The organism is Altererythrobacter sp. B11, from assembly GCF_003569745.1.
Classification (GTDB): domain Bacteria; phylum Pseudomonadota; class Alphaproteobacteria; order Sphingomonadales; family Sphingomonadaceae; genus Croceibacterium_C.
In genome coordinates, this window is record NZ_AP018498.1 from 1494097 (window position 1) to 1605339 (window position 111243).

The following is a 111243-nucleotide window of genomic DNA, read 5'->3' on the forward strand; positions in this document are numbered from 1 at the left end:
GATCGGGCCGGCGCAACCGCGTACGGCAAATCAATGGGACCGGAGATGGACGAAGCCCCCTTCACCGAAGGCGAATGGACCAGTGCCGACGGGCTGGTGCTGCGTTATCGCGATTATCCCGGGCGCATGGACCGGCCACCCATCGTGTGCATTCCCGGCCTCACCCGCAATGCCCGCGATTTCGAGCCCGTGGCGGAGACCTTCGCAGGCGAATGGCGCGTGCTGTGCCCCGATCTGCGGGGGCGGGGGCAAAGCGATTATGCGAAGGACCCCGCCAGCTACATGCCCGCAACCTATGTTGCGGATGTGCTGGCGCTGTTCGACCAGGCGGGGCTGGACCGGGTGGTGGCGATCGGCACCTCGCTCGGCGGGCTGGTGACGATGCTGATCGCGGCGCAGGCGCCGGAACGGATCGCCGGCGCCGTCCTCAACGACATCGGACCGGAGGTGGAAGCCGCGGGCATTGCGCGCATTCGCGACTATGTGGGGCAGGGGCGCAGCTTTCCCACCTGGATGCACGCGGCGCGCGCGCTGAAGGAGCAATCGGGGGCAGCCTATCCCGATTTCGAGCTGTCCGACTGGCTGCGCCTTGCCAAGCGGCTGATGTGCGTGAGCGGCAACGGGCGCATCACCTATGATTACGACATGAAGATCGCCGAGCCCTTCCAGCAGCCCGAAAGCGCCGTGGCGGTGGACCTGTGGCCGGCCTTCCGCGCGCTTTCCGGGCGGCCAGTGCTCGCCCTGCGCGGCGAGTTGTCGGACATCCTCTCCAACGCCACGCTGGCGCGGATGGAGAATGAAGTGCCGGGGCTGGAGGCGATCACCGTGCCGCACACCGGCCATACGCCCACGCTGGAGGAGCCGGAGGCGCAGGCCGCCATCGCCCGCCTGCTGGGCCGCGTGGCGTGAGCGGCGCGCGATGACCGGCAAGGGCAGCACGCCCCGTATCCTCCACCTGCATTCCTCCTTCGATGCGGGGGGGAAGGAATTGCGCACCGTCCAGCTGATCAACGCCTTCGGGCGCGGGGCGGAGCATGCGATCGTCTCCGCAGATCCGGACCGCCGCGGTGCGGCCGCCCGGCTGGCGCGCGAGGTGCGCGTGTCCTGGCCGGCGTTCCCCTCGCTCAAGGGCAAGCCCTGGCCGGGGCGGCTCAAGAAGATCGCCGAGGCAATGCAGGGCTATGACCTCATCTGCACTTACAATTGGGGTGCGGTGGATGCGGCGATGGCGCACACGCTGTTCGCCGATGTCTACAAGCTCCCCCCGCTGGTGCATCACGAGGACGGCTTCAACGAGGATGAGGCGCAGGGCCTGAAGCGCCGGCGCAACCTGTTCCGCCGCATCGCGCTGGGCCGCAGTGCGGCGCTGGTTGTGCCCTCGCGCACTCTGGAGCGGATCGCGCTGGAGGTGTGGCAGCAGCCGCGCAGCAAGGTGCGGCTGATCCCGAATGGCATCGACACCGCCAGCTTCGCGCCCAAGCCGGCGCGCGATGCGCTGCCCCGGCTGGTCAAGCATCGGGGGGAGAAGTGGGTCGGCACGCTGGCCGGGTTGCGCAAGGTGAAGAACCTGCCGGCGCTGGTGCGCGCCTTCCAGGCGCTGCCGGAGGAGTGGCAGCTGGTGATCGCGGGCGAAGGGCCGGAGCGGGAGGCCATCCTGGCGACTGCGGAGATGACGGAGATCGAACACCGGGTGCATCTGATCGGCCATGTCGCCGCGCCCGCCAGGCTGGTGGGCCTGTTCGATATCTACGCCCTGTCCTCACGCTCCGAACAATTTCCGATCTCCGTCCTTGAAGCCATGGCGGCGGGCCTGCCGGTCGCGGCCCCACGCGTCGGCGACATTCCCAGCATGGTGGCGAGTGAAAACGGCCCCTTCCTCACCGCGCCGGGCGAGGAGGGGGAACTGGCGGCCGCGCTGGTGCGGCTGGCGGGTGATGCAGCGGCGCGGCGGCAGATCGGCGCTGCCAATCGCGCGCGGGCCGTGGCCGAGTATGACGAGCAGCGGATGGTAGAGCGTTACCGCGCGCTTTACTGGAGCCTCATGGGCCGGCGCTGAACGCCGCCGCGCTTCATCGGCCATTCACCCGGGCGGGGACAGGTTCCATTCGGCAATTGAATTGACGCCTTCATCCGCCTAACAGCGCGGGCCAAGACTCTAACCCCGTCAAGAAACATCCCGGAAAACTTGTAGAAACGCCGTGGCTCTAACTCCCGATACAAACACATCGCGCACCGAGAAGCAGGCCCAGCGCGCCCGGGCGGAGCAGGATGTGCTCATGCGTGAGGTGGACGAAGCCGTGCGCCAGGACCAGATGGGCGACGCCGTCAAGCGCTATGCCCTTCCGGTCGGGATTGCCGTGGTCGTCGGTCTCGCGGCGCTGGGCGGCTGGCTCTACTGGCACGAGCATTCCGAAGGTGTGTTGGAAGAACGGTCGGAAGGGCTCGTTACCGGGCTCGACGCGATCGATGCCGGCCGCGCTTCGCAGGCCGATGCCGAGCTGGCCAAGCTGGTGGCCGACGATGCCGGCGGTGCCGCCATCCCGGCGATGCTGCTGCGCGCCGACATCGCGCTGCAGAACGGCAAGCCGGCCGACGCCGTGAAGCTGTTCGATGCCGTGGCCGCGAATGACAGCGCCCCGCAGCCCTATCGCGACATCGCCGCCATCCGCTCCGTCGCCACCAATTACGACAATCTCCAGCCGCAGCAGGTGATCGACCGGTTGAAGCCGCTGGCGACGCCCGGCAATCCGTGGTTCGGCAGCGCGGGCGAACTGGTGGGCATGGCCTATCTGGCGCAGAACAAGAACGATCTCGCCGGCCCGCTGTTTGCGGAAATCGCCAAGAACGAGAAGGTGCCTGAAACGCTGCGCTCGCGGGCGCGGCAGCTGGCAGGCATGCTCGGCTATGATGCGGTGGTGGATGTCGACAAGACGCTGGCCGAACTGCAGGAAGGCGCCGCCGCCGCACCCGCGGCAGCCACCGCGCAATAGGCCGGACGCAGCACGATGGATCTGATTATGCAAAGCGCGCTTGGGGCCCGGAAATCCGGCCGTGTACTCATGGCCGGCCTGCTGATGGCGGCTGTTGCCGGCTGCGGTGGCGGCAACAATGCTCGGCCGAAGACCCCCACCGTGGGCAATCGCACGCCGATCCTTTCCCACATCGCCAATGACGTGGAACCCGATCCCGCGCTGGAGAGCACGCAGATCGTGCTGCCTGCGCCCCGGCGTAACAGCAATTGGGCGCAAGCCGGCGGCACTGCCAGCAATGTGGTGGGGCATCTCGAGCTTGCTGCCGCGCCGCAGCGCGTGTGGACCGTAAGGATCCCCGGTTCCAGCAAGAAGCGCCGCCTCGCTTCCGCGCCCGTCGTGGGCGATGGCAAGATGTTCGTGATCGACACGGACGGCGTGGTGCATGCCTTCGATGCCAAGACCGGTGCCACTTTGTGGACGCATCGCATCGAAGTGGCCGACGACCTGGAAGATGTCGCCTTCGGTGGCGGCGCCAGTTACGATGAGGGCCGGGTCTATGCAACGAACGGCGCGGGTGACGTGGTTGCGCTGAATGCGCAGGATGGGTCGCAAATCTGGAAGGTAAAGCCTGCTGGTCCGCTGCGCGGCGCCCCCACGGTGGCCTTCAACGCTGTCTATGTGATGACGCAGGACAACCAGATCCAGGCGCTGAACAGTTCCGATGGTTCCATCCTGTGGCAGGAAGCGGCGGCGATGAGCCAGTCCGGCGTGTTCGGCGTTGCGGCTCCGGCGGCAGGGCAGGCCACGGTGATCGCCGGCTATTCCTCGGGCGAACTCGTTGCCTATCGCTATGAAAACGGCCGCAGCCTGTGGTCGGACGCGCTGGCGCGCACCTCGATTTCCACGCAGGTCGGCACGCTGACCGATGTGGATGCCGATCCGATCATCGACAATGGCACCGTCTACGCGCTGGGGCAGGGCGGGCGCATGGCCGCCTATGAACTGATCACCGGCCAGCGGCTGTGGGAGCTTTCGCTGGCGGGCATTTCAACCCCCGCGGTGGCGGGCGAATGGATCTTCACCCTCACGAGCGATTCGCGCTTGCTGGCGATCGCGCGTTCCACCGGCCGCATCCGCTGGATCACGCAACTGCAGCGCTGGCAGAACGAGAAGAAGCGCACCGGCCCCGTGTTCTGGGTGGGCCCGGTCCTGGCCGGCAACAAGCTGTGGATCGCCAGTTCAGAAGGCGAAGTGAAGACGGTGGACGTGCAGACCGGCACGGCATCCGATTTCGGCGATATCGGCGAAGCCGTTTCGCTCGGCCCGATCGTCGCCGATGGCACACTCTATATCCTCGACGACAGCGGCCGCATCACCGCCTGGCGCTGAACGGGTCTGAGCCGGGGGCGCGAAGCATTTCCCGCCCCTTAACCCTTTCTCGCCTAAGCCCGCGCGCATGAGCGCGGAGAACCCCGGCAAGCCGCTGCGGCGGCCAGCAAGCGACGTATCATGGCGGGTTGGGCTCGTCGGTGTCGCCACGCTGGCCGGGTGGATTCTCCTGTGCCGCTCCTGGCCGGCGCTGGTCGCGCATTTCGGACTGCCTGGCCCGCGGGCGGTGATGTCCGGCCCGCATTCCGCGTTGCTGTGCATGGTGCTGGTCGGCCTTGCGATGGCCAGCTGGTCCGTGCTGGTGGAGAAGGTCCACCGTCGCCCCTCCACCGGGCTGGACTGGGATCATCCGCGACGCTGGGGCGCCACACTCGATATCTCGCTGACCAAGATCGCCGGCCTGTGGGCCACCTGGCTGATCATCGGCGCGCTCTATTGCCTCGGCCGCTGGTATTGGGACGGGCAGTATCTTTTCGCCATGCGCGTGATCGCCGTGACGGCGGTGCCGATGTTCGTGCTGTCGCTGCCCTATGTGCTGTGGCTTGACCGATATCTGATCGAACCGCGCGACCATGCCTGGCATTTCGGCGCGCTGCTGACGGGGCGGCCGGGCTGGCAGGCGGGGCAGGTGAAGAAGCACTGGCGCGCCTGGATCATCAAGGGCTTCTTCGGCGCCTTCATGATCTCCATCCTGCCGCCGGGCTTCGCCAGCGTGGTGGAGGCCGATTTCGGCGCGATGCGCGGCAATCCGGTGGATCTGGGAAGCCATTTGTTCGACCTGTTGTTCGTGGTGGACGTACAGATCGGCACGGTGGGGTACCTGCTCACCCTTCGGCCGCTGGATGCGCATATCCGCAGCGGCAATCCCCTGCTTGCCGGCTGGCTGGCGGCGCTGATCTGCTATCCGCCCTTCGTCTTCGCCTTCATGGGCGATGGCGGCATCCTGCAATATGAATACAACACCGCCGGCTGGGGCTACTGGCTGGAGGGGCATCAGGCATTGCTGTGGGTATGGGTGGGGCTGCTCACCGTCCTGACGGCCATCTACGCCTGGGCGACGGTCGCCTTCGGCATCCGCTTTTCCAATCTCACCTACCGCGGTGTGATCACCAACGGGCCCTATGCCTTCACGCGGCACCCGGCCTATCTGTCCAAGAACCTGTTCTGGTGGCTTTCCACCTTGCCCTTTCTCGTCACCAGCGCATCGGCGGTGGACGCGATCCGCAACACCGTGTTCCTCGCTTGTGTCAGCGCAATCTATTACTGGCGGGCGCGGACCGAGGAAGCGCATCTGCTGGCGGAGGATGCGCGCTACCGTGAATATTACGCATGGATGGGGCAGCATGGCGCGATCACCGCGCCGCTTTCCCGCTTGCTGTCCCGCGCGCGGCCGCGCCAGGGGGCGCTGCAGCCGGCGGAATAGGGCTCAGGCGTTGCCCACCACGTAGCAGGCCAGCGCAACCAGCAGGCCCAGGAAGCGGTTGGAACGGAACCGCGCCAGCGGATTGGCGCCATCTCCCTTGTCCAGCGTGAAGGCCTGCCACATCAGCTGCGCGGCGGCGGGGGCAAGGGCGATCAGCGCCACCCAATCCTGCCGCATGAGCCAGAAGGAAAGGCCCCAGCAGGCGAGGGCGAGGCCGTAGAAGGCGATCACGCCGGCCTGCACCCGGTCGCCCAGCGTCAGCGCGCTGGAGCCGATGCCTACCAGCGCATCGTCTTCGCGGTCCTGCAGGGCATAGACCGTGTCATAGCCGATGCACCAGAACATGCAGCCGAGATAGAGCGCCGCGATCACCTCCAGCCGGTCTGACCGCAGGGCGATCCAGCCCACCGGCGCGGCCCAGGTGAACACCAGCCCCAGCCAGGCCTGGGGGAAGCCGGTGATCCGCTTCATGAAGGGATAGGCCGCCACCAGCAACAGGCTGCACAGGGCCACCAACTGCGCTTCCCAGCGCAATTGCAGCAGCACGATTAGGCCCACGCCGCACAGCGCCAGCAGCCAGGCCCAGGCCGCCTTGCGGCTCACGCGGCCGCTGGCGATGGGGCGGCTGGCGGTGCGGGCCACTTGCCGGTCCAGATCGGCGTCGACGATGTCGTTATACACGCAGCCCGCGCCGCGCATGGCGATGCTGCCCAGCAGCATCCAGGCGACCAGTTCCAGCTGCAAGCCCGCGCCGGCCAGCCCCACGGCCCAGGCTCCGGGCCAGAATAGCAGCCACCAGCCGATCGGCCGATCGAACCGCGCCAGCAGCGCATAATCGCGAATGGCTTGCGGCAGGCGGGCCACCAGCCCGCGGTGCTCGCTATCGGGGGTGATCGTATCGGCCATGCGCCGGACCTAGCGAATTGGCGCCGCCCCGTCATCCGGGTGATCGCGGATCGGCCCTGACTTTTTCGCCCGGCGCGCTATGAGGCGGACATGCCCGCCACTCCCGCATGGCCACCGCGCAGCGCCCCGCGCCTGTTCGTTCCGGGGCCGCTCTCGTCCGGAATCCCGCTGCTGGTCGAAGGGAATCAGGCGCATTACCTCGGCAAGGTCATGCGCGTGGGGCCGGGCGACGCGGTCGTGCTGTGCGATGACGAAACCGGCGAATGGGCGGCCAATGTGCTCTCCGCCGGCAAGCGCGCGGTGGAGCTGCTGCCGATGGAGCGGCTGCGCCCGCGCGAACAGGTGCCGGATTTCTGGCTGTGCCCGGCGCTGCTCAAGAAGGACCGTTTCGACCTGGTGCTCGAAAAGGCCACCGAACTGGGCGTGCAGAGCATCCGCCCGGTGCTTGCGCGGCGCTGCGTGGCGGACCGCCTCAATCCGGAGCGGGCACGGGCGATCGTCACCGAAGCGGCGGAGCAATGTGCCCGCACCGCGCTCCCCCGGTTTGCAGAGGTCGAGAAGCTGGAGGCGCTGCTGCGCGGCTGGCCGGCGGACCGGGCGCTGTTCTTCGCCGACGAGATGGGCGGCGCGTCGGCGGCGGAGGCCTTTGCCGCCGAAGCCGGGCCGGCGGCGCTGTTGATCGGGCCGGAAGGCGGGTTCGACGATGTGGAACGGGCCGCGGTGCGCGCGCTGCCGCAGGCGCGGCCGATCACGCTCGGCCCCCGCATCCTGCGCGGCGAAACCGCCGCCATTGCCGGCACGGCGATCTGGATGGCGATGCAGGGTGATTTCGCGACAAGCGCAGCACCGCAGGGGGAAAGGTAAATTGCGCTGGCGCGGCAGCGCTTAGTCTCCTAACGGCCAGCCCATGAGTACGCGCACGGCGTCTACGGGCGAAGAGCCGCCTATCGAGCGGCTGGAGGATCTTGTTGCCCCCATGCAGGCGGGCGAGAAGCCGCCGGCGGCGTGGCGCATCGGCACCGAGCACGAAAAGCTCGTCTACAAACGCTCCGACCATCACGCCCCTTCCTATGAGGAAGAGGGAGGTATCCGCGATATCCTGCTGCAATTGCGGGAGTTCGGCTGGGAGCCGGTGGAAGAGAACGGCCATGTGATCGCGATGAGCGGGGCGGACGGCACCGTCAGCCTCGAGCCGGCGGGCCAGCTCGAACTGTCGGGCGCGCCGCTGGAGAACCTGCATCAGACCTGCGCCGAAACCGGCCGCCACCTCGATCAGGTGAAGGCGATCGGCGAGAAATTCGGCGTCGGCTTTCTCGGCCTCGGCATGTGGCCGGACAAGACGCGGGCCGAACTGCCGGTGATGCCCAAGGGGCGCTATGCGATCATGATGCGGCACATGCCGCGCGTCGGCTCGCTCGGCCTGGACATGATGCTGCGCACCTGCACGATCCAGGTGAATCTCGATTATTCCTCCGAAGCGGACATGGCGAAGAAGTTCCGCACCGGCCTGGCACTGCAGCCGCTGGCTACCGCTTTGTTCGCCAATTCGCCCTTTACCGAGGGGCGGCCCAACGGCTTCCTCTCCTACCGCAGCCATATCTGGTCCGACACCGATCCGCAGCGCACCGGCATGTTGCCCTTCGTGTTCGAAGAGGGCTTCGGCTACGAACGCTATGTCGAGTACATGCTTGATGTGCCGATGTATTTCGTGTTCCGCGAGGGGCGCTATATCGACGCAGCGGGGCAGAGCTTCCGCGATTTCATGAAGGGCCAGCTGCCCGCGCTGCCCGGCGAATTGCCCACGGCGAGCGACTGGACGGACCACCTTTCCACCGCCTTCCCCGAAGTGCGGATGAAGAGCTTCCTCGAAATGCGCGGCGCCGATGGCGGCCCGTGGAACCGCATTTGCGCGCTGCCTGCATTCTGGGTGGGGCTGCTCTACAACGACAGTGCACTTGATGGGGCATGGGATCTGGTACGCCACTGGACGATGGAGGAGCGGGAGGCGCTGCGCGATGCCGTGCCGAAGCTCGCGTTGGACGCTCCGATTCCTGGCGGCGGCACGCTGCGCGACATCGCGGGGGAGGTGCTGCGCATCGCCCGTGCCGGCCTCGTCGCGCGCGGGCGGCTGAACGAGGGCGGCGATAACGAGGCCGGCTTTCTCCAACCGCTGGAAGAGATCGTGGCGACGGGCAAGGTGCCGGCGCAGCGGCTGCTGGACAAGTTCCATGGCGAATGGGGCGGCGACATCTCCCGCGTCTATGGCGAGAAGAGCTTCTGACGCGGGGCCGCCGCCGCGGCCCATCCTTCAGCTGTAGCTGACCAGTTCGAATTCCACTCCGTCCCAGTCGTAGAAATAGAAGCGGCGGCCCGGATCGTAATCATCGTGATTGAACGGCTCGAGCCCGTGGGCGATCACGATCCGTTCGGCAGCGTCGAGATCCTCCACCAGCAGGCCGACATGGTTGAGCGGCCGGCCCTTCACCTGGCCCGCATGGTCGCGGCCGTCGGTGTAGAGCGCGAGGTAGGAGAAATCTTCCCCCAGATGGAGCGACTCCCCGCCGTTCAGCGCGGGGCCGCGCCAGCGTTCGTGCCAGCCGAGCAGTTCGCGGAACAGCGCGGCCGATCGATCGATGTCGCTCACGGTCAGATTCACATGTTCGAGCCGTCCCTGTGTCATTGCATCAACTTTCCTAAGCAAGATCTTGATTATCCTGATGGCGCGCAGCCCGTGAAGGCCGGCGGCGAATCGCTTCGCTTGACCCTTGTGCAACCTCAAGCTAAGTTTAGGTCAAGCCTTCGGGGATAAATCCGGGACAGGGACCATGGTTGAGGACCGCTTCATCACCATCGGCCAGTTGGCCGCACGCACCGGCGTCGCGGTGTCCGCCTTGCGGTTTTACGAGGATCGGGGCCTGCTCTCGGCACACCGCACCGGCGGCAACCAGCGGCGCTTCCTGCGGTCGGACATCCGCCGGGTCAGCTTCATCCTCATCGCCCAGAAGCTGGGTCTCGCCCTCAGCGAGATCGAGCAGCAGCTGGCCACGCTGCCGCAGGGGCGGGCGCCCACGATCAGCGACTGGCAGGTTATCAGCCGGGGGATGCGCGGCGCGATAGACGAGCGGATCAACCTGCTCACCCGCACGCGCAACCAACTCGATCAATGCATCGGCTGCGGCTGTCTGAGCCTGCAGAAGTGCCAGCTCTACAACAAGGACGACCGGCTGGGGGCGAAGGGGTCCGGGCCGCGCGCCGTGCTGGACTAGGCCTTCCGCTCCCGGCCGCGTCGGTCAGTTCTGGATGCGGATGTAGAGCGCGAAGCGACTGCCGTCGTGGCGGTCCGCGTAGGGGGACGGGATACGGTCTTCCCGGTCGATCGAGGTGGTGGTGAAGCGCGCGCCGAGGGCGAAGGGGCTCATCACATATTCGGCACCCAGGCGATAATCCCAATAGCTGCCGCCGGGGCGCAGGCGGGCGGAGCGGCTGCGATCGTCCACCGAGCCGGAGGAATGGCCCACCCCCGCCAGCAGGGTGAAAGGCGTGCCCGGCACGCCGACATCGGCATCGGCGTGAAGATAGAGATTGTCCCCGCCGATGGCGTCCTGCGCCGGTGCGTAGCTGGCCCCCACCGCAACGGCTGCGGGTCCGAGCGTGTATCCCGCGCGCCCGGCCAGCTCCACATAGTTCAGCCCGCCATCGCCGCCGGTGAACAGGCGTGCCACCGGTCCGGCGGAAAGCGACCAGCCGCCGCTGCGCAGGCGATAGGTGGCGGCGAGGTCCACGCCCAGGTCGGCGCCGCCGTGTCGCGCGCTTTCGCGCAGCGTGCTGCCCACCGCCTGCAGTTCCAACTCCTGCGTGACCGGTACGGCGACGATGGCAGTCAGCGCCGGATCGCCATCGCTGCCGCTGAGGCCGCGCTGGCGATAATCGGTGGTCGCCTCGGCCGCGAGATAGGGGCCGGGCAGTGATTGCGCCGCGGCGGCGGTCGGCAGGGCGGCGATCAGCAGGGCAGCGGGGGCAAGGCCCGCGGCGGACAGTGTGGTTCGTGTCAACATGGCGGCGCTTATAGGGATCGGGCCGTGGCGAGGAAGGCCCGCGCGCGATCTTCATCCTCCGCTGCGGCCTGCGCCAGATAGCTGCGCACCTCGCTGCGCTCCGCCACCTCCGCCGGTTCGATGCGGTTGCGGCTCAGCCGGCAATTGCCGGGCATGGTGCCGCTGAAGCGGCGCGTTTCGGGCAGCAGGGTGCTCATTTCGCGTCCGCTGCGCGGATCGGTGATGCTGCGCTGCAGCCGCACCTCGGCGCGCCACAGGCACTTCATGGTGGAGGGGCGCGGGCCGGCGGAAGTGCCGATGGTCTTCCGCTCCACGCGGATGTCGGGCGAATAGGTCAGGCGATAGGCCGTGCCGCCGCTGTCCAGCACTCGTTCGTGGATTACCGCCCCGCCGCTTGCCGCAGCAGCGGCGACCAATGCGGCAGCCAGTCCCAGGTGAAGCATGCATTCTCTCCCTTGTCCGGTTTCCGGTTGGGGAGGGGATAGGAAAGTGAGATTTCGCGGTTGTTTCGCGAAGATGACGATCTGTTACGCCAGCTGGAAATCATTCGGCGGCGAGCAATTCCTCCGCGCCGCCGAGATCCACGCTGACCAGTCGGGAAACGCCCCGTTCCACCATGGTCACGCCGAACAGCCGGTGCATCCGGCTCATCGTCACGGCATTGTGGGTCACGATCAGGTAACGGGTCTGCGTCTCGCGCACCATCTGGTCCAGAAGGTCGCAGAACCGGTCGATATTCGCATCGTCCAGCGGGGCGTCCACTTCGTCCAGCACGCAGATCGGCGCCGGATTGGTCAGGAACAAGGCGAAAATCAGCGCCACCGCGGTCAGCGCCTGCTCCCCGCCGGACAGCAGGGTGAGCGATTGCAGCCGCTTGCCCGGCGGCTGGGCGAAGATTTCCAGCCCCGCCTCCAGCGGATCGTCGCTGTCCACCAGCGCCAGATGCGCCTGCCCGCCTTCGAACAGGCGGGTGAACAGGCGGCGGAAATGCTGGTCCACCGCTTCGAAGGCGGCGCGCAGCCGCTCCCGCCCCTCGCGGTTGAGATTGCCGATGGAGCCGCGCAGGCGATGCACCGCCTCGGCCAGTTCGGCCTGCTCCGCGGCGCTGCTGCCATGCTCTTCCTCGATCCGCGCCAGTTCCTCCGCGGCGACCAGATTGACCGGGCCGATCCGCTCCCGATCGGCGGTGAGCTTTTCCAGCGCAGTGGATTCCTCCGCATGGGCGGCCACATCGGCAGGTTCGAAGGCGAAGCGGCGCGCCAGCACGGGCGGGGGGCACTGGAAGCGCTCGCCGGAAATGCGCGCCATTTCCTCGCGCCGCACCTCCTCGTTTTCCGCCCGGGCGATGGCCCCGGCGCGCCCTTCCCGCGCGGTGGCCAGCGCCTCGTTCGCCTGCGCGAGCACGGCGTCCGCTTCCTTCGCTTCGGCCGTCAGGGTGGCCACGGCACCTTCGGCTTCGGCCAGATCGCGCGCCAGTCGATCACGCACGGCTTCGCCGCCTTCGATCTCGCGCATCAGCCCTTCGGGCTTGGCGGCGAAGACGGCGCGCTCCTCCGCAATTTCGGCAAAGCGCTGTTCCATGCCCGAAAGGCGGCGCGCGGCATCGCCGGCGCGGGCCTGCCAGCCCTTGATGTCCGCGCGTTGCGCCGCCACCCGCTCGCGCGCCACGGCCAGCGCTTGCTCATGCCCCGCCAGCGCCGCCGTGGCCGCCTGCGATGCGGTGCGCGCCGCTTCGTTGCGGGCCTGCGCGGCGGCCAGGGCGGCGCGGCCGGTTTCGGGATCGGGCAGGGCGGCGCGGCGCGCCTCTGCCGCTGCGATGTCCTGCCGGGCGGCGGCCTGCTGCTCGGCCAGCTCGGCAGCGGCTTCGTCGAGCTCGGCAAGGCGCAAAGCCAGCCGTTCGCGCGCGGCCTCCGCCTGATCCAGCGCGCGCAAGGCGGCGCGTTCGCGGTCGCCGGCTTCGGCGATCTCCCGCTCGGCGCCGATCAGCTCGCGCTGCAGGGCGGACAGCTCCTCCTGCACCTGCCGCTGGGCTTCTTCCGCCTGCTGCGCGGCGGATTGGAGCGCGGGGAGAGCGGCGTCCAGTTCGGCAAAGCGGTTCTCCGCTTCCAGCCGGGCCGCTTCGGCCGCGCCTTCGCCGCGCGCCACGAAGCCGTCCCACCGGCGCAGATGCCCGCCGCGCGTCACCAGCCATTCGCCGGGGGCGAGGGTGCGGCCGTCATCCTCCGCGCAGACATGCACCAGCGCCAGCCGCGCCGCGAGTTCGGGCGGGCAGGAGGGCACATGGGCGGCGAGGCTGTCCGCGACGCGCGCCGGAGCCTCGGAGCCGGTCCAGAAGCGACCTTCCGTGTCGGCGGCGGGCATGCCGAGCGGCGCCTTGGCATCCCGCCCCAGTACCGCGGCCAATGCGCGCTCATAGCCCGGTTCGGCGGTCAGCCGGTCAATCGCCGTGGCGAGGCCCTGCTTGCCCGAGGCCTGCCGGGCGCGCGCTTCCCGGTCGCGCTTCAGCGCCTGCCATTCGCGCTCCACCCCGGCGAGTTCGGCCCGGGCGGAGGCAAGCGCGCTGGCTGCCTCGTCACGCGCGGCGGTAAGCTCGTCCTTGCGGGCGCGCCGGGCGTCCAGCGTCTCGCGCAGCGTGGTGATATGCTGCGTGGCGGCTGCCACCGCTGCCTTCGCATCGGCGGCGGCGCGATCGAGATCGGCCTGCCCGGCGAGAGAGCGGCGGGATTCGTCCTGCCGCCGCGCTTCGCCCTCAAGCCGATCGAGCCGGCCGCGCGCCTGGGCCAGTTCGGCTTCCGCGACGCGCCATTCGGCTTCCACGCCGGCATGGTCGGCCGTGGCACGGGCGAGGGCGAGCTCGGCGGCGCGGCCGGCGCGCTCCGCATCTTCCGCTCGCGCGGCAAACTCCGGCTGGCGCGCCTCATCCGCCGCCAGCGCCTTTTCCCCGGCGGCGAGATCCTGTTCCAGCTTCGCGAGCGCCTGCGCGGCGTCGCGCGTCATCCGGTCCGCCTCGCCGCGATCCTCCTCCAGCCGGGCCTTCTGGCGGTCCAGATCGGCCAGGCGCTGCTCGGCGGCTTCCAGCTGGCTGGCGAGCGAGGCCATGCGGTGGCCGTGGGCGCTGGCATCGTCGCGCCGGTCGGCCAGTTCCTCGCGCGCCTCGTGCAGGCGCGTTGCCAGTTCGGCCTGCAGGCGTTGCGCCTGCTGCGCCGCCTGCTGCACCTCCTCCACCCGCCGATCCGCCTCGCGCGCCTGCGCGCGCGCCGCATCGGCGGCCGCTGCCGCATCGCGCCAGCGGGCGAACAGCAGCCGCGCCTCGGCCAGCTGGATCCGCTCGGTCAGTGCCTTGTAGCGTTCGGCCTGCTTGGCCTGCCGCCGCAGCGCGTTCATCTGGCTGTCGAGCCCGGCCATCAAATCTTCCAGCCGGGCGAGATTGGCCTCGGTCTGGCGCAGCTTCCCTTCGGCATCGCGGCGGCGGACGTGAAGGCCGGCGATGCCTGCCGCCTCTTCCAGCATCATGCGCCGCTCCGCCGGCTTGGCGGCGATCACCTGCGCGATCTTGCCCTGGCTGACGAGGGCGGGGCTATGCGCCCCGGTGGCGGCATCGGCGAAGACCAGCGCCACATCCTTGGCGCGCACGTCGCGCCCGTTGATGCGATAGGCGCTGCCCGCGCCGCGCTCGATCCGGCGCGTGACTTCCAGCTCCTCGCCATGCTTGTCGCTGGCGTGCAGCACCACTTCGGCGAAATCGCGCTGCGGCCGCCGCTCGGTGCCGGCGAAGATCACATCCTCCATCCCGCCGGAGCGCATGGATTTGGGCGAGTTTTCGCCCATCACCCAGCGGATCGCTTCCAGCAGGTTGGATTTGCCGCAGCCATTGGGGCCGACCACGCCGGTCAGCCCGGGATCGATGCGCAGTTCTGCCGGCTCGACGAAGCTCTTGAAGCCCGACAGCTTGAGCTTCCTGATCAGCATCGCGCGCCCCGGCCCCCCTTGCGCTTCCGGGGCTTACCTGGCCCCGGCCTGCTGCAACGCCGGCTCCAGGATCTCCCAGGTCGTGCCTTCGATCCGCTTGCCGTTGATGAAGAAGGTCGGCGTGCCGGTCACCGCCAGTTCGTCCGACTGGGTGTTGGACCGCTCCACGATCTCGCGCGCTTCCTGCGTGTTGGCGAGGCATTGCTGCGCCTTTTCACGGCTGATGCCGCGCGCGGCGAAGAAATCGATCAGCCCGGCAGCTTCGGCCATGCGCTGGAACCGGCTGTCATCCTGCGCCTGCATGGCGGATTGCATTGCCTGCGCATTCGACTGCGCCGTGCCGTAGATTTCCTGCAGGCTGGACCATGCCTGGCGGGTCAGCGGATGGAACGCTTCCGGCCCGTTGCAGCGGGCGAGCAGCGCGATCGTCAGGTCCAGCGGATCGTGGATCTGGTTGCGCAGTTCATAGCTGACGACGCCGCTCGCCACCATTTTCTCCAGCCCTTCGGCGCTTTCGGCGGCGAAATCGGAGCAGTGGGGGCAGGTGTGGCTGGCATATTCCACCAGCTTGATCGGCGCGTCGGGCTTGCCTTCGCGATAGCCGCCTTCGGGCGTGACGGCTGCCACTTCCGTCCAGCTGGTGCCCTGCGGCGCCGGGATGGCGGCGATCGGCTCGCTCTTCGGCGGGGCGCCTTCGGCCGTCTCGTCCGAAGAGCCGCAGGCGGCGAGGCCGAGCGCCAGCGGCGCGACGAGGCCGGCGATCAGCAGGCGGGGGAATGTCAGTCTGGTCATGGGATCGTTCCGTATTCTCGGCCTCGCGGGAACGCGGAGGCTAGACGAAGGCACAGCGGGGTTGAAGCGCGGGCGGGCTGTTTCCACAGCTTCGCCCACGCAAATCGCTATTGCAGGCGCGCGGCAAGCTGCGGGGACAGCAGGTTCCAGCTATGCGTGCCGGCCAGCACGGTGTCGTTGATGGCGAAGGACGGGGTGCCGCCGATGCCCGGCTTCTTCCAGTCGCGATCGGAAACCTTGGCGATCTGCTCCGCCGTCGCATCGTCGTTCAGGCAGCGGTCGGCATCGGCCCGGCTGTAGCCGCGCCGTTCCATGATCGCATAGAAGCCGAGGTCGCTGGCGATCGCGCGCCGCCGCGCGGCCTGTTCGCCGCTATACCACCGCTGTTGCTGCGCCTTGGTGGCCTTGCGCGCGGCCTCCATCCATTTGTCCTGGCCGAGCATGAAGGCCGAATGGTTGAGCGGGAATTTCCCCGCCGGCCCGCAATTGGCCAGCACCGCCGCGGTGAGATCCACCGGGTCGCGGATCAGGTGGCGTATTTCCAGGCTCATCTTGCCGGGCATCACATAGCCCGCCTTCAGCGCATCCTGCGCCTCACGCGTGAAATCGGCGCAGTGCGAACAGGTGTAGCTGACATATTCGGTCAGCTTCACCGCGGCATCGGGATTGCCGATGCGGTGGCCGCCGTCCACGCGGGCCACGGTGTTGTTCCAATTGGTCGTGGCACCGCCCAGGGCCACTGCCCCCACCGCCATCAGCATCGCCATGGCGATCCGCCTGAAGATCATTTCTGCCGTTCCTCCTTGGCGCCGATGCTCCGGGCCAGCGATTCGAGCACCGTGCGCAGTTCCGGATCGCCGATATCGCGCAAACTGTCCCCCAGTTCCATCGGGATGGGCTTGAGCGAAGGCGGCGCCTTGGGGGCGCTTTCATCACGCGGCGGCTGAACCACGCCTTGCCGCAGCTTGACCCGCGAGACGGCGTTGTAGCCGAAGAAGCGGTTCACCCGCTCCATGATCTCGGGGATCACATGCTGGATCAGCGGGGCGTGGGCCGGCAGCACCACCAGCTGCAATATCCCCTCGCTCTTCTCCCCCGGCGGGAATCGGATCGCTTCGGGGCTGCAGATCTTGGCATGCTGCGGCCCGACGATCTCGGGCCAGCGGGTGACGACGCTGGACTGGACGAAGCCGAACCGGCGGAACGCCGCCCGGCCGATCTGCGGCACGAGATCCGCCACCTGCCGTGCCGGCCCCCCGCGCGGTCGTTCATAGGGCTTTGGGCTGCGGCCCTTCTTCGTCTCGCGATCGCGTTCCATCTCGCCACGTGCCATGCCATAGCGCGGCGATGGATAACAGCGTCTCGCACGATCTCCTCGCCTGGTATGACGGCCATGCGCGGGCGCTGCCCTGGCGCGTGCCGCCCGGCGGCGGCGCAGCCGATCCTTATCGCGTGTGGCTGTCGGAAGTCATGCTGCAGCAGACCACCGTGGCCGCGGTGCGTCCCTATTTCGAGAAATTCACCCGGCTATGGCCCGATGTCGCGGCGCTGGCCGCCGCGCCGGAGGAGGCGGTGATGGCCGCGTGGGCGGGCCTCGGCTATTACTCGCGCGCCCGCAATCTCATCGCCTGCGCGCGCGCCGTGGCGGCGCGCGGCGGCTTTCCCGATACGGAGGAGGGGCTGCGCAGCCTGCCGGGCCTCGGCGCCTATACGGCGGCGGCGGTGGCGGCCATCGCCTTCGGCCGGCGGGCGGTGGTGGTGGATGCCAATGTGGAGCGGGTGGTCGCCCGGCTCTTCCTGATCGAGGAGCCCCTGCCCGCCGCGCGCAAGCCGATCCGCCAGGCGGCGGACACGATCACACCCGCACGGCGCGCGGGCGATTTCGCCCAGGCGATGATGGATCTCGGCGCCACCATCTGCACCCCGCGCAACCCCCGCTGCCTGCTCTGCCCGCTCGCCCCTGAATGCCGCGCGCGGATGGCGGGCCGGCAGGAGGAATTGCCGGTGAAGCCGGCAAAGAAGCAGAAGCCGCACCGTCGCGGCACGGCCTGGTGGATCGTGCGCGAGGGACGCGTGCTCCTCGTCACGCGGCCGGGCGAAGGCATGTTGGGCGGCATGCGCGCCCTGCCGGACGACGGCTGGAGCGCAGCCGGAGATGGCACGGGCACCCCGCCGCTGGAAGGAGACTGGCGCAGCCTCGGCACGGTGCGCCATGGCTTCACCCATTTCACCCTCGATCTTGCGGTGATGGCGCTGGAGGGAAAGGTCGCGGCGAATCCGCCGCAAGGGGAATGGCACCCGATCGCGGAACTGGAGACGGCCGGGCTACCGACCCTGTTCGCCAAGGCGGCGCGGATCGGGCTGGCGGAAGAAGGCTAAGGCTGCGCGCGTCCTTCGACAGGCTCAGGACGAGCGGGGGAGACATGGGCAAGCAAGCGGTGAGCGGCATCGCGCGCGCCACTCACTTTCGTCATCCCCGCGCAGGCGGGGATCCAGTGGGGACCGTCGCTCGACCGGATTCCCGCCTTCGCGGGAACGACGAGGGAGAGAGTTGCCTTCTCCTCCACGGAACGGTGAAGGGGGAATGGTGTCGGTGCAATGGAAAGCGCAGAGGCGCCGACGGCACCAAATCGGCTCGGCCTGAGCCTGTCGAAGGCCGCGCACTGCGCGCCTTCGGGGGGCGGTCACCCGGCCGCTTCGGCTTCCGCGGCGCGGCGTTCGGCGCGGACCTGTTCGGCTTTGGCGCGGTCGAGTTCGACGCGCTTCGCCTGGCTGGCGAGGCCGCGCCAGGTCTTTTCGGCGCGCAGGGCGCGTTCGCGCACCATGTCGAGCTGGGCGTTTTCCGCTTCGGTGGCGGCTTCACGGGCGCGTTCGTCGTAGAATTCGAAACTCTGGCTCATGGCCCTCTCCCTTGCTGAATGAATACCGGGGGCGGCGGGCCGCCCCCGGTTAGCGCGAGATCAGGCTGAGGCCAGATTGACGGCCGATTCCTTGCCGTTGCGGCCACGCTCGACTTCGTAGGACACGCGCTGGTCCTTGTTGAGCGTCTGCATGCCTGCCGCCTGCACGGCGGTGATGTGGACGAAGCTGTCCGGGCCGCCATCTTCCGGAGCGAGGAAGCCGTAGCCTTTGTCTTCGTTGAAGAATTTTACTGTGCCGATGGGCATATGCGTTTCCTTTCGAGAAACCGTGTGGTTCGCGCCGCACCGTGCGGAGCGAGGTCGTGCGTCAGGTCGTCAATCGAAAGGAAGTCGTCGTCAGGGGCGGGCCGCGCCGTTTTACCGGGCAAGCCTTGGTCTTAGCGCCGAAGTCCGTCGCAAAATTCGACGTCAGCAAAAGCGGTATACCACGCCCCGGCCGGATTACCTAATCGGCCGGGCGGGATGCGGTGAGCCGCCCCTCAGATCAGCCCGCCGCCGAGCATCAGGCGCACCGTGGCCAGCGCGAATACGATCAGGCAGAAGTTGCGCCCGCCGTTGGAACTCGACAGCGCGCCGAGCCCGGCGCCCACCAGCGCGACCGGCAGAACGAACCAGTTGCCCCAGCCGAGCAGCGGAATGGTGGAGGGAATCGCCAGCACCAGCGCGACGAAGCCGAGGAGGATGGAGAGCAGGTTGAACATGTGTCTTATATGGGCAACACACTGACGCAATGCAAGCGCCTTGCCTGTCGCTTCGCGAGTCCTCTAGGGTCCCGCCCGGGGGCGGGACAGGAAAGGTCGCCACAATGCCGCATATCGAGCCATCCCTGATCGACAGGCGCCTGTTCCTGCGCGGCGCGGCCGCCACCGGGGCGGGTTTTGCGCTGGGCGGCCTGCCGCTGCCCGCTGCTGCCACGGGGGCGGAGCGCTGGCGCGACGTGGAGGCGCTGATCGCGCCCTATGTGCAGGATCGCCGGGTGGCGAATGTCGTCTGCGCGCTGGGGGTGAATGGCCAGCCCACCGATTTCATCGCGCGTGGGCGTGACAGCTTCTTTGCCGAGCGGCTGGCGGATCCGGATTCGCTTTATCGCATCTATTCCATGACCAAGCCCGTCACCGGCATGGCGGCGATGATCCTGTGCGACGAAGGCAGGATTGCGCTGGACCAGCCGGTGGCCGAACTGCTGCCCGCGTTCGCGCAAATGGAGGTGCAGAAGCAGGCCGACGGGCCGATCACGGAGGACAATCTGGAGCCGGCCGAGCGGCCGATCACCATCCGCCATCTGCTGACCCACACCGCGGGGCTGGGCTATGGCCGGCTCGCCCAGCAGGGCCCGATCGCCGAGGCGTATCTCCAGCGCGGGCTGGTGCCGGCGCAGGTTTCGCGCCTGGAACTGCCGGGCATGATGCGCGGTTCGCCCGCGCCCAGCCTGGAAGCCTTCGCCGATGCGCTGGCGCAGCTGCCGCTGGTCTATCAGCCGGGCACGCGCTGGAGCTATTCGGTGGGGCTGGACCTGATGGGCCGGGTGATCGAAGTGGCCAGCGGCCAGAGCTTCGACAGCTTCCTGCAAGAGCGGATCTTCGATCCCTGCGCCATGGCGAGCACCTGGTTCCAGGTGCCGGAGGCGGAGAAATTCCGCTTCACCGCCAATTACTTCGTGCTCAATGGCGAGCCTGTGCCGATCGACCTGCCGGGCAATTCGGTGTTCCTTGACAAGCCGCCCTTTCCCTTCGGCGGGGCGGGGCTCGTCTCCTCCCCGCGCGATTACGATCGCTTCCTGGCGATGTTGGCCGGGGGCGGCGCGATCGAGGGGCGGCGGGTGATGAGCGAGCAGGCCGTGCGGCTGGGCACGTCCAATTTGCTGCCGGACACGGTGCGGCCCGGTTCGCCGATCCCAGACAGCATGGGCTTCGGTGCCGGCGGGCGGGTCAGCCGCGACGGCGCGCTCTACGGCTGGTTCGGTGCGGCGGGGACGACCGGCTTCGTCGACATGGCGCGGGGGCTGCGAATGGCTGAATTCACGCAGTATATGCCGGCGCAGGCCTATGGCCTGCCGGACGATTTCCTTGCCGCCGCGCTTGCGGATGCACGGCGCATCGCCGCCAACTGATGGACATTGCCTTCACCGGACAGCCGCTCGACCGGGCGGACCATCTGCGGCGCGATCCGGCGCGGCTGGCGGAATTGCTGCAGGGAGATGCTCTGCTGCTGGTCCTCGAAGGGCTGGCGCCCGCTGCGGAGGCCGGGACGCTGCGCTGGGTGCCGCTGGCCGAAGCGGGCGAAGGTGCGGAGCTGGTGTTCCTCGGCCTGATGGACGGAGTGCCGCGCTTTGCCGCTGTGCCGCAGGAGGGGGACCCCGATCCCGCCTATGCCCATCAGAAGAGCTGGGCGGCGATGGCGCTGCTCGGCGCGGTGGACCTGGCGATCTATGGCGCCGCGCGCAGCCTGGCGGACTGGCACGCGCGGCACCGCTTCTGCGCGCGCTGCGGGCACGAAACCCATCCCGCCAAGGGAGGGTGGCAGCGCGATTGCCCGGCCTGCGGTGCGCAGCATTTCCCCCGCGTGGACCCGGTGGCGATCATGCTGGTGGAGCATGACGGGTGCCTGCTGCTCGGCCGCCAGCCCCGTTTCCCGCCGCGGCGATTCTCCGCGCTGGCCGGCTTCGTGGAGCCGGGCGAATCGGTGGAGGAGGCGGTCGCGCGCGAAGTGTTCGAGGAAGCGGGCGTGCGCCTGCGCGATGTGCGCTACATCGCCAGCCAGCCGTGGCCCTTCCCGTCGCAACTGATGATCGGCTGTATCGGGCGGGCCGACGATCCCACGCTTGCGCTCGACCGCGAAGAGCTGGAAGATGCGCGCTGGTTCACGCGGGAGGAAATCGAGCGGGCGATGGCCCCGGGCAGCGATGGCGCCAGCTTCCTGCCCCCGCCGCCACAGGCCATTGCCCACACCATGCTGCGCTGGTGGCTGGAGCAGTAAGATGAACGATATTCCCAGGCTGTCGGTCGATATCTGGTCCGATGTCATGTGCCCGTGGTGCGCCATCGGCTACACGCAATTCGCCAAGGCGGTGGATATGCTGGAGGGGGAGATCGCGGTGGAAACCCGCTGGATGCCCTTCGAACTCAACCCCGACCTGCCCGAAGAGGGGAAGGAACAGGATCGCCATCTGGCCGAGGTCTATCGCCGCTCGCCCGATGATATGGCGCAGATGCGCGATCGCATCACGAGCACGGGGGAGCGGGTAGGTTTTCCGATGAAGCTCGGCAGCACCGATGGCGAACCGGCGATGATCTGGAACACCTTTGCCGCGCATCGCCTGCTTCGCTGGGTGCTGGCCGAGCACGGGCCGGAGGCGCAGACGCGGCTGAAGCTTGCGCTGCTCAGGGCGCATTTCCAGCAGCGGCGACCCGTCGGCCAGCGAGAGACCTTGCTCGATGTGGCGGAAGAAAGCGGCTTCGATCGCGCCGCCGCAGCGGAGGCTCTGGATGACGAGGCGCTGTCCATGGCCGTGCGCATGGAGGAAAAGCGCGGGCTGGAAGCCGGTATCAATTCCGTGCCCAGCTTCGTGATCGCGGGCCAGTATCTGGTGCCCGGCGCGCGCGAGCCGGAAGCATTTGCCGACATGCTGCGCCGGGCGCTGGCGCTCTCCACCGGGGCGGAGAGCGCGCCGGCCTGACTAGCTGTTGCCCGCGTCCTGCTCCTTCTGCAGCTTCGCGCTGCTGACGGGGCCTTTTTCCGCATCCTCCGCGGGGTTGTCGCTCCCCACGGCGCGCTCGCGATCATCGGGATCGGTGGCGCGGTTCAGCTCCGCACGCGTGCCGACGGCGCGATTGACGTTGCCGCCCGAGCGGGACTGCTGCCCGGGCGTGGGGTTTTCGCTCATTCGGTCGATCAGTTCGTTGTCGCCGTGGCGGGATTGGCGTTCGGGCATGGTTTCTCTCCTTTCCCGATCAATGGCGGAGGGGCGCAGTCCGTTCCGAAAGTGGCGGTGCCGCGTGCGAAGCAGGATCGCGGCGCCCAGGCAGAGGATCGCCCACGTCGCCAGAAGGGGTAGCGCATTGCCCCGCGCCGTCGGGCGCAGCGGATCGAGCTGAACTGCCGCGATCATGCCGATGAAGGCGAAGCCGGCCAGCATGATCGCCCGCCAGCCCGTCCCCAGCCGAACGAGGCGCGGCGCCATCATGCCGATCAGCGCCCAGAAAAGCGCGGCGGTGGAAAGGATGAAGAGGGCGAGGCTGAACAGATGCATCGGGCGTCCCCTCTTTCAACGGCCCAGCAGGCCGATGGCGATGACAAGCGCCAGCACGGCGCCGGCAAACAGGCTCGCCAGCAGCAGGTCGCGCGGGGTGAAGCGGTCCACATGGTCGGCGCGGAAGCGGCTGTAGCCGCGCCGGATACGCTCATTGCTGGCGACCAGCGCGACATCCAGCGAGGACGCGCGCCGGCGGAACCACTCCAGCAGTTCCTCCAGTTCATCGGGTGAGAGGTCGGGATAGGACGCAAGCAGGGCTTCCGCCCGCTCGCGCTGGTTCGGGCGCGCATCGGCGCCCGCTGTATTCTTGGACATGATGGATCATCCTGATCGCGGCAAGGTATGCGCGAGACAGCGCCCGCGCGCGGTGCGGATCAGGAGAGGGGAGGCGCCCTTGGCGAAGCCGCCGGGCCGCGCAAGTCGCGCGGCGGCGGACCGCGCGCCTGCACTGGGGGCCAGGCCGTGCGGCTGACCGGGACTGCGGGCCAGGCGGGCACAAGATCGGCATGTACGTGCAACAGGGCCGGCGCCTGCTCCACCACCTGCACCTCTTCCGCGCGTTCGCGGCGTGCGGCCACGGCCACTTCCGCCGTACTGACGCTGAAAGCCGATCCGTGATCGCGCTGGGGAAGCACCGGCCGGGCGGGCGTCGCCTGCAGCCCGATCGTCGCCAGCATCAGCGCGGCGAGCAGGCGGAACAGCAGGAAGGCGCGGGGCAGGGGCACGCTTGCGGATTACGCAGCGACGGCGGCAAAGGCAAATCCCCGGCGGACGCGCGCTCTCTCTTCGGTGGTGCCCGGCTGGATTCCCGCCTGCGCAGGAATGACGAAGATCGGGGGTTAGGCCACCAAGGCCGCCGTGCACCTCACCACACCTGCTCAGCCTGAGCCTGTCGAAGGCTGCGCGCCTTCGTTGCCGCCCGGTCGCCTCCGGAACATTACGGGCCGCGCCTTCAGGCCGCAGGGCGGATCATCGCGCCCATGCCCAATCCCGACCCACGCGATTCGTCGCTGCTGCCCGCCGGCCTCACCCGCCGGAACGTGCTCATCGGCGGCGGTGCGGTGCTGGGCCTTGCCGCGGCTGCCGGTGGCGCCGGCTTCGTGCAAATGGGATCGATGGCGGATTACTCGGCGCGCATGTCAAACCAGCGCGCCCCGTTGCGAGCGAGTGGCGGCCTTGTGGAACTGGTGCGTTACGCCACACTCGCGCCAAACGGCCACAACACCCAGCCATGGCGCTTCACCCTGGACCAAGGCAGCATCGCCATCGCGCCGGATTTTACGCGGCGCACGCCCGTGGTGGACCCTGACGATCACCACCTTTTCGTCAGCCTCGGCTGCGCGGCGGAAAACCTGGCACTCGCGGCGGCGGCCTGCGGCTTGCCGGGCGAGCTGCGTTTCGATCGCGGGCGGCTGATCTATGACTATGGCCGGGGCGAGCCGCGGCGGTCCGCGCTGTATGATGCCATTCCGCGCCGCCAGTCCACCCGCGCACCCTTTGCGGGCGGGGCCGTTCCGCCGGAACACCTTGCCGTGCTGGAGCAGGCAGCGGCGGAGGAAGGCGTGCATCTCCGGCTGCTCACTGACCGACCCGCCATCGCCGCCGCGCGCGATCTGGTGATCGCCGCGAACACGCGGCAGATGGGTGACGCGGCCTTCCGACGCGAATTGGTCCACTGGTTGCGCTTCAGCCCGCGCGCGGCGCTGGCCGATGGCGACGGCATCCCCAGCGTGGTGAGCGGCAACCCTCCGTTGCCGGAGTGGGTGGGCCACGCTATCTTTCCCCTCGTTTTCACCACGGAGGGCGAGAACGACCGCTACGCCCGCCTGATGGACAGCGCATCGGGCCTTGCGGTGTTCAGCGGCGAGCGCGCCGATCCCGAACATTGGGCGCGGGTGGGCCGGGCCTGCCAGCGCTTCGCCCTGCAGGCGACGGCGCTCGGCATGAAGCTCTCCTTCGTCAACCAGCCGGTGGAAGTCGCCGCATTCCGCAGTGACCTGGCCGCGCTCGCCGGAATGGGCCGGATGCGCCCCGATCTCCTGCTGCGCTTCGGCTATGGCGATCCCATGCCCATGACCCCCCGGCGCCCGGTGGCGGCAGTGATCGAAGCATGAGCCGCCCCCTGGATTCCCGCCGGCGCGGGAAGGGGGGAGCGGGGGGTCCGCAATTCACCACATCCGCTCAGCCTGAGCTTGTCGAAGGCCACGCGCTGCCATGGCCCCCGTCCGACAGCTTTGTGCGCGTCCTTCGACAGGCTCAGGACGAGCGGGGGATGGGGGCGCTGTCACTGCAACTGCCGGGGAATTGCCCGCCACCCTCGTCATCCCCGCGCAGGCGGGGATCCAGAGCGGCAATCACCAGCGCCCGACTGGATTCCCGCCTGCGCGGGAATGACAAAGGGGAAAGTGGGTGTTCCGCAATTCACCACACCCGCTCAGCCTGAGCTTGTCGAAGGCCACGCGCTGCCATGGCCCCCGTCCGGTAGCTTTGGTGCGTGTCCTTCGACAGGCTCAGGACGAGCGGGTGGGGGCGCTATCACTGCCACTGCGGCCGACTTCCCCCTACTCTCGTCATCCCCGCGCAGGCGGGGATCCAGAGCGGCAGGCGGCGGCGCCAGACTGGATTCCCGCCTGCGCGGGAATGACGAGGGGGGCGGGTGCCGGCGCGAAACCACGATGGCAGGCGCAGCCGTCCCCCGCGCTACACCAGCCCCAGCTTGCCCAGCTCGCGGACCAGCCGGATCGGCAGCACGTCGCCTGCCACGTCGCCGGGGGCGAGGTCGGGTGGGGCGTCCTCTTCCTCGAGATAGCGCCAGCCCTGATGGGCGCGCTTGGCGCGGGGGTGGACGAGGATCAGGCGGGGAGCGAGGCGGATGGTCCAGCGCCCGTCCTCGCGCTGCTCGAAGCCGAGGATTTCGCTGCGGGCGACCATCGCGTGTTCGATGATCCAGTACAGCGATCCGCCGATCATCTCCGCATGCCGCTTGGGCAGGTAGCGGGTGGTCATATGCGCCTCTGCGCCACTTTCGACCCACTGGCGCAGGGCGTCCACACCGGCGGAGCGATAGGCGATCTTCGTCATGCTGAGCGGCATGGCCGCAATGTAGGGATTACCGGCCGATCCTGCGAGTGCGGACAACGCCGGCCTGTCCTACAGCCGCGCCCTTGTGAACAGAGGCGGGATGGCCCGCATCCCCTTCCATACCCCTGCAATCCTGCGATTTTATACCAGATCCGGGGGCGCAGGTTTTTTGCGCATGAACCCTGTTCCAGCGTGTTCCAGGCGGGCGCGTTCAGCCTACCAGACCGCTCGCCACGGCGAGGCCGAGGAAGGCGAAAAAGCCCATCGAATCGGTGATCATGGTCACGAACACGCTGCTCGCCACCGCCGGATCCTGACCCATGCGATCGAACAGCACGGGCACGGCCACGCCCGCCAGCCCGGCGGTGAGGATGTTGATCGTTACCGCCACCGCGATCACTATGCCCAGCGCGGGGGTGAAGATCACCGCGGTGGCAATTCCGATCAGCGCGGCCACGGTGGCGCCGTTCAGCATCGCCACGCGAAATTCGCGCCACAGGATGCGGCTGGTGTTGGACTTGGTCAGCTGGTTGGTGGCGATGGCGCGCACGGTCACGGCCATGGTCTGCGTGCCGGCATTGCCGCCGATGCTGGCGACGATCGGCATCAGGATGGCCAGCGCCACCAGCTGTTCGATCGCGGCGCCGAAGGCGGCGATGATCAGGCTGGCGACCAGCGCCGTGCCGAGATTCGCGACCAGCCAGCGCACGCGCGCGGAATAGGCATCGCGGATCGGCTCGTTGATGTCGCCTTCGCCCGCGCCGCTCATCAGCAGGGCGTCCTCGCCCGCTTCTTCCTGGATGATGTGGACGATGTCGTCGACGGTCAGCTGGCCGACCAGCCGCCCACTTTCGTCCACCACGGCGGCGGAAATCAGGGCGTATTTCTGGAAGCGCAGCGCGACCTCTTCCTGATCCATGTCCACCGGGATCAGCGTCTGGTCGCGCATCATCACATCGGCCAGCGGCACATGGCGCGGCGTGCGCAGGATCCACGAAAGCTGGCAGGCACCCACCGGCCGGTGGCGGTGATCGACGATGAACACTTCCCAGAACTCGGTGGGCAGATCCTCGTTCTCGCGCAGGTAGTCGATCAGGTCGCCCACCTTGAGATGTTCCGGCACCGCCACCAGCTCGCGCTGCATCAGGCGGCCGGCCGTCTCGTCCGGATAGGACAGCGCATTCTCGATCGCCGCGCGGTCTTCCGGCTCCATCTCGGCCAGGATGGCGCGCTGGTCCTCTGGCTCCAGATCCTCGATCAGCTGGACGGCATCGTCCGTATTCAGCTGTTCGGCGATTTCGGCCACGGCGCCCGGTGGCAGCGCCTCGATCATGTCGTCGCGGACGTAATCGTTCAGCTCGGTGATGACCTCCACGGTCATCAGGTCGGTGATGGCGGCCGCCAGCCGGTGGCGGCGTTCGGGCTGGAGCAGCTCCAGCAGGTCGGCGATGTCGGCGGGGTGGAGCGGCTCGACCAGCTCGTAGGCCCGGCCTTCGTCGCCGCTCTCCAGCGCCTCGACAACCGAATCGACGAATTCCGGCTTCAGCCGATTCTCCTCGTCCAGCTGCTCGTCTTCCTCGCGGGGAAGCTCCTCGGTCAGCGTGGGGAGATCGTCGTCGGCCATCCCGGCGGTCCTATTCTACCGCACTGCAAAAGCAAGCGGGCGGGTGACATCGCCGCACATCGGCCTATATCGCCCCGCGAAACCCCGAGAGGAGATTGCACCTATGGCCGATGACACGCTGACCCTGACGCTCGACACCGGAAATGGAGAGGGTGGTGACGTGGTGATCAAGCTGCGTCCCGATCTCGCGCCCGGCCATGTCGAGCGGATTACCGAGCTTGCCAAGGAAGGCTTCTACGACGGCGTGGTGTTCCACCGCGTGATCCCCGGCTTCATGGCGCAGGGCGGCGATCCCACCGGCACCGGCATGAGCGGCAGCGACAAGCCCGACCTGAAGGCGGAGTTCAACAAGGAACCGCATGTGCGCGGCACCTGCTCCATGGCCCGCACCCAGGTGCCGGACAGCGCCAACAGCCAGTTCTTCATCTGCTTCGACGATGCCCGCTTCCTCGACGGCCAGTACACCGTATGGGGCCAGGTGGAGAGCGGCATGGAGCATGTCGACGCGCTGCCCAAGGGTGAGCCCCCGCGCGCGCCGGGCAAGATCGTCAAGGCGACGGTCGGCTGATCATAAGCGAAGGGGCGCCACCGGGGCGTCCCTTCCTTTTTACGGCCTAGCGGGCGGTGGTTATTCCTGCTCGCGCGGCGGGGCGACGTTGCGGCTTTCGATCAGCCACTTGCCGCCCACCTTCACCACATCGTCCACCCCATTGCCTACAGCGGCGACTCTCGGCTCTGGCTTGCTTCCGGCGGGCCCGCCGAACACGGTCTGCCAATAGTAATGCACCCGCGCGCGGGTGGGGGAAAGGAACTCGATCGACTGGTTGGACATGATGTGGTGCATCGCCCCCAGTTCACCGCGAGCGCGGCGCGGGGCCTGGCTCTTCTCCATGTCGGCGATCATCTTGTGGAGTGCGTCGTGGCCCTTCACTTTCAGGAAGGCGCCGTCCTCGGTGAACACTTTCACATACTCGTCGGCATTGAGCGTGTCCGCGGCGCGGACATAGTCCCACATCAGCTTTTCGATGGCCGCGCGCTCCACCGATTCGCGCAGCACCGTGTCCACGTCCAGGCCATTGGTCTGCTGGGCGCCCGCGGGCAGGGTGGCCGGATCCCAGTGCTCGTCGGCCTTGCCGTCCACGAAGCGCCAGGTGTCGAACCAGGTGGTGGTGTAGCTCTTCGTCGGATCATCGGCATAGGGCACCTGGCGGACCGTCAGCACGGTGACGTAATCGCCTTCCGCCTGCACCGCGACGATCGGGTTGGTGAGCTTGGTGCAATTGTCCTTCGGCTGGCGCTTGGCCACTTCGATGAAATAGCGCTGCACCCCGGCGAGGCCCGAGGCGGCGAGCGGATTGTGCTGGATATAGCGATCGGTCAGCCACTCGCCCGCGCGCTGCCATTGGTCGCATTGCAGCAGTTCGCGCATGATATGCAGCGCGGCCTGCTTGTTGCGCTGGAGCTTGGGATCGTTGCTGGTGAACAGCGATTCCGGATCCGGATGCGCCACCACCGGATCGCTCAGCGCGCGCATCTGCGCCTGGGCGGTGAACGGGCTGCACGCCAGCACGGCGGCAAGCAGATAGATCGATTTCCTCATTGGCATCCCCCTTGGGTGTTTTCCTACCCTTCGCCGGCTTTGTAGCCGGGGGGAGGGGCCTTGGGAACAGGGAGCTAGAGGCCGGCGCTCTTCAGCCAGTCGTGGAAGATGCGCACCGGGCGCGTTTCCAGATCCACCGGGCGGCACACGAACCAGTAGCTGTAGGGGCTTTCCACCTGCAGCCCGTCGAACAGCTTGGCGAGGCGCGGGTCGTTGTTTCGCCGCATGTGATCGTCATGCATCATGGCGATGCCAAGCCCCTGCGCCGCCGCTTCCAGGATCAGCTGGCCGGAATCGTAATGATCCACCGCGCTGGGCTGCAGCGCCTGATAGCCGAGCGCCGCTTTCCATGCATCGAAGCTCAGCGGCATGTCGGTGTGGAGGAGGAAGGTCTGCTTCTCCAGCTCGGGGATACCGGGGGCAGGACCGAGCTCTTCCAGCAGGCCCTTGTTGCACATGGCGTGGATTGTGTTCTGGTCCAGCTGAACGCCATGGAACCCGGCTGGCGGATTGGTGGTGAGCAGGATCGCCGCATCCAGCGTATCGCCCACTCGGTCGATCAGATGCGGCCCCGTGTCGATATCGATATGCAGCCGAGGGTGCAGCTGGCGCAGTTCCGGCAGGCGAGGGAACAGGCGCTGCGTGCCGAACAGCGGCAGCACGCCCAGCCGCAGGCGCAGCAGCTGGAAATTCTCCGACTGCGCTTCCACCGCGACCGCCAGCGATTCCAGATGCGGCGCCACCGCGTCATAGAAGGCGCGGCCCTCGTCCGTCAGCTTCATCGCCTGCCCGGTGCGGGAGAACATCTTCTTGCCGGTGAAGTCCTCCAGATTGGCGATTCGCCGCGACAGTGCCGACGGGCTGAGGCCGAGTTCGTCCGCGGCGGCGCGGGCGGAGCCCAGGCGCACGACACGCACGAACGCCTCGAGTGCGCGGAGGGGAGGAAGACGGCGCATTGCTTTCAGTGTTCAGAAAAATGCAACAGAGTCGAGACGGGAATTGCGCATAGTCGGGGATGATTTGGCAGGTTCTTGATTAATATCTTTATTTTGTCGCACCTGCGAAGCGAACCCGGTCACTCAAGCAAGTTGAGAAGGTCATGCGGCAAGCGCAACACCTCCGCACTACCTCCTGCGCCTTTCCGCGGCGTGAATGCCGCCCGGCTTACTCCTCCTCCGCTTCCGCTTCCTCGGGCGGATGCAGGCGCAGCCGGGTGACATGCGTTTCATCCCCCGCCGTCACCTCGATCCGCCAGCCGCTCGGATGGTCCAGCACCGCGCCCGGCTGCGGCACCTGGCCGGCCAGCACGAAGGCCAGGCCGCCCAGCGTATCGACCGCCTCCTCCACTTCGGCGAGGCGCGGATCCTTCACCGTCTCCGCCACGTCGTCCAGCTCGGCGCGGGCATCAGCATCCCACATGCCTTCGCCGATCGGCACCACCAGTTCGATCGGCGCCTCGTCATGCTCGTCCTCGATGTCGCCGACAATCTCCTCCACCAGATCCTCGATCGTGATGATTCCGTCGGTGCCCGAAAACTCGTCGATCACGATCGCCAGATGGATGCGCCGGGCGCGCATGTCGGCCAGCACGTCCAGCGCGCCGCGCGCCTGCGGGACATAGAGCGGCTGACGCATCAGCACGGTCCAGTCCGCCGGCGGCGGCTTGCCGTTGGCGAGATAGGGAAACACATCCTTGATGTGGATCATGCCGATCACCCGGTCGAGCGTGTCGCGATAGACGGGCAGGCGCGAATGGCCGTGCTCCGCAAAGGCGCCGACCACCTCTTCCCAGCTCGCCGCGGCCGACACCGCGATGATCTCGCCGCGCGGGATCGCCACGTCATCGGCATCATGCTCGCTGAAATGCAGCAGGTTGCGCAGCATGGTGAGCTCGACCGGCGAAAGATCGCCGCTGCCGGGCAACTGGCCGGCGGCCTGCTCCCCTTCATGCTCGTCGATTGCTTCTTCCAACTGCGCGCGGAGCGACGTGCCGCCCCCCTCGTCGAAGAGCCGGCGGATCACATTCCACAATCCGCCCCTACTGTCCGCGTCTCCCTTGCTGGATTCGCCCGGTCTGGAATCTTCGGGCATCGCCCTGCCACTTTCCCCTTGTTGTGCTGAGCCGTTCATCACCGAACGTCGCGGTCGCCATATGGGTCCGCGATTCCCATGAAGGCAAGCGCCTTTGTTTCGAGCGCTTCCATCGCATCGGCATCCGCGGGCGAGATCTCATGGTCATAGCCCGCCAGATGGAGCAGTCCGTGCAGCACCAGATGCGCCGCATGATCCTGAAGCGAAACGCCTTTCTCCGCCGCCTCGCGGGCGCAGGTGTCATGCGCCAGGGCGATGTCGCCGAGCAATTCGGGCGGCCCCTCCGGCGCCAGATCGAGCAAGTCCTCGCGCTCCAGCATGGGGAAGGACAGCACATTGGTCGGCTTGTCGCGCTGCCGCCACTCGCGGTTGAGCTCGTGCACCTCCGCATCGGAGGTGAAGATCACGCTGGCCGAAAGGCGCGGATTGCCCAGCTCGGGTGCCACCTTTGCCGCACACTCCGCCACCCGCTCCGCCAGCGCCTCCCACTCGCCCGCCGGCCAGGGTTCCGCCACATCCATTTCAAGCTGCATGAGGCTCTCGGTTCGTCGCAGCTGGTGCACGCTTGGAACGCCGTGGAACAGGGTTCATCGGCAGAAAACCGGGCCTGAGGCGCGCGGGCGCTTTGCCGGGTGCGGGACGGGGGGAGGCGGCTGTGGACATGGCCTGCGCATAGCGCGATCGGCGGCCGGTAGGAAATGCTGAGGGCGGGTGTTGGTCAACGCCGGGAGGAAGGCGCGTGGCCTTCGACAGGCTCAGGCTGAGCGGGTGGGGTGTGGGGGGTGACCCCCAGCTAACCTTCGTCATTCCCGCGAAGGCGGGAATCCAGCCGGAGGCAGCGCGGCCCGCACTGGATCCCCGCCTGCGCGGGGATGACGAAGGAGGGGCTAGGCCGCACACGGCTCTGAGAGGTGACGAGGTTGGATGCTGCGCGGCCGCCTTCCCGGCGGCGCGGCCACCACCGCTCGTCCTGAGCCTGTCGAAGGACGCGCGCGGCGGTCAATGGCGCTGCTTAGCCACCCCTGCTTTGCAGATAGGCCTTCAGGCCGACAGGATACAAATCAGGCCTGCCATCCAAATCCAACTCATCGAGATCGAACCACCTCGCCGCGCAAGTTCCACCATGAGCCTCTTTGAAGTCGATGCGCTCGCAGTCTTCAAACTTTCCTCTCGGAAAGCAAACGTCGAAGACCGCCAGGATCTCATGTCCAGTGGCGCCCTCGTGAAGGTAAATGTTCTCGAAAAAATGCGGGCTTCCCAGAGGTGCGACGCACACACCTAGTTCTTCCTCGAACTCCCGGATGACTGCATCCTTCAACGTCTCGCCGAATTCCACACTGCCACCCAATGGCCGTACACCCTTCAGTCGGCCATTATCGTCTAGAACCTCGGCAGCCAGCAACCGGCCATCACGCCAATGCAGACCAATGGCCTTTACGCGGATTGCCGAGTCGGGGCGCCATGTAGTCATACGAAGATGCAGTAGCGCATTACGCAGTCGGGCGCAGGGGCGAGGGGCGCGCAGGTGCGCTTTACGCCAGACGTAGGCGGTAGCGCGTGGCCTTCGACAGGCTCAGACTGAGCGGGTGGGGTGTGGGGGTCGACCCCCAGCTAACTTTCGTCATTCCCGCGCAGGCGGGAATCCAGCGGGAGGCGGGCGAGGTCCGCGCTGGATCCCCGCCTGCGCGGGGATGACGAATGGGGGGAGGTTCGCGCGGCGCGGGTGATGACGCGCAGCGCGCTCCTAAGCGTTCGGCCCCTCGTATGCCTCGACAATCCGCCCCACAATCGGGTGGCGGACCACGTCGGCGGTGGTGAAGCGGGTTATGCCGATGCCGTCCACGCCTTCCAGCCGGGCCACCGCGTCGGCAAGGCCGGAGTGGCCCATGCCGCCGGGGATATCCACCTGCCGCGGGTCGCCGCACACCACCATGCGGCTGTTCTGGCCGAAGCGGGTGAGGAACATCTTCATCTGTTCGCGCGTGGTGTTCTGCGCTTCGTCCAGGATCACGAAGGCATCGGCCAGCGTGCGGCCGCGCATAAAGGCGATCGGGGCGATTTCGATTTCGCCGCTGGCGATGCGCCGGTCCACCTGTTCGGGCGGCATGCAATCATACAGCGCATCGTAGAGCGGGCGGAGATAGGGATCGACCTTCTCCTTCATGTCGCCGGGCAGGAAGCCCAGCCGCTCGCCCGCTTCCACCGCGGGGCGGCTGAGGATCAGGCGCTGGACGCTGCCGGTGATGAGCTGGCTGACCGCCTGCGCCACGGCGAGATAGGTCTTGCCGGTGCCCGCCGGGCCGAGCGCGAAGATGATGTCGCGGCTGGCGAGCTGGCGCATGTAATCCGCCTGCATCGCGCTGCGCGGGCTGATCGTCTTGCGGCGGGTGCGGATCATGATCGGCGGGCCCTTGGCCTCGCCGGTGATGATGCCATCCAGCATCGGCTCGTTCGACATGGCGATCATCGCTTCGATGGCACCGGAATCGAGTTCGCCGCCGGCCTGCAGCTTCTCATGCATGGCGACCAGCACCTGGCGCGCGCGGGCCACTTCGTCTTCCGTGCCTTCGATCACCACCCGGTCCCCCCGGGCAGCGATGAACACGCCGAGGCGGTTTTCGATCTGGACCAGATTGGCATCGAATTGCCCGAAGAGGGGGCCGAGCATCGCCTGCTCGTCAAACCGCAATTCTGCCCGGGCGCGGCGCGCGGCGTCGCGGCGGTCTTCGGGATGGGCGAGTGCCGAATCGCCTTCGGCACGGGATGCTTTGCGGGCCATGCGCTCCTTTCGGGCTGATGCTCGAAAGATAAGGCCCGCGGGGCGGGAGGCAAGCCGCCAGCTGTCATATGCCGGTGGAAAGTCTTGCAAATGCCATGGACCGCCGGTCAGGCGATGGCGGGTTGCTCCACTCGCCCGCGGACCGAATTGGGCCCGGCCTCGGCCAGTTCCACGCGGACCAGATCGCCGATCGCCGCCGCGCCGCCCGCTGCTTCATCGAAGAACACCGATTGCAGCCAGGGGGATTTGCCCAGCCACTGGCCCGGATGGCGGCCGCGGCGTTCCACCAGCACATCGCAGCTGCGGCCCACGGAGGCCTGGTTGAAACCCAGCTGATCGCGATTGAGCGCGGCCTGCAGGCGCTGCAGCCGGTCGTCCATCACCTCGCGCGGGACTTGCCCTTCCATGGTGGCGGCAGGGGTGCCGGGGCGGGGGGAATATTTGAAGCTGAAGGCCTGGGCATAGCGGACCGCGTCCACCAGCCGCAGTGTCTCTTCGAATTCGGCCTCGGTCTCGCCCGGGAAGCCGACGATGAAATCGCCCGACAGCGCGATATCGGGCCGCGCGGCGCGGAACCGGTCCAGCAGGCGCAGATAGCCGTCCGCCGTATGGCTGCGGTTCATCGCCTTCAGCACCCGGTCGGAGCCGCTCTGCACCGGCAGGTGGAGATAGGGCATGAGCTTGTCCACCTCGCCATGCGCGGCGATCAGCCCGTCGGACATGTCGTTGGGATGGCTGGTGGTGTAGCGGATGCGCGCGAGGTCCGTGATTTCCGCAAGGCGGCGGATCAGCCCGTCCAGCCCGACGGCGCGGCCGCGATCGTCCTCGCCCGACCAGGCGTTGACGTTCTGCCCCAGCAGCGTGATCTCGCGCGCGCCGCCAGCCACCAGCCGCTCCGCCTCGGCCAGCAGATCGGCGAAGGGGCGGGAGATTTCGGCGCCGCGGGTGTAGGGCACCACGCAATAGGTGCAGAACTTGTCGCAGCCTTCCTGCACGGTGAGGAAGGCCGAAGGACCGACCTTGCGCCGCGCGGGGAGGGCGGCGAATTTGGCGTCGGCGGGCATCTCCGTGTCGGTGGCGCGGCGGCCGGCGACGGCCTCGTCGATCATCTGCGGCAGGCGGTGATAGGCTTGCGGGCCCACGACCATGCCCACCGCGGGGGCGCGGGCCATGATCTCCTCCCCCTCCGCCTGGGCGACGCAGCCGGCGACGGCGATCATCGGCGGCTTGTCGCCACCCGCCTTCACCAGCCGGCCGATATCGGAATAGACCTTCTCCGCCGCCTTCTCGCGGATATGGCAGGTGTTCAGCACCACCAGATCGGCTTCCTCGCCTTCGGGCGCGGCGGACAGGCCCTTCTCGGCCAGCAATTCGGCCATGCGTTCGCCATCATAGACGTTCATCTGGCAGCCGAAGCTCTTGACCCGATAGGTCCGGGGGGCGTCACTCTGTCGCATGGCAGCCGCTTAGGCGAAATGGCCGCGAAATTAAAGCGGGCGCGGGGGCGCGGGTGGCAGGGCGGCAGCGATGGCCGCGCGCGCCGCCTCCGCCATGGCCTTGCGCGAATGCAGCGCCTCGTGCGCCAGCGGATCGAGAAAGCGGATCGTCAGGCGCACCGGGCGCGTGCGGCACAGGATGCGGCGGACATTGTCGGCGCCCGGCTCGTCCCCCAGCCAGGCGATTCCTTCCGCATCCTCATAGACCAGCGCGACGGGCTGCACGGTGAGATCGTCGAGATCGTCGCCCGCGCGCTCGACGGAGGAGAGCAGCGCGCTCTTGAAGGGCAGCAGGCCGCGCCCGTCGCCGGTGGTGCCTTCGGGAAATACCGTCATGCGCCGGCGGGCGAGGGCGGCGCGCAATTGCGCCACTTGCCCGGCAATCGTGCCGCGCCGCTCCCGCGCGATAAACAGCGTGTCGTTCTGGTCGCACAGCCATTTGAGCAGGCGGTGCCCGGCAAGGCCGCCATGCGCGACGAAGGCGCTGCGGCTGACACCGGCGAGGGCCAGAATGTCCAGCCAGCTGACATGGTTGGCGAGCAGCAGCAGCTTGCCGTGCGCGGGGCGGCCGATGCAGCGGATGCGCAGCCCGCACAGCCAGCCGACCACGCCGAGGAAATGCGGCGGGATCGCGCGGCGCAGGCCGCAGGCGGTCAGCAGCAGCTGGAACGGCACGACGCAGGCGAAGACGCACAGGATCGCGCCCACCCGCAGGACGAGGAGCAGGCGGCGCGGCGGTGCTTGCGCGCGCTCAGTCCTCGCGGTCGATGCGGACGCCGTAGAGCTCCATGCGGTGATCGACCAGGCGATAGCCGAGCTTTTCGGCAATCACGCGCTGGAGCGCCTCCAGCTCGGGATCGACGAATTCGACGACCTTGCCGGTCTCAACGTCGATCAGGTGATCGTGATGCGCTTCGGGCGCCGCTTCATAGCGGGCGCGCCCGTCACCGAAATCGTGCCGGTCGAGGATGCCCGCTTCTTCGAACAGGCGCACGGTGCGATAGACCGTGGCGATCGAAATCTTGGGGTCGATCGCCGATGCGCGCGCATGCAGCGCCTCCACATCGGGGTGATCACTGCTTTCCGACAGCACGCGCGCGATCACGCGGCGCTGCTCGGTTATCCTCAGCCCGCGTTCGGCACACAGCGCTTCGAGGTCGATGGCTTGCTGCACACTCTATCCCGTTCAAATGCAAAACGCCCCGCCACTATGGTCGGGGCGGGGCGTTTTTACAACCGCGGTGGTCGAGCTGTCCTCAGCTCGACGCGGCGGCCTTGCGGCGCCCGCGGCGCTGGCCGGGCTTGCGGCCGAGACCGATCTCCTTGGCGAGGGCGCGGCGCTTCTCCGCATAGTCGGGTGCGACCATGGGATAGTCTGCCGGCAGGCCCCAGCGCTGGCGATATTCGTCCGGCGTCATGTTGTACTGCGTCATCAGGTGGCGCTTCAGCATCTTCAGCTTGCGGCCGTCTTCCAGGCACACGAGGTGATCGGGCTTCACCGAGGCGCGGATGGATACGGCCGGTTCCGGCTTTTCATCCTTCTGCGGTTCGGCGCCCAGGCCGGCAAGCGCGCCGTAGACGTTCGAAATCAGCGAGGCCACTTCATTCACCGCCACCTCGTTGTTGCTCACATGCGCGGCAACAATGTCGGAAGTAAGCGTGATGAGGGTCTCATTCATATCTGTTTCGAGATTATCCATCTCATCTCCTTTTTCTTGATGCGCCGCGCCGCGCTCTTCAAATCAGGGCGTCGCAGCTTCACCGCGGCGCCATGTGCAACACGGGGCGTCCATTTACAAGGCTCGGCAAGTAAAAAATCGGCCGAACTACTGGTCCAGCTGCGGTATTTAATTGTTCTGATTGTCGCGTCCGAAGGTAATCGCGTCGATCGGCTGGCCTTGACCCCGGCGATAATAGTTCTTTCGCCGACCTATCCTGTGAAAACCATGGCGCAGATAGAGCGATTCGGCCGGATTGCCATCGCGCATTTCCAGGAACAGCCGCGTGGCGCCGCGCCCGCGGGCGGCATCGGCAAAGCGTTCGATCAGCCGCGCGCCCACGCCGTGGCGGCGGCAGGCAGGGTCGACCGCGATCAGCAGCAGTTCTTCCTCGTCCAGCACCCCGCGCGAGAGGACGAAGCCCACCGCCGGCGCGCCCGGTGCGGGCGGTGCGCCATCCGTGCCCGCCAGCAGGTAATGCGTGTTCGGCAGCGCCAGTGCGTCCTCGACCTGCCGCCGCGTCCAGGCTTCCCCGAAGGCGGGATCGAAGGCCGCCTCCATCACCGCCATGATCCGATCGAGATCGTCCATCATCACGCTGCTCATGCACCGCCTCCGGGCAATTTGGCGTCGGGAGCGCGACCATAGAGTGGCGTCAGGCGCTCCGTCAGGACAGATTTCGGCAACAACGGCACGTATCGGGCATCGGGCAGCAGCGGCAGCGCACGCCCGCTGCCGCGCTGTGCCACCAGCGCCTCGGCCTGATTGCCGCAGACGAGATCATGCCGCAGCGCCTGCGCCGCACGATCGGGTGGGAGCGAGGCCAGCGGCCCTTCCGCTTCGCCGCCCGGGGCGAAATCCTGCACGAACCATTCGCCATGTCCGCCCGTCATGCACACCGAAACGCCCCGCTCCTCCCCCGCTTCCCTCCGTGCCATGGCGGCGAGCAGGGCGAGGGTGGGGTAGCCGAGGATCTCCGCATTCCACGCCAGCGCCAGCGCGCGAGCGGCGGCGAGGCCGATGCGCACGCCAGTGAAGCTGCCGGGGCCGAGCGACACGAGAATACGCTCCGCCCGGCCGCGCCCGGGCATCTCCGCGATCATCGGCACGAGCCGTTCGGCATGGCCGCGACCGATGGTCTCGGCGTTGCCGGCCAGCAGCACGCCATCTGCGAACAGGGCGGCCGAGCAGGCCTCCGTCGCGCTGTCTATCGCCAGGATGCGCACGTGGAGGCGGAGCTACAGCAGCTGGTTGAAAACGTCGAAATCGGGGCGGGGGCTGCGGGGGAACAGCGTATCCCGGTCCCCATAGCCGATGGAGCAGATGAAATTGCTCTTCCACTTGGGGTGGTCGGCGAAGAAATCGGCATCCACCGCCGCATTGTCGAAGCCCGACATCGGCCCGCAATCGAGGCCCAGGGCGCGGGCGGCGAGGATCAGATAAGCACCCTGCAGCGTGCCATTGCGGAAGGCGGAGCGCTTGCGCGCTTCCTCATCCCCCGTGAACCAGCTGCGCGCATCGGTGTGCGGGAACAGCCAAGGGAGCTGTTCATGGAAATCCTCGTCCATCGCGATGATGGCGCAGACGGGCGCGGTGAGGATCTTCTTGCGATTGCCTTCGGCGGCATGCTGCGCCAGCCGTTCCTTCGCTGGGCCGGACTTACACCACACGATCCGCGCCGGGAGCTGGTTGGCCGAAGTCGGCCCCATCTTCACCAGTTCCCAGATTGCATGGATCTGCGCATCGGTGACTTCGCGATCCTGCCATTCGCTGAAGCTGCGCGCTTCGCGGAACAGCTGGTCGAGCGCGGCGGAATCGAGCGGTTCGGCCATGGCGATTACTCCCTGTGCTATCCTTGCGAATCCGATCTGTCGGCCGTGGCCGGCGGGACGATCAGGCGGCGCGGACTTCGCTTACTTCGGGAACATAGTGCTTGAGCAGTCCCTCGATCCCGTTCTTCAGCGTGGCCGTGGAACTGGGACAGCCCGAACAGGCACCCTGCATGGTGAGATAGACAACGCCTTCGCGGAAGCCGCGATAGCGGATGTCGCCACCATCGCCCGCCACGGCGGGCCGCACGCGGGTTTCGATCAGTTCCTTGATCTGCGCCACGATCTCCGCATCGGCGGGATCATCGCCCATGTCCTCGTCCTCCGGCGGGACGGCGATGCCGCTGGCGCTGCCGGCGGCGAACAACGGGGCCTGGCTGACGAAGTGATCGAGCAGGACCGCCACCACCTGGGGCTTCAGCATGCTCCAGTCCACGCCCGGCGCAGCGGTAACGGACACGAAATCGCGGCCGAAGAACACGCCCGTAACTTCGCCCGTATCGAACAGGGCTTCCGCCAGCGGGGAGGCTTCGGCCTCTTCCGGGCTCGCGAAATCGCGCGTGCCGGACGGCATCACCTGCTGCCCCGGCAGGAACTTCAGCGTGGCGGGATTGGGCGTGGTTTCGGTCTCGATGAACATGCCGCGGATGTAGGAGCCGCGGGCGCGCGCGGCAAGGCCGCAGGGGCGGCGGAATGGCGATGGCCGCGCGTGGCCTGCGACAGGCTCAGGCTGAGCGGGTGGGGTGGCCACGCCAACGTCACCCTTCCTTCGTCATTCCCGCGCAGGCGGGAATCCAGTCCGGCGGCGGCGCATTTCGCGCTGGATCCCCGCCTGCGCGGGGATGACGAGGGGTGGAGCGGATCACCCCTCCCGCTCGTCCTGAGCCTGTCGAAGGACGCGCGTTATTCACTGTCCCTTCATCCCTAGCCCCCCTATTGACGGGCCATGACTTTCTCCCTGCGCGCCCTGCGCTTCCTTGCCCCGCTGGCTCTTCTCGCCCCGCTTCCCACCGCTGCGCAGCAGGCGGCCGCGCCGCTGCCGGTGGCGCCCGAGCAGGCGGCCATTCCGCTCTATGCCCAGCCGGACGATCCGTGGATCTATCGCGGCACGGACATTCCGGTGGATGGCGACTGGCTGTTTGGCGAGATGCCGAACGGGGTGCGTTATGCCGTGCGCAACAACGGTGTGCCGCCGGGGCAGGTGTCCATCCGCGTGCGGATCGACGCCGGATCGCTGTATGAAACCGATGCGGAGCGGGGCTTCGCCCATCTGATCGAGCATCTGGTGTTCCGCGAATCGGAATATCTGGGTGATGGCGAGGCGATCCCGCATTTTCAGCGACTGGGCGCGAGCCTGGGCAATGATACCAATGCGATCACCAGCCCGACGCAGACCGTGTTCAAGCTGGACCTGCCGAATGCCCGCCCGGCGACGCTGGACGAGAGCATCCGCCTGCTTTCCGGCATGATCCGCGAGCCGGTGCTGAGCCAGAAGAACATCGACACCGAGGTGCCGATCGTGCTGGCCGAACGGCGCGAGCGGACCGGGCCGGAATCGCGCATCGCCGATGCCACGCGGCAATTGTTCTTCTCCGGGCAGCGACTGGCGGAGCGAGGCCCGATCGGCGATACGAAGACGCTGCAAAACGCCAGGGCGAGCGCCGTGCAGGCTTTCCACGATCGCTGGTATCGCCCGGAAAACGCCGTGATCGTGGTGGTGGGCGATGCCGATCCGCAGCAGCTGGCGGTACTGGTGGAACGCTATTTCGCGGACTGGAAGGTGCCGGGCAAGCCCGCGCCGCAGCCCGATTTCGGCAAGCCGGATGCGCCCAAGGGCGCCGATCCAGCCAATCCCGTGGGAGAAACGCGGGTGCTGGTGGAACCGGGCCAGCCGCGCGGGCTGACCTATGCCATCCTGCGTCCCTGGCATCAGGTGACGGACAATCTCGAATACAATCGCGGCCTGCTGATCGATGCCATCGCCGAGGCGATCATCAACCGGCGGCTGGAAACGCGCGCGCGGGCCGGCGGCAGCTTCCTGTATGCCGCCATAGAGGAGCAGAAGACCAGCCGCTCCGCCGATGCGACCTATGTCGCCTTCGCACCGCTGACTGCGGACTGGAAGACGGCGCTGGCCGATGTCCGCGCGGTGATCGCCGATGCGGTGGCCGAGCCGCCGAGCCAGGACGAGATCGACCGCGAGCTGGCGGAATATGACGTCGTCTTCGCCAACATGGTGGAGCAGAGCCGCATCCAGGCCGGTTCCAAGCTGGCGGACGACGTGGTGAATGCGGTGGACATTCGCGAAGCGGTGGCCTCGCCCGAAACGGTGCTGCAGGTGTTCCGCACCATGCGCGATCGCTTCACGCCCGAGGCCATTCACGAACATACGCAGGAGCTGTTCTCCGGCCCGGTGATCCGCGCCATGCTGCTGACGCCGGAGGCGGGGGAGGCAACCGCGGCCGATCTGCGCCAGGCGCTGCTGGCGCCGGTGGATATGAGCCGCGCCGGGCGCAGCGATGCCGCGCCGATCAGCTTCGCCGATCTTCCGCCCGTGGGCGTCCCGGCCGATCCGGTGACGCGCGAGCCGCTGGGCGTGTTCGATGTGGAGAAGGTCACCTTCGCCAATGGCGTGCGCGCTCTGCTGTGGCCGACGGACAACGAGCCCGGCCGCGCCACGGTGCGGGTGCGCTTCGGCCGCGGCTGGCAGGCCGTGGGCAAGGATGAAGGCGCCTATGCCGCGCTGGGCGAGATGGCGCTGGTCGGCTCGGGCGAGGGTGCGCTGGGGCAGGACGAGCTGGACCGGATCGCCACCGGCCGCAAGCTGGGCTTCGACTTCCGCATCGAGGACGGTACCTTCGTGTTCGAGGGGCAGACCCGGGCGGAGGATGTGGCGGACCAGCTCTATCTCTTCGCTGCCAAGCTCGCCATGCCGCGGTGGGATACGGCGCCGCTGGAACGGGCCAAGGCCAGCGCGCTGCTGACCTATGATTCCTATGCCGGCAATCCCAACGGAGTGCTCAACCGCGATCTCGACTGGCTGCTGCATGATCGCGATCCGCGCTACAAGACCCCGACGCCGGACGAGCTGCGGGCGACCACGCCCGAAGGCTTCCGGGCGGTGTGGGAACGCCTGCTCGCGCAGGGGCCGGTAGAGGTCGACATCTTCGGCGATTTCGACCGGGAAGCGGCCGTGGCGGCGCTTTCCCGCACCTTCGGCGCGCTGGCGCCGCGGCCGATGGAAGGGCCGGCGGTGCTGCCCGCCCCGGCCGAATTCCCCGCGCCCAACAGCAAGCCGATGGTGCTGACCCACAATGGCGAGGCGGATCAGGCAGCGGCGCTGATCGCATGGCCCACGGGCGGCGGATCGGCCGGGCTGCCGGAAAGCCGCAAGCTGGAACTGCTGGCGCAGATCTTCTCCAACCGCCTGCTGGATGCGCTGCGCGAACGGGCGGGGGCGAGCTATTCGCCTTACGTCGCCTCGGGCTGGCCGCTCGATATCGACAATGGCGGCCGCATGCTGGCGCTGGCGCAGCTTTCGCCCACGCAGGTGCCCGCCTTCTTTGAAGCGGCGGACAAGATCGCCACTGACCTTGCCGCCACCGGTCCCACTAAGGACGAGATGGGCCGCGTGACCGAGCCGATGCTGCAGTTGCTGTACCGGCTGCAAACGGGCCACACCTTCTGGCTGAACCAGCTGCAGGGGGCGAGCTTCGACCCCAACCGGGTAGACAAGCTGGGCAGCATCGTGGCCGATTACACCCAGACCACGCCGGAGGAGATCAAGGCGCTGGCAGCACGCTATCTCGCGGCGCATGGCGGCTGGCGGATGGCGGTGATGCCGAAGGGGACGGAAGCCGCCGCCGCCCCCTGATCGGCCCTTCCCGATCGCTGGCGCCCGCCCCCGCGCGGGTGGCGCCAAAGCGATAACCGATGTAACATTTGCGCGGCGGCGCCTGCGGGAGTAGGGGCTCCGCCCTTATCCGCACATCCCCATCCGTAAGCTGGATTTTTGACGTGGCACAGAATTGGACCCCGCAGGGCTGGAAGAGCTTCGAGGCGAAGCATCTCCCCGCCTATGAAGACGCAGAGGCGCTGGAGGCGGCGGAGCGCACGCTCGCCAATTATCCGCCGCTCGTCTTTGCGGGCGAGGCGCGCGCGCTGAAGGCGGAACTGGCGGAAGTGTGCCATGGCCGCGGTTTCCTGCTGCAGGGCGGGGATTGCGCGGAAAGCTTCGCGGAATTCCACCCGAACAACATCCGCGATACCTTCCGCGTGCTGCTGCAGATGGCGGCGGTGATGATCTTCGCCAGCAAGATGCCGGTGGTGAAGGTGGGCCGCATGGCGGGCCAGTTCGCCAAGCCGCGCAGCGCGCCGACGGAGACGCAGGGCGATCTCACCCTGCCGAGCTATCTGGGCGACATCATCAACGGCATCGATTTCAACGAGGCCGACCGCCGCAACGATCCGCAGCGGATGATCCGCGCCTACAGCCAGTCGGCCGCGACGCTGAACCTGCTGCGTGCCTTTGCCGGCGGCGGCTATGCCAATCTGCGCCAGGTGCACAACTGGACGCTCGATTTCATGGGCCGCAGCCCCTGGGCGGACCGCTTCAGCGACATCGCCGACCGCATCGGCGAGGCGCTGGACTTCATGGAAGCCTGCGGCATCGATCCGGAAAACACCCCGCAGCTGAAGAGCGCGCCGTTCTACACCAGCCACGAGGCGCTGCTGCTGCAGTACGAGGAGGCGCTGACCCGGCAGGATTCGCTCACCGGCGACTGGTATGACACCAGCGCCCACATGCTGTGGATCGGCGATCGCACGCGCTTCGATGGCAGCGCGCATGTGGAATTCCTGCGCGGCGTGGGCAATCCGATCGGCATGAAATGCGGCCCCAGCCTGGAGCCCGATGCGCTGCTGCGGATGCTCGACACGCTGAACCCGGGCCGCGAGCCGGGGCGGATGACGCTGATCAGCCGCTTCGGGCATGACAAGGTGGAAGCGGGCCTGCCCCGGCTGGTGCGCGCGGTGAAGCGCGAAGGCCATCCGGTGGTGTGGAGCTGCGACCCGATGCACGGCAATGTCATCAAGGCCGAAAGCGGCCTGAAGACGCGCCCGTTCGACCGCATCCTGTCCGAGGTGAAGGGCTTCTTCGCCGTTCATCGCGCCGAAGGCACCCATGCCGGCGGCGTGCATATCGAAATGACCGGGCAGGACGTGACCGAATGCACCGGCGGCGCGGTGGCGATCACCGACGAGGCGCTGGCCGACCGCTATCGCACCCATTGCGATCCCCGGCTCAATGCCGCGCAGTCGCTGGAACTCGCCTTCCTGCTGGCCGAGATGCTCAATCTCGAAGTGCAGGAACGGCACAAGGACGCCGCCTGATTTTCGTGCTGCCGGCTGCCCTGTAGGGGGCGGCCGGCGAGCGACTGGTGCGCACAGCGGGGCGGGGGCTGGGCTTCCGCCTCGTTTCCGATTTTAGTGCGGCCGTAGCGCGCGTCCTTCGACAGGCTCAGGACGAGCGGGGGGAGTGGCCCGCTGCCCCCTGCTTGGTTATTCCCCCGCAGCGGGAATACCCCCCTTTTCGTCATTCCCGCGCAGGCGGGAATCCAGCGCGGCCCTCGCCACGCCCGCTTTCCCGCTCCACTCAATTCATCGCGCAGCAACGCTTGGAACGCCGTGGAACAGGGTTCATTGGCGGAAAAGCTGGGCCCGCATGAGGGCGTGCCTTCGCTGCGCCTGAGGCCGGAATTCACGGTGGAAAGAGCTCCGTCGGCGTAGCGAAGCGGTGGGGTGTAGGACATGCGGAAGGGGCGGGCATTTCCCACCACCGTCGTCATCCCCGCGCAGGCGGGGATGACGCGCGTGAGCTGCCGACGCCGGACTGGATTCCCGCCTGCGCGGGAATGACGAAACTAATTGATTGAGGACTGGGCGATGCCGAACTCACCCTCACCCTCGTCATTCCCGCGAAGGCGGGAATCCAGTCCGGCGGCAGGGCGCCGTGGTTCCCTTCAAAAGGGAACATCTTTTTCGATTGCGCTTTAAGCTGTCACGACCGTTCGCCATATCAGGACGGCAAGGGAGGACACGCGCTATCGCTTCTCAGCAGGCCCGCCACGGCGCGGACGATGCAGCCAAGCCTACATTGGCGCAGCGTTTCGCCGCCACTCGCCGGCTCAGCACCGCGCTGGCCGAGCCCCTGTCCGAAGCGGACGCGACGGTGCAGTCCATGCCCGATGCCTCCCCGGCGAAATGGCATCTGGCGCACACCACCTGGTTCTTCGAAACCTTCCTGCTGCGCGATCACCTGCCAGGCTATCGCCTGTATGAGGATCGCTGGCCCTTCCTGTTCAATTCCTATTACGAGGCGGAGGGCGCCCGCATCGCGCGTGACCAGCGCGGGCTGATCTCCCGCCCCTCGCTCGATGAAGTGCATGACTGGCGCGAATATGTGGATGCGGCGATGGAGCCGCTGCTGGGTGATCCGGCACTGGCAGGGCTGATCGAACTCGGCATCGCGCATGAACAGCAGCATCAGGAATTGCTGCTGACCGACATCAAGCACGCGCTGAGTAAGAACCCGCTCGGCCCCGCCATGTGGCGCGGGCGCCACGCGGGTGCGCCGCTGCTGCGGGCCGACCAGCCGGAATGGCTTGCCCACCCCGGCGGCATCGCCCGTATCGGCCATCAGGAAGAGGGCTTCGCCTTCGACAACGAAGGCCCCGCGCATCGCGTGCTGCTGGAACCCTTCGCGCTGCGCAGCACGCTGGTGACCAATGGCGAATGGGCGGAATTCATCGCCGACGGCGGCTATCGCACGGCGGCGCTGTGGCTCTCCGACGGCTGGGCCTGGGTGAAGCGCCGCGGGATCGAGGCGCCGCTCTATTGGCGGGGCGATGAGGCCTTCACCCATTGCGGCTGGGAAGCGCGCGATCCGGCGGCGCCGGTGACGCACATCTCCTATTACGAGGCGGATGCCTTCGCCAGCTGGGCGGGCGCGCGCCTGCCGACCGAATTCGAATGGGAAGCGGTGGCGCGCGGGCAGGGCGAGTCCGCCGAACCGGCGCATGATCCCGCAGGCGGCAACCAGCTGGACGCCGCAGCGCCGCCGCTGCCGCGCGGCGGGCATGATCTGTTCGGCGATTGCTGGCAATTCACCCGCTCCGCCTATCTTCCCTATCCCCGCTTCGCCCCGGCGGAAGGAGCGGTGGGCGAGTATAACGGCAAGTTCATGGCCGGGCAGTGGGTGCTCAAGGGCGCCAGCTGCGCCACGGTGCGCGGCCATTCGCGCGCTTCCTATCGCAATTTCTTCTATCCGCAGCAGCGCTGGCAGTTCACCGGCCTGCGTCTGGCGAAGGACGTCTGATGGCTGCTTCCGGCATTGCCCTGGTCGAACTGGATGAGCGCGGGGTGGACAAGGCCTTCCGCGCCGATGTGCTGGAAGGCCTGTCGCAATGGCCCAAGGCGATCCCGGCGCGCTGGCTCTATGACGACGCCGGATCGCAATTGTTCGAGGATATCACGGCCCTGCCGGAATATTATCCCACCCGGTCGGAGCGGCAAATCCTCGAGCATCGGCAGGCGGATTTTGCCCGGCTGATCGGCCCCGGCCGGGCGGTGGTGGAATTCGGCTCCGGCTCGTCGGTCAAGACGCCGCTGTTGCTGGGCGCGATCGATCCGGCCGCCTATGTGCCACTGGATATTGCGGGCGATTTCCTGCGCGCGGCGGCGCGCGACCTTTCGGCCAAGTTCCCCGGCCTGCCGGTCTATCCGGTGGAGGCCGATTTCATGAAGCCGGTGACCCTGCCGGACGAAGTGGAAGACCTGCCCAAGCTGGGCTTCTTCCCGGGCTCCACCATCGGCAATATGGTGGCCCGTACGGCGGTGGATCTGCTGCGATCCATGCGCCAGACGCTGGGCGAAAGCTCGATGCTGCTGATCGGCATGGATCTGATCAAGGATCCGCAGGTGCTGATCGCGGCCTATGACGATGCGCAGGGCGTCACCGCCGAATTCAACCTGAACCTTGCCCGCCGGGTGAACCGCGAGCTGAAGGGCACGATCCCGGTGGACAAGCTGCGCCATGTCGCGCGCTGGAACGACACCTTCGCCCGGATCGAAATGCACCTGGAGGCGCAGGAGGATATTGCCTTCGAAATCTCCGGCCGCGCCTTCGCCATGGAGAAGGGCGAGACGATCCACACCGAAAACAGCCATAAGTTCGACCGGCGCAGCCAATATACGCTGCTGCTGGCGGGCGGCTGGACGCCGGAGGAGCGGTGGCTGGACAGCGAGGGGCGCTTCTCGCTGGTGCTCGCCAGTGCAACCCGGCCGCGCAACGCACCGTGAGCGGGTGGCCGCGCCTCGATTACGCGGTGGACCGGCCGACGATCGAGACGATCCACGCATTGCTGCAACTGCTGGGCAAGCTGCCCGTGCGGCTGCATCCCTGGCTCAACCACGGCTGGCACGTGGCCTTGCGGATGACCCCCTGCGGGGCGATCACCCGCAGCCTTCCGGCGGGCGGGCGGCATTTCACCGCCGAATTCGATTTCCTGCGCGGGCGCATCCGCCTTGCCTGCGACAATGGCGACAGTGCCGAACTGCCGGTGGTGGGCAAGAGCGTGGCCGAAGTGCATGGGGAACTGACCGCGCTGCTCGGCAGCCTCGGCCTGCCAGCGCCGCTATGGGGCGGGCCGAATGAAACGCCCGATCCTGTGCCCTTCGCACAGGATCATGCGCCGCGCCCATGGAATGGCGAAGCGGCGCGGCGGCTGCACGGCGCGTTACTGCAGGCAGATCGCTGCTTCACCGCCTTCCGCTCGCTCTATCGCGGCAAATCCTCGCCCAGCCATCTGTTCTGGGGCAGCTTCGATCTGGCGATCACGCGCTTTTCGGGGCGTGCGGCGCCGGAGCATCCCGGGGGCATTCCCGCGCTGCCCGATGCGGTGACGCGGGAGGCCTATAGCCAGGAAGTGATCAGCGCGGGCTTCTGGCCCGGCGGTGGCGGCTATGACGAGGCGGCCTTCTACGCCTATGCCTATCCCGTGCCAGCGGGGCTGGGCGAACAGCCGCTGCGCCCGCCGCAGGCCTTCTGGCATGCGCCGCTGGGTGAGTTCCTGCTGCCCTATCGCGCCGTCAGCGAAGCGGCCGAGCCGGAGACGGTGCTGCAGGAGTTCCTGCAATCGACCTATGCCGCCGCGGCGAAGCTGCTCGACTGGCCGGAAGGGCTGGTGACGGCGGAGCAGCCCTGCATCGGCCACCCGCCGCACGCCGATTGACTTCGGTCATCGAAAAATCAGGCGGGGCCGCCTATATCGCCAGCATGAATCTGGCACCCGTCTGGGATCAAATTTCGCACAGCCTGCAGGAACTGCCCCAGTCGGGGCTGCTGATTGCGGCGGTGGCGGCGATGTTGCTGGGCATCTTGGGCGCGCTGCTGATGCGCTATGTGCCGGCGCTCGGCCGCCTGCTGCGCATGGTCAGCACGCTGGGGCTGGTGGGCGTGCTGCTGCTGGTGGTGCTGCAGGTTTCGCGGATGGACCCGCGCTTCGATCTGGCGGTGCCGGAGATCGGCCTGCCGGAACAGGTGGTGGAAGGCGGCGAAACGCGCATCCGCCTGGCGCGTGACGGGCACTTCTGGCTGCGCGCGGACGTGAACGGGCATCCGGCCAATTTCCTCGTCGATACCGGCGCCACGCTGACCGCGGTGTCCACGCAGACGGCGGCCGAGGCCGGGCTGGAGCCGCGCCCGGGCGGCCTGCCGGTGCGGATGCAGACGGCCAATGGCGCGGTGGCGGCGGATCTCACGGCGATCGACGAGCTGCGTTTCGGCAATATCGCTGCGCGGGGGCTGGATGCCATCATCGCGCCCGGCCTCGGCACCACCAATGTCATCGGCATGAACTTCCTCGGCCGGCTGGCATCCTGGCGAGTGGAGGGGAATACGATGGTGCTGGTGCCTCACCACCCACAGCCAGAGGTGCCGGTTTCCTGAGAGCGGCGAGCGTTGCTTAATCGTCACGATCGTTACGACATCGTAACGTTCGTTAAGTTTCCGCTTGCCTAGCCGCAGGGTCTGACCGTAGCAATCGCCCAAAGCCCGTCAGGGGTGAGTTTGGGAGAGCTCTATGTATTCGCATCGTCGCCTGAGTTCCGTCTGCGCAGCGGGGGTTGCTGCAGTCGCGCTGATCCATGCCATGCCCGCGCTTGCGCAGGATGAAGCCGCACCTGCGGAGCCTGCCGCCGGCACCTATCAGGGCAATTCCATCGTGGTGACGGCGCAGTTCCGCGAACAGAACCTGCAGGATACGCCCATCGCCATCACCGCCATGGACGCGGCCACGCTGGAAGCGCGCGGCCAGACCTCGGTGACCGACCTCGGCGATTTCGCGCCCAACGTGGCGCTGGAGCCGGCCACCGGCCTGCAGGGCAATTCCATTGCCGCCTTCATTCGCGGCATCGGCCAGGCCGACGCCAGCTTCGCGCTGGAACCGGGCGTTGGCGTCTACATCGACGATATCTATTACGGCACCACCTTCGGCGCGGTGATGGACCTCACCGATCTGGACCGGGTGGAGGTGCTGCGCGGGCCGCAGGGCACGCTCGCCGGCAAGAACTCCGTGGGCGGCGCGATCAAGCTCTATACCGAGAAGCCGGACGGCAGCGGCGATGGCTTCGTGGAGGGCACCTATGGCCGGTTCGACCGGCTGGACATCCGCGCCAGCGCCGACTTCGCGCTGACGAAGGATCTGTTCGCCCGCATCTCCGGCGTCTCCAAGACCTCCGACGGCTATATGAAGCGGCTCGATTATGGCTGCGTGAACCCGACCAGCGGCGTGCCGCGCAGCGGCGGCGCGGGCGAGGATTGCGTGCTGGGCACCGAAGGCGGACGCGATCTGCAGGCGGTGCGGCTGGCGCTGCGCTACGCCCCCGAGAACTCCCCGCTGGAGATCAACCTGCGCGGCGATTACGCGACCGACAATTCGGAGATCGTGGCCACCAAGCTGCTCTATGCGGGCAATCCCTCGGTCCGCAGCTATGACGCTGCCGATCCCACGGGCGGCGTGCCGTTCGATGGCCGCTTCATCACCGGGCCGGAAAGCTACACCACCTATGCGACCTACAGCACGGGCGGCAATTACACGACGAACTTCGGCTTCCCCACGCAGATTACACCGGGCGGCTTCTCCGCGCCGCCGCGCGCAACGGCCGACAGCTGGGGCTTGAGCGGCACGATCGATTACGAACTTTCGCCCGATCTGAAGCTGACTTCCATCACCGGCTATCGCCATGCGAAGGGCACCAGCGGCATCGATGTGGACGGTTCTCCGCTGGCCATCCTGTTGCAGCAGTTCACCTTCAAGCACGCGCAGTTCACGCAGGAGCTGCGGCTGTCCGGCCAGTTCGGCGACGGGCTGATCGATGCCACGGTCGGCGGCTTCTATTACGATGCGAGCGATCGCGTTTATGGTCGCAACCAGATCCCCACGCTGCTGTTCGATTTCTATCAGGACGACAATGTTTCCAACCGCAGCGTTTCGGCCTTCGGCCATCTGGAAGTGCACCTGACCGATCGGCTCAATCTGGTGGGCGGCCTTCGGTATACGGATGACAAGAAGACCTACAACTATCAGCGGCTCAACCTCGACGGGACGGAGCCGTCCGGCGTGCCGCTGACACCCAATTTCCTCGTCGCCGGCCTCAGCGGTCTGGAAGGCACCTTCACGGGTGACCGCCTGGATTATCGCATCGGCGTGAATTACGAACTGGCCGACGATTTGATGGTCTATGCGCAGGTTTCCACCGGCTTCAAGGGCGGCGGCATCAACCCGCGCCCCTCCGCGGCGGATCAGGTGCGGACCTTCGGGCCGGAGAAGCTGACCACTTACGAAGGCGGCTTCAAGTCGCAGCTGTTCGATCGCCGGATGCGGCTGAACGGTGCCGTCTTCCTCAACGACTACAGCGATATCCAGCTGATCCGCTATCAGTGCCCGGACAGCGTCGTGCTCTCCTGCTCGGTGCCCAGCAACGCGGGTGATGCGGAGATCTTCGGCTTCGAGCTCGAAACCTTCGTGGAGCCGGTGGACGGCTTCCAGATCGACGGATCGATCGGCTATCTCGATTTCGATTACACCGAGATCACCAACCCCGCGACGCTGGTGACGAAGGACATGATCGCGCCCTTCATCAGCAAATGGCAGGTCTCCGCCGGCGTGCAGTATGCGGTGGAAATGGCCGGCGGATCGCGCATCACGCCCCGGCTGGACTGGTCCTACCGCTCGGACTTCTACTACAACTCGATCAACAATCCCTATAACCTCATCAACGGCTATAGCCTGTTCAACGGCCGGCTGACCTATGACAGCCCGCAGGGCGACTGGTCGCTGAGCGCCGCAGTCACCAACATCTTCGACAAGTTCTACTACACCGGCAAGGCCGAGAATATCGGCAGCTTCGGCGTGGTTACGGGCAATCCGGGCCGGCCGCGCGAATGGTCGGTGACGGTCCGCAAGGAGTTCTGAGCGGGGGCCGGGGCGGGCGCGCAATCGCCCGCCCCGGCCAACTCAGCCTGCGGGCAACTCGATCAACTCGATCTGATGGCCTTCGGGGCTGGCGATCATCGCCACCTGCACCGGGCCGACCGGGAAGATTTCCGTCAGCTTCACCGCGCCGTGCTGCAGGGCATGGTCAAAGCTGGCGGCAATATCCGCGCACACCAGCCCCACCGGGCCATGGCCGCTGCCGATATTGACCTCGCGCCCGTCCTTGCTTTGCACCAGCAGCAGGTTCGGCCCGGCCTCCTGACCCGGCAGCGCCATGATATGTTCGATAAAGCCGTCTTCATCGAAGGTCTGGACCACGGCAAAGCCGAAGGCCTCCCGCCAGAAGGCAAGCGCAGGCTGAATCGCCGGGACATTGAGCTTGAAGAAATTCAGGCGAACAGGCGGCGCTGTCATGTGATCCTCCCCTTTTGGCCCATCTAGCGCCCGCAGGCGCGGCAAGGCAATTGGGCGGATGGAGCAGGGCGCGAATCAGCCGAGCGCGAAGGTGATCGGCACCAGCACCCAGGCCTCGCGCGGCTGGCCGGCCTGGCTGGCGGGCACGAAGCGCCACCGGCGGACCGTCTTCGCCGCCGCCTCGTCAAGCCGGCCGAACCCGCTGGTTTCGGACAATTGCACCTGCTTGGCCGTGCCATCGGCACCGACGAGCACCTTGAGCCACACCACGCCTTCTTCGTGCGCGCGCTTGGAGAGGAAGGGATAGGCGGGCTTGGGATTGTTGAGCTGGGCGGCGTTGAAATCCGGCGGCACCACCGGTGCCGACACCGCCTGCGCAGGAGCGGCCGGGGGCGCGGGCGGCGCCACCGCCAGCGGGGCCACAGCCGTGGTGCGCGCGGCCATTTCCACCGGCACCGCGGCGATCTGCGCCGGACGCGGGAGTTCGAGCGGCGGAGCCGGCGCCACAACCGGGGCGGCTGCCTGAACCACCGGGTCCGCGGGAAGCGGCTCTGATGGCGGGGGAGGGGGTGGCGGCGGCGTGACGGAGAAGGTGGTCAGCCGCTGTTGGTGTTCGTTGAGATTGGCCTGGTAGCGGGCGGTCGCCAGCGCGGCGATCGCCAGCACATGGAACAGCACGATCGCGCCCAACACTGTCCAGCGGGGGCGGGCGGCCTCGCCATAGGCGGAACCGCCGGCACGGCGCGATTCGGCCAGCGGTGCAGGCGCAACCAGGCGAACGCCCGCCGCAGGGGCCGCATCGCGGCCTCCCCCGGCGGGCGCCTGGTCTTCAAAGCTGTCGCCCGCGAAGGCATCCAAATGCATGACTCTCATCATCGGCTCTCATGCTTGATGCTGCAAGTCAGTTTCATTTGCGCCTTATCCTTCGCGGGCGAATTGACAAGCCTCAATAACGCGCGGTCAGCGTGACCAAGGCCTGCCGCCCGGCGGCGGGCGTGGCGAAGTGCGGATTGCGCAGCTTGGCGATGTAGCGCTTGTCGGTCACGTTGTTCACATTCACCCGCACCGCGAAGTTCTCGTTGATGTCGTAGCTCGCATGGGCGTCAAACCGCACATATCCGGGCGCAGACACGAGATTTGCGCTGTCTGCATAGCGCTTCGACGCGCCATAGGCCCCGCCACCGATGCCGAACTGCGGGGTGACCTGCCAATCCACCGTCGCCGCGACATTGTGCTTCGACGTCTGGGGCAGGGCGTTGCCCGTGCCGTCGCGCACTTCGCTGTCGAGATAGGTGTATCCCACCAGCATGGACACCGGGCCGGCCCGACCGCTGGCACCCAGTTCGAAACCCTTGATGCGGGCGGATTGGATGATTTCGGGATTGGTGGCCATCGGATCGCGGTCGATGATGTTGCCGCGGTCGATCTGGAAGATCGCGCCGGTCAGCAGCAGATTGCCCTGGAACAGCTCCGTCTTGGCGCCGGCTTCCCAGTTCTCCATCGGGCTCGGCTCGTAGAAATCATTGGTGCCGCTGAGATTCTCCGCGCCTTCGCCGATCGTTGTGCCCGGAGGCGTCTTGGAATTGGCATAGGAGATATAGACGCTGGAGGTCTCCGTGGGCTTCACGATGGCGCCGCCCTGATAGGACCAGAACTTGCTGCGGTTGGAGACTTCATAGGGTGTGCCGCCGCTGACGCCCGTCGCCGTCGCCTCGTAATCCGTCCAGCGCACGCCGCCGTTGAGGACGAAGAGATCGCTGATGTTGATCGTGTCGAACAGATAGAGGCTGTATTCCCGCCCGCTGGCGCTGGACGGCGTGGCGCTCGGCGTCACCGAACCGGCCCACGGATCGTGGGGGTTCGGATTAGCCAGCGTGGTGCAGTTGTAACTGCCCAGCGCCACGTCGTTGCAGCCCGTGCCCGGACCGGTGAAGCGATAGTTGCCGGTGGCCACCGTGTAGTTTCGGTTGGTCGAGTCGATGTCGTTGAATTCGAAGCCGGCAGCCAGGCTGTGCGTCGCGGCGCCCGTATCGAAAACGGCGCCGAGATTGGTGTTGCTCACCCAGCCATCGCTCTGCGAATTGCGGCTCTTGGTGTTGCGCCACACATAGCCATTGGCGACATTGCCGGCGCTGTCGTCCGGGTTGGTGACGATATAATTGTTGCTGCTGTCGCTGTAGCGAGTGGTGTTGGACAGGGTGATGCCGCTGCCCAGGGCGGCCTTCACCTGCAGCGTGCCGGCGTCGATCTTGGTCTTCTGGAAATCGCGCGACAGCAGGCCGTAGAAATTGTCCGCATCGACATCGGCCGGTTCGCGCACACCGCCGGGCAACTGGCCGCGCGAGGTGAGCGGCAGGCCGTAATCGGGCATGGCGTCGGTTTCGTAGTGATAATAGTCGAGCGAGACGGTGATCGGCCCGCCTGCGCCATAGCTGATCGAGGGTGCCACGCCCCAGCGATCGTCATGCACCTCGTCGCGCCCGGCGACCTTGGAATCGTGGTACATGCCGACCACGCGCACGGCGAAGCCACTGCCCAATTCCTGGTTCACATCGCCGACCACGCGGATCAGGTCGGACGTGCCGCCCGTGACCTGCACGCTGCCGAAATTGCCCTGGCGTGCCACCTTGGTGACGAGGTTGATCGCGCCGCCCGCAGCGCCGCGGCCGCCGAAGGCGCTGCTCGGGCCCTTGGACACTTCGATCGATTCCAGCGCGAAGCTTTCCCGCGTCTGCGAGCCGACATCGCGCACGCCATCGACGAACACGTCGCCAGTGGCATCCACGCCGCGGATGAAGGGGATGTCGGCGCTCGCCACGCCGCCTTCACCGGCGCCCAGGGTGATGCCGGCGACAGTGCGCAGCGCGTCGGTGAGGGTGAAGGAGGCGGTATCCTGCAGCACCTTGTCGGTGATGACATTCACGATGCGCGGGGTGTCGAGGATGGGCGCGGTGGCCTTGGGGGAGGAGAGTTCCTGCACCTTGTATTCCTCCGTCGCGGCCTCGTCAGTAACGGTGACGCCTTCCAGACGGGTCGGCTCCTGCCGGTCCTGCGCCATGGCCGGCGCGCTGGCGATAAAGCCGACGCAGCTCAATGCCACGAAACTGCCGGCGGCGCCGCGCGCCTTGCTTGTCTTCCTCATTATTACCCTCCTGAGTGTCCTTGCGACTTCGCGGCGCGCTATCACGAATCGCTCGCAATAAGTCAACTCTAATGAGACTTAATCGCAGTACGGAGGGAAACTCGCAGATTTATGCGCGTTGCCGGGGGGCGTGGCTCAGGCGTCGGCCCAGCGGCGCATCAGGTTGTGATAGAGATTGGTAAGCTCCAGAACCGCTTCATCCGTGCCGCCGCGCTCTTCGCTGAGGGTGCGGATGGTGCGGTCCAGCCGATACAATTGCTCGCGCTCGCCATTGTCGCGCACCATGCTTTGCAGCCAGAAGAAACTGGCGACGCGCGCCCCTTGCGTGACCGGTTCGACGCGGTGCAGGCTGGATGCGGGATAGAGCACGAGATCGCCCGCGGCGAGCTTCACCCGGTGTTCGCCGAACAGATCCTCCACCACCAGTTCGCCGCCCTCGTAATCCTCCGGCTCGGCCAGGAACAGCGTGCAGGACAGATCGCTGCGGATGCGGAAGTCCGTGCCTTTCACCTGCCGCACCGAATTGTCGACGTGATTGCCGAAGGTTTCGCCGCCTTCGTAACGGTTGAACAGCGGCGGGAAGACCTTGAGCGGCAGCGCCGCGGCGATGAATTCGGGCGTGCGGCCGATGGCGTTCAGCACCATCTGCCCGGCCTCCGCCGCCGCATCGCAATTCTGCTTCAGCTGGCGATTGCGCTTGGCAAGCCGCGACTGGTGGCCGGAGGTTTCGTTGCCGTCCACCCACGGGCCGGCGTCGATGATCTCGCGGAAACGGGCGACCTCGGCCTTGTCGATCACGCTTTCGATCTTCATCATGGCACTATTCTCAATTCAGCCAGCTGCGCCAGCGAGTGGTGGTGTGGGTGGCTTCGGCGGTGACGATGCGAGCAGGGATGTCGTTCCATTCGGCGAACATCATCCCGGCGTCTGGGCCCAGTACCATGATGGCGGTCGCCAGGGCATCGGCGGCCATGCACAGCCGGTCGAGCACGGTGACGGCAAGGATCTGGTCCCCGATCGGCCGCCCGCTCTCCGGATCCAAGGTGTGGGACCAGCTCTCGCCCCCAGCCTCCCGGCGGCGGTGGTAATGGCCCGAGGTGGCAACGGACCAGCCGGTCAGCCCAATGCGCGCATGCGGCGCGTCGGAGCCGGGAGGCGTTTCCACATCCACCCACCAGGGCATCCCGTCCTCTCGCAGGCCGATCGCGCCCAGTTCGCCGCCGATTTCCAGCAGCGCGTTCTCCACCCCGCTGCGCCGCAATTGCGCCAGCGCCATGTCCACCGCAAAGCCCTTGGCGATACCCGAAAGGTCGAGCCGCAATCCGCCCGGCTGGAACAGCTCCTGCGCGGCGGAAAAGGTGATCGCCTGCCAGCGCGGCGCGGAATTGCCGCCGCTCTCGGCGGGCGGCACTGTCGGGGCGGGGGAGGCGCCGAAGCCCCATAGCTCGCTTGCATCGCCCAGCGCGGGATCGAAGGCCCCGTCGCTCATGCGGGCGATCTTCATGGCCTGGTCCAGCACGATGCGGAATTGCGGCGAAATGGGATGCGTGCTGCCCGGCGCACCGCGGTTGAAGCGGCTGAGCTCAGAATCCGGCTCCCACTGGCTCATCTGGCGGATCACCGCCTGGAACACCCCATCCAGCGAGGTTCTGATGCGTGGTTCGTCCAAACCCTTCGGCGCGACGGCCGACAGGCGCCAGCCGGTGCCCATCGTCTCGCCGCCCATGGTCAGCATCCGCCCGGCCGGAACGGGGCGGATGCTGTCAGGGGCGATGTCGGGCGGAAGCAGCAGTTCGGCCACTTCGCCCGTCTCGCCGAAAGGGCCGGACTGCGCGTTCAAAGCCGCATGAATTCCAGCACGGCGGTGTAGGACGCGCGCCGCGCCGGCGTGTCGCCCTGCGCTTCGCCGCCGCTTTGCGAGGCTTCGATATAATACATGCCGGGTTCGTCGGCGGAGAACGTCACCATGCCGTCAGCATCGGTTTTCAGTGTCTTGATACCGGGATCGTCGCGCCAGCGCGTGCCGCCTTCCACGAACTCCACCTCCATATTCGCGGCCGGCTTGCCGTCCATCAGGAAGCGCATCTGCGCGGGCTCACCCGCCAGCAGATCGTTGGGATGGGTCACAGGGACCATCTCCAGCCCCTTGCCGGTAGGGGCCAGCGCCGTCTCGCTCGGTGCGCCCAGCGTCACGAAGGTCTCGATCCGCTGGGCGTTGTTCATGACGCGCACATTGGTGGCGCCGGCGGGCACCTGATCGGCGCCGCCGCGGAAGCGGTGCCGCTGCCCATTGAGTTCGTACATGCCGGAAAGCCCGTCCATCACCACCGCGATGCGGTAGGTGCCCTGCTCGTTCAGCGGCACTTCGAAGGCGCTGCGATAGCGGCCCTTGCCGATGATCGCGGGATCCACCGGCTTCCCGTCCGGCCCGGTGATCGTGAGATCGTCCAGCCCCAGCGCATTGTGTTCGAACAGGAACAGTTCGTTCGATGCGGCGGCGTCCACGCTGGCGATGGCACTGTCGCCGGAATAGGTCGTCATCGTCGGCAGCAGCCAGCGGCGATGCGCCTCCGCCTTTCCGGGCATGAATGCGGCGAGGCCGAGCGCGAGGCCGGCGGCGAAGAGGCTGGGCTTGATGAACATGGCGGTATCTCCCCTCGGGTAAAGGATCAGGGCTTGATGGTGAGGCGCACGGCGCCGAGTTCGGTCTTTCCGGTGGCGCTGGCGCTCTTGCTGCCGGCGGGCGGCCACTGGAAGGGAACGGTCACGACTTCGCGCCCGCCCACTTCGCGCGCCGCTTCCACGCGCAGATTATAAGAGCCGGGCGCCAGCTTCTTCAGCGGGCCTTTGCCTTCGACGAACTTGAGATCGTAGCGGCCGGGCGCCTGCGTGGGGCCGGTGACGCCGTTCACCGGCATGGTGAGCGAGCGGCCGGCGCGGCGCCACCACAGGCGCAGGTCGGACAGCCACTTGTCGCCCTTGTCCTTGCCCTTCAGGTCGACATCGTACCAGACGTCGAGATTGGACACGACCTTGCCGGCCTGGTCCTCGATCCAGATGGCGACATAGGGATTGTGATATTCCGCCACGCGCAGGCGGGGGATTTCCAGCGTGACGGCCAGCTCTCCCGCATGGGCGGGGGCGGCCAGCGCACCGCTGGCGGCAATGCCGGTCGCGGCGAAAAGGGCAGGATTGCGCATCATGTGTCCTTTGCGGCTCAATGCATGAGGAAGATCAGGAGGAAGAGCGGGATCACCACCCCCGCGCCCACGATCGGCCAGGTGGAGCGGCGCTTGCGCGCGTGGATCTGCAGCAGCAGCAGGCCGGTGACGCAGAACACGACGCAGGCGACGGCGAAGATGTCGATGAACCAGGCCCAGGCGGTGCCGGTGTCCCGCCCTTTGTGCAGATCGTTGAGATAGGCGATCCAGCCGCGGTCGGTCTTCTCGTAGGTCACGTCACCCGTGGTGCGGTCCACGGCGACCCAGCCGTCACCGCCGGGGCGGGGCAGGGGGATGTAGAGCTCCAGCTCGCTCCATTCGGGCACCCGCCCGGCGGTGGAAATGCCGAACTCACCAGCCAGCCAGTCCGCCACCGGGGCTGGCACGGGCGCGGGGGGCGTGCCGCTGGGCGCGGCGGTGGGCATGGATTCGAGGGTGCGCAGGACGCTGCCGGGCATGATCGCCTCGCGCGTGGCGATGGCTGGCTCCGCTTCGATGTCGCCAGCGTGGTTCAGCGTGATGCCGGTGACGGCGAACAGCACCATGCCGACCAGGCAGATCGCGCTGCTCATCCAGTGCCAGGTATGGAACTGGCGCTTCCAGAACGCGGACATGCCGGTCTTGCGCGGCTTCACCTGCCGCGGCGGCGATGCCTTCGCCGGATGTATCTCGTCAAAATCGGTCTTCATCACGCTGCCGGCTGATCCCTGAAGTTCCGGCCAATGCTGCAATTGAGAATAAAGATCAATAGTGGTCGTGGGGGCAAAAGGGCGTTTTGTGCTCCCTTGCGGTCACTCTTCCGGGCCGCCCGCGCGTTTGCGCCTGCTGGAGCCGTGGCACCCCTTGGCGCAGCAGGGTTGGGAGGCGGGCGTCGCGGGCGGGCCATCCTGCAGCGGCAGCGAGACGACGCCGCCCCGGCACAGCGAGAGGCTAAGCGCGCCGGCACCATGCTCGCTCGCCACCGGCCCGACCATGGCGGGGAGCAATGCGATGGCCGCGAACAGCGAAAGGTCCAGCGTCATCGCTCTTCCTCCTCGATCAGAATGCGGGCGGCGGCGCCGTCGGGATCCTCGAACTGCCCGTCACGCAGCGCCCAGAAGAACCCGGCGAGGCCGAGCCCGCCGAGCAGCAGCGCCACCGGGATCAGGAACAGCAGCCCCGTCATCGTGCTGCCCGCGCAAGGCGCAGCGAATTGGCGATCACCAGCAGCGAGCTGGCCGACATGGCGATCGCCGCGATCAGCGGCGTGACGAGACCCGCAAGCGCGAGCGGCACTGCGCAGGCGTTATAGGCGATAGCGAGCGCGAAATTCTGCCGCACCACCCGCATCGTGGCGCGCGCGGCGCGGACGGAGCGAGGCAGGGCGAGGAGCGAATCCTGCACGAACACCAGATCGGCCGCCTGCAGCCCCACTTCGCTCGCCGTGCCGGGCGCGATGGAAGCATCGGCGGCGGCGAGGGCGGGGCCATCGTTGAGCCCGTCGCCCACCATCAGCACGCGGCGCCCGGCCTTGCGCAGCCGGTTGATCGCGTCCTGCTTGTCGGCAGGCGACGCGCTGGCCTGGGCGGTGAGGCCGGTGGTCCGCGCCACATCCGCCACCGCCGCGGCATTGTCGCCCGAGAGGATCGAGCATTTGACGCCGAGGCGCTGCAGCCCGGCGAGCGCATCTATCGCGTCCGGCCTGAGCCGATCGGCGAAGGGGATCAGCCAGACCGGTTCCCCAATGATTTCCAGCGTGGCGGCGGTGCCGCTGGCGCTGTCCGGCCGGCGCAAGGCCACATGGTGCGTGCCCCAGCGGGCGAAGACGCCTTCGCCGGGGCGTTCCTCGACCAACTGGAGTTCGGCCGCCTTGACGCCTGCCGCCGCGAGAGCACCCGCCAGCGCCCGCGAAAGCGGGTGCCGGCTGTGCGAGGCGAGGGCCAGAGCGATCGCCGCGACCTCCGCAGGAAGCGCCGCGAGCGCCGCCGCATCGGGCACCGGGCGGCCGAGCGTGAGCGTGCCGGTCTTGTCGAGCAGCGCGCGATCCACCGTGGCGAGGCGTTCCAGCGCAGAGCCATCCTTCACCATGATCCCGGCGCGCATCAGCGATCCGCTGGCGACCACCTGCGCCACCGGCACGGCCAGGCCCAGCGCGCAGGGGCAGGTGATGATCAGGACGGCGACGCCGATCACCAGCGCCTGATAAAGCCCGGCACCCGCGATCAGCCAGCCGACCACGGCCAGCGCGGCCAGCGTATGCACCGCCGGGGCATAGAGCCGCGCGGCGCGATCGGCGATCCGCACATAGCGGCTGCGGTTCTGTGCGCTCGCTTCCATCAGGCGGGCGATCTCCGCCAGCGTGGTGTCATGTCCCGCGTGCGTTACGCGCACATCGACCGGCGCATCCAGATTGAGCGTGCCCGCCATGACTATGGCGCCCATGTGCGCCGCCACGGGGGCGCTTTCGCCGGTGAGCAGGGACTGGTCGAACCGGCTCGATCCGCGCAGGATCTCCCCATCGGCGGCCAGACGCTCGCCGGCGGCGACGCGCATGATCATTCCGGGCAACAGGGCATCGGCCTCCTGCCAGGAGAGGCTGCCGTCTGTCCCCACCACCATGGCGCCCTGCGCCGCCTGGCTGAGCAGCGCATCCACGCCGCGCCGGGCGCGATCGCGCATCATCGCGTCCATCACCCGGCCGGCGAGCAGGAAGGTGAGCAGCATCAGCGCGCCGTCGAACCACGCATCCGCCCCGCCCAGCATGGTTTCATAGAGGCTGAGGCCGGTGGCGATCAGCACGCCGATGGAGATCGGCACGTCCATATTCGTCGTGCCGTGGCGCAGTGCCTTCCATGCCGAGCGGAAGAAGGGCTGCCCGGCATAGGCGATGGCCGGAATGGCGATCAGCGCGGAGATCCAGTGGAACAGCGATCGGGTGGAGCCTTCGGCCCCGGCCCAGACGCTGACCGAAAGCAGCATCACATTCATCGCAGCGAAGGCCGCGACCGCCAGCGGAGCCAGCAGCGGGCGGACTGCGGAATAGGGCCGCGTGGTCGCCTCGCGCCGTGCCTGCGCTTCGAAGCCGATCTCGGCGAGAGCGGCCACGAGGTCGTGGCTATCCACCTCCGGCCCGTGGCTGACCGTGACCATGCGCGAGGACAGGTTGACGCGCGCATCGGCAATGCCGGGAAGCGCCTTCAGCCCGCGCTCGACCTTGCTCATGCAGCCGGCGCAATGCATGCCCGGCACGGCCACCACCGTGGTTTCGAGGGGGCTGGCGGAGCGGGGCAGGGCAGTCATTACAGGGTCTCCTGCCGGCGCCAGTCATGCGTGCCGTCGGTTATGTCGAGCCGCAGCGTCCACCGTTCGGCGGGCAGCACGCCATCGGAAAGATAGCGGCCACCGCCGATGGCGGTGAATTCTAGGAGGTGATCGGGCAGGCGGCCGAGCGGGTGGCGCGCATCGCCCCGCACCGTCAGCCCGGCGGGTGCCCTGGACACCTGTACCACCAGTCTGCCGTCCGGCCGCCAGGTTGTCACCACGTCCCAGCCGAGCTTTTTCTGCGCCTCTGCCTGTTCCAGCCAGCCGTTGAAGTGCTGGCTGGCGACGTAGGAATTCTCCACCACGATGCCGCCGAAGGTGGAGCTGGCGAAGCGCGCCATGGTGAAGTTCACCAGCATGACCACGCCGAAGAAGGCCACCAGGATGCCGGTCATGTGCCAGCCGGTGAAGGGGCGCGCTGCCCGCTGTGTGCCCTGCGCGGTCATTGTTCGCCTCCCGGAGTTTCGAAATAGGTCTCGCTGGTGTCCATTTCCGCCTGCTCGTCCAGCGACGTCACCGTGAAGGCGAAGTCCTGCGACGCGGTGCCGGCAGGTGCGATGACATACAGCCGCAGCGGCTTGGTGGCATCGGCGGGCACCGGCATGGTGAGGACGCGGGCGGCATCGGCGCGGGCGATCTCGTCGGTCCACATTTCCGCACCGGGCAGTCCCTCGATCGCCACGCGCATGTCGCGCGGGCGGCTTTCCATGTTGCGCAGCTTCACCGTGTAGGCGTTGCGCACGCTGCCGTCGCTCATCAGCATGAAGGGCGGGTTGCGATCCGGCGCCACGGAAATATCCGTGTGGCTGCGTACGCCGAGCGCGAAGAGCAGCCCCAGGCCGATCGCGGCCCAGATGGAGAAATAGATGATCGTGCGCGGATGCAGCAGCGCCTTCCATGCCGGCCGCGCCGGCTCCCCGGCCTGTTCCCGCTCGCAATCTTCCAGTGTGGCATAGTCGATCAGCCCGCGCGGGCGGCCGACTTCGCGCATCACGCGGTCGCAGACATCGATGCACAGCGCGCAGGTGATGCAGGCGATGTCCGGCCCCTTGCGGATGTCATAGCCGGTGGGGCACACGGCCACGCACTGGTTGCAATCCACGCAGTCCCCGAAGGCGCCGGGGTTCTTTTCCGCCTTCTTCACGCTGCCGCGCGGTTCCCCGCGCCAGTGCTTGTAGGTGACGATCAGGGATTTCTCGTCCACCATGGCGCCCTGGATCCGCGGCCAGGGGCACATGTAGATGCACACCTGTTCCCGCATGAAGCCGCCGAGGATGAAGGTCGTCGCGGTCAGCACCGCCACGGTGGCATAGGCCACCGGCGCCGCCTGCCCGCTCCAGAACTCCTGCGTCAGCGTGGGGGCATCGGCGAAATACATGATCCACGCGCCGCCGGTCCAGAAGCTGATGGCCAGATAGATGGACCATTTCACCGCGCGATGGGCGATCTTCTTCGGCCCCCAGGGCGCGCGCTCCAGCCGCATCTGCGCATTGCGATCGCCGTCCACCAGCCGGTCCACATGCTGGAACAGGTCGGTCCACACAGTCTGCGGGCAGCTGTAGCCGCACCATGCGCGCCCCACGGCGCTGGTCACCAGGAACAGGCCGATGCCGGCCATGATCAGCAGCCCGGCGACGAAGTAGAATTCCTGCGGCCAGATCTCGATGCCGAACATATAGAAGCGGCGGTTGGCGAGATCGACCAGCACCGCCTGATCGGGCGCATAGGGGCCACGGTCCCAGCGGATCCAGGGGGTGCCGTAGTAAATGGAGAGGGCAACCACCATCACCAGCCATTTGAAGCGGCGGAAGGGCCCGTCCACCTTCTGGGGGTGGACGGGCTTGCGCTTCTCATAGAGCCGCGCCGCTCCCGGCGCGGTCACCGGTTCAAGGTTGCTCATTGGGGTCGGCCTTCGTCTGGCCCTCGGTTTCGACGGCCTCCTGGAAGTCTTCGCCCCCCCCGAGCGAATGAACATAGGCGGCCAGCATCTTGATGGTCGCCGGGTCGAGGCGGCCCGACCACGCCGGCATCACGCCCATGCGCGGCTGGGTGATCTGCCGGATCACGTCCTCGCGCGTTCCGCCATAGAGCCAGATCGCATCGGCCAGATTCGGCGCGCCGAACTGGCGCAGGCCCTTGCCGTCGGAACCATGGCAGACAGCGCAGTTTTCCTCGAACAGCTTGGCGCCGGCGGGATTGTCCTTCGCCTTGCCGGAGAGGCTCAGCACATGGTCAGCCAGCGCGCCGATCTGCTGCGGCGTGAGGAAGCCGTCGCCAAAGGCGGGCATGATGGAATTGCGCGTCTCGTCGTCGCCCGGCTGGCGGATGCCGTGCAGCAGCGTAGTCTCAATCGTGTTGAGATCGCCGCCCCACAGCCAGTCGTCATCGTTCAGATTGGGATAGCCGGGCGATCCGGCGGCCCCCGCACCGTGGCACTGGACGCAATTGACCTTGAACGCCGCCCGGCCGCCGGCCACCGCCGCGCGCATCAGCTGCTCATTGCCCTGGATCTTGCCGATCGGCAGGATCGCCAGCTGCGCCAGCGTGCCCGCGCGGCGCTGGTCTTCCACCGCCATCTCCTTCGCCAGCTGCCCGCGGCTGGTCCAGCCGAGAACGCCCGCGGTCGCCCGGTCCACCAGCGGCCAGGCGGGATAGGCGATGCAATATCCGATCGCGAACACGATCGTGGCGTAGAAGCTCCAGATCCACCAGCGCGGCAGCGGATTGTTCAGCTCCTCGATACCGTCCCATTCATGGCCGACGGTTTCGACGCCGGTCGCTTCGTCGATGTGCTTATTGGCCATCGTTCTCGTCCTTGAAGATCAGATTGGCGGCATCGTGGTTGTGCCGGCGGGCGCCGGGCCGGAAGGGCCAGAGCGAGAGGCCGACGAAGACCACCAGCATGGTCAGCAGCCCCCAGCTGTCCGCCAGATGGCGGAGCGCTTCATAGGTGGAATGGTCGCTCACCGGCCTGTCTCCATGGCCAGATCTTCCTGCGCGGCGGCGCTATCCACATCCACCAGCGTGCCCAGCATCTGCAGATAGGCGATCAGCGCATCCATCTCCGTCAGCCGTCGCGGATCGCCGTCGAAATCGCGGACCTGCGCCTTGGGATAGCGTTCCTCCAGATCGCCCGCATCGGCATCGGGATTGCCCTGGGCGAGCATGTCGGCCTTGGCCATTTCCAGATCGCGATCGGTGTAGGGGACGCCCACCATCCGCAGCGCGCGCAGATTGGCCTCCGGATCGCCGATCTGAAGATCGGTTTCGGCCAGGAAGCCATATTGCGGCATGACGCTTTCCGGCACCACGCTCTGCGGGTTCTTCAGGTGCTGGACGTGCCAGCTGTCCGAATAGCGCCCGCCCACGCGGGCAAGGTCCGGCCCGGTGCGCTTGGAGCCCCACTGGAACGGGTGGTCATACATGCTTTCGGCCGCCAGGCTGTAATGGCCATAGCGTTCCACCTCGTCACGGAAGGGGCGGATCATCTGGCTGTGGCAGACGTAGCAGCCCTCGCGCACATAGATGTCGCGCCCGGCCTGCTCCAGCGGGGTGTAGGGGCGCACGCCCTCCACCTTCTCGATCGTGTTGTCGATCCAGAACAGCGGCGCGATTTCCACGATGCCGCCGATGGCGACCGTGATCAGCGCGCCGACGCCGAGCAGCGTCACGTTCCGTTCGAGCTTCTTGTGTTGTTCGGTAATGCTCACTGGATGTGCTCCTACTCGGCCGGAACAGTGGTGGCCGGGACGGCGGGGCGGTCGGCTTCGGGATCGTATTTGGCTGTGCCCATCGGTGTTTCGGTGCGCAGCTTGCCCAGGATCGTGGCCCAGACATTGATCACCATCACCACGGCGCCGGTGAGATAGAGGGCGCCGCCGAAGGCCCGCAGCAGATACATCGGGTGCAGCGCGCTCACCGTTTCGGCGAAGCTGTTCACGAGGTAGCCGTCAGCCCCGTATTCGCGCCACATCAGGCCCTGGGTGATCCCCGCCACCCACATGCTGGCAGCGTAGAAAACGATGCCGGCGGTCGCGAGCCAGAAGTGCCAGTTGACCATGCGCAGCGAGTAGAGGCGCGAGCGGTTCCACAGCCGCGGGACGAGGAAATAGACTGCGGCGAAGGTGATCATGCCGTTCCAGCCCAGCGCGCCGGAGTGCACATGGCCGATGGTCCAGTCCGTATAGTGCGACAGGCTGTTGACCGACTTGATCGACATCAGCGGCCCTTCGAAGGTGCTCATGCCGTAGAAGGCGACGCTGATCACCAGCATGCGGATGATCGGATCGGTGCGGATCTTGTCCCAAGCGCCGTTCAGCGTCATCAGGCCGTTGATCATGCCGCCCCAGCTCGGCATCCACAGCATGACCGAGAAGACCATGCCCAGCGTCTGCGCCCAGTCGGGCAGGGCGGTGTAGTGCAGGTGGTGCGGGCCGGCCCAGATGTAGAGGAAGATCAGCGCCCAGAAGTGGATGATCGACAGGCGATAGCTGTAGATCGGCCGCTCGGCCTGCTTCGGCACGAAGTAGTACATCATCGCCAGGAAGCCGGCGGTGAGGAAGAAGCCCACGGCGTTGTGGCCATACCACCACTGCACCAGCGCGCCCTGCACGCCGCCGAACAGCGGATAGCTCTTCGATCCGATCAGGCTGACGGGGATGTCGAGATTGTTCACCACATGCAGCATCGCCACGGTGATGATGAAGGCGAGGTAGAACCAGTTGGCGACGTAGATATGGGGTTCCGACCGCTTGACGATCGTGCCCAGGAACACCGCGAGATAGGCGAGCCAGACGATCGTCAGCCACCAGTCCACATACCATTCGGGCTCGGCATATTCCTTGGACTGGCTGATGCCGAGCAGATAGCCGGTGGCGGCCAGCACGATGAACAGCTGGTAGCCCCAGAACACGAAGCGGGCGAGGCCGGGGAAGGCCAGCCGCGCGCGGCAGGTCCGCTGCACGACATAGAAGCTGGTGGAAATCAGCGCATTGCCGCCGAAGGCGAAGATCACTGCGGAGGTGTGCAGCGGGCGCAGCCGGCCGAAATTGAAGAAGGGCTCGATATTCAGCCAGGGAAAGGCGAGCTGCAGCGCAATGAACAGCCCGGCAAGGAAGCCGGCCATGCCCCAGAAGACGGTGGCGATCACGCCCCAGCGAACGGGATCGTCGTCATAGCGGCTCTCGTCGCCCGGCATGCGCAGGATACCCCGCGCCACGGCGGAAAAATCCGCCGAATAGACGTTCCAGACCAGGCCGATGAACGCCGCGATCGCGACGATGGTCATATGCGCGGCAAAGCCCGCATCCCGGGCCACGGCCACTCCGGCCACGGCCAACAGCACGAGGATGTACCAGATCCCCGTGCGCGTCATTAAAGCTTCCATGAGTCGGCGCCCCTTCAGTGTCTTCGCCGCCGTGCCCGCAGGCACGCCGATCGACATTGACGGAGGTCAATTGCTCAAAGGCAGGGGGATGGGCGGCCGGGTCAGTTGATGGCGGCAACCGGCCCATGCGGAATTGTCCCGGCCGCCTTGGCTGCCAAAAGCGCCGCTTGTTCCGATCGATTTTGGCAGATATGGCGTATTACAACGGCAACACGCCTTGAGGATGAATGCGGTGGATGGTTTGGTCGCCCTGGGCGGAACATTGGCCCTGCTGCTGATCGCCGGTTGCATCGTCGGTTTTGCGGATCGCCGGAACTTCGATCCTCGCTGGCTGATAGCTGCCGCGATGCTGGTGCTCGTGAACGACGCCTGCCTGACGAGCGCCTACGGCCTGATACCTGATGTGATCGGCGGGCAATGGAACTGGCAAGGCAAGCTGCTCGCCCTGTGTGCAACTCTTGCCATTGCGGCGCTACCGGCTTTCGGTTGGCGCAGGTCCGGCATCAGGCTTTCACAGGAAGCCGGCAGCCTCAAGGCGGCGCTCCCGGTCGCGATGCTCTATTGCGCTTTCTTTCTCGCCATTGCTCTCGCTTTCCCCGGCGGCAAGACCGATGGAGAAGAGGTCGCTTTCCAGCTCACCATGCCAGGCTTCGAGGAGGAACCCTTCTATCGCGGGATACTCCTGCTCGCGCTGGATCGCGCCTTCACCGGCCGGGTCCGCTTCCTCGGCGTAAGCTGGGGCTGGGGTGCGGTGCTGTCGTGCGGTCTGTTCGGAATGGCGCACGCGTTCGGCTTCTCCGACGGGCAGTTCTCGTTCGACGCGATGACGATGGCGCTCACAGCGCTGCCGTCTTTCATTGCCGTCTGGCTGCGCCTCAAAACGGGCAGCCTGCTCCTGCCCGTGTTCCTGCACAATTTCGGCAATTCTCTATCGCTTCTGGTCTAGAGGTTGCCCCTTGAGCCACAGCCTCGCTGATCTGCATCGGAGCGCCGGGGAAGATTGGCTGGGGCGGCAGGAGACGGAGACGAGGCTCCTGTGAGTCGCGAATCGTCCGGGTAATGGAGGAGCCAAGCCATTCTGGAGGGAAAGTCTCGCGCAGGCAGAGGCCCTGTCGATGACCGCAACTGTTATCATGCAGTGGCGCCGTCCGCCTCTCAGGCAGTTCCCGGCTGCGGAAGCTGTGGGGTGAACCAACAGGCCGCAGGGGCAGGTGCATTGCCTGCCTCGGACCATGACAGAGATGCGGGCCGCTGATGCCGCGCTGGGCCTGAGGGCCGTTCAGCGTGACAGGTTCATGCGCACTGTCCCAGTTTTCCTCTCTTCCACAGGACAAGCAGCCGATGATCGGCTCCGACGACAATCCGGATAGACAGCACCTGGAGAACAGCCGCCCGTTCGTCTGGGACCGCTCCTGCGAGGCTGACGAAGTACGGAGGTGGCAAGCTTCTTGCAAACCATCGTGCCAGCGCAAGTACTGCCCCGTCGCCCAGTTCCGACACCGGTCTCTGGTCTAGGCAGCTAGAGAGTCCCCACCGTTATGGTAGGGCAATGGGGCGCAGACCCGCTGCAAGCGGGGTGAGCACATGTAAGAGGAAAGTTAGCAACAGACCCGAACTTAAGTCTGCGCCGCCTTGTCTTGGCATCGGGACAGAAGCCGAAGCAGAGAAAAAGGTCCTACTGGTGCCCCTTCGGGGATTTCAGATTGTTCACCTTGGCCTTGATAGACCTTTTTTCGTAGACTCCCAACAGCACGTCTTCCAAGACGTCTGCTGCGTCGAACAGCGCTTCCTTGGAGACGGCCCCGCCGTGCGTTCCGAGGTTTCCAATGTACCGGAGGCCGTGCAAAGCGTCTTTGGCATCTGCGCCACTCGCAGTTCCTGCGTAGACATCTATGCGCTCGGCAAGGTCCATCCGAGCCGTTTTCCCGCTGCTCGTCAGCTTCTCTCGTGGTACTTTCTGGTCGTCCAAAAGCAGCTCAACGGCCGTCCGAAGCCTGCCTACAGCCGAAGAAAAATCGGTCCAGAAAAGCTGAAAAGCGAGTCGCAACTGTTCTCCCACCAAGTGTGGAGTCCTCTCCGGTATACGGAACAGTGGCGGTGCCGGAAAAACCGCACGGGGGCGTAGAACCTCGTCCTCAACCCAGCCGGAATAGTGATCTTCATCCACGTGGACGGTCACCAACTCGGTGTCGCCAGCCATTACGACCAGTTCGCCGCAATCGGCCTCGTCACAGCGCAAACGCGCACTGAACCTGCTGGCTATCCAACTCGGATCCCAGTCGTCGTGGCTGTGAGCCGCCGCTGAAAAGGGCGGCTCCTCCAAGCAAAATGACCCTTGGATGAGCTTCAGCTTGCCCGGCGCACATGTCGGACACGGCAGCCCTGGAAAGGAGTTCTGATCGAACAGTGTTTTCCAGACCGACCGATTCACTGACATGCTATCTCGTCCGATGAAAGCGACGCCCCCGGCCGACACTCGGGGCAACAAACGTGGCCCACAAACATGGCCCACACGAGTGGAGGTCTAAGGTCTAAGTGTTTGTTTTGTGGTAGTAGTTAGAAGTTGGCTGGGGCGGCAGGATTCGAACCTGCGAATGGCGGCACCAAAAGCCGCTGCCTTACCACTTGGCGACGCCCCAGCGGCCCGCGAGCGGGCGAGGCGCCCATATAGCGGCGCCTCGCGTGAAGGAAAGGGGGGTTTGGCGGGGCGTCAGAAATCCGCCTTCTTGCGCACCGGATCGAGCAAAGCCTTGTCCAGCGTATCGAAATCGCTGGCCGAATGGCGCTCCGCCAGGCCGCTTTGCGAATTGACGAGGCGGCCGCGGATGGCGCCGGGGCGGGCGTCGATCGCCTTCACCCAGCGGCCGACATTCTCGTATTCCTGCAGGCTGAGGAAGATGTCGCAGCGGTTGTAGGCGCCGTGATAGAGATTGCCGAGCCAGGTGTAGGCGGCGATGTCGGCGATGGAATAATCGTTCCCTGCCAGATATTCGGTCTTGCCCAGCTGCATGTCCGCCACGGAGAACAGCCGCTTCGTTTCCATTGCATAGCGATCGATGGGATACTTATAGCGTTCGGGCGCATAGACATAGAAATGGCCGAAGCCGCCGCCGATGGAGGGGGCGCTGCCCATCTGCCACATCAGCCAGCTGAGCACTTCGGCGCGGGCGGGGTTTGTCTTGGGCAGGAGATAATCGAACTTCTCCGCCAGATGCACCAGGATCGCGCCGCTTTCGAACACGCGGAAGGGCTGCGGCCCGCTGCGATCGAGCAGGGCGGGAATCTTGCTGTTGGGGTTCAGCTCCACGAAGCCGGAACCGAACTGGTCGCCGGCGAAGATCTTGATCATCCAGGCGTCATATTCCGCGTCCGAATAGCCGGCTTCCAGCAGCTCTTCGAACATGGTGGTGACCTTCACCCCGTTGGGTGTGCCGAGCGAATAGAGCTGGAAGGGGTGCTCCCCAACCGGCAGTTCCTGTTCCTGCCGCGCGCCGGCGGTGGGGCGATTGATGCCGGCGAACTGGCCGCCGTTCTCGGGATCGAAGGTCCAGACTTCGGGCGGGGTATAGACGTCGGACATCGTGTCGCTCTCCTGGCATCTGCGGTTTGGTTGGGCGGTAGATGGGTCATCGGCGCGCCGGCCGCAAGCGAGGAAAATCTATCCGCCGTTGCGCCCGGCGCTTGCGGGAACCGCTTGCGGATCGCGGCCGTTCACCCGTGCCATGGCAACACGCCCGACCAAGCTGATCTTCGTGGATGACGACCTTCCGGGGATCACGCGGCGCAAGGCGGGGCGGGGCTGGGCTTATTACAGCCCGGAAGGCGAGCGGATCACCGAACGCGCGGAGATCGACCGGCTCAATTCCATCGCATTGCCCCCGGCCTATGAGGATGCGTGGTTCTGCCCGGCCGACAACGGCCACATCCTTGCCACCGGGGTGGATGCCAAGGGGCGGAAGCAATATCGCTATCATCCCGATTTTCGCGCGCAGCGGGAATCCGAAAAGTTCGATTCCTGCCGCCTGTTCGGCGAATTGCTGCCGCTGGTGCGCCGCCGGGTGGAGGAAGACCTGGCCGGGCGGGAAGTGACCCGCAGCCACGCTATCGCCAGCGTGGTGCGGCTGCTCGATCTCGGCGTCGTGCGCATCGGCAATGAAGCCTATGCGCGGCAGAACAAGAGCTTCGGCGCCACCACGCTGCGCCAGCGCCATGCCACCGTGACCCGGGGCAGCCTGCGGCTGCGCTTCAAGGCCAAGAGCGGCAAGCAGCGCGAGGTGACGATCAATGACCGGCGTCTGGCTCATTTTGTGCGCAAGATGCAGGATCTGCCGGGGCAATATCTGTTTCAGTATCTCGGCGAAGATGGTGAGGTGCATCACGTCGGCTCGGCCGAGGTGAACGCCTATCTGTGCGAGACGATGGGCGAGCATTTCACCGCCAAGAACTTCCGCACCTGGCACGCCACCGCCGTCGCCTTCGGCCTGCTCGCCCACGCGAAGCAGCCGCTGACGATCCGCGCGCTGATGGAGGAGGTGAGCGAGAAGCTGGGCAACACGCCGGCGATCGCACGCAAGAGCTATGTCCACCCCGCCGTGGTTGCGCTGACGGAACGGCAGCTCAAATGGCGCGAGGCGCTGAAGCTGCCGCGCAAGACCCGCTGGCTCAGCCGCGAGGAGCGCGGCCTGCTGGCGCTGCTCGAACAAAGCCCCCCGGCCGAGGAACTGCTGGCCGCCTGAGCGCACCCCGGTTAGGCGTGCGGGAAAGGAGGAGGCAGATTATGGCGCAACTCTATAACGGCAAGTGGATGGACACGGCCCCGGCGGCCGAGGAAGTGGGCAAGGACGGGCAGTTCCGCCGGATCGACAGTGCCTTTCGCGACACGATTGGCGGCGATGCGGATGCGACCTATCCGGCCGAGGCCGGGCGCTATCACCTGTGGGCGGCACGGGTGTGCCCCTGGGCCTCGCGCGCGCTGGCCTTCCGGGTGCTGAAGGGGCTGGAGGATGTGATCCCCGTCCATTACGCGCTGCCCGGCCTGCCGAAGGAGGGCTGGACCTTCGCCGAAGGGCCGGACGGGCCGGTGGACGGCGGCTATCCGCTGCACCGCCTCTATACCGGGCACGATCCGCAGATGACGGGCAAGGTCACCGTGCCGGTGCTGTGGGACAGCAAGACCGGCCGGATCGTGAACAACGAAAGCTCGGAGATCATCCGCATCTTCAACACCGCCTTCGATGGCATCACCGGAAACCGGCTGGACCTCTATCCGGAGCCGCTGCGCCCCGAAATCGACCGCTGGAACGAGCTGATCTATCCCACGCTCAACAACGGGGTCTATCGCGCGGGCTTCGCCAGCAGCCAGCAGGCCTATGACGAGGCGGTGGCGGGCATCTTCCAAACGCTGGATGCGATGGAGGATCATCTCGCCGGCAACCGCTATCTCGCGGGCGAATATTGCACGGAAGCGGACTGGCGTGCCTTCACCACGCTGGTGCGCTTCGATGTGGCCTATCACGGCGCATTCAAATGCAACCTGCGCCGGATCGAGGATTATCCCGCGCTGCGCAATTATCTGCGCGAGCTGTATCAGTGGCCGGGCATCGCCGGCACCGTCAGCTTCGCGGAGATCAAGCAGGGCTATTACCAGCTGGCCGACAAGCACGGCATCGTGGCCATCGGGCCGGAACTGGACCTCACCACCCCGCATGATCGCGCGCGCCTGCCCGGCAAGGGCATCTGGACGCGATAGTGCGCGCGCCGGGCGGGTCTTGCATGGCGCATGCCCCTCCCGCAGAAGCGAGCGTGGACGGAGGAGGTGTGGCCGATGCAGGGTGATGCGGATCTTATCGTGGTGGGCGGCGGGTCGGCGGGGCTGGCCTGCGCCGCGCGGCTGGCCGAATCCGGGCTGAAGGTGCTGCTGGTCGAAGCCGGCAAGGGGCACAAGGACATCCGCCTGGCGATCCCCGCGCTGATGAGCGGCATCGTCCACAAGCCCGATTTCGACTGGTGCTATTCCGCCGAACCCGATCCCAGCGTGGGCGGCCGGCCCGATGTGTGGCCGGCGGGCAAGCGGCTGGGCGGCGGTTCCTCGATCAACGGGATGATGTTCATCCGCGGCCACCGTTGGGATTACGACCACTGGGCCGAACTGGGCGCCACGGGCTGGGACTACGACAGCGTGCTGCCCTTCTTCCGGCGCATGGAAGACAATGAGCGGGGGGCGGATGAATGGCGGGGGACCGGCGGCCCGATCGCGGTGTCCGAAGTCCGCTCCCGCTACGGCGTCACCGACGATTGGGTGAAGGCGGTGGAGCAGGCCGGCTATCCCCGCTCGCCCGATCTCAATGGCGAGAGGGCGGAGGGTGTCGATTACATCCAGCTTTCACAGCGTGGCGGGCTGCGGTGCTCCACCGCCGCCGGCTATCTGCGCAATCGCCCCGCCAGCCTGGAGATACTGCTGGAAGCGCAGGTGCTGCGGATCGAAATTTCCAATGGCCGGGCGAGCGGTGTGACGATTCGCCGCGGTGGGGAGGTGCTGACGCTCACGGCGCGCCATGGCGTGATGCTGAGCGCGGGCGCGCTCAACACGCCGCGCATGCTGATGCTCTCCGGCATCGGCCCGCCCGCGCATCTGGCGGAGCATGGCATCGACGTGGTGGCCGATCTGCCCGGCGTTGGCGCCAATCTGCAGGAGCATCCGGGCTGCCATCTGGTGAATGACGTTTCCGCTCACACGCTGAACGACGATGCGCGGGGCTTGGCCGGTGTCCGCCAATTGCTCGCATTGGCGGCGAGGAGAAGCGGCGCGCTTACCACCGGCATCGGCCACGCCCAGGCCTTCATCTCCACGCGCGAAGGGCTGCCGGCGCCGAATATCCAGATCGCCTTTTCCGCCTTTGCCTTCGATGTGACACCGCAGGGCAACCTCGCGCTGCGCGCCGATAGCTCGGTTTCCAGCTTCGTCGCCCTGATGCGCCCGAAATCACGCGGGCGGATCATCCTGCGCGGCAACGATCCGGATCTGCCGCCGCGCATCGAACACCGCCTGCTGGGAGAGGAAGAGGATGCGGCGCAGCTGGTCGAAGGGCTGCAGGTGGCCCGCCGGATCATGGCGCAGCCAGCGATCGCGGGCGAGGTGAAGGGCGAGGCGAGGCCCGGCGCCGCGGCCGACAGTGCCGAGGCGCTGCGCGGCTATGTCGGACTGGCGACCATTCCGATGTACCACCCCGTCGGCACGGCGCGGATGGGCGCGTCGGACGATCCCATGGCGGTGGTCGGCCCGGATTGCCGGTTGCGCGGCGTGGCGGGGCTGTGGGTCGCGGATGCCTCGATCATGCCGACCATTCCGCAGGGTAACACCAACGCCACCTCGATCATGATCGGCGAGAGGGCGAGCGCGCTGGTGCTGGAATCGCTGAAAGCGGCGCAGGCGGCGTGACCCGCGCCCGTGCAATCCTGAAGGCCGGCTTCGTCCTGCTGTGCGCGGTCATCTTCTGGCTGGCGGTGCGGCCGGGCTCCGGGGCGCCCACTCTGGGGTGGGACAAGCTGGACCATATGGCCGCCTTCCTCGTGCTCGCCGCCTATGCGCGGGTCGCCTGGCCGCGGGGCAGTGCGGTTGCCATCGTGCTGTCGCTCGCGCTGTTCGGCGGGCTGATCGAAATCGCGCAGTGGCAGATGGGCTGGGGCCGCGATGGCGACGTAATGGACTGGATCGCCGATGTGGCGGCTACGCTGGCCGGATTGGCGCTGGGCACGCTGGCCTGCCGCCTGTTGCCCCGGTGGTTGACCACCGGAGGGTAAGGCTCAGGACGAGCGGGGAGGGAGTGTGCGCGGATGGGCCGCTTAACCTTCCCGCCCCGCTTCGTCATCCCCGCCTGCGCGGGGATGGCGAGGGAAGGGCTGCACCCTGATCCGCTCGGCCTGAGTCTGTCGAAGGCGGCGTGCCGGCGCGGGCCGGATCAGTCCTTGTCCGGATATTCGTATTTGAACGGGTCGGTCACCGCCGGCTGCTTCGGCAGCGGTTCGCGCGGCAGGGTTTCGCTGTCATTCGCGGACTGCAGCAGCAGCCCCGCAATCACCACCGCAGCCTGGCGCATGTCGTCCATCTTCATGTGGTCGAGCGTGTCGATATTCGTGTGGTGCAGCCGCGCCGAATAATCGAGCGGATCCTGCACGAACTGGAAGCCGGGTAGGCCGATCGCCTGCAGGAACACGTGGTCGGTGCCGCTGGTGCTGCCCGATACCACCGCATCCGCGCCCAGCCCGGCGAAGGGTGACAGCCATTTCTTCAGCAGCGGTTCGGCCGCCACATTGCCTTCCGCATGGATGCCGCGCAGCTTGCCCGATCCATTGTCCATGTTGAAATAGGCCTTGAGATCGTAATAGCCGGGCTTGGCCTCCACCGGCCACAGGTCACCCCATTTGTAATAGGTTTCCAGCGAGGCGGAGCCGTCATCGCCCTTGCGGGTGACGAGGTGCTGGCGAACATAGGCGAGCGAGCCCAGCAGGCCCTGTTCCTCGCCAGACCACAGCGCGAAGCGGATCGTGCGCCGGGGCTTGGCGCCGATGGTCTTGAGGATGCGGGCCGCTTCCATCACTGCCAGGCTGCCCGCGCCATTGTCTACCGCGCCGTCGCCCATGGCCCAGCTGTCGAAATGTGCGCCCGCCATGACATAGCCGGCCTTGGGATCGGTGCCGGGGATTTCGGCAATGATGTTGTAGGCCATCGGATCGGTGTCGACGAAATGCGCGTCGCTGCTCAGCGCCAGCACGGGGGCCGGGCCGGTCTTGGCGAGGCGGGTGAGGCGGCGATAATCCTCCGCCGCCATTTCGAAGCCGGGCACCACCGGGCTCGAACCCTCGGCGAAGGTATAGCCGCTGCCGTGCAGCAGCTTGCCGTCGCGGTAGGATATCTTGACCATGGCCAGCGCGCCTTCGCTCTTCAGGAAGGAATCGAGCTGCATCGCCCATTCCAGCCGCTTGAGCCGGCGGTTGTCCGCATCCGGATCGTAATCGGGTAGGGCGATCTCGTCGCGCTTGGCGATCTCGCCCGCATCCAGCCGGCGGAAGGGGGCCTTGTCCGGCTCGTCACCCGTGCCCGGCAGGTCCACCAGCACGATCTTGCCCGCCAGCTTGCCGCGATAGGCATCGAAATGCTCCGGCTTGCTCATGGGGGCGACGACCACCGGCGCCTGCACCACTTGGCCGCCCGTGCCCGGTGTCCAGGCGATGGGCGCGGCGGTAAGCTGCAGCGGCCGCGGCGCGACCATGGTGGCGCTGGTGAAACTCGCTTCCCAGCCGCGGCCGAAATAGAAGCCTTCGCGGTGGACATTGCTCAGCCCCAGGCTGCGGAATTCCTCCAGCGCCCATTCTTCGGCACGCCGCATGGCGGGCGAATTGGTGAGCCGCGCGCCGATCCCGTCGAGCAATTCGCTGGCCGTTGCGGGAATGGCGCTGCGGTTCAGCCCCTCGTCCATGACCTCCGCCATCTCGGCGGGGTCGCCGGCAAGCGCCGGGTATGCGGACAGAGCGAGGAAGGCCGCGCCGGACAGCGCGAGAAGGTGTTTCGGATGCATGGTGCCCCCATGGTGTCGTGGCTGCGCAAGACGCGCGTTGGACCGGTGATGCACGCAAGCGGGGGCGGCGGCAAGGCGGCGGTGACGACCTAGAGCGGCGGTTCCGCTCGCACTGCCGCGGCGTGGCAGGGGCAAGTGCTTACGCTCTCCGACCGCTGGACGGCGCGGCCACAGTCGGGGCAGCTTTCGTGGCTGCCCGGCGCAAGCCCGTGGCCGACCGCCACGCGCGCGTCGAAGACGAAGCATTCGCCGTCCCACAGGCTTTGCTCCGTCGGCACTTCCTCCAGATATCTGAGGATGCCGCCCTGCAGGTGGAACACCTGCTCCACCCCTTCCGCCTTCAGGAAGGCGGTCGATTTCTCGCAGCGGATGCCGCCGGTGCAATACATGGCCACCTTCGGCGGCTTGCCCGTGCCGCCCAGCAGCCGCTCCCGCTCGCGGCGGAACCAGGCGGGGAAATCGCGAAAGCTTGCCGTGGCGGGATCGAGCGCGCCGCGGAAGCGGCCGATCGCCACCTCGTAATCATTGCGCGTGTCGATCACGATCGTCTCGGGGTCGGAGATGAGCGCATTCCAGTCCTGCGGCGGGACATAGGTGCCGACGCTCGCCAGCGGGTCCACCTCCGGCTGGCCCATGGTGACTATCTCCCGCTTCAGCCGCACCTTCATGCGGCCGAAGGGGAGGGCGGCGGCGCGCGAATATTTCACGTCCAGATCGGCGCAGCCCGGCAATTCGCGGATCGCGGCAATCACCGCGGCGATCGCCTCGTCATCCCCCGCAATCGTGCCGTTGATCCCCTCCTTCGCCAGCAGCAGCGTGCCGCGCAGGCCATGCCGCTCGCACAGCGCCAGCAGCGGATCGCGCAGGGTGGCGGGATCGGCAAAGGGCGCGAAGCGATACAGCGCGGCGACGCACACCGGCAGGCGGGCGGATTCTGTCATGGGGGGCGAGCGGCGGGAGGGGCTCAGCCGAGCCGCATCACCCAGCCGTGCTTGTCCTCGGCAGTGCCGCGCTGGATGGCGACCAGCCGCTCGCGCAGCCGGCTGGTCATCTGGCCCGGGCCGCCGCTGCCGATAGTGAATTCGCCGTCATGCCCGGCCACGCGCCCCACCGGCGTCACCACCGCCGCGGTGCCGCAGGCGAAGGTTTCCACCAGCCGGCCGCTTTCGGCATCGCTGCGCCACTGGTCGAGGCTGTAGCGTTCCTCGCGCACGGTCAGCCCTTCCTCGCGCGCCAGCGTCAGCAGGCTGTCGCGGGTGATGCCGGGCAGGATCGTGCCGCCCAGCGGCGGGGTGATCATGCTGCCATCGTCGAACACGAAGAACAGGTTCATGCCGCCCAGTTCCTCGATCCACTTGTGCTCCGCCGCGTCGAGGAACACGACCTGGTCGTGCCCGCGCTCGATCGCTTCGGCCTGCGGCACGAGGCTGGCGGCGTAATTGCCGCCGCACTTGGCCGCGCCCGTGCCGCCGGGCGCGGCGCGGGTATAGTCGCTGCTCACCCAGATGCTGACGGCCGGCGCGCCGGACTTGAAGTAATTGCCCGCCGGGCTGGCTATCACTAGGAATTTGTAACGCTTGGCCGGTCGCACGCCCAGGAAGGCTTCGGAAGCGAACATGAACGGCCGCAGATAGAGCGATCCGCCATCCACCTTGGGGAACCAGTCCGCATCCGCGAGGGTGAGCATCCGCACCGCTTCCACGAAGGTTTCCTCCGGCAGGGCGGGCATGGCGAGGCGCGCGGCCGAGGCGTTGAAGCGGCGGGCGTTCTCCTCCGGCCGGAACAGCGCCATGGTGCCGTCCGCCAGCCGATAGGCCTTCAGCCCTTCGAAGATTTCCTGCGCATAATGCAGCACCGCCGCCGCGGGATCGAGCGCGATCGGCTGCCGGGGGCCCAGCACGCCGCCGTGCCAGCCCTTGTCCTCGCTCCAGTCGATCGAGATCATGCGATCGGTGAACACCTTGCCGAAGCCCGGATCGGCCAGCACCTTTTCGCGCATTTCGGCCGGCAGGGCCATCGGCAGCGGTAGGGTCTTGATCTCGATAGGCGCGTCGGCGAGAGTCGCCATGTGTTCGTTCCTTGCTGTGGCGGCGCCTTTTATGGTTCGAAATTGCGCCGGTGCAACCAGAATTGTAATTTATGGCATCGGGCGGTGCCGTGCCGCCAAAGCGTTAGCCGCCAATCGCGCAAATGAGAAGGGCGGCCCCGGTATCCCGAGAACCGCCCTCCGCATGGTCAGCGGCCGGAAGTGCCGCCCACGAAGCCTTTATCGGCGAAAGTGAGGATTACCGATAATGCTCCGCGAAGGACTTAACCGACCTCCCTGCTGAACCATGAGACATCGGATCACCTCCTTTCGCGCTTGAAAGCCACGCCTGCCGTTTCACCGGCGGCCAGGCCCGCGTGCACCGCTGGCCTGTGTCAATATTTGAGTCACTGCAGCGCACAACGCAAGTCTTGCATTTGTTTTTTTCCCCGTCAGAATCGAGACTTCGCGCTTTCGCCGGCCAGCCCGTTCTGCAGGGTTAGCGGCAATCCTCCACCACCCGCGTTATTTCCGGCCATGCCGGCACGTAGAGCGGCGGCAGGCCAGCCACCTCCACGGCGAAGCGTCCCCGCGAAAAGGCGATTGCATCCAGCAACTTATCTCGCGCGGGAAGGGTGGCGGTGATCGTGGGTTGCTCCGTGCCGGTGGGCCGCGCGTCGACCACGCGGTCGAGCGTTTCGGCGCGGATGCGCATGGGCAGCGCCGCCGCCGCCCGGCCCGAACGCACGATGGCGACCGTCCCTGCCGCCCGGTCGCAGCGCAACATCAGCCGCGCTTCGGACTGCGGCTCCCCGAACAGCGCGGTCCCGCCGCCGGCGCCGGGGCGATAGCTCCAGTCCCCCGGCGCCTGCGGTGCGTCCATCCAATTGTCATAGGTGGGCGTCGGCACGTCCTGGGTCACCGGCGCGCGGCTCGGCGACGGGGCGGGCCTCGGCGCGGGGGTCGGTTCCGGCGCCGAGGGCACGCAGGCGGCGAGCGCGAGGGACGCGAGGCCAGCGGCGGACAGCCCGACTCCCCGCGAGAAGCGGTGCGAGAACAGGCGCGACTTCAACTGCATGCCGTCAGCACGCGGTCGATCGCGCTCCGGCCGGGTACGCGCAGCGGCTGGATGTCCGGCCCGCTGATGGTGATCAGCGCCGCCGGATCGGCGAAGCTGGCGAAGGTCGGCTGGCTGCGATCGACCGAAGCCTTCACCCCGCCGTCGCCGCTGGCGGCCATGCTCAGCCCCACCTTCATCTCGCCGGCTTCGATCCGGTAAACGCCCACCTTGGCCGCGGCGTCGGCGATCGTCAGCGCCAGATCCTTGCTCGCGCGGTCGCAGGTGAAGGTGAGGGTCGGCACCTCCGGCGTTTCGCCATAGGTGGCGCGGGTCCCTTCGGCATTCTCGCCCACTTCCCAGCGGCCGGGCGTCAGCGCCGTGCCGTCGGCCGCCACGGTCGGCTGGACGGCCGGCGTCAGCACCGGCGTGGGGCTGGGCGTCGCTTCCTCCGCCTCATCGCGTGAGGAACAGGCGCCGAGCGCAAGGGCGGCAGCGGCAGTGAGGGGCAGGGCGGCACGAAGCCGGGCGCTGGTAAAACGCATTGGAATGTCCTCATCTCGTGTCAGAGCGGCCGGACGAAAGGCATGTTGGCGCAACTAGCGCTGGCCTGCCCGGTTCCGCCGCCCTATCGCCGCCGGATATGACAGCGAAACGGCGGATCGATCAGCTGCTCGTGGAGCGTGGGCTTGCCGAAAGCCGCGCCCGCGCGCAAGCGCTGGTGATGGCCGGGCTGGTGTTCGCGGGCGAGGCGCGCGTGGACAAGCCGGGCCAGCAGGTGAAGGCGGATGCGCCGATCGAGGTGCGCGGGCGCGACCATCCGTGGGTGGGGCGCGGCGGCGTGAAGCTGGCCCATGCGATCCAGGCCTTCGAACTCGATCCCACCGGGGCGGTGGCGATGGACATCGGCAGCTCGACCGGCGGCTTCACCGAAGTCCTGCTGGAACACGGCGCGGCGCATGTTTTTGCCGTGGACGTGGGCACCAACCAGCTGGCCTGGAAGCTGCGGCAGGATCCCCGCGTGACGGTGCTGGAACAGACCAACGCCCGCGCCCTCACGTCCGCGCAGATCGACCGGCCGTGCGGCTGGGTGGTGTGCGATGCCTCCTTCATCTCGCTGGCCAAGGTGCTGGAGGTGCCGCTGCAGCTGGCGGCGCGCGAATGCCGGCTGGTCGCACTCATCAAGCCGCAGTTCGAAGTGCGGCGCGAGGAAGTGGGCAAGGGCGGCATCATCCGTGATCCGGCACTGCATGCCCGCGTCTGCGCCGAAGTGCGTGGCTGGCTGGAGGACGGCGGCTGGCAGGTGCAGGGCATCATCGAAAGCCCGATCAAGGGCACGGAAGGCAATGTGGAGTTCCTGATCTCCGCCTTTCGGGCATAAACGTTCCATCGCGGGGCGGAACCGCTTGGCACAAGTTGCGCCGCAGCGAAGCGCCCGCCAATATCGCGGGCGAATCGGCAGGAGATTCCATGAACCGACTGGCTTCCCCCGCACAGCTGCGGGCAAGTTTCATGCGCTGGGCCCTTTTTGTCGTACCGGCGGTGCTGTTGCTGGGCATTCTCTCGGGCCGCGCGGCAGGCAGTGCGGCGGGCAATCCGTGGTTCGCTGCACTGGAAAAGCCGTCCATTTACCCGCCGCCGGTCACCTTCGGCATCGTCTGGCCAATCCTCTATGTGCTGATGGGGCTGGCGCTGGCGCTGGTCTGCACCGCCTGGGGCGCGCGGCTGCGGACGCCGGCGATCCTCGCCTTCGTGGTCCAGCTGCTGCTCAACCTCGCCTGGTCGCCGATCTTCTTCGCCTGGCACCAGATTTCCAACGCGCTCTATGTGCTGCTGGCGCTGGACGTCATGCTGCTGATCACGGTGGTGCTGTTCTGGAAGGTCCGCACCGTCGCCGGGCTGATGCTGCTGCCCTATCTCGCCTGGGTGCTGTTCGCCACGCTGCTCAACTGGCAGGTGCTGCAGCTCAACCCGCAGGCGGACGGCCGCCCGGCCAGCTATGCGACGCAGCGGATCGAGCTGTAGCGCGCTTCCCCCTTGCCTTCGCCGGGGTGGAGACGCACATAGGCGCCATGCAAAGTGAAAACCCGATGATCGCCGATTTCGTCAAGCTCGCAAACGGGGTCGCGGGCACTTTCGCGGGCATGACCCGCGAAGCGCGCGACGGCGCGCGGGAACGCGTGAAGGAAGCGCTCGGCGGCCTCGATTTCGTCAGCCGCGAAGAATTCGACGCGGTGAAAGACATGGCCGCCAAGGCACGGGAAGAGAACGAGAAGCTGGCGGAGCGTATCGCCGCGCTCGAAGCCCGGCTGGGCAACTCCGCACAGTAAGCTCGTTGGGGCGGGGGGAAGCCCCTCCGCCGCCCGTTTGCTGCGTTCCAGGACCGCACTGGATTCCCGCCTGCGCGGGAATGACGAAGGTGGGGTGAGGCCTCAACCTCTCCCGCTCGTCCTGAGCCTGTCGAAGGACGCGCTCCACATTTGCGATCCCGTCGCCCCGGGCCTGACCCGGGGCCTCGCGCCGCGCTTCCAAGATGTCCTACATCCCGCCAATCCGCTACGCCGCCGGGGTTCTTTCCACCGTAGATCACAGCCAGAAACAGCGTCCGCGCACGCTTTCCCGACGGCCCAGCTTTTCCGCCAAATAACCCTGTTCCACGGCGTTCCAAGCGTTGCTGGCGTGCGACGAACCGAGTGGTCGGGGGAGGCGAGGGCAGCGCTGGATTCCCGCCTACGCGGGAATGACGAAGGTGGGGTGAGACCTCAGTCCCTCCCGCTCGTCCTGAGCCTGTCGAAGGACGCGCGCTGCCCCTTCAGTTCAGTCCTTCCGCTGCGCCCGCTTCGCTTCGGCATTGGCGTGCAATTCGCCCCACAGGCCGGCGGTGCCGGCTTCCTGCGCCTTGTTCACATATTGGGACGCCACCAGCCAGCCCTTGATCGGGCGCAGCGGCAGCAGGCAGCCGCCGATCATCAGCGGCAGCGAGGTGAACAGATGGACCCAGATCGGCGGCTCGAAGGCCACTTGCAGCCACACCACCAGGAAGATCAGCGGGAAGGCGACGATGCACAGCGAGAAGAAGGCCGGCCCGTCATCGGGGGAGGCGAAGCGGTAATCGAGCCCGCACACTTCGCAGCGGTCCACGATCTTGAGCCAGGACTTGAACATGTGCCCCTTGCCGCAGCGCGGGCAGAGCCCCTTCCAACCCGACCGCAGGATCCAGGAGAACTTCCTCTCGGGTTCTGTGCCTTCCACCATCGCAATCACCTTTCGCCGCCCATGTGGCCCCCCGGCCGGGCGGGGGCAAGGGCGTTCGTCCCATGTCCAGGAGCATGGCGGAGGGCATACAGCAAAAAGGGCCCCGCGATGTCGCGGAGCCCTCTTGGTAAGACACGCCGGGCCGGATGGCCGCGTGTCGTCTGATTATGCCGGCGATCAGTCGACCTTATCGGCCTTTTCTTCCATGGCTTCCGCCTTGGCTTCGCCGGTAGCCTCGACCGCGTCGGCCTTGTTGTCGAGCTTTTCTTCGGTGGCCTCGCTCGTCGCCTGGTCGGCCTGATTCTCGAGTGCGTCAGCCTGCTGGTCGGCGCTGTCCTCGATCTGGTCGGCCTGCTGGTTCATCGCGTCGGCCTGCTGATCCGCCGGCGTTTCCGGGCCGCACGCCGCAAGCAGGGCAAGCGCGGGAATCGCGGTAAGAATGGCAGCTTTCATGTCTCGGTTCTCCGATTTCTGTTCGGCGCGACGCAGTTACGCGCCGCCGCTCAAGGTCATGCCAGGCCCCGCCCTCATGATCCCGGGATGGATGCTGGCATGGCAGCAGGAACGGGCACTTGCGGCTCGGGTTCCTGAAAAATGGCAAAAATGCGGCCAAGCGTTTTTCGCCTCGCCGCCGCCGCTTGTGCCCCGCCGCGCGAAAGGCCACACCCGCCGCGATGCAGCTTCGCGCCCCCGCCATTTTGATCGCCGCGCGCACCCATGGCGAAACCGCGATCATCGCCCGCCTGCTGACGGAGGAGTATGGCGTGGTGGCCTGCTATGTCGCTGGCGGGCGCGGGCGGCGGCTGCGCCCGGTGGCGATTCCCGGCAATTCGGTGGAACTGCAGCTGTCCGCCCGCTCCGCCAGCCAGCTCCCCTTCGGCAAGCTGGAACTGGTGGAAAGCCGCGCCCCTTTCCTCTCCGAGCCGCTGGCCGCCGGGGCGATCGGCTGGGCCTGTGCGCTCACCGCCACGGCCCTGCCGGAACGGCAGGCGCATCCGCCGCTGTATCAGGCGCTGGATGGCTTGCTGACGGCGATCTGCCATGCCCCTTCCGCGCGCGGCTGGGCAGCGGCGCTGGTCGCCTATGAGACGCTGCTGCTGCGCGAGCTGGGCTATGGCGCCAGCCATGTGGTGGAGGGAGAACGGCCGCAGGGGGACATGCCGCAGATTCTGGCCGCGATGGACCGGCTGGCGCCCGCGCTCGATCACTACCTGCTTGCCGACCGGCGCGGCGATGTTATGGCCGCGCGCTTGCGCCTCAGGGAACTGCTTGGACGGATTGTGGGACGGATTGTGGAATGAAGATTGCATGCCTTGCCGGAGATGGAATTGGCCCCGAGATCATGGCGGAGGCGCGCCGCGTGCTGGATGCGCTGGCGCTGCCGGGGCTGGAGATCGGCGAAGCCGATGTGGGCGGGGCGGCCTATCGCAAGCACGGCCATCCGCTGCCGCCCGAAACGCTGGAGCTGGCGAAGGCGGCAGACGCGGTCCTGTTCGGCGCGGTGGGCGATCCGGGCTGCGACAATCTGGAACGGCACCTGCGGCCCGAACAGGCGATCCTGGGCCTGCGGCAGGCGCTGACGCTGTTCGCCAATCTGCGCCCCGCGCGCATGTTCCCCGGGCTGGAGGATCTGAGCGCGCTGCGGCCCGAGGTCGCCCGCGCGATCGACCTGCTGATCGTGCGCGAGCTGAACGGCGATGTCTATTTCGGCGAGAAGGCGATCCGCACGCTGGATGATGGGCGCCGCCAGGGCTTCGATTTCATGTCCTATGCGGAAGACGAGGTGCGCCGCATCGCCCATGTCGCCTTCCGCGCCGCGCAGGGCCGGGGTCGCCGCCTGTGCAGCGTGGACAAGGCCAATGTGCTGGAAACCAGCCAGCTGTGGCGCGACGTGGTGGTGGAAGTGGCTGCCGAGTATCCGGATGTCGAGCTGAGCCACATGTATGTGGACAATGCCGCCATGCAGCTGGTGCGCAATCCCGGCCAGTTCGACGTGGTGGTGACGGGCAATCTCTTCGGCGACATCCTGTCCGACCAGGCGAGCATGTGCGTGGGCTCCATCGGCCTGCTCGCCAGCGCCTCGCTGGGGGAAGAGCAGACGGCGCATGGCACCAAGGGCCTGTACGAGCCGATCCACGGCAGCGCGCCGGACATTGCCGGGCAGGGCAAGGCCAACCCGATGGCGATGATCCTGTCGCTGGCGATGATGCTGCGCCACAGCTTCGGGCGCGAGGCGGAAGCCGCGCGAGTGGAAGCTGCGGTGGCGCAGGCGCTGGCCGACGGCGTGAAGGGCGCGGACCTTGGCGGCCAGGCTGGCACGGCGGAAATCGGCGATGCGGTGCTGGCGCGGCTCTAGCGCCCGGCGTGGGGAGATTAGGGGGATGGTCATTCCTGTGCGCTATCACCCCGAGGCATGGAGATGAGCCACACCATGCTGGAACAGGCGGCGGCCGCGGCGGTGCGCCCGCTGGAGCTCGCCGTGGTGCTGCCCACGCTGAACGAACGGGGCAATATCGCGCCGATGGTGGCGCGGCTGGAGCAGGCGCTCGGCCCCACGGGCTGGGAAGCGATCTTCGTCGATGACAATTCGCGCGACGGCACCGCCGATGTGGCGCGGGAGATTTCCCGCCGCGATCCGCGCATTCGGGTGATCCAGCGGATCGGCCGGCGGGGCCTTTCCAGCGCGGCGATCGAGGGCATGTGCGCCACAGCCGCTCCCGTGGTCGCCGTGATGGACGCCGACCAGCAGCATGATCCCGCGCTGCTGCGGCCGATGCTGCAGGCGATCCAGTCCGGCGAATACGATCTCGCCTATGCCAGCCGCTTCGCGGAAGGCGCCAGCGTGGCGCAGTGGAACCGACCCGACCGGGCGCGCATGTCGGGCATCGCCAATGCGCTGGCGCGCAAGGTGACGGGGCTCGATCTCAGCGATCCGATGAGCGGCTTCTTCATGCTGCGCACCGACGTGCTGCGGCGGGATGCCGCCCGGCTTTCGGGCATCGGCTTCAAGATCCTGCTCGATATTCTCGCCACGGTGGATACGCCGATGCGGGTGAAGGAATTTCCGCTCGATTTCGCGGCGCGGGCCGAAGGAGAAAGCAAGTTGGACCGGGTCGTCGCCTTCGAATTCCTCGTCGGTCTCTACGACAAATGGCTGGGCCGAATCGTGCCCACCCGCTTCGCCCTGTTCGGCACGATCGGCGCCATGGGCGTCGTGGTGCACATGGCCGTGCTTTGGCTGTTCCTGAGCTTTTCGGGCGGCTTCGGGCATCGGACTTTCAGCGATTTCGAGATCGGCCAGACGGTCGCCGCGCTGGTGGCGATGACCTTCAACTTCGTGCTCAACAACGCGCTCACCTATGCCGACAGCCGCTTGCGCGGCCCGCTTCCGCTGCTGCGTGGCTGGGTGAAATTCGCGCTCACCTGTTCGGTGGGCCTGCTTGCCAATGTCGGTGCCGCGGCCACGCTGGTGCGCATCGGAATGCATGAATATCCCGCTGCGCTGGTCGGCATCGCCATCGGTTCGGTGTGGAACTACGCTCTTTCCAGCCGCTTCGTATGGGGCCGATTCCGCTAGCTGGATTCTGCAGGAACCCGTCCTGTCAAGTGGGCAGTGGAACTTCCTTCCCGCTCCGACCGTTGAAGCGGTCAGATGGCCGCCGCCTCCCACAATCTGCGCGCGGCCGAACAGACTGGAGAAGCGGAATGGAAATCCTTGGTATCATCGTCCTGCTGCTGGACATCTGGGCCATCGTGAACATCATCGGCAGCCCCGCCTCGCTTGCCGCGAAGGTGCTGTGGTCGCTCGGTGTGATCGTGTTCCCGGTGGTGGGTTTCGTGGTGTGGCTGCTGGCTGGCCCGCGTGGAACGCGCGCCCTCGCTTAACCCCTAACTTCTAAGCCAAACCCTCGGCCTCGGGCTCTTGGAGCCCGAGGCCGATTTGCTTAGCGCCAGCTGCTCAGCCACATCCAGCTGGTGAAGGCATGGCGGCCCGGTAGGGATGCGGCGCTGAGTATGGGCCAGAAATAGGCGAACAGCGCCGCCGCTGCCGCCAGCACCAGCAGCGGCACCCACGTCCAGCCCCGCCGCCGCAATTCGTCCAGCGCCAGCGCCAGCCCGCCCATCAGGAACAGGCTGGCCAGCGCATAGTGGTAATAGAACTGCACGTTCTTGGGCGCGATGATCCACAGGCCAAGGCTCGCCGCATAGCCCGCGAACACGCCCAGCGCGTCCCACCGCTTGCGCAGAAGCCCGGCATAGCCGCACCAGAGGATGGCCGGCAGGCCGATGATCATGGTCAGCGGATTGCCGATCATCAGCACGCCGCGCTGCGCCCCGTTGAGGTTTTCGTAGAGGAACCAGATTGGCCGGATGTTGAACACCCACTGGTACCACACGCTCATATAGGTGTGCTTCTTCAGATACTGCTCCTGCATGGAGAGCATCTTGCGGTGCAATTCCAGCAGGCCGTGCAGGTCGGGCGTGATGCTGCCCTTCTCGTAAAACACGAAGGGCCAGTAACAGGCAGCGTAGGTGACCAGCGGCACCAGCCCGAGCCAGAGCGCAGCCTCCGGCAGTGTCATCCCCCCGATCGGCGCGCCGCGGCGGGTGGCGAGGAAGCCCCAGCCGGCTGCCCGCACCCGGAAGACCAGGAAGGAAAGCCCCGGCAGTAGCGCCATCGGGACCGCGTTCCACTTGCTGGCCATGGCGCAGCCCAGCGCCACGCCGCAGATCGCCAGCCGCCAGCGCGCCGTCTCATGTTCCCGCAGGGCCCCGGCCCACATCCACATGGCGAGCATCGAAAAGCCCAGCATGAAAATATCGAGCATGGCGATGCGCGAAAGCACCAGCAGCGGGAAAGCGGTGAGGATCAGCACGCCGCCTGCAAGAGTCGCGAAGCGGGAGAGGCTGGCGAACCACAGCGCGCGCATGGCGGCAAAGATCGCCAGGGTGCCGAAGATCGCCGGCGTGATCCGCCATCCCAGCGCGCGATCGCCGAAGATCTCCATGCCCAGCGCGATCATCTGCTTGCCGAGCGGCGGATGTTCGACATTCATCGCCTTGGACAGCGCCATCACGGCGCGCGCGGCGGGCAGGTAATGCACTTCGTCGAAGAAGAAGCGGGTGGGGATCGTCAGCCGGATCGACACCAGCACCACGAAAACCAATGTGATGATCGCCGTCCAGCCGATCGGATCGCGGGCATGCTGGGGCGGCTGGGTCATCTGGCGCGCCAATAGTCGTGGCGCGGATCGGTGGCAAGCGGCCATGGCGGCTGACGTTGCGCGCCATTGCCTCTCGCCTGCGCGGCTCCTAAACGCGGCGGCACCATGAAGAACACCACCGGAACCGACCGTTCGATCACCGCCGCCTGGCGCCCGCAGACCCGCGCCGTGCGCGGCGGAACCTGGCGCAGCGAGCAGGGGGAGACGAGCGAGGCGCTCTTCCTCACCAGCGGCTATACCTACGATACAGCGCAGACCGTGGCAGATCGCTTCGCAGGCGAGGCGGAAGGCATGGTCTATTCGCGCATGCAGAACCCGACCACGGCGATGCTGGAGGAACGAATCGCCCTGATGGAAGGGGCGGAGGCATGCCGCGTTCAGGCGACCGGCATGGCGGCGATGACTTGCGCACTGCTCTGCCAGCTGTCCGCCGGGGACCACATCGTGGCCGGACGCGCAGCCTTCGGGTCATGCCGCTGGATCGTCGACAACCTGCTGCCGCGGTTCGGCATCGAGAAGACGATCGTCGACGCGCGCGATAATGCCGCCTGGGAGGCGGCGATCCGGCCTAATACGAAGGTGTTCTTCTTCGAAACCCCCGCCAACCCCACGATGGACGTGGTGGACATGGCGTATGTCTGCGGCCTCGCCCGCGCACACGGCATTACCACCGTGGTGGACAACGCCTTCGCCACCGCCGTGCTGCAGCGGCCGATGGAATTCGGTGCCGATGTGGTCGCCTATTCCGCCACCAAGCTGATGGACGGGCAGGGCCGCGTGTTGGCCGGTGCACTGTGCGCCTCGCAGGAATGGATCGAGGAGCGGCTGATGCCGTTCCAGCGCAACACCGGCCCGATCCTCGCCCCGTTCAACGCCTGGGTGGTGCTGAAATCGCTGGAGACGCTGGAACTGCGGGCGAACCGCCAGTCCGACAATGCGATGCAGGTGGCCAAGTTCCTCGAGGGGCGCGTCCCGCAGATGCTCTATCCCGGCCTGCCGAGCCATCCGCAGCACGAGCTGTGCATGAAGCAGATGAGCGCCGCCGGCCCGATCTTCTCCTTCGTGCTCGACGGGCGGGAGCAGGCGATGGCGCTGCTCGATGCGCTGGAGCTGATCGACATCTCCAACAACATCGGTGACAGCCGTTCGCTGATGACCCATCCGGCCACCACCACCCATCACAACATGGGGCCGGAAGGTCGCGCCGAGGCCGGCGTGGCGGAAGGCATGCTGCGGCTCAATGTGGGGCTGGAGGATCCGCTCGACCTGATCGAGGATCTCGACCGGGCGCTGCAGCGCATCGGGCTTTGAAAAGGGGCGGGCCGCGGACAGGCTCGCATCTTTTTCCTGTGATGCTATAGCGATAGCGTTTCCGCCACCGGGAAAGGGTGCCGCTTGATCGAAATCCGCGACATCTACGCTGCGCTGGTCGAATCTTCCGAAGATGCGATCGTGTCAAAGGACACGGACGGGATCGTGCATTCGTGGAATCCCGCGGCGGAGCTTCTGTTCGGCTATTCCGCGGAAGAGATGATCGGCGAGTCGATCCGCAAGCTCCTTCCGGCTGACCGGCAGGACGAGGAGGATCGCATCCTCTCCCGCATCCGCGCCGGCGACAAGGTGGGCCAGTTCTTCACCAAGCGGCGCCACAAATCCGGCCACCTGATCGACGTATCGGTCACCGTATCGCCCGTGCGCGATCCCAGCGGCGCGATCGTGGGCGCCAGCAAGATCGCCCGCGATGCCGGGCCGGTGCTGGAAGGCCAGCGCCGCCTGCGCGAGAGCGAGGAACGCTTCCGCATGCTGGCCGACAACATCAACCAGTTCGCCTGGATCGCCCGGCCCGATGGCTACATCACCTGGTATAACCAGCGCTGGTACGATTACACCGGCACCACGCTGGACCAGGTTCAGGGCTCCGGCTGGCGGTGCGTCCACCACCCCGATCATGTGGACCGGGTGGAACAGCACTTCATGGATAGCCTGGCGGAGGGCACCGAGTGGGAGGACACCTTCCCGCTGCGCAGCGCCGAGGGCGAATATCGCTGGTTCCTCTCCCGCGCCATGCCGATCCGCAACGATCGCGGCGAAGTGGTCAGCTGGTTCGGCACCAACACCGACATTACCGAGCAGCGCGAACAGGCCGAGCAGATCCGCCTGCTGCTGATGGAAGTGAACCACCGGTCCAAGAACATGCTGTCCACCGTGCAGGCGCTGGCCCGGCGCACCGCGCGGCATGACACGGATTTCATCGCCCGCTTCGAAGATCGCGTGCGCAGCCTGGCGGTGAACCAGGACATTCTGGTTCGGCGGGACTGGCGCGAAGTGCCGGTGGAAGAGCTGGTGCGGCTGCAATTGCACTTCATCGATATCGCTTCGGGCGCCGTTTCCATCGCCGGCCCGCCGCTGGCGCTGATACCCCGGGCGGCGGAGGTGATCGGCATGGCGCTGCACGAACTCGCCACCAACTCGCTCAAATACGGAGCCCTGTCGGCCGGCGGGCGGGTGGAGATCGGCTGGCGCGATCCTTCCGAGGCGGGCAGCTTTTCCATCTGGTGGCATGAAAGCGGCGGCCCGCCGGTGGCGAAGCCGGAGCGGACCGGATTCGGCACCACGCTGATCGCCGATGTGCCGCGCCACAATCTCGGCGCCGAGGTGGAGCTGGACTATGCCCCGGGCGGTGTGCGCTGGTGCGTGCGCTGCGATCCCGCCGTGGTGGCTGGCCACACCCCCGCACCCGGTGCCGCCCCCAGCGCCTGAGGAGGGCGCCGCCGGCCATTTCGGCAATTCACCGCAAGCCCCTTGCCGCGCGGGGGGAAGCCGTTACGCTGGACCCCATCATGCAGGACGTCCTCGCCAGCCTGTTCCAGCACACTGCCCTCACCGCCGGCGTGACGGTACGCGTGGCCGTGAACTTCATGCCCGATCAGTCGCGCGTGGATGCCGGCCGGTGGTTCTGGGTCTATCACATCCGCATCGAGAACCATCGCGAAGACACGGTGCAATTGCGCAGCCGCCATTGGCGGATCACGGATTCGCGCGGCATGGTGAACATCGTCGACGGCGAAGGCGTGGTGGGCGAAAGCCCGGTGCTGGCGCCGGGGCAGACGCATGATTACGTTTCGGGCTGCGAGCTGATGACCAATCACGGCACGATGGAAGGCCATTACACCTTCGCCCGCGCCGATGGCACGCTGTTCGAAGTGGCGATTCCCTTCTTCCCCCTCGCAGCCCCCGCTCCCACCGTCGGGTGATTTCGTTGCGCGCCGGCGTGCGCGCTCGTCCTCGACAGGCTCAGGACGAGCTGGTTGGGGCACGAGGTCACCCTGTTTCGTCATTCCCGCGCGGGCGCGAATCCATGGCTGCGCGCGCCTGAGTTGGCGCTTTGCGCGCCACTCGGTTCGTCGCACACCAGCAACGCTTGGAACGCCGTGGAACAGGGTTCATTGGCGGAAAAGCTGGGCCGGCAAGCGGGCGGGCTTCTGGTTGTTTTGCACGGTGGAAAGAGCAGTGGCGGTGTAGTGGGCCGGCGGGGTGTAGGACATGGCCGAGCGTGCGGGCCAGGCACGGGCGCGCGTCCTTCGACAGGCTCAGGACGAGCGGGTTTCGGGACTCGACAACTCATTAGCTCGTCATTCCCGCGAAGGCGGGAATCCAGTCCGCCTCAGCCGCAGCGCTCGCTGGATTCCCGCCTGCGCGGGAATGACGAATTACAAGGGCGGCTTGCCCAAAACACCCCCCGCTCGTCCCGAGCCTGTCGAAGGACGCGCGCTGTGGCCCCCGCCCGAACCTACCCCGCCAGCTTCACGAAGCTGTCGATCACCCGCTTGGTGCCGGCCTGTTCGAAGTCGATCTCCAGCTTGTTGCCTTCCTGCGCGGTGACGGTGCCGTAGCCGAACTTGTCGTGGAACACGCGCGCGCCGAGGGCGATGTCGCTGCGGGGCTTGGCGGCGAAGCTGGCGGCGCTGCGGCCGGGTTCCTTCAGCCGCTTGGGCGCGGCGTCATAGCCGGTGGTGAGCGCCCGCTGCCAGCCGGGGCCACGCGCCTGCGAGCGGGCGGGGCGGCTAGTGCTGACATGGGCGAAGGGGTCTTCCTGCTCGCTCCAGTTCGCGCGCCATAGCGAGGCACCGCCGGTCATGGAGCTTTCGCTCTCAATATGCTCGGCCGGCAGCTCCTCGATGAAGCGCGAGGGGATCGAGCTGGTCCACTGCCCGTAGATGCGCCGGTTGGCGGCATGCAGGATGGTGCAGCGCCGCCGCGCGCGGGTGATCGCCACATAGGCGAGGCGCCGTTCTTCCTCCAGGCTGGCGAGGCCGCCTTCGTCCAGCGAGCGCTGGCTGGGGAACACGCCTTCCTCCCAACCGGGCAGGAACACATGGTCGAATTCCAGCCCCTTGGCGGCGTGGATGGTCATGATGGTGACCTTTTCCACATCGTCCGCCGCGTCATTGTCCATCACCAGGCTGACGTGTTCGAGGAAATCGCCCAGCGTTTCATAGTCTTCCATCGCGCGGGCGAGTTCGACGAGGTTATCCGCCCGCCCGGCGCTTTCGGTGGAGCGATCGGCCTTGAGCATGGCGTCATAGCCGGTTTCCTCCAGCACCCGGCGCAGCAGCTCCGACGGGGTCACCTGATCGGCCATTTCGCGCCAGCGCAGGAAATCGGCCATCAGCGCGCCGATCGTGCCGCGCGCGCGGGCGGGCAGTTCGTCGCTATCGGCCAGTTCCAGCGCCGCGGCGGCGAGGGGGATGCCGCGTGCGCGGGCGTGTTGGTGCATTTTTTCCAGCGCCTTGGCGCCGAGGCCGCGCTTGGGCTGGTTGTGGATGCGTTCGAAAGCGAGATCGTCCTGCGGCTGGGCGATCACGCGCAGATAGGCCAGCGCATCGCGGATTTCCGCCCGTTCGTAGAAGCGGAAGCCGCCGACGATGCGATAGTTGAGGCCGATCTGGATGAAGCGGTCTTCGAATTCGCGCGTCTGATATTGCGCGCGCACCAGGATCGCCACCTGTTCCAGCGGGGCGCCTTCACGTTCGAGCCGCTCGATCTCCTCGCCCACGCGGCGGGCTTCCTCGGGCGCATCCCAGATACCGATCACGCGGACCTTCTGCCCGGCGGGCAGTTCGGTCCACAGCGTCTTGCCCAGCCGCTCGCTATTGGCGGCGATCAGGCCCGATGCGGCGGCGAGGATCTGCGGGGTGGAACGATAATTCTGTTCCAGCCGGATCACCTTGGCACCGGGGAAATCCTTCTCGAACCGCAGGATATTGGCCACTTCCGCGCCGCGCCAGGAATAGATCGACTGATCGTCATCCCCCACCACGCAGATATTTTTCCGTTCCTGCGCCAGCAGCCGCAGCCACAGATACTGCACGGCGTTGGTGTCCTGATATTCGTCCACCATCACATAGCGGAAGCGCTGCTGATACTGCTCCAGCACGCTGCGTTCCGTGCGGAAGATGTTGAGCATATGCAGCAGCAGATCGCCGAAATCGCAGGCGTTCAGCGCCTTCAGCCGTTCCTGATACAGCCGGTACATCTCCTGCCCGCGGCCATTGGCATAGCTTTCGTTTTCCAGCGCATCGAGATCGGGGGGATTGAGCCCGCGATTCTTCCACCGGTCGATCAGCCCCGCCAGCTGCCGTGCAGGCCAGCGCTTCTCGTCCAGATCGCTTTCCGCGATCAGCTGCTTGAGCAGGCGCAGCTGATCATCGGTGTCGATGATGGTGTAATTGCTTTCCAACCCCACCAGCTCCGCATGGCGGCGCAGCATGCGCGCGCAGATCGAATGGAAGGTGCCCAGCCAGGGCATGCCCTCCACCGCATCGCCGATCAGCTGCCCCACACGGTGGCGCATTTCGCGCGCGGCCTTGTTGGTGAAGGTGACGCACAGGATTTCGCTCGGCCAGGCGCGGCGCGAGCGGATCAGATGGGCAAGCCGGGCAGTGAGCGCCGCCGTCTTCCCCGTGCCTGCGCCAGCAAGCATCAGCACCGGGCCTTCGGTGGTCAGCACCGCATCCTTCTGCGGTGGATTGAGGCCGTCCAGCCATTGCGGGGCGTCCGGGGCAGACGCGGGGGAGGGGTACTCGTTCACCCGTGAACAGCTAGGGAACGCGCGGCGGCCGCGCAAGTGCGGCGGGGCCGCAAAATCGGAACAGGCGGCGGGGGTCAGTCCGCCGCGGCGGGCATCCGCAGCAGGGTGATGCGGGCGGAGCCGACCTCGCGCACGGCATCCACCTGCAGCGAGCGGGCGCCGGCATCTTCATCTCGCGCGGTTTCCAGCGCGACCCAGCTCGCCGGGCCGATCCAGTCCAGCCGTTGCAGGCGATCGAGCGCCACGCCGCCGGCGCCGCTGCCATAGGGGGGGTCGAGCAGCAGCAGGTCCACCGGCGCCTTCGCCGGGCCGAGTTGCAGCACGGATGCGGGGCGCACGTCACACCGGGGCTGGGCGCGTAGGGCGGCGATATTGGCGCGCAGTGCGCGAATCGCGGCTGCATCATTCTCGGCAAAAATGCAGTGGGCGGCCCCGCGCGACAGAGCCTCCAGCCCCAGCGCGCCCGACCCCGCGAAGAGATCGGCCACCGCCAGTCCTTCGAAAGTGCCCAGGCGGCTCTGCAGCATGGAAAACAGCGTCTCGCGCGTGCGATCGGCGGTGGGGCGGGTGGCTTCGCCCGTGGGCGCGCGCAGCTGGCGGCGGCGCCATTCGCCGGCGACGATCCTCATCGCGGCTTGCGCCCCAGCGTGCTGCGGAACCGCTCCAGCGGCTCGCGCCGCACTTCCACCGCCGCGCCCTTGGGCAGATCGCCCAGTTCGAAGGGGCCATAGGCGGTGCGGATCAGGCGCGAGACCTTGAGGCCGAGATGTTCGAGCACGCGGCGCACCTCGCGGTTCTTGCCTTCGGCCAGCGTCAGCTCGATCCAGTGCTGGCGGCCGCTGCGCCGTTCCAGATTGGCCTCGATCGGGCCATAGCGCACGCCGTCCACCTCGATCCCGTCGAACAGCGCCTCCAGTTGCGGCTGGGTCACTTCGCCGAAGGCGCGGGCGCGATAGGTGCGCGGCACGCCGGAAGCGGGCAGTTCCATCGCCCGCTTCAACTCGCCGTCATTGGTCAGCAGCAGCAGGCCTTCGGTGTTGAGGTCCAGCCGGCCCACCGGCATCACCCGCGGCGTGCCGGGGGGGAGGGCGTTTGCCAGCGCGTTGTAGATGGTCGGCCGCCCGCGCGGATCACGCTCCGCCGTCAGCAGCCCGGCGGGCTTGTGGAACAGGAACATGCGCGTGTGGTCCGCCTTGGCCACGGGCTTGCCGTCCACCGTGACACCGCGCAGGCCGGTGAGGATGGTCGCCGGCGTGTCCAGCACCTTGCCATCCAGCGCCACGCGGCCTTCGGCGATCATGCGCTCCACCTCGCGCCGGCTGGCGACGCCCGCGCGCGCCAGCAACTTGGCGATGCGATCGCCCTTCTTTTCCGTGCCTTCGGCCATTGCCGCGCCATAGCGACGCCCCGCCCCCTGTCAAATGGCGGCGACCGTCCCCGCATTTGTGTGCGGCGCCACCTTTCGCGCGGAATCGCGCCGCGCTAGGCTCGTTTCCTTGCATGGGGCGCAGCGCCGCGCCCGCGACACTGAAGGGATCGCATGGACGAGAGCATTCGGGCGGAGCGCCGGGGCCTGTGGCAATCGGTGATGCCCTATCTGGAAAAGGAATCGCTCGCCGCCTTCTTCCTGGGCGTGTCGTCCGGCTTCCCCTTCGCGATGATCGCCGCCACGCTCACCACGCGGCTGGCGCAGGACGGGATCGAAAAGAGCACGGTCACCGCCTTCAGCCTCGCCTTCCTGGTCTATAACCTCAAGTTCCTGTGGGCCTGGGTGGTGGATGGCGTGCGCCTGCCGCTGCTTGGCCGGCTGGGCCAGCGCGTTTCGTGGATGCTGGTGATCGGCCTGTGCGTGATGGCGGCGGTGGTGAATCTGGCGCTGGCCGACCCCGGCGCCGACATCGTGTGGACCGCCACCAGCGCGGTGCTGGTGGGCGTGGCGGGCGCCACTTTCGACATCGTGATCGATGCCTACCGGATCGAAACGCTCAAGCCCTATCAGCTCGGCACCGGCTCCGGCATGAGCCAGTATGGCTGGCGCGTGGGTGCGGCGGCGGCGGGCGGCGTGGCGCTGGTGGTGGCGGCACGCTACGGCTGGCAGGCGGCCTATATCGCCTGCGCCGGCTTCGCGCTGCCGGCGATGCTGACCGCGCTGATCCTGGGCGAGCCGCCCCGCCGCAAGGTGGAGATCGCGCGCAAGGGCGTTGCGGAGATGTGGCGCTCCGTCGCCGGGCCCTTCGTGGAATTCTTCCGCCGCAACGGCGCCTGGCTGGTGCTGCTGTTCATCCTCGTCCACAAGATCGGCGACACGCTGGCCAATCTCACCTTCCGCCTGCTGTTCGATGACCTCGGCTTCACCAATGACGAGATCGCGCTCTACGACGTGGGGGTGGGCTTCTGGGCGCTGATCGTGGGCGTCTTCGTCGGCGGGATCATCTACGCCCGGCTGGGGCTCAAGCGTTCGGTGCTGATCTCGCTGATCCTGATGGCCGTTTCCAACCTCAGCTTCGCCCTGCTGGCGGCGGCGGGGAAGACCAATGTGGGCATGGCCGCGGCGATCGGATTCGAGAATTTCGCCAGCGGCTATGGGGGGGTGGTGGTGGTCGCCTATTTCTCCGCCCTGTGCGACCTGCGCTTCACTGCCGCCCAATATGCACTGATCAGCGCGGGGGCGAGCATCGTGGGGCGCTTCCTCACCGGCACCACCGCGGGTAGCCTGATCGAAACCTTCGGCTATGTGAACTTCTACCTGCTGACCACCGTCGCGGCGGTGCCGGGCATCGTGCTGTTCTGGTGGATGATGCGCAGCGGGCTGGTCGATGCCGCCATGGGCACGGCGGGCGAGGTGGGCGAAGGGGACGCGCGGGCTGATCCCTGATCAGCCCGCGGGGATCAGTCCGGCACTTCCCCATTCGCCAGCAGCACCTTGCCGGCCAGATAGAGCGAGCCGGCGATCAGCACCGGCAGCCCGTCATCGGGCAGCTCGCTCAGTGCGGTGCGGATGTCGGGCGCCCAGCGGGCCTTGTCGGCATAGCTTTCCGCCCCATGCGCATCGCTGCCTTCGATCGGCACGGCGGTGATGCTGCGCAGCTTGCCCTGCAGCGGATCGAGGATCGCATCGGGATAGCGATTGGCGAGCATGCCGATCACCAGATGCAGCCCCGGCGCATCAGCGAAGTGGCGGCCGAGCGCGAGGCCCGCATCGGCATTGTGCCCGCCATCCAGCCACACTTCATGCCCCGGCGCCAGAGCGGTGAGCGGGCCTTCGCCAAGCAATTGCATGCGCGCGGGCCAGCGCGCAGCGCGGATGCCTTCGGCCATGGCCGCTTCGCTGACAGTTACGTCCTGCTGGTGGCGCAGCATGGCGACGGCGAGCGCCGCATTGTCCCCCTGATGGCGGCCGGGCAGGGCGGGCAGGGGCAGGGTGAGGCTGCCCCGCGCATCGCGATAGTGGATCGCTTCCTCCACATCCGCTGACCAGTCGCGCCCGCGCATGAACAGCGGCGCGCCCGCCGCGGCGGCGATGCGCATGATCTCCGCCGCCATGTCATCGGGATAGGATTGCGTCACCATGGGCGATCCGGCGCGGGCGATGCCGGCCTTTTCAAAGGCGATGCGCACCAGCGGTTCGGTGGGCGCGCCCTCTTCGGGCACCAGCAGGAAGCTTTCGTGGTCGATGCCCAGCGTGGCGATGCCGCAGGCGGCGGGCCGTTCCATCACATTGGTGGCATCCAGCCGCCCGCCAAGGCCCACCTCGATCACGCAGGCATCGGCCGGGTGCCGCGCGAAGGCGAGGAAAGTGGCGACGGTGGTGACTTCGAAGAAGCTCGGCCCCAGGCTTTCGCCCACGTCCAGCACTTCCTGCAGCAGCGCAGCCAGTTCCGCGTCCGAGATCAGCTGCCCCGCAATGCGGATGCGTTCGTTATAGCGCACCAGATGCGGCTTGGTGGCGGTGTGGACCACCTTGCCATCTGCCTCCAGCATCGCGCGCAGATAGGCGCAGGTGGAGCCTTTGCCATTGGTGCCGGCGACATGGAACACGGGCGGCAGCTGCTTCTGCGGATCGCCCAGCAGGCGCAGCAATTCGTGGACCACCTCCAGCCCCAGCCGCCCCTGCGGCAGCGACAAGCGCGCCAGGCGGTCGAGCTGGGCCTGAACCACCGGATCGTCGGAAGCGGCGAAGTCTTTCATCTGCGGGTGCCGGAGCTGGAGGGAGTGGCCTGCGGGCGCGAATCAGGCGGCTTCGGCCGGCGCCATATAGGACAGCAGGCGCGCCAGTTCGTGCTTCAGTTCCTTGCGATGGACCACCCGGTCCACCATGCCGTGCTTGTGGAGATATTCCGCGCGCTGGAAGCCTTCGGGCAATTGCTCGCGGATCGTTTCCTGGATCACGCGCTGGCCGGCAAAGCCGATCAGGGCACCCGGCTCCGCCAGCTGGACATCGCCCAGCATGGCATAGCTGGCGGTGACGCCGCCCGTGGTCGGGTCCGTCAGCAAGACGATATAGGGCAGGCCCGCTTCCTTGAGCCGCCGCGTCATCACCGTGGCGCGCGGCATCTGCATCAGCGAAAGGATGCCTTCCTGCATGCGCGCGCCGCCGGCCGCCGTGACCGCCACGAAGCCGCAATTCTCCTCCAGCGCGGTTTCGGCCGCGTTGCAGAAGGCGGTGCCCACGGCCATGCCCATCGATCCGCCCATGAAGGTGAAATCCTGCACGCCCACCACGGCTTTCTGCCCTTCGATCCGGCCGAGGGCGGCGGTGAAGGCATCGCGATGCGGGTTGTTGGCGCGGGCCTGCTTCAGCCGGTCGGTATAACGCTTGGTATCACGGAACTTCAGCGGATCTTCCGTCACCTCGGGCGCGGGCAGCAGCTCGAAACCTTCGTCCAGCAGCTGCGCCAGCCGCGCATCGGCGCCGATGCGGCCGTGGTAATCGCAGCGGGTGCAGACCGATAGGTTTGCCTCATACTCCTTGGTGAACAGCATTTCGTGGCAGCGCGGGCATTTGACCCAGAGATTGTCCGGGGTCTCGCGCTTGGCGACGAAGGGAAGCGAATTTCTGACGCGGGTAAGCCAACTCATAGCGCGCCCTCTCGCGCGGAATGCACCGCCTTGGCAAGCGCGGCGGTGAGTTCGCGCAGTTTTTCAGGGGCGCGTTCGCCGTGCTGGGCGACCAGCTCGACAAGGGCGGAGCCCACCACCACGCCATCGGAAACTCTGGCGATTGCAGCGGCTTGTTCCGGAGTTCTCACACCGAATCCCACGGCGACGGGCAGATCGGTGGCGGCCTTGAGCCGGGCCACGGCCTGCTCGATCGAATCGAGCGCGGCCTGCTGCTGGCCGGTAATGCCGGCGACCGAGACGTAATAAAGGAACCCGCCCGAACCTTCGAGCACCGCCGGCAGGCGCGCGGCGTCGGTGGTGGGGGTGGCAAGGCGGATGAAGTTGACGCCGGCCTCGCGCAGGGCGGGGCCGAGATCCGGGTCTTCCTCCGGCGCCAGATCGACGCAGATCACGCCGTCCACGCCGCAGCCCTTGCATTCGCCCGCGAACCACTCCGGCCCGCGGCGGACCATGGGATTGGCATAGCCCATCAGCACCAGCGGCACGTCAGGGTGCCGTTCGCGGAACTCATTGGCGATCATCAGCACGTCGCGCGTGGTGGTGCCGGCGCCCAGACTACGCAGATTGGCCGCCTGGATCGCCGGGCCATCGGCCATAGGATCGGTGAAGGGCATGCCCAGTTCGATCACATCGGCCCCGCCTTCCACCAGCGCATCGAGATTGGCGGCGGTGTCGCCATCCCCTGCGGTGATGAAGGTGACGAGGGCCGGGTGCCCCTTGGCGAAGGCGGAGGCGAGGCGGGTCATGCGGCGGAGCTTTCGAAGCGCGCGGAAAGATGCTGCTCAGTAGCCCTCTCCCCTTCAGGGGAGAGGGTTGGGAGAGGGGGCGTTTCGCGCAATTGCTCGATCTCCTCTGCCAATCGCACCAGCACCCCTTCCATATTCGTCATCACATCCCTGTTGGTGAAGCGGATTACGCGATAGCCATGCTGTTCCAGATCAAGGCTGCGCGCGGCGTCATAGCCCTCCTGCCCGGAGTGGCTGTCGCCGTCCAGTTCGACCACCAGCTTTGGGGCGTTGGCGGCGAAATCCGCGATGTACTGGCCGATCACCTTCTGCCTGCGGAACTTCACGCCGCCGAAGCGTTCTGCCCGCAACTGCAGCCACAGCCGCGTTTCCGGTTCGCTCATCTCCCGGCGCATGGCGCGGGCGCGGCGCGTAAGTTCGGCGTTACGCATGCCCCTCTCCCAACCCTCTCCCCTGAAGGGGAGAGGGCGCTTGGCGCGCGGTCAAAGTTCCGCCCCCAGATGCTCCGCCACGGTGAAGATGTCCTTGTCGCCGCGGCCGGAGACGTTGACGAGGATGCGGCGGCCCTGGCCGTATTCCTTCGCCACCTTGGGCAGCACGGCGAGGGCGTGCGCGCTTTCCAGCGCGGGGATGATGCCTTCCAGCTTGCAGCACAGCTGGAACGCCTCCAGCGCCTCGTCATCGGTGACGGGGAGATATTTCACCCGGCCGCTTTCGTGCAGCCAGCTGTGCTCGGGGCCGATGCCCGGATAGTCGAGCCCGGCGCTGATTGAATGTGCTTCGGTGATCTGGCCGTCCTCGTCCTGCAGCAGATAGGTCTTGTTGCCGTGCAGGATGCCCGGCGCGCCGCCGGTTAGGCTGGCGGCGTGCTTGCCGCTGTCGAGCCCGAAGCCGGCGGCCTCGGTGCCGATCATTTCCACTTGAGGATCGTCGAGGAAGGGATGGAACAGGCCGATCGCGTTCGATCCGCCGCCCACCGAGGCGACGAGCAGATCGGGCAGGCCGCCCGTGCGGGCGAGCATCTGGGCGCGCGCTTCCTTGCCGATCACGCTCTGGAAATCGCGCACCAGCTCAGGATAGGGGTGCGGCCCGGCGGCGGTGCCAATGATGTAGAAGGTGTCGTGCACATTGGCGACCCAGTCGCGCAGCGCCTCGTTCATCGCGTCCTTCAGTGTCTTCGCGCCCGATTCCACCGGCACCACCTGGGCGCCGAGCAGCTTCATGCGGAACACATTGGGCTTCTGCCGCTGCACATCGGTGGCGCCCATGTAGATCACGCAAGGGATGCCGAAGCGCGCGCAGACGGTGGCGGTGGCCACGCCGTGCTGCCCGGCGCCGGTTTCGGCGATGATCCGCGTCTTGCCCATGCGCATGGCCAGCAGGATCTGGCCGATGCAATTGTTGATCTTGTGCGCGCCGGTGTGGTTCAGCTCTTCGCGCTTGAACCAGATTTCCGCGCCGCCGAAATGCTCCGTCAGCCGCTCCGCAAAATAGAGCGGGCTGGGGCGGCCGACGTAATGTTCCAGCAGATCGTCGAACTGCGCCTTGAATGCCGGATCGGCCTTGGCGGCGCGATATTCGCGCTCCAGGTCCAGGATCAGCGGCATCAGCGTTTCGGCCACATAGCGGCCACCGAACTGGCCGAAATGGCCGCGTTCGTCGGGCTGGTTCATGAAGGAATTGGGTTTCTGCTCGGTCATATCGATCTCAGCAATTTCGGGCCGATTGGCAGAAGGCCCTGATCCTGTCCACGTCCTTGACGCCGGGCGCGCTTTCCACGCCGGAGGAGGCGTCAACCATGTCGGCCCCCGTTTCGCGGATGGCGCGGGCGATATTGTCCGCCGCCAGCCCGCCGGCGAGGATCCACGGCATCTGGTGCCGATGGCGGCCCACCAGCGACCAGTCGATCGCCAGCCCGTTGCCGCCCGGCAGCTTGCCCGCCGCCGCATCATACAGCAGCCGGTCCGCCACCCCGCGATAGCGCAGCGCATCCTCCAGCGAGGCGCTGTCCCTCACGCCCACGGCCTTCCAGATTTCCAGCCCGCTGTCGGGCCCCGCCTGCTGGCGGACCTCGGCCAAATATTCGGGCGTCTCGCTGCCGTGGAACTGCACCACATCAGGCTGCACTGCCGCGATGGCCTGCGCCCGCGCGCGCACATCCATGTTCACCAGCAGCAGCACCGAGCGGACATGGCCAGGCAGACGGCGGCTCAGCTCCGCCGCGCGATCGAGCGGGAGATGGCGCGGGCTCGGTTCGAAATGCACGAAGCCGATGTGCGTCGCCCCCGCGGCCACCGCCGCATCGACCGTTTCCGGCGTGGACAGGCCGCAAATCTTGATCGCAATATTCGCCATGCCGCCGCAGGTAGGCGCGCAAGCGCCGCTTGGGAAGGCTCAGGGCGTGATCGGCGCCACGCGCGGGGGATTCAGGCTGCCGTTGAAGGCGACGCGGGTGATCGCCTGCCGGGCAACATCATATTCGACGCCGAAGAAGCCGGCGCCGCCATCGCAGACCACCGCTGCCTGCCGCGCCATGTCCATCCCTTCGGGCAGGGAGCCGGGCACGAAATTGCCGTAGATCATCCGCCGCCCGTCCACGGTGTAGCCGGCATATTGCCGCGCGTAGGAGGCGGGATCGCCGGCAAAGCGCAGCGCGGGTGCGATACCGGGCGTCTCCGCATGGGCGGAGAGGAGCGGGGCCAGCGCGGATTCAAGCCGGGCAATATCGGCCGCCTCGGGCACGAAGGAGCCGCCGGTGAACTCCGGCGCTTCGCGCGAGCACTGGTGGAAGATCTCCGGCGCGGCCTGTGCGGCGACGAGATGCGCGCCGCGCGGCAGGCCCGCGGTCTGCGCTGCGCAGCCGGCGGCGAGCAGCGCGACACCCATGATTAGCGCCTGCCTCACAGCGTTGCCTCGATCTCGCGCGCGGCGGCCACGGGGTCGCTGGCACGGCTGATCGGGCGGCCGATCACCAGCACGCTGGCTCCATCGTCGCGCGCCTGTCGCGGCGTGACGACGCGCTTCTGGTCGCCCGCGGCGCCGCCCGCGGGGCGCAGGCCGGGGACGACGAAGAAGCCGTCCTTCCACTGCCGATGCACCTCGCCCACCTCGCTGCCGGAACAGACGATGCCGTCCAGCCCCGCGGCCTGCGCCAGCTCCGCCAGCCGCAGGACATGGTCGTGCGGGCTGCCCGAAACGCCCGTGCGCGCCAGATCCCGCTCGTCGAGGCTGGTCAGCATGGTGACGGCGACCACCTTCGTGCCGCTGGCCGCGGCGGCCTTGGCATCTTCCATCATCGCGCGCCCGCCGCTGGCGTGGACGGTAACAATGGCCGGTTCCAGCGCGTGGACCGCCTGCATCGCCCCGGCGACGGTGTTGGGAATGTCGTGGAACTTCAGGTCGAGGAAGATCGGCAGGCCGATCCGCGCCACTTCATGCACGCCCGCCGCGCCGTGGGCGCAGAAGAATTCCAGCCCCAGCTTCAGTCCGCCGACATGGGCCTGCACCTTTTCCGCCAGCGCGCAGGCATCGTCGAGCCGGGGGAGATCGAGTGCGAGATAGACGGGATTGCTCACGGCCGCAGCTCGCCTTCCGGCGCTTCGGGCGTGGCCGTTACCGGTGCCACATCGCTTTCCGGCGCGGTGGGTTCAACCACCGGCGTGGCCGCTGCGGTGCGCGCGGCATTCTCCAGCGAGCTGATCCGCCGCCGCAGCTGCCACTTCATCCCGCGGTGGTAGAGCCACATCGGCACCAGGCCGATGAGGAAGGACACCAGCACCAGCGCCGGAATCTTGGTTTCCAGCACCAGACCTTCCCAGATCTTCACCTCCACCGGGTTCCAGTTGAAGGCGGAAAACATCAGCAGCGCGATAAGCAGCACTACCCAGACGATCGTGCGGACGATTTGCATGGGCCCTTGCTCCTCTGGCCTGGTGCTTTGCAATTTCCGCGGATGCTAGGGCGATCGCGCGGGGAAGGGAAGTGCGCGCCGTCAGCCGAACACGCGGTCGAAGATCGTGTCCACTTGCTTGAAGTGGTAGCCGAGGTCGAACTTCTCCTCCAGCTCCTCTTCCGACAGTGCAGCGGTGACTTCGGGATCGGCCTTGAGCAGTTCCAGCAGCGACAGCTTGCCGTCGGATTCCCACACCTTCATCGCGTTGCGCTGCACCAGGCGGTAGGCGTTGTCGCGCGTGATGCCCGCCTGGGTGAGCGCCAGCAGCACCCGCTGCGAATGGACAAGCCCGCCCATGCGATCGAGATTGGCCTGCATCCGCTCCGGATAGACCAGCAGCTTGTCCACCACACTGGTCAGGCGGGCGAGGGCGAAGTCCAGCGTGATCGTGGCGTCCGGCCCGATGAAGCGTTCGACGGAGGAGTGCGAGATGTCCCGCTCGTGCCACAGTGCCACGTTCTCCAGCGCCGGTATGGCGTAGGACCGGATCATGCGCGCCTGCCCGGTGAGGTTTTCGGTCAGCACCGGATTGCGCTTGTGCGGCATGGCGCTGGAGCCCTTTTGCCCGGGGGAGAAATATTCCTCCGCCTCCAGCACTTCGGTGCGCTGCAGGTGGCGGACTTCCACCGCCAGCCGCTCGATCGAGCTGGCGATCACCGCCAGCACGGAAAAGTACATCGCGTGCCGATCGCGCGGTATGACCTGGGTGGAGACGGTTTCGGGCACCAGCCCCATCTTCTCCGCCACATATTCTTCAACTTCCGGCGCGATATTCGCGAAGGTGCCCACGGCGCCGGAAATGGCGCAGGTGGCAATCTCTTCCCGCGCGGCGACGAGCCGCTTGCGGCAGCGGGCGAATTCCGCATGGGCCTGCGCCAGCTTGACCCCGAAGGTCGTCGGCTCGGCATGGATGCCGTGGCTGCGGCCGATGGTGGGCGTGTATTTATGCTCCATCGCGCGGCGCTTCAGCGCATCGAGCAGGCCGTCGAGATCCTCCAGCAGGAGGTCGCTCGCGCGGGCGAGCTGCACCGCCAGCGTGGTGTCCAGCACGTCGCTGCTGGTCATGCCCTGGTGCATGAAGCGGGCTTCGGGGCCGACCTGTTCGGCCACCCAGTCGAGGAAGGCGATCACATCGTGCTTCAGCACCGCTTCCTTGGCGTCGATCGCCGCCACGTCGATACCGGGGTTGGTCTTCCACCAGTCCCACAGCGCCTTGGGGCCGCTTTCCGGCACCACGCCCAGTTCGGCGAGCTTCTGCGTCGCATGCGCCTCGATCTCGAACCAGATGCTGTATTTGCTTTCCGGCTCCCAGATCGCGGTCATGGCTGGGCGGGCATAGCGAGGGACCATCGTAACTCCGAATATCTGCAGTCTGGCGTTCGCCGGCGTCGCTAAGCCCTGCAGGGCGATCCTGCAATGGCCGAAGGCCGGGGCCGGGCGGCGCCATGTGCACCCGGCCCGCGCGCCGAAGGGTCAGAAGCTGGTGCTGAGCCCCATATTGATCGAGCGGCCCCGGCCGGGCACCGGCCGCAGCACGCCGGTGACGCCGTAATCGCCCAGGGACACGCCGCCCAGCGGCAGGTCATAGCCCTTGTCGAACAGGTTTTCCGCCTCCACGCTCAGCCGCACGCCGGCCAGAGTGTAGGCCGCGCTCAGGTTCACCAGAGCATAGGCTTCCGTGCGCGGTTCGTTGCGGGTGGCGTCCACCCGGGTCTTTTCCGCCACCCATTCCAGCTCCGCCCCCAGCTCCACGGGTCCCGCGCGATGGGTGAGGCCCAGCTTCGCGTTCAGCGGCATCTGTCGATAGACCGGCGCATGGTCGGTCAGGTTGCCGCCTTCCAGCCACGACAGCGAGGCAGTGAGGCTGGTGGCATCGCCATAGATCCCGTCGCGCGCCAGCGCGACCGAGCCGGACAGGTCAACGCCGTAGAACTCCGCCTCCTGATTGGCGAATTGCAGCTGCACGAAGTCGCTCGGCATGCCCATCATGTCAGGCAGAGTCTGCACGAAGCGGGCGTCGATATAGTCGCTGACATGCGTGTAATAGGGCGCCAGCCGCAGCTGCCAGCCCTGTTCGAAGCCGCCGAGCGAGAGGGCCGCGCTCACCGTGTCGGCGCGTTCCGGCTTGAGGTCCAGATTGCCGACATAGCCGTTGCCGTCGCCATACCAGCCGATCATCCGGCTCGCCATGGCGCCGCGCCCCCAGCTGTAGCGTTCATAGAGATTGGGGGAGCGGGCCTTGTGCGCATAGCCGAATTCCAGCGAGGCATCGGCCGTCAGAGCATAGGTGGCGATCAGCGAGCCGCTCCAGTTCTCGTCCGTGCGGCGGCGTTCGGCGGCGTTGAAGGCCGTGGCGGCCATGACATCCGCCATCTGCATCATGCTGGTGCCATAAGGCTGCACGTCGCCCGTATCCATGCGCACACGGTCGAAGCGGATGCCGGCGGTGGTGGTCAGCCGGCTATCCCATTGCGCCTCCCACTCGGCATAGGCGCCGATGCGGTCGCGCGTTCCGCCGTTGATGTTCACATAGGTATTCGGCCCCATCATCATCATGTCGCCGGCCACGGGCGGCCAGTAATCGTCCAGCCATTGATGATGGTATTCGCCGCCCAGCCGCAGCTTGTCGCGCGTGGAGAGGGCGAGGGTGAGCTTGGCCGATCCGTCGAAGCTGTGCACCTCCGTGTTCATCGGCATGGCGCCCGGAAGCTTGTCTTCCAGGAAGTTCATCACGTGATCGGTGTCGCGATAGGCAGCCGCCAGATCGACATCGCCCCAGGCATAGCTGCCTTCATAGGCGCCGTTCACAAACCAGGACTTGTTGTCCACCATGTCCATCGACTGGTTGGGGAAGCCTTCATAGGGCGAATACTGGAAGCCGGTCTTGAGCTTCAGCAGGCCGGAATCCAGCCGATAGGCCAGCGCCAGTGCGTGATCGGTCTTGGCGTATTCGGTGGAGCGGACGAGTCCCTTGTTGCCGCCGCCCTCATACTGGTCGGACTGGGTGTAGGAGCCGGTGTAAGTGGCGCTGAGGCGTTTGCCGGCCACGGTGAAGCTGAGCCCGCCGCCGAAGCCATCGCCGTTGGAGCGGTAGAAGGCGGAGGCATTGCCGGTGATCAGCAGATCGCTGCCGGTGGCGAACACCGGGGGCGCGGAATCCACCGCGATTACGCCGCCGATATTGTCACCGGCCCGGCTCACCGGCGCCACGCCCGTCAGCACGGTGATCGAGGCGATCGTCTGCGGATCGGTGTAGGACAGCGGCGAATTCATGTCGTTGGGGCAGGCGATGTCGATCTGCTGCCCGTCCACCAGCACGGTGATCCGCTGTTCGGAGAGGCCGCGGATCGCGGGCATGGAGGAGAAGCCGCCGCCGGTTGCGGCGCTGACGCCGGGCAGATCGGCCAGAATATCCGCAGTGTCGCTGCTGCCGGCCTGGCGTTCGGCAAGATCGGGGCGGGTCACACGGAGCGCGGGAAGCGGGGCGGTGACGTCCGCCGCGGCATCGCCGCCGCCGCCGCGCAGCTCAGGGGTGCCCGCATCCTGCGCCATCGCCGCGAAGGGCGCAGCGCAGCAACTGGCGGCGAGAACGGCACGGAAAGAGAAAGTGGCTTTGGTCATGATGAAATCCTGCTGGCCCCGTGGGCCGGACATGCTGATGCGCGCCGTGGGCGCGCGGGCTGCATCGGGCAGGGCTCCGCCTCGCCCGCGATGCGGGCACTGGAAGAGGATGAGGCCGGCTGGCCTCCTGCCCGGTCAGGCGGCGGCGGGAGGGCCGCGCAGCGGCGGCGTCGCATAGCGCCGCCGGCGGGGCGCCGGCACGCGGATCGGCGCGAAGCCCAGCGCCAGCAGGAAGGCGAGGGCGAGCGAGAGCTGGATCGGATCGGTACCGGCAAGGCCGCTCATGCCGAGCGCCGAGAAGGCGCAATGGTCGCTCGCCTGCCGATGGTCATCGTGCTGCGGAGCGGACTCGCGCTGCTGCGGCAGGGCAATGGCCACCGCGCCGCCGCCCTGGCCGTTGCAGATCGCCAGCGTGAGCGACGAGCCCGTGGCCGAGGGCGCAACCATGTAGCCCATCGGCACCAGCAGCTTCACGCACAGCGCCAGCGCCACCAGCAGGGCGGCCATCCGGCGATGCCGGAGAGCATAGAGGCGCAGGGCGTGCATCGCGGCGCCCCATAGCTGTGCCGCCGCGGCTTGTCACCGGCCCGCTCGGTGGCAGGCCAGCGGAGTGATTGCGGCGGATTGCTTTCCCTTGCCGGGCATGGTGTTATCGCCTGATCCGCCGGGGCAATTGGTGGCGGAAGGGGGGCTGAATGAGGCGTTTTGCAGGGTTGTTGGCCGGAAGCATGCTGGCATGGAGCGCGGCCGCGCTCGCGGGGGATGAGCCGATCTATGCCCCGGCGCCAGACTGGGTCGTGCCCGCCGCGCTGCCCGCCGACCTCACCGGCCCGCCGATCCTGCTGTTTGACGATCAGCGGTTGATCGAGGAGGGGCGTCTCAGCTCCTTCATCGACCGGGCCGTGCGGGTGGACAATCCGCAGATGCTGCAGGCGCTGGGCACGGTGCAGGCGGCGTGGCTGCCAGACAAGGGCGATCTCATCATCCACCGCATCGCGCTGATCCGCGACGGCAAGGAAATCGACGTGCTGGCGCAGGGCGCCCGGTTCGACGTGCTGCGGCGCGAGACGCAGCTGGAACAGCGGACGATCGACGGATCGCTCACCGCCACGCTGGCCGTGCCCGGCATGCGCGTGGGCGATGTGCTGCGGCTGAGCTACACCACCACCAGTTCCGATCAGGCGCTGGACAAGGAAGTGCAGACGGTGGCGTTGCTGCCCGCCGCGCCCTTCCAGGCGAAGCAGGCGCGCCTGCGCATGGCATGGCCGAAGGATGCCGATGTCGCCTGGCGCATCACCGACGGCACTACCCTCCCCGAAGAGACGGTGGAGGACGGCCGCAAGGTCATTTCGGTCGAGCTGCCGCTGCCGAAGCCGGAGGAGATGCCCGCCGACTCGCCGCTGCGCTATCGCATGCCGGCCCTGCTGCAGGCGGGCACTTTCGCCAGCTGGGACGAAGTGAGCCAGGTGATGGCGCCGCATTACGCCACCAGCGGCGTGGAGCCGGGCAGCCCGCTGGCGCAGCAGGTGGCGCTGATCGCGAAGAACCATCAGGGCGAGCTTGAACGCGCCGTGGCTGCGCTGCGGCTGGTACAGGACGAGGTCTCCTACCTCGCCAATGGCATGAATGGCGGGAACTACATTCCCCAGAGCCCCACGGAAACGTGGGAGCGGCGCTATGGCGATTGCAAGGCCAAGACCATGATGCTGCTCGCCATGCTGCGTGAGTTGGGGATCGAGGCGGAGGCCGCCACGGTTGCCTCCGAAACGGGCGATTCTCTGCCCGAGCTGGCGCCGATGCCGGCCGATTTCGACCATGTGATCGTGCGGGCGGTGATCGAGGGGAAGGAATATTGGCTCGACGGCACCAACAGCGGCGCCAGCATGGCGACTGTGGACACGGTGCCGCCATTCCATTTCGCCCTGCCGCTGCGGCCCGAGGGTGCGGCGCTCGTGAAGATGGAGGCGCGCGCGCCCAAGGCGTATGACCTGTTGAGCGAGGTCACCTTCGACAACCGCGCCGGCATCGACGTGCCGCTGCTGTACGATGCGCGCTTCACTCTCACGGGTCCGGCGGCGGGCGCGATTCGCGGGATCATCGGCCAGGCTTCGAAGGAGCAGATGGACGAATACCTGGATAGCTTCGCACAGGAACAGCTGGGCGAGAGTGCGGTGCTCACCAGTTCGGCCAGCTTCGATCAGGCGGCCAATTCGGCCACCGTGCATGTCACCGGGCTGATGAACTCGCCGTGGGAATGGGAACGGGGCAGGGCGAGCCGGGACTTCTCGCTGCCCACGGCCGGCTTCGAATTTGCGCCCGATCGCTCGCGCGGCGCGTGGCGCGACATTCCCGTCGTCGTTGCAGGTCCGTGGGCCGCACTCACCAGGGTCACCGTGCTGCTGCCGGAGGAGAAGCAGCCCTTTGCGATCGAAGGCGGCAGCACGATCGACGAGGAAATCGCCGCAGTGCGCCTCCACCGCGTGGCGCGGCTGGATGGCAGCAAGCTGACGATAGAGGACAGCGCCGCCTATCCCGGCGGCGAACTGGATGCGCAGACGGCGAAGGCGGAACGCGCGCGGGCCGCCCGTTTCACCGCGGCCGACATGAAATTGCAGGCCCCGCGCGAGGCCCGGCGGCGCTACGACGAGGCCGGAAACCGCAAGCGCTTCGCGCCGATCGAGGCGGCCTATACCAAGCTGATCGAAGATGATCCGAAGGATGCCAGCCAGCTGTTCGCGCGCGCCAGCTTCCGTGCCGGGACGCTCGACCGCAAGGGTGCGCTTGCCGATATGGATGCCGCGATCGCGCTGGAGCCCAGCGCCGCCGCCTATCTGCAGCGCTCGCGGATGCGGATGGACGACGGCCAGCTGGAGGCGGCGCTGGAAGATGCGGAGGCGGCGTGGGAGCTCTATCCCTCGCTCGAGGCTGCCTTCGCGCGGGCGAACGTGCTGCCCTATCTCGGCCGCACGGACGAGGCGCTGCAATTGCTGGAAGAGCAGACCGGCGATGCCGGGGAGCGGCGCGGCCTTGCCATGGCGATCAGCGATCTGGAGGCGCTCGCCGGCCGCAAGGAGGAAGGGCTGCAGCGCATCCAGCAGATGCTGGACGAACGGCCGGGCGATCCGGAAATGCTGAACGCCCGGTGCTGGTATCAGGCGAGCTGGAACGTCATGCCCGAAGATCTGGCGCAGGTGTGCACCGAAGCGGTGGAGAAGGCCGACTGGTCGCCCCCGGTGCTGGATAGCCGCGCGATGGGGTATTTCCGCCTCGGCCGCTATGAGGACGCGCTGAAGGATCTGGACGCGGCGCTGTCCGCCAGCCCCGATCTCACGCCCAGCCTGTTCATGCGGGGCGTGGTGCGGCGCGCGATGGGCGATGCCGGCGGGCAGGCGGATATTCGCGCGGCGCTGACGCGCAATCCGTCGCTGGAGCGCAGCTACGCCCGATTCGGTATCACGGTCGACGACTGACGGCGGTCAGATCAGGCCCTTCGCGCGCAGCGACACATGACCTTCCCGCCCCACGATCACATGATCGTGGACGGTGATGCCCAGCAGGCGCCCGGCCTCTGCAATGCGCTGCGTCACCTGAATGTCGGCCCGGCTCGGCTCCGGATTGCCGCTGGGGTGGTTGTGTACCAGGATGAGGGCGCTGGCGCCG

At 67.2% G+C, this 111243-nt stretch carries 111 protein-coding genes and 1 tRNA gene (1 of these 112 only partly in view); 38 read left to right on the forward strand and 74 right to left on the reverse strand.

Annotated features, from left to right (window positions below):
• The first annotated feature begins 45 nt into the window (after positions 1–45).
• From AEB_RS07135 to AEB_RS07155, 5 genes are all read left to right on the forward strand, one after another.
• A complete protein-coding gene (locus AEB_RS07135) occupies positions 46–909 on the forward strand; it encodes an alpha/beta fold hydrolase (RefSeq protein WP_119082560.1) in 864 nt (287 codons plus the stop codon).
• A 10-nt stretch (positions 910–919) separates the two neighbouring features.
• On the forward strand, positions 920–2056 hold the full coding sequence (locus AEB_RS07140) for a glycosyltransferase family 4 protein (protein WP_119082561.1): 1137 nt from the start codon (positions 920–922) through the stop codon (positions 2054–2056).
• A gap of 142 nt (positions 2057–2198) precedes the next feature.
• Positions 2199–2990, forward strand: coding sequence for a tetratricopeptide repeat protein (locus AEB_RS07145; RefSeq protein WP_119082562.1), 792 nt, complete (start codon positions 2199–2201; stop codon positions 2988–2990).
• A gap of 69 nt (positions 2991–3059) precedes the next feature.
• The gene (locus AEB_RS07150) at positions 3060–4361 is read left to right on the forward strand and encodes an outer membrane protein assembly factor BamB family protein (protein WP_231958950.1); all 1302 of its coding nucleotides are present in this window, start codon (positions 3060–3062) and stop codon (positions 4359–4361) included.
• 67 nt (positions 4362–4428) lie between these two features.
• Positions 4429–5784, forward strand: a complete 1356-nt coding sequence (locus tag AEB_RS07155) for a methyltransferase family protein (protein WP_119082564.1) — start codon at positions 4429–4431, stop codon at positions 5782–5784.
• A 3-nt stretch (positions 5785–5787) separates the two neighbouring features.
• On the opposite strand, the gene ubiA is transcribed toward AEB_RS07155, so the two are convergent.
• A complete protein-coding gene (ubiA, locus tag AEB_RS07160; RefSeq protein ID WP_119082565.1) occupies positions 5788–6690 on the reverse strand; it encodes a 4-hydroxybenzoate octaprenyltransferase in 903 nt (300 codons plus the stop codon).
• Positions 6691–6780: 90 nt separating this feature from the next.
• Between ubiA and AEB_RS07165 the strand changes: the two genes are divergently transcribed.
• Together AEB_RS07165 and AEB_RS07170 are read left to right on the forward strand one after the other, a co-directional pair.
• On the forward strand, positions 6781–7554 hold the full coding sequence (locus AEB_RS07165; protein WP_119082566.1) for a 16S rRNA (uracil(1498)-N(3))-methyltransferase: 774 nt from the start codon (positions 6781–6783) through the stop codon (positions 7552–7554).
• A gap of 43 nt (positions 7555–7597) precedes the next feature.
• The gene (locus tag AEB_RS07170; RefSeq protein ID WP_119082567.1) at positions 7598–8971 is read left to right on the forward strand and encodes a glutamate--cysteine ligase; all 1374 of its coding nucleotides are present in this window, start codon (positions 7598–7600) and stop codon (positions 8969–8971) included.
• A 27-nt stretch (positions 8972–8998) separates the two neighbouring features.
• On the opposite strand, the gene AEB_RS07175 is transcribed toward AEB_RS07170, so the two are convergent.
• Positions 8999–9370 carry a VOC family protein gene (locus AEB_RS07175; protein WP_119082568.1) on the reverse strand — a complete coding sequence of 124 codons (372 nt, stop codon included), beginning with the start codon at positions 9368–9370 and terminating at the stop codon, positions 8999–9001.
• A gap of 145 nt (positions 9371–9515) precedes the next feature.
• Here AEB_RS07175 and soxR point away from each other — a divergent pair, with 145 nt between their 5' ends.
• On the forward strand, positions 9516–9956 hold the full coding sequence (gene soxR / locus AEB_RS07180) for a redox-sensitive transcriptional activator SoxR (RefSeq protein WP_119082569.1): 441 nt from the start codon (positions 9516–9518) through the stop codon (positions 9954–9956).
• A 24-nt stretch (positions 9957–9980) separates the two neighbouring features.
• On the opposite strand, the gene AEB_RS07185 is transcribed toward soxR, so the two are convergent.
• The 6 genes from AEB_RS07185 to AEB_RS07210 all read right to left on the reverse strand — a co-directional run bounded on the left by AEB_RS07185 (position 9981) and on the right by AEB_RS07210 (position 16824).
• Positions 9981–10745: a TorF family putative porin gene (locus AEB_RS07185; RefSeq protein WP_119082570.1), complete on the reverse strand. Its 765-nt coding sequence runs from the start codon at positions 10743–10745 to the stop codon at positions 9981–9983.
• Positions 10746–10753: 8 nt separating this feature from the next.
• Positions 10754–11188, reverse strand: a complete 435-nt coding sequence (locus AEB_RS07190; protein ID WP_119082571.1) for a hypothetical protein — start codon at positions 11186–11188, stop codon at positions 10754–10756.
• A 100-nt stretch (positions 11189–11288) separates the two neighbouring features.
• Positions 11289–14714, reverse strand: coding sequence for a chromosome segregation SMC family protein (locus AEB_RS07195; RefSeq protein WP_119082572.1), 3426 nt, complete (start codon positions 14712–14714; stop codon positions 11289–11291).
• Between the two features lie 33 nt (positions 14715–14747).
• Positions 14748–15506 (reverse strand): thioredoxin domain-containing protein, encoded by a 759-nt coding sequence (locus tag AEB_RS07200; RefSeq protein ID WP_119082573.1) that lies wholly within the window; start codon positions 15504–15506, stop codon positions 14748–14750.
• 107 nt (positions 15507–15613) lie between these two features.
• A complete protein-coding gene (locus AEB_RS07205) occupies positions 15614–16294 on the reverse strand; it encodes a thioredoxin domain-containing protein (protein WP_119082574.1) in 681 nt (226 codons plus the stop codon).
• Positions 16291–16824, reverse strand: coding sequence for a DUF721 domain-containing protein (locus tag AEB_RS07210; protein ID WP_119084519.1), 534 nt, complete (start codon positions 16822–16824; stop codon positions 16291–16293). The genes AEB_RS07205 and AEB_RS07210 overlap by 4 nt, the downstream gene beginning before the upstream one ends.
• Positions 16825–16853: 29 nt before the next feature.
• Between AEB_RS07210 and AEB_RS07215 the strand changes: the two genes are divergently transcribed.
• Complete coding sequence (locus AEB_RS07215) at positions 16854–17885, forward strand: A/G-specific adenine glycosylase (protein ID WP_119082575.1); 1032 nt, start codon at positions 16854–16856, stop codon at positions 17883–17885.
• Positions 17886–18190: 305 nt separating this feature from the next.
• Here the strand turns inward: AEB_RS07215 and AEB_RS07220 are convergent, their stop codons facing one another.
• The 3 genes from AEB_RS07220 to AEB_RS07230 form a co-directional block, all read right to left on the reverse strand.
• Positions 18191–18406, reverse strand: a complete 216-nt coding sequence (locus AEB_RS07220; protein ID WP_119082576.1) for a hypothetical protein — start codon at positions 18404–18406, stop codon at positions 18191–18193.
• Between the two features lie 60 nt (positions 18407–18466).
• Positions 18467–18673 (reverse strand): cold-shock protein, encoded by a 207-nt coding sequence (locus tag AEB_RS07225; protein ID WP_119082577.1) that lies wholly within the window; start codon positions 18671–18673, stop codon positions 18467–18469.
• 233 nt (positions 18674–18906) lie between these two features.
• Complete coding sequence (locus tag AEB_RS07230) at positions 18907–19128, reverse strand: hypothetical protein (protein WP_119082578.1); 222 nt, start codon at positions 19126–19128, stop codon at positions 18907–18909.
• A 104-nt stretch (positions 19129–19232) separates the two neighbouring features.
• On the opposite strand from AEB_RS07230, the gene AEB_RS07235 reads away from it, so the two are divergent.
• From AEB_RS07235 to AEB_RS07245, 3 genes are read left to right on the forward strand one after another with little or no spacing between them, the layout of a single operon-like run.
• Positions 19233–20537: a serine hydrolase domain-containing protein gene (locus AEB_RS07235; RefSeq protein ID WP_119082579.1), complete on the forward strand. Its 1305-nt coding sequence runs from the start codon at positions 19233–19235 to the stop codon at positions 20535–20537.
• Positions 20537–21403, forward strand: coding sequence for an NAD(+) diphosphatase (gene nudC / locus AEB_RS07240; RefSeq protein ID WP_119082580.1), 867 nt, complete (start codon positions 20537–20539; stop codon positions 21401–21403). The genes AEB_RS07235 and nudC overlap by 1 nt, the downstream gene beginning before the upstream one ends.
• A gap of 1 nt (position 21404) precedes the next feature.
• Positions 21405–22103, forward strand: a complete 699-nt coding sequence (locus tag AEB_RS07245; RefSeq protein WP_119082581.1) for a DsbA family oxidoreductase — start codon at positions 21405–21407, stop codon at positions 22101–22103.
• On the opposite strand, the gene AEB_RS18385 is transcribed toward AEB_RS07245, so the two are convergent.
• Genes AEB_RS18385 through AEB_RS07260 form a run of 3 tightly spaced genes read right to left on the reverse strand, consistent with a single transcriptional unit; the run spans position 22104 to position 23404 of the window.
• Complete coding sequence (locus AEB_RS18385) at positions 22104–22676, reverse strand: hypothetical protein (RefSeq protein WP_231958951.1); 573 nt, start codon at positions 22674–22676, stop codon at positions 22104–22106. It lies immediately after the preceding gene.
• 15 nt (positions 22677–22691) lie between these two features.
• A complete protein-coding gene (locus AEB_RS07255) occupies positions 22692–22994 on the reverse strand; it encodes a hypothetical protein (protein ID WP_119082582.1) in 303 nt (100 codons plus the stop codon).
• A gap of 59 nt (positions 22995–23053) precedes the next feature.
• Positions 23054–23404 carry a hypothetical protein gene (locus AEB_RS07260; RefSeq protein WP_119082583.1) on the reverse strand — a complete coding sequence of 117 codons (351 nt, stop codon included), beginning with the start codon at positions 23402–23404 and terminating at the stop codon, positions 23054–23056.
• A 255-nt stretch (positions 23405–23659) separates the two neighbouring features.
• On the opposite strand from AEB_RS07260, the gene AEB_RS07265 reads away from it, so the two are divergent.
• Positions 23660–24793 carry an Acg family FMN-binding oxidoreductase gene (locus AEB_RS07265; protein WP_119082584.1) on the forward strand — a complete coding sequence of 378 codons (1134 nt, stop codon included), beginning with the start codon at positions 23660–23662 and terminating at the stop codon, positions 24791–24793.
• A gap of 586 nt (positions 24794–25379) precedes the next feature.
• Here the strand turns inward: AEB_RS07265 and AEB_RS07270 are convergent.
• Both AEB_RS07270 and mgtE read right to left on the reverse strand, forming a co-directional pair.
• Positions 25380–25772 (reverse strand): DUF1489 family protein, encoded by a 393-nt coding sequence (locus AEB_RS07270; protein ID WP_119082585.1) that lies wholly within the window; start codon positions 25770–25772, stop codon positions 25380–25382.
• Between the two features lie 199 nt (positions 25773–25971).
• Positions 25972–27384: a magnesium transporter gene (gene mgtE / locus AEB_RS07275; protein WP_119082586.1), complete on the reverse strand. Its 1413-nt coding sequence runs from the start codon at positions 27382–27384 to the stop codon at positions 25972–25974.
• A gap of 103 nt (positions 27385–27487) precedes the next feature.
• On the opposite strand from mgtE, the gene AEB_RS07280 reads away from it, so the two are divergent.
• Positions 27488–27952 (forward strand): peptidylprolyl isomerase, encoded by a 465-nt coding sequence (locus tag AEB_RS07280; RefSeq protein WP_119082587.1) that lies wholly within the window; start codon positions 27488–27490, stop codon positions 27950–27952.
• Positions 27953–28012: 60 nt separating this feature from the next.
• Here AEB_RS07280 and AEB_RS07285 read toward each other — a convergent pair whose 3' ends face one another.
• The 14 genes from AEB_RS07285 to AEB_RS07350 all read right to left on the reverse strand — a co-directional run bounded on the left by AEB_RS07285 (position 28013) and on the right by AEB_RS07350 (position 39537).
• Positions 28013–28984: a nuclear transport factor 2 family protein gene (locus AEB_RS07285; RefSeq protein WP_119082588.1), complete on the reverse strand. Its 972-nt coding sequence runs from the start codon at positions 28982–28984 to the stop codon at positions 28013–28015.
• Between the two features lie 74 nt (positions 28985–29058).
• Complete coding sequence (locus AEB_RS07290) at positions 29059–29901, reverse strand: LysR family transcriptional regulator (protein WP_231958952.1); 843 nt, start codon at positions 29899–29901, stop codon at positions 29059–29061.
• Positions 29902–30148: 247 nt separating this feature from the next.
• The gene (locus tag AEB_RS07295) at positions 30149–31075 is read right to left on the reverse strand and encodes a hemolysin family protein (protein WP_119082590.1); all 927 of its coding nucleotides are present in this window, start codon (positions 31073–31075) and stop codon (positions 30149–30151) included.
• 38 nt (positions 31076–31113) lie between these two features.
• Positions 31114–31608 carry an rRNA maturation RNase YbeY gene (gene ybeY, locus AEB_RS07300; RefSeq protein ID WP_119082591.1) on the reverse strand — a complete coding sequence of 165 codons (495 nt, stop codon included), beginning with the start codon at positions 31606–31608 and terminating at the stop codon, positions 31114–31116.
• A 479-nt stretch (positions 31609–32087) separates the two neighbouring features.
• Complete coding sequence (locus AEB_RS07305; RefSeq protein ID WP_119082592.1) at positions 32088–32546, reverse strand: NUDIX hydrolase; 459 nt, start codon at positions 32544–32546, stop codon at positions 32088–32090.
• A 273-nt stretch (positions 32547–32819) separates the two neighbouring features.
• Positions 32820–33854, reverse strand: a complete 1035-nt coding sequence (locus AEB_RS07310) for a PhoH family protein (RefSeq protein WP_119082593.1) — start codon at positions 33852–33854, stop codon at positions 32820–32822.
• A 107-nt stretch (positions 33855–33961) separates the two neighbouring features.
• Entirely contained in the window at positions 33962–35311 is a 1350-nt protein-coding gene (gene miaB, locus AEB_RS07315) for a tRNA (N6-isopentenyl adenosine(37)-C2)-methylthiotransferase MiaB (RefSeq protein ID WP_119082594.1), read from the reverse strand.
• A 30-nt stretch (positions 35312–35341) separates the two neighbouring features.
• On the reverse strand, positions 35342–36058 hold the full coding sequence (locus tag AEB_RS07320) for a lysophospholipid acyltransferase family protein (protein WP_172593025.1): 717 nt from the start codon (positions 36056–36058) through the stop codon (positions 35342–35344).
• 43 nt (positions 36059–36101) lie between these two features.
• Positions 36102–36524 carry a Fur family transcriptional regulator gene (locus AEB_RS07325; RefSeq protein ID WP_119082596.1) on the reverse strand — a complete coding sequence of 141 codons (423 nt, stop codon included), beginning with the start codon at positions 36522–36524 and terminating at the stop codon, positions 36102–36104.
• An 82-nt stretch (positions 36525–36606) separates the two neighbouring features.
• Positions 36607–37050, reverse strand: coding sequence for a MucR family transcriptional regulator (locus AEB_RS07330; RefSeq protein WP_119082597.1), 444 nt, complete (start codon positions 37048–37050; stop codon positions 36607–36609).
• A 147-nt stretch (positions 37051–37197) separates the two neighbouring features.
• A complete protein-coding gene (gene rimI, locus AEB_RS07335; protein WP_231958953.1) occupies positions 37198–37674 on the reverse strand; it encodes a ribosomal protein S18-alanine N-acetyltransferase in 477 nt (158 codons plus the stop codon).
• Positions 37671–38294, reverse strand: a complete 624-nt coding sequence (gene tsaB, locus AEB_RS07340) for a tRNA (adenosine(37)-N6)-threonylcarbamoyltransferase complex dimerization subunit type 1 TsaB (RefSeq protein ID WP_119082598.1) — start codon at positions 38292–38294, stop codon at positions 37671–37673. Before tsaB ends, rimI begins: the two co-directional genes overlap by 4 nt.
• 12 nt (positions 38295–38306) lie before the next feature.
• On the reverse strand, positions 38307–38900 hold the full coding sequence (locus tag AEB_RS07345; protein WP_119082599.1) for a malonic semialdehyde reductase: 594 nt from the start codon (positions 38898–38900) through the stop codon (positions 38307–38309).
• Between the two features lie 61 nt (positions 38901–38961).
• Entirely contained in the window at positions 38962–39537 is a 576-nt protein-coding gene (locus AEB_RS07350) for a NifU family protein (protein WP_119082600.1), read from the reverse strand.
• Between the two features lie 306 nt (positions 39538–39843).
• Here AEB_RS07350 and AEB_RS07355 point away from each other — a divergent pair, with 306 nt between their 5' ends.
• From AEB_RS07355 to AEB_RS07390, 7 genes are all read left to right on the forward strand, one after another.
• On the forward strand, positions 39844–42771 hold the full coding sequence (locus AEB_RS07355; RefSeq protein ID WP_119082601.1) for a M16 family metallopeptidase: 2928 nt from the start codon (positions 39844–39846) through the stop codon (positions 42769–42771).
• A gap of 143 nt (positions 42772–42914) precedes the next feature.
• Positions 42915–44288 (forward strand): class II 3-deoxy-7-phosphoheptulonate synthase, encoded by a 1374-nt coding sequence (locus tag AEB_RS07360; RefSeq protein ID WP_119082602.1) that lies wholly within the window; start codon positions 42915–42917, stop codon positions 44286–44288.
• A gap of 763 nt (positions 44289–45051) precedes the next feature.
• A complete protein-coding gene (gene egtB, locus AEB_RS07370) occupies positions 45052–46272 on the forward strand; it encodes an ergothioneine biosynthesis protein EgtB (RefSeq protein ID WP_231958954.1) in 1221 nt (406 codons plus the stop codon).
• A complete protein-coding gene (gene egtD / locus AEB_RS07375) occupies positions 46272–47255 on the forward strand; it encodes an L-histidine N(alpha)-methyltransferase (RefSeq protein WP_442858052.1) in 984 nt (327 codons plus the stop codon). The genes egtB and egtD overlap by 1 nt, the downstream gene beginning before the upstream one ends.
• Complete coding sequence (locus tag AEB_RS07380; protein WP_119082604.1) at positions 47252–48187, forward strand: DUF5996 family protein; 936 nt, start codon at positions 47252–47254, stop codon at positions 48185–48187. The genes egtD and AEB_RS07380 overlap by 4 nt, the downstream gene beginning before the upstream one ends.
• 44 nt (positions 48188–48231) lie before the next feature.
• Positions 48232–48903 carry a retropepsin-like aspartic protease family protein gene (locus AEB_RS07385; protein WP_119084524.1) on the forward strand — a complete coding sequence of 224 codons (672 nt, stop codon included), beginning with the start codon at positions 48232–48234 and terminating at the stop codon, positions 48901–48903.
• Between the two features lie 133 nt (positions 48904–49036).
• Positions 49037–51430, forward strand: a complete 2394-nt coding sequence (locus AEB_RS07390) for a TonB-dependent receptor (protein WP_119082605.1) — start codon at positions 49037–49039, stop codon at positions 51428–51430.
• 42 nt (positions 51431–51472) lie between these two features.
• On the opposite strand, the gene AEB_RS07395 is transcribed toward AEB_RS07390, so the two are convergent.
• From AEB_RS07395 to ccoN, 17 genes are all read right to left on the reverse strand, one after another.
• Positions 51473–51865: a VOC family protein gene (locus AEB_RS07395; protein WP_119082606.1), complete on the reverse strand. Its 393-nt coding sequence runs from the start codon at positions 51863–51865 to the stop codon at positions 51473–51475.
• A 75-nt stretch (positions 51866–51940) separates the two neighbouring features.
• On the reverse strand, positions 51941–52741 hold the full coding sequence (locus AEB_RS18390) for an energy transducer TonB (RefSeq protein WP_145985276.1): 801 nt from the start codon (positions 52739–52741) through the stop codon (positions 51941–51943).
• Between the two features lie 70 nt (positions 52742–52811).
• Entirely contained in the window at positions 52812–55007 is a 2196-nt protein-coding gene (locus AEB_RS07405) for a TonB-dependent receptor (RefSeq protein WP_119082608.1), read from the reverse strand.
• 135 nt (positions 55008–55142) lie between these two features.
• Complete coding sequence (locus tag AEB_RS07410; RefSeq protein WP_119082609.1) at positions 55143–55823, reverse strand: Fe2+-dependent dioxygenase; 681 nt, start codon at positions 55821–55823, stop codon at positions 55143–55145.
• A 10-nt stretch (positions 55824–55833) separates the two neighbouring features.
• Complete coding sequence (locus AEB_RS07415; RefSeq protein ID WP_119082610.1) at positions 55834–56847, reverse strand: FAD:protein FMN transferase; 1014 nt, start codon at positions 56845–56847, stop codon at positions 55834–55836.
• Positions 56844–57650, reverse strand: coding sequence for a DUF4198 domain-containing protein (locus AEB_RS07420; RefSeq protein ID WP_119082611.1), 807 nt, complete (start codon positions 57648–57650; stop codon positions 56844–56846). The genes AEB_RS07415 and AEB_RS07420 overlap by 4 nt, the downstream gene beginning before the upstream one ends.
• 26 nt (positions 57651–57676) lie before the next feature.
• Positions 57677–58210 (reverse strand): DUF2271 domain-containing protein, encoded by a 534-nt coding sequence (locus AEB_RS07425; RefSeq protein ID WP_119082612.1) that lies wholly within the window; start codon positions 58208–58210, stop codon positions 57677–57679.
• A gap of 14 nt (positions 58211–58224) precedes the next feature.
• Positions 58225–58917 carry a PepSY-associated TM helix domain-containing protein gene (locus AEB_RS07430; protein ID WP_197714487.1) on the reverse strand — a complete coding sequence of 231 codons (693 nt, stop codon included), beginning with the start codon at positions 58915–58917 and terminating at the stop codon, positions 58225–58227.
• A gap of 102 nt (positions 58918–59019) precedes the next feature.
• Positions 59020–59250 (reverse strand): hypothetical protein, encoded by a 231-nt coding sequence (locus AEB_RS07435; RefSeq protein WP_119082613.1) that lies wholly within the window; start codon positions 59248–59250, stop codon positions 59020–59022.
• Positions 59247–59393 (reverse strand): cbb3-type cytochrome oxidase assembly protein CcoS, encoded by a 147-nt coding sequence (gene ccoS / locus AEB_RS07440; protein WP_119082614.1) that lies wholly within the window; start codon positions 59391–59393, stop codon positions 59247–59249. Before ccoS ends, AEB_RS07435 begins: the two co-directional genes overlap by 4 nt.
• A complete protein-coding gene (locus AEB_RS07445; protein WP_119082615.1) occupies positions 59390–61507 on the reverse strand; it encodes a heavy metal translocating P-type ATPase in 2118 nt (705 codons plus the stop codon). The genes ccoS and AEB_RS07445 overlap by 4 nt, the downstream gene beginning before the upstream one ends.
• Positions 61507–61974 carry a FixH family protein gene (locus tag AEB_RS07450; RefSeq protein WP_119082616.1) on the reverse strand — a complete coding sequence of 156 codons (468 nt, stop codon included), beginning with the start codon at positions 61972–61974 and terminating at the stop codon, positions 61507–61509. Before AEB_RS07450 ends, AEB_RS07445 begins: the two co-directional genes overlap by 1 nt.
• A complete protein-coding gene (gene ccoG / locus AEB_RS07455) occupies positions 61971–63428 on the reverse strand; it encodes a cytochrome c oxidase accessory protein CcoG (RefSeq protein ID WP_119082617.1) in 1458 nt (485 codons plus the stop codon). Before ccoG ends, AEB_RS07450 begins: the two co-directional genes overlap by 4 nt.
• A complete protein-coding gene (ccoP, locus tag AEB_RS07460) occupies positions 63415–64332 on the reverse strand; it encodes a cytochrome-c oxidase, cbb3-type subunit III (RefSeq protein WP_119082618.1) in 918 nt (305 codons plus the stop codon). Before ccoP ends, ccoG begins: the two co-directional genes overlap by 14 nt.
• On the reverse strand, positions 64322–64495 hold the full coding sequence (locus AEB_RS07465) for a cbb3-type cytochrome c oxidase subunit 3 (RefSeq protein ID WP_119082619.1): 174 nt from the start codon (positions 64493–64495) through the stop codon (positions 64322–64324). Before AEB_RS07465 ends, ccoP begins: the two co-directional genes overlap by 11 nt.
• Complete coding sequence (gene ccoO, locus AEB_RS07470) at positions 64492–65238, reverse strand: cytochrome-c oxidase, cbb3-type subunit II (RefSeq protein ID WP_119082620.1); 747 nt, start codon at positions 65236–65238, stop codon at positions 64492–64494. Before ccoO ends, AEB_RS07465 begins: the two co-directional genes overlap by 4 nt.
• Positions 65239–65249: 11 nt before the next feature.
• Positions 65250–66914 carry a cytochrome-c oxidase, cbb3-type subunit I gene (gene ccoN, locus AEB_RS07475; RefSeq protein ID WP_119084526.1) on the reverse strand — a complete coding sequence of 555 codons (1665 nt, stop codon included), beginning with the start codon at positions 66912–66914 and terminating at the stop codon, positions 65250–65252.
• A 223-nt stretch (positions 66915–67137) separates the two neighbouring features.
• Between ccoN and AEB_RS07480 the strand changes: the two genes are divergently transcribed.
• Positions 67138–67860 carry a CPBP family intramembrane glutamic endopeptidase, BDIM_20840 family gene (locus tag AEB_RS07480; protein ID WP_442858059.1) on the forward strand — a complete coding sequence of 241 codons (723 nt, stop codon included), beginning with the start codon at positions 67138–67140 and terminating at the stop codon, positions 67858–67860.
• A gap of 729 nt (positions 67861–68589) precedes the next feature.
• Here AEB_RS07480 and AEB_RS07485 read toward each other — a convergent pair.
• From AEB_RS07485 to yghU, 3 genes are all read right to left on the reverse strand, one after another.
• On the reverse strand, positions 68590–69237 hold the full coding sequence (locus tag AEB_RS07485; RefSeq protein ID WP_231958956.1) for a DUF4145 domain-containing protein: 648 nt from the start codon (positions 69235–69237) through the stop codon (positions 68590–68592).
• Between the two features lie 241 nt (positions 69238–69478).
• Positions 69479–69553, reverse strand: a tRNA-Gln gene (locus tag AEB_RS07490).
• A 71-nt stretch (positions 69554–69624) separates the two neighbouring features.
• The gene (gene yghU, locus AEB_RS07495; protein ID WP_119082622.1) at positions 69625–70494 is read right to left on the reverse strand and encodes a glutathione-dependent disulfide-bond oxidoreductase; all 870 of its coding nucleotides are present in this window, start codon (positions 70492–70494) and stop codon (positions 69625–69627) included.
• A 142-nt stretch (positions 70495–70636) separates the two neighbouring features.
• Between yghU and AEB_RS07500 the strand changes: the two genes are divergently transcribed.
• The 4 genes from AEB_RS07500 to AEB_RS07515 all read left to right on the forward strand — a co-directional run bounded on the left by AEB_RS07500 (position 70637) and on the right by AEB_RS07515 (position 74714).
• Complete coding sequence (locus tag AEB_RS07500) at positions 70637–71650, forward strand: DNA topoisomerase IB (RefSeq protein ID WP_119082623.1); 1014 nt, start codon at positions 70637–70639, stop codon at positions 71648–71650.
• 41 nt (positions 71651–71691) lie between these two features.
• On the forward strand, positions 71692–72663 hold the full coding sequence (locus AEB_RS07505) for a glutathione S-transferase family protein (RefSeq protein ID WP_119082624.1): 972 nt from the start codon (positions 71692–71694) through the stop codon (positions 72661–72663).
• Between the two features lie 75 nt (positions 72664–72738).
• Positions 72739–74352 carry a GMC family oxidoreductase gene (locus tag AEB_RS07510; protein ID WP_119082625.1) on the forward strand — a complete coding sequence of 538 codons (1614 nt, stop codon included), beginning with the start codon at positions 72739–72741 and terminating at the stop codon, positions 74350–74352.
• Positions 74349–74714, forward strand: a complete 366-nt coding sequence (locus tag AEB_RS07515) for a hypothetical protein (RefSeq protein ID WP_119082626.1) — start codon at positions 74349–74351, stop codon at positions 74712–74714. Before AEB_RS07510 ends, AEB_RS07515 begins: the two co-directional genes overlap by 4 nt.
• Positions 74715–74872: 158 nt before the next feature.
• On the opposite strand, the gene AEB_RS07520 is transcribed toward AEB_RS07515, so the two are convergent.
• From AEB_RS07520 to AEB_RS07540, 5 genes are all read right to left on the reverse strand, one after another.
• Entirely contained in the window at positions 74873–76489 is a 1617-nt protein-coding gene (locus tag AEB_RS07520) for a M20/M25/M40 family metallo-hydrolase (protein ID WP_119082627.1), read from the reverse strand.
• Positions 76490–76578: 89 nt separating this feature from the next.
• Positions 76579–77430 carry an oxygen-dependent tRNA uridine(34) hydroxylase TrhO gene (gene trhO, locus AEB_RS07525; RefSeq protein ID WP_119082628.1) on the reverse strand — a complete coding sequence of 284 codons (852 nt, stop codon included), beginning with the start codon at positions 77428–77430 and terminating at the stop codon, positions 76579–76581.
• 23 nt (positions 77431–77453) lie between these two features.
• Entirely contained in the window at positions 77454–78557 is a 1104-nt protein-coding gene (locus AEB_RS07530) for a branched-chain amino acid aminotransferase (protein WP_119082629.1), read from the reverse strand.
• Positions 78558–79014: 457 nt separating this feature from the next.
• Positions 79015–79593, reverse strand: coding sequence for a hypothetical protein (locus AEB_RS07535; protein ID WP_119082630.1), 579 nt, complete (start codon positions 79591–79593; stop codon positions 79015–79017).
• Positions 79584–80117 (reverse strand): hypothetical protein, encoded by a 534-nt coding sequence (locus AEB_RS07540; RefSeq protein WP_119082631.1) that lies wholly within the window; start codon positions 80115–80117, stop codon positions 79584–79586. The genes AEB_RS07535 and AEB_RS07540 overlap by 10 nt, the downstream gene beginning before the upstream one ends.
• 98 nt (positions 80118–80215) lie before the next feature.
• Here AEB_RS07540 and AEB_RS07545 point away from each other — a divergent pair, with 98 nt between their 5' ends.
• From AEB_RS07545 to AEB_RS07555, 3 genes are all read left to right on the forward strand, one after another.
• Entirely contained in the window at positions 80216–80953 is a 738-nt protein-coding gene (locus AEB_RS07545) for a TlyA family RNA methyltransferase (protein ID WP_119082632.1), read from the forward strand.
• Between the two features lie 89 nt (positions 80954–81042).
• Positions 81043–81597 (forward strand): TspO/MBR family protein, encoded by a 555-nt coding sequence (locus AEB_RS07550; RefSeq protein ID WP_119084528.1) that lies wholly within the window; start codon positions 81043–81045, stop codon positions 81595–81597.
• Between the two features lie 47 nt (positions 81598–81644).
• Positions 81645–81902 carry an accessory factor UbiK family protein gene (locus AEB_RS07555; RefSeq protein WP_119082633.1) on the forward strand — a complete coding sequence of 86 codons (258 nt, stop codon included), beginning with the start codon at positions 81645–81647 and terminating at the stop codon, positions 81900–81902.
• A 487-nt stretch (positions 81903–82389) separates the two neighbouring features.
• Here the strand turns inward: AEB_RS07555 and AEB_RS07560 are convergent, their stop codons facing one another.
• Both AEB_RS07560 and AEB_RS07565 read right to left on the reverse strand, forming a co-directional pair.
• The gene (locus AEB_RS07560) at positions 82390–82827 is read right to left on the reverse strand and encodes a DUF983 domain-containing protein (RefSeq protein ID WP_119082634.1); all 438 of its coding nucleotides are present in this window, start codon (positions 82825–82827) and stop codon (positions 82390–82392) included.
• A 177-nt stretch (positions 82828–83004) separates the two neighbouring features.
• The gene (locus AEB_RS07565) at positions 83005–83280 is read right to left on the reverse strand and encodes a hypothetical protein (RefSeq protein ID WP_119082635.1); all 276 of its coding nucleotides are present in this window, start codon (positions 83278–83280) and stop codon (positions 83005–83007) included.
• Positions 83281–83501: 221 nt separating this feature from the next.
• On the opposite strand from AEB_RS07565, the gene recO reads away from it, so the two are divergent.
• The 4 genes from recO to AEB_RS07585 all read left to right on the forward strand — a co-directional run bounded on the left by recO (position 83502) and on the right by AEB_RS07585 (position 86712).
• Positions 83502–84128: a DNA repair protein RecO gene (gene recO, locus AEB_RS07570; RefSeq protein WP_119084529.1), complete on the forward strand. Its 627-nt coding sequence runs from the start codon at positions 83502–83504 to the stop codon at positions 84126–84128.
• Positions 84125–85183: a 3-isopropylmalate dehydrogenase gene (leuB, locus tag AEB_RS07575; protein WP_119082636.1), complete on the forward strand. Its 1059-nt coding sequence runs from the start codon at positions 84125–84127 to the stop codon at positions 85181–85183. Before recO ends, leuB begins: the two co-directional genes overlap by 4 nt.
• A gap of 63 nt (positions 85184–85246) precedes the next feature.
• Positions 85247–86404, forward strand: coding sequence for a glycosyltransferase (locus AEB_RS07580; protein WP_442858053.1), 1158 nt, complete (start codon positions 85247–85249; stop codon positions 86402–86404).
• A gap of 128 nt (positions 86405–86532) precedes the next feature.
• Positions 86533–86712 (forward strand): PLDc N-terminal domain-containing protein, encoded by a 180-nt coding sequence (locus tag AEB_RS07585; RefSeq protein WP_119082638.1) that lies wholly within the window; start codon positions 86533–86535, stop codon positions 86710–86712.
• A 59-nt stretch (positions 86713–86771) separates the two neighbouring features.
• On the opposite strand, the gene AEB_RS07590 is transcribed toward AEB_RS07585, so the two are convergent.
• Positions 86772–88052 carry a phospholipid carrier-dependent glycosyltransferase gene (locus AEB_RS07590; RefSeq protein WP_119082639.1) on the reverse strand — a complete coding sequence of 427 codons (1281 nt, stop codon included), beginning with the start codon at positions 88050–88052 and terminating at the stop codon, positions 86772–86774.
• Between the two features lie 105 nt (positions 88053–88157).
• Between AEB_RS07590 and metZ the strand changes: the two genes are divergently transcribed.
• The 3 genes from metZ (at position 88158) to apaG (ending at position 91306) form a co-directional block, all read left to right on the forward strand.
• Positions 88158–89363 (forward strand): O-succinylhomoserine sulfhydrylase, encoded by a 1206-nt coding sequence (gene metZ / locus AEB_RS07595; protein WP_119082640.1) that lies wholly within the window; start codon positions 88158–88160, stop codon positions 89361–89363.
• Between the two features lie 84 nt (positions 89364–89447).
• Positions 89448–90812: a PAS domain S-box protein gene (locus AEB_RS07600; RefSeq protein ID WP_231958957.1), complete on the forward strand. Its 1365-nt coding sequence runs from the start codon at positions 89448–89450 to the stop codon at positions 90810–90812.
• An 80-nt stretch (positions 90813–90892) separates the two neighbouring features.
• Positions 90893–91306 (forward strand): Co2+/Mg2+ efflux protein ApaG, encoded by a 414-nt coding sequence (apaG, locus tag AEB_RS07605; protein ID WP_119082641.1) that lies wholly within the window; start codon positions 90893–90895, stop codon positions 91304–91306.
• Positions 91307–91842: 536 nt separating this feature from the next.
• On the opposite strand, the gene AEB_RS07615 is transcribed toward apaG, so the two are convergent.
• From AEB_RS07615 to AEB_RS07625, 3 genes are all read right to left on the reverse strand, one after another.
• A complete protein-coding gene (locus AEB_RS07615) occupies positions 91843–94143 on the reverse strand; it encodes an ATP-dependent helicase (RefSeq protein ID WP_119082643.1) in 2301 nt (766 codons plus the stop codon).
• A 74-nt stretch (positions 94144–94217) separates the two neighbouring features.
• The gene (rsmD, locus tag AEB_RS07620; protein WP_119082644.1) at positions 94218–94772 is read right to left on the reverse strand and encodes a 16S rRNA (guanine(966)-N(2))-methyltransferase RsmD; all 555 of its coding nucleotides are present in this window, start codon (positions 94770–94772) and stop codon (positions 94218–94220) included.
• Positions 94769–95530, reverse strand: a complete 762-nt coding sequence (locus AEB_RS07625; protein WP_119082645.1) for a pseudouridine synthase — start codon at positions 95528–95530, stop codon at positions 94769–94771. Before AEB_RS07625 ends, rsmD begins: the two co-directional genes overlap by 4 nt.
• Positions 95531–95683: 153 nt before the next feature.
• On the opposite strand from AEB_RS07625, the gene AEB_RS07630 reads away from it, so the two are divergent.
• A complete protein-coding gene (locus AEB_RS07630) occupies positions 95684–97018 on the forward strand; it encodes an AmpG family muropeptide MFS transporter (RefSeq protein ID WP_119082646.1) in 1335 nt (444 codons plus the stop codon).
• 14 nt (positions 97019–97032) lie between these two features.
• Here the strand turns inward: AEB_RS07630 and AEB_RS07635 are convergent, their stop codons facing one another.
• The 12 genes from AEB_RS07635 to AEB_RS07690 form a co-directional block, all read right to left on the reverse strand.
• Positions 97033–98331 carry a bifunctional folylpolyglutamate synthase/dihydrofolate synthase gene (locus AEB_RS07635; RefSeq protein WP_119082647.1) on the reverse strand — a complete coding sequence of 433 codons (1299 nt, stop codon included), beginning with the start codon at positions 98329–98331 and terminating at the stop codon, positions 97033–97035.
• Between the two features lie 42 nt (positions 98332–98373).
• Positions 98374–99222, reverse strand: coding sequence for an acetyl-CoA carboxylase, carboxyltransferase subunit beta (gene accD / locus AEB_RS07640; protein WP_119082648.1), 849 nt, complete (start codon positions 99220–99222; stop codon positions 98374–98376).
• Positions 99219–100010, reverse strand: coding sequence for a tryptophan synthase subunit alpha (trpA, locus tag AEB_RS07645; RefSeq protein ID WP_119082649.1), 792 nt, complete (start codon positions 100008–100010; stop codon positions 99219–99221). The genes accD and trpA overlap by 4 nt, the downstream gene beginning before the upstream one ends.
• Entirely contained in the window at positions 100007–100441 is a 435-nt protein-coding gene (locus AEB_RS07650; RefSeq protein WP_119082650.1) for an endonuclease domain-containing protein, read from the reverse strand. The genes trpA and AEB_RS07650 overlap by 4 nt, the downstream gene beginning before the upstream one ends.
• 51 nt (positions 100442–100492) lie before the next feature.
• Positions 100493–101710 (reverse strand): tryptophan synthase subunit beta, encoded by a 1218-nt coding sequence (trpB, locus tag AEB_RS07655; protein WP_119082651.1) that lies wholly within the window; start codon positions 101708–101710, stop codon positions 100493–100495.
• Positions 101711–101717: 7 nt separating this feature from the next.
• Positions 101718–102365 (reverse strand): phosphoribosylanthranilate isomerase, encoded by a 648-nt coding sequence (locus tag AEB_RS07660; RefSeq protein WP_119082652.1) that lies wholly within the window; start codon positions 102363–102365, stop codon positions 101718–101720.
• 39 nt (positions 102366–102404) lie between these two features.
• Positions 102405–102896, reverse strand: a complete 492-nt coding sequence (locus AEB_RS07665) for a hypothetical protein (RefSeq protein ID WP_119082653.1) — start codon at positions 102894–102896, stop codon at positions 102405–102407.
• A 14-nt stretch (positions 102897–102910) separates the two neighbouring features.
• Positions 102911–103585, reverse strand: coding sequence for an orotidine-5'-phosphate decarboxylase (gene pyrF / locus AEB_RS07670; RefSeq protein WP_119082654.1), 675 nt, complete (start codon positions 103583–103585; stop codon positions 102911–102913).
• Positions 103582–103920 (reverse strand): lipopolysaccharide assembly protein LapA domain-containing protein, encoded by a 339-nt coding sequence (locus AEB_RS07675; protein ID WP_119082655.1) that lies wholly within the window; start codon positions 103918–103920, stop codon positions 103582–103584. The genes pyrF and AEB_RS07675 overlap by 4 nt, the downstream gene beginning before the upstream one ends.
• An 81-nt stretch (positions 103921–104001) precedes the next feature.
• On the reverse strand, positions 104002–105312 hold the full coding sequence (purB, locus tag AEB_RS07680; protein ID WP_119082656.1) for an adenylosuccinate lyase: 1311 nt from the start codon (positions 105310–105312) through the stop codon (positions 104002–104004).
• 123 nt (positions 105313–105435) lie between these two features.
• Positions 105436–107583, reverse strand: coding sequence for a TonB-dependent receptor (locus tag AEB_RS07685; protein ID WP_119084531.1), 2148 nt, complete (start codon positions 107581–107583; stop codon positions 105436–105438).
• A gap of 135 nt (positions 107584–107718) precedes the next feature.
• A complete protein-coding gene (locus AEB_RS07690; protein WP_119082657.1) occupies positions 107719–108129 on the reverse strand; it encodes a DUF2946 family protein in 411 nt (136 codons plus the stop codon).
• A 149-nt stretch (positions 108130–108278) separates the two neighbouring features.
• Here AEB_RS07690 and AEB_RS07695 point away from each other — a divergent pair, with 149 nt between their 5' ends.
• On the forward strand, positions 108279–111053 hold the full coding sequence (locus tag AEB_RS07695; protein WP_119082658.1) for a DUF3857 domain-containing protein: 2775 nt from the start codon (positions 108279–108281) through the stop codon (positions 111051–111053).
• A gap of 6 nt (positions 111054–111059) precedes the next feature.
• Here AEB_RS07695 and radC read toward each other — a convergent pair whose 3' ends face one another.
• Positions 111060–111243 carry the 3' end of a RadC family protein gene (radC, locus tag AEB_RS07700; protein WP_119082659.1) on the reverse strand. 527 nt of this gene lie beyond the right edge of the window, so only the last 184 of its 711 coding nucleotides appear in the window; its start codon lies beyond the right edge, outside the window; it ends in the stop codon at positions 111060–111062.

Excerpts from the sequence above, each read along its gene's own strand:
- AEB_RS07405 (WP_119082608.1), bottom strand. The coding sequence starts at position 55,007 with ATGAGGAAGACAAGCAAGGCGCGCGGCGCCGCCGGCAGTTTCGTGGCA.
- AEB_RS07245 (WP_119082581.1), top strand. The coding sequence starts at position 21,405 with ATGAACGATATTCCCAGGCTGTCGGTCGATATCTGGTCCGATGTCATG.
- AEB_RS07355 (WP_119082601.1), top strand. The coding sequence starts at position 39,844 with ATGACTTTCTCCCTGCGCGCCCTGCGCTTCCTTGCCCCGCTGGCTCTT.
- AEB_RS07520 (WP_119082627.1), bottom strand. The coding sequence starts at position 76,489 with ATGCATCCGAAACACCTTCTCGCGCTGTCCGGCGCGGCCTTCCTCGCT.
- AEB_RS07200 (WP_119082573.1), bottom strand. The coding sequence starts at position 15,506 with ATGACCAGACTGACATTCCCCCGCCTGCTGATCGCCGGCCTCGTCGCG.
- AEB_RS07480 (WP_442858059.1), top strand. The coding sequence starts at position 67,138 with ATGAATGCGGTGGATGGTTTGGTCGCCCTGGGCGGAACATTGGCCCTG.
- AEB_RS07140 (WP_119082561.1), top strand. The coding sequence starts at position 920 with ATGACCGGCAAGGGCAGCACGCCCCGTATCCTCCACCTGCATTCCTCC.
- AEB_RS07285 (WP_119082588.1), bottom strand. The coding sequence starts at position 28,984 with ATGAGGAAATCGATCTATCTGCTTGCCGCCGTGCTGGCGTGCAGCCCG.
- AEB_RS07545 (WP_119082632.1), top strand. The coding sequence starts at position 80,216 with ATGACAGCGAAACGGCGGATCGATCAGCTGCTCGTGGAGCGTGGGCTT.
- recO (WP_119084529.1), top strand. The coding sequence starts at position 83,502 with ATGCAGCTTCGCGCCCCCGCCATTTTGATCGCCGCGCGCACCCATGGC.
- AEB_RS07425 (WP_119082612.1), bottom strand. The coding sequence starts at position 58,210 with ATGATGCGCAATCCTGCCCTTTTCGCCGCGACCGGCATTGCCGCCAGC.
- AEB_RS07535 (WP_119082630.1), bottom strand. The coding sequence starts at position 79,593 with ATGCAGTTGAAGTCGCGCCTGTTCTCGCACCGCTTCTCGCGGGGAGTC.
- AEB_RS07395 (WP_119082606.1), bottom strand. The coding sequence starts at position 51,865 with ATGACAGCGCCGCCTGTTCGCCTGAATTTCTTCAAGCTCAATGTCCCG.
- AEB_RS07550 (WP_119084528.1), top strand. The coding sequence starts at position 81,043 with ATGAACCGACTGGCTTCCCCCGCACAGCTGCGGGCAAGTTTCATGCGC.
- AEB_RS07590 (WP_119082639.1), bottom strand. The coding sequence starts at position 88,052 with ATGACCCAGCCGCCCCAGCATGCCCGCGATCCGATCGGCTGGACGGCG.
- AEB_RS18390 (WP_145985276.1), bottom strand. The coding sequence starts at position 52,741 with ATGATGAGAGTCATGCATTTGGATGCCTTCGCGGGCGACAGCTTTGAA.
- AEB_RS07220 (WP_119082576.1), bottom strand. The coding sequence starts at position 18,406 with ATGAGCCAGAGTTTCGAATTCTACGACGAACGCGCCCGTGAAGCCGCC.
- ccoS (WP_119082614.1), bottom strand. The coding sequence starts at position 59,393 with ATGACGGGGCTGCTGTTCCTGATCCCGGTGGCGCTGCTGCTCGGCGGG.
- AEB_RS07450 (WP_119082616.1), bottom strand. The coding sequence starts at position 61,974 with ATGACCGCGCAGGGCACACAGCGGGCAGCGCGCCCCTTCACCGGCTGG.
- ccoG (WP_119082617.1), bottom strand. The coding sequence starts at position 63,428 with ATGAGCAACCTTGAACCGGTGACCGCGCCGGGAGCGGCGCGGCTCTAT.
- yghU (WP_119082622.1), bottom strand. The coding sequence starts at position 70,494 with ATGTCCGACGTCTATACCCCGCCCGAAGTCTGGACCTTCGATCCCGAG.
- AEB_RS07650 (WP_119082650.1), bottom strand. The coding sequence starts at position 100,441 with ATGCGTAACGCCGAACTTACGCGCCGCGCCCGCGCCATGCGCCGGGAG.
- miaB (WP_119082594.1), bottom strand. The coding sequence starts at position 35,311 with ATGCGACAGAGTGACGCCCCCCGGACCTATCGGGTCAAGAGCTTCGGC.
- AEB_RS07500 (WP_119082623.1), top strand. The coding sequence starts at position 70,637 with ATGGCAACACGCCCGACCAAGCTGATCTTCGTGGATGACGACCTTCCG.
- AEB_RS07305 (WP_119082592.1), bottom strand. The coding sequence starts at position 32,546 with ATGACTACATGGCGCCCCGACTCGGCAATCCGCGTAAAGGCCATTGGT.
- AEB_RS07270 (WP_119082585.1), bottom strand. The coding sequence starts at position 25,772 with ATGCCGCTCAGCATGACGAAGATCGCCTATCGCTCCGCCGGTGTGGAC.
- AEB_RS07175 (WP_119082568.1), bottom strand. The coding sequence starts at position 9,370 with ATGACACAGGGACGGCTCGAACATGTGAATCTGACCGTGAGCGACATC.
- ubiA (WP_119082565.1), bottom strand. The coding sequence starts at position 6,690 with ATGGCCGATACGATCACCCCCGATAGCGAGCACCGCGGGCTGGTGGCC.
- AEB_RS07350 (WP_119082600.1), bottom strand. The coding sequence starts at position 39,537 with ATGTTCATCGAGACCGAAACCACGCCCAATCCCGCCACGCTGAAGTTC.
- AEB_RS07675 (WP_119082655.1), bottom strand. The coding sequence starts at position 103,920 with ATGCAAATCGTCCGCACGATCGTCTGGGTAGTGCTGCTTATCGCGCTG.
- AEB_RS07205 (WP_119082574.1), bottom strand. The coding sequence starts at position 16,294 with ATGATCTTCAGGCGGATCGCCATGGCGATGCTGATGGCGGTGGGGGCA.
- rsmD (WP_119082644.1), bottom strand. The coding sequence starts at position 94,772 with ATGAGGATCGTCGCCGGCGAATGGCGCCGCCGCCAGCTGCGCGCGCCC.
- AEB_RS07665 (WP_119082653.1), bottom strand. The coding sequence starts at position 102,896 with ATGGGTGTCGCGCTGCTCGCCGCCGGCTGCGCAGCGCAGACCGCGGGC.
- AEB_RS07530 (WP_119082629.1), bottom strand. The coding sequence starts at position 78,557 with ATGGCGACTCTCGCCGACGCGCCTATCGAGATCAAGACCCTACCGCTG.
- AEB_RS07390 (WP_119082605.1), top strand. The coding sequence starts at position 49,037 with ATGTATTCGCATCGTCGCCTGAGTTCCGTCTGCGCAGCGGGGGTTGCT.
- AEB_RS07235 (WP_119082579.1), top strand. The coding sequence starts at position 19,233 with ATGCCGCATATCGAGCCATCCCTGATCGACAGGCGCCTGTTCCTGCGC.
- AEB_RS07215 (WP_119082575.1), top strand. The coding sequence starts at position 16,854 with ATGGATAACAGCGTCTCGCACGATCTCCTCGCCTGGTATGACGGCCAT.
- AEB_RS07170 (WP_119082567.1), top strand. The coding sequence starts at position 7,598 with ATGAGTACGCGCACGGCGTCTACGGGCGAAGAGCCGCCTATCGAGCGG.
- AEB_RS07265 (WP_119082584.1), top strand. The coding sequence starts at position 23,660 with ATGCCCAATCCCGACCCACGCGATTCGTCGCTGCTGCCCGCCGGCCTC.
- apaG (WP_119082641.1), top strand. The coding sequence starts at position 90,893 with ATGCAGGACGTCCTCGCCAGCCTGTTCCAGCACACTGCCCTCACCGCC.
- ybeY (WP_119082591.1), bottom strand. The coding sequence starts at position 31,608 with ATGCAGCTTGAAATGGATGTGGCGGAACCCTGGCCGGCGGGCGAGTGG.
- leuB (WP_119082636.1), top strand. The coding sequence starts at position 84,125 with ATGAAGATTGCATGCCTTGCCGGAGATGGAATTGGCCCCGAGATCATG.
- AEB_RS07310 (WP_119082593.1), bottom strand. The coding sequence starts at position 33,854 with ATGGCCCGCAAAGCATCCCGTGCCGAAGGCGATTCGGCACTCGCCCAT.
- AEB_RS07630 (WP_119082646.1), top strand. The coding sequence starts at position 95,684 with ATGGACGAGAGCATTCGGGCGGAGCGCCGGGGCCTGTGGCAATCGGTG.
- AEB_RS07695 (WP_119082658.1), top strand. The coding sequence starts at position 108,279 with ATGAGGCGTTTTGCAGGGTTGTTGGCCGGAAGCATGCTGGCATGGAGC.
- AEB_RS07585 (WP_119082638.1), top strand. The coding sequence starts at position 86,533 with ATGGAAATCCTTGGTATCATCGTCCTGCTGCTGGACATCTGGGCCATC.
- AEB_RS07435 (WP_119082613.1), bottom strand. The coding sequence starts at position 59,250 with ATGACGCTGGACCTTTCGCTGTTCGCGGCCATCGCATTGCTCCCCGCC.
- AEB_RS07255 (WP_119082582.1), bottom strand. The coding sequence starts at position 22,994 with ATGTCCAAGAATACAGCGGGCGCCGATGCGCGCCCGAACCAGCGCGAG.
- trpB (WP_119082651.1), bottom strand. The coding sequence starts at position 101,710 with ATGACCGAGCAGAAACCCAATTCCTTCATGAACCAGCCCGACGAACGC.
- AEB_RS07165 (WP_119082566.1), top strand. The coding sequence starts at position 6,781 with ATGCCCGCCACTCCCGCATGGCCACCGCGCAGCGCCCCGCGCCTGTTC.
- ccoN (WP_119084526.1), bottom strand. The coding sequence starts at position 66,914 with ATGGAAGCTTTAATGACGCGCACGGGGATCTGGTACATCCTCGTGCTG.
- purB (WP_119082656.1), bottom strand. The coding sequence starts at position 105,312 with ATGGTCCCTCGCTATGCCCGCCCAGCCATGACCGCGATCTGGGAGCCG.
- AEB_RS07685 (WP_119084531.1), bottom strand. The coding sequence starts at position 107,583 with ATGACCAAAGCCACTTTCTCTTTCCGTGCCGTTCTCGCCGCCAGTTGC.
- AEB_RS07135 (WP_119082560.1), top strand. The coding sequence starts at position 46 with ATGGACGAAGCCCCCTTCACCGAAGGCGAATGGACCAGTGCCGACGGG.
- AEB_RS07155 (WP_119082564.1), top strand. The coding sequence starts at position 4,429 with ATGAGCGCGGAGAACCCCGGCAAGCCGCTGCGGCGGCCAGCAAGCGAC.
- egtD (WP_442858052.1), top strand. The coding sequence starts at position 46,272 with ATGGCTGCTTCCGGCATTGCCCTGGTCGAACTGGATGAGCGCGGGGTG.
- AEB_RS07225 (WP_119082577.1), bottom strand. The coding sequence starts at position 18,673 with ATGCCCATCGGCACAGTAAAATTCTTCAACGAAGACAAAGGCTACGGC.
- trpA (WP_119082649.1), bottom strand. The coding sequence starts at position 100,010 with ATGACCCGCCTCGCCTCCGCCTTCGCCAAGGGGCACCCGGCCCTCGTC.
- soxR (WP_119082569.1), top strand. The coding sequence starts at position 9,516 with ATGGTTGAGGACCGCTTCATCACCATCGGCCAGTTGGCCGCACGCACC.
- AEB_RS07195 (WP_119082572.1), bottom strand. The coding sequence starts at position 14,714 with ATGCTGATCAGGAAGCTCAAGCTGTCGGGCTTCAAGAGCTTCGTCGAG.
- mgtE (WP_119082586.1), bottom strand. The coding sequence starts at position 27,384 with ATGGCCGACGACGATCTCCCCACGCTGACCGAGGAGCTTCCCCGCGAG.
- nudC (WP_119082580.1), top strand. The coding sequence starts at position 20,537 with ATGGACATTGCCTTCACCGGACAGCCGCTCGACCGGGCGGACCATCTG.
- AEB_RS07660 (WP_119082652.1), bottom strand. The coding sequence starts at position 102,365 with ATGGCGAATATTGCGATCAAGATTTGCGGCCTGTCCACGCCGGAAACG.
- AEB_RS07580 (WP_442858053.1), top strand. The coding sequence starts at position 85,247 with ATGAGCCACACCATGCTGGAACAGGCGGCGGCCGCGGCGGTGCGCCCG.
- ccoP (WP_119082618.1), bottom strand. The coding sequence starts at position 64,332 with ATGGCCAATAAGCACATCGACGAAGCGACCGGCGTCGAAACCGTCGGC.
- AEB_RS18385 (WP_231958951.1), bottom strand. The coding sequence starts at position 22,676 with ATGCATCTGTTCAGCCTCGCCCTCTTCATCCTTTCCACCGCCGCGCTT.
- trhO (WP_119082628.1), bottom strand. The coding sequence starts at position 77,430 with ATGACAGAATCCGCCCGCCTGCCGGTGTGCGTCGCCGCGCTGTATCGC.
- AEB_RS07445 (WP_119082615.1), bottom strand. The coding sequence starts at position 61,507 with ATGACTGCCCTGCCCCGCTCCGCCAGCCCCCTCGAAACCACGGTGGTG.
- AEB_RS07210 (WP_119084519.1), bottom strand. The coding sequence starts at position 16,824 with ATGGAACGCGATCGCGAGACGAAGAAGGGCCGCAGCCCAAAGCCCTAT.
- AEB_RS07280 (WP_119082587.1), top strand. The coding sequence starts at position 27,488 with ATGGCCGATGACACGCTGACCCTGACGCTCGACACCGGAAATGGAGAG.
- AEB_RS07295 (WP_119082590.1), bottom strand. The coding sequence starts at position 31,075 with ATGCCCGAAGATTCCAGACCGGGCGAATCCAGCAAGGGAGACGCGGAC.
- AEB_RS07635 (WP_119082647.1), bottom strand. The coding sequence starts at position 98,331 with ATGAAAGACTTCGCCGCTTCCGACGATCCGGTGGTTCAGGCCCAGCTC.
- AEB_RS07385 (WP_119084524.1), top strand. The coding sequence starts at position 48,232 with ATGAATCTGGCACCCGTCTGGGATCAAATTTCGCACAGCCTGCAGGAA.
- AEB_RS07330 (WP_119082597.1), bottom strand. The coding sequence starts at position 37,050 with ATGGATAATCTCGAAACAGATATGAATGAGACCCTCATCACGCTTACT.
- rimI (WP_231958953.1), bottom strand. The coding sequence starts at position 37,674 with ATGAGCAGCGTGATGATGGACGATCTCGATCGGATCATGGCGGTGATG.
- AEB_RS07410 (WP_119082609.1), bottom strand. The coding sequence starts at position 55,823 with ATGATGAAGATCGAAAGCGTGATCGACAAGGCCGAGGTCGCCCGTTTC.
- AEB_RS07430 (WP_197714487.1), bottom strand. The coding sequence starts at position 58,917 with ATGAAGACCGATTTTGACGAGATACATCCGGCGAAGGCATCGCCGCCG.
- AEB_RS07560 (WP_119082634.1), bottom strand. The coding sequence starts at position 82,827 with ATGGTGGAAGGCACAGAACCCGAGAGGAAGTTCTCCTGGATCCTGCGG.
- AEB_RS07185 (WP_119082570.1), bottom strand. The coding sequence starts at position 10,745 with ATGTTGACACGAACCACACTGTCCGCCGCGGGCCTTGCCCCCGCTGCC.
- AEB_RS07190 (WP_119082571.1), bottom strand. The coding sequence starts at position 11,188 with ATGCTTCACCTGGGACTGGCTGCCGCATTGGTCGCCGCTGCTGCGGCA.
- AEB_RS07540 (WP_119082631.1), bottom strand. The coding sequence starts at position 80,117 with ATGCGTTTTACCAGCGCCCGGCTTCGTGCCGCCCTGCCCCTCACTGCC.
- AEB_RS07505 (WP_119082624.1), top strand. The coding sequence starts at position 71,692 with ATGGCGCAACTCTATAACGGCAAGTGGATGGACACGGCCCCGGCGGCC.
- AEB_RS07625 (WP_119082645.1), bottom strand. The coding sequence starts at position 95,530 with ATGGCCGAAGGCACGGAAAAGAAGGGCGATCGCATCGCCAAGTTGCTG.
- AEB_RS07150 (WP_231958950.1), top strand. The coding sequence starts at position 3,060 with ATGGCCGGCCTGCTGATGGCGGCTGTTGCCGGCTGCGGTGGCGGCAAC.
- AEB_RS07230 (WP_119082578.1), bottom strand. The coding sequence starts at position 19,128 with ATGTTCAACCTGCTCTCCATCCTCCTCGGCTTCGTCGCGCTGGTGCTG.
- metZ (WP_119082640.1), top strand. The coding sequence starts at position 88,158 with ATGAAGAACACCACCGGAACCGACCGTTCGATCACCGCCGCCTGGCGC.
- accD (WP_119082648.1), bottom strand. The coding sequence starts at position 99,222 with ATGAGTTGGCTTACCCGCGTCAGAAATTCGCTTCCCTTCGTCGCCAAG.
- AEB_RS07690 (WP_119082657.1), bottom strand. The coding sequence starts at position 108,129 with ATGCACGCCCTGCGCCTCTATGCTCTCCGGCATCGCCGGATGGCCGCC.
- AEB_RS07555 (WP_119082633.1), top strand. The coding sequence starts at position 81,645 with ATGCAAAGTGAAAACCCGATGATCGCCGATTTCGTCAAGCTCGCAAAC.
- AEB_RS07565 (WP_119082635.1), bottom strand. The coding sequence starts at position 83,280 with ATGAAAGCTGCCATTCTTACCGCGATTCCCGCGCTTGCCCTGCTTGCG.
- AEB_RS07420 (WP_119082611.1), bottom strand. The coding sequence starts at position 57,650 with ATGTTCATCAAGCCCAGCCTCTTCGCCGCCGGCCTCGCGCTCGGCCTC.
- AEB_RS07345 (WP_119082599.1), bottom strand. The coding sequence starts at position 38,900 with ATGGCCGAACCGCTCGATTCCGCCGCGCTCGACCAGCTGTTCCGCGAA.
- AEB_RS07510 (WP_119082625.1), top strand. The coding sequence starts at position 72,739 with ATGCAGGGTGATGCGGATCTTATCGTGGTGGGCGGCGGGTCGGCGGGG.